This window comes from Mycolicibacterium celeriflavum, from assembly GCF_010731795.1.
Lineage (GTDB): Bacteria > Actinomycetota > Actinomycetes > Mycobacteriales > Mycobacteriaceae > Mycobacterium > Mycobacterium celeriflavum.
Genome location: NZ_AP022591.1, coordinates 798,925 through 911,857 on the forward strand (window position 1 = coordinate 798,925; position 112,933 = coordinate 911,857).

At 67.7% G+C, this 112,933-nt stretch carries 112 protein-coding genes, 3 pseudogenes and 1 riboswitch (1 of these 116 cut by a window edge); of the genes and pseudogenes, 51 read left to right on the forward strand and 64 right to left on the reverse strand.

Annotated features, from left to right (window positions below; translation table 11 throughout):
• From G6N18_RS03770 to bfr, 4 genes are all read right to left on the reverse strand, one after another.
• On the reverse strand, positions 1-971 hold the 5' portion of the coding sequence (locus G6N18_RS03770; RefSeq protein WP_407663572.1) for a type I glutamate--ammonia ligase. 382 nt of this gene lie to the left of the window's left edge; the window shows 971 of its 1,353 coding nt (coding positions 1-971); it begins with the start codon at positions 969-971; its stop codon lies off the left edge, out of view.
• A 39-nt stretch (positions 972-1,010) separates the two neighbouring features.
• A complete protein-coding gene (locus G6N18_RS03775; protein WP_083002668.1) occupies positions 1,011-1,493 on the reverse strand; it encodes a carboxymuconolactone decarboxylase family protein in 483 nt (160 codons plus the stop codon).
• Positions 1,494-1,545: 52 nt separating this feature from the next.
• Complete coding sequence (locus G6N18_RS03780) at positions 1,546-3,600, reverse strand: MDR family MFS transporter (RefSeq protein WP_083002664.1); 2,055 nt, start codon at positions 3,598-3,600, stop codon at positions 1,546-1,548.
• Positions 3,601-3,765: 165 nt separating this feature from the next.
• Positions 3,766-4,251, reverse strand: coding sequence for a bacterioferritin (gene bfr / locus G6N18_RS03785; RefSeq protein WP_067224352.1), 486 nt, complete (start codon positions 4,249-4,251; stop codon positions 3,766-3,768).
• 241 nt (positions 4,252-4,492) lie between these two features.
• Here bfr and G6N18_RS03790 point away from each other — a divergent pair, with 241 nt between their 5' ends.
• The gene (locus tag G6N18_RS03790) at positions 4,493-5,125 is read left to right on the forward strand and encodes a fatty-acid--CoA ligase (RefSeq protein ID WP_067224350.1); all 633 of its coding nucleotides are present in this window, start codon (positions 4,493-4,495) and stop codon (positions 5,123-5,125) included.
• 3 nt (positions 5,126-5,128) lie between these two features.
• Entirely contained in the window at positions 5,129-5,338 is a 210-nt protein-coding gene (locus tag G6N18_RS03795; RefSeq protein WP_067224347.1) for a (2Fe-2S)-binding protein, read from the forward strand.
• 7 nt (positions 5,339-5,345) lie between these two features.
• Here G6N18_RS03795 and G6N18_RS03800 read toward each other — a convergent pair whose 3' ends face one another.
• From G6N18_RS03800 to G6N18_RS03820, 5 genes are all read right to left on the reverse strand, one after another.
• Entirely contained in the window at positions 5,346-6,116 is a 771-nt protein-coding gene (locus G6N18_RS03800; RefSeq protein WP_083002661.1) for an enoyl-CoA hydratase/isomerase family protein, read from the reverse strand.
• Between the two features lie 78 nt (positions 6,117-6,194).
• A complete protein-coding gene (locus tag G6N18_RS03805; RefSeq protein WP_083002658.1) occupies positions 6,195-6,899 on the reverse strand; it encodes an EthD domain-containing protein in 705 nt (234 codons plus the stop codon).
• 26 nt (positions 6,900-6,925) lie between these two features.
• Complete coding sequence (locus G6N18_RS03810; protein ID WP_083002655.1) at positions 6,926-7,297, reverse strand: thiocyanate hydrolase; 372 nt, start codon at positions 7,295-7,297, stop codon at positions 6,926-6,928.
• Positions 7,294-8,007, reverse strand: a complete 714-nt coding sequence (scnC, locus tag G6N18_RS03815; RefSeq protein ID WP_067224337.1) for a thiocyanate hydrolase subunit gamma — start codon at positions 8,005-8,007, stop codon at positions 7,294-7,296. Before scnC ends, G6N18_RS03810 begins: the two co-directional genes overlap by 4 nt.
• Positions 8,004-8,840: an SH3-like domain-containing protein gene (locus tag G6N18_RS03820; protein ID WP_067224335.1), complete on the reverse strand. Its 837-nt coding sequence runs from the start codon at positions 8,838-8,840 to the stop codon at positions 8,004-8,006. The genes scnC and G6N18_RS03820 overlap by 4 nt, the downstream gene beginning before the upstream one ends.
• A 339-nt stretch (positions 8,841-9,179) precedes the next feature.
• Here G6N18_RS03820 and G6N18_RS03825 point away from each other — a divergent pair, with 339 nt between their 5' ends.
• Positions 9,180-11,126, forward strand: coding sequence for an FUSC family protein (locus G6N18_RS03825; protein ID WP_109749475.1), 1,947 nt, complete (start codon positions 9,180-9,182; stop codon positions 11,124-11,126).
• 4 nt (positions 11,127-11,130) lie between these two features.
• On the opposite strand, the gene G6N18_RS03830 is transcribed toward G6N18_RS03825, so the two are convergent.
• Positions 11,131-11,775 (reverse strand): DUF5701 family protein, encoded by a 645-nt coding sequence (locus tag G6N18_RS03830; RefSeq protein ID WP_083002653.1) that lies wholly within the window; start codon positions 11,773-11,775, stop codon positions 11,131-11,133.
• An 82-nt stretch (positions 11,776-11,857) separates the two neighbouring features.
• Here G6N18_RS03830 and G6N18_RS03835 point away from each other — a divergent pair, with 82 nt between their 5' ends.
• The 3 genes from G6N18_RS03835 to G6N18_RS03845 are packed head-to-tail and all read left to right on the forward strand — an operon-like array spanning position 11,858 to position 15,338.
• The gene (locus tag G6N18_RS03835; protein WP_083002818.1) at positions 11,858-13,540 is read left to right on the forward strand and encodes a tetratricopeptide repeat protein; all 1,683 of its coding nucleotides are present in this window, start codon (positions 11,858-11,860) and stop codon (positions 13,538-13,540) included.
• 17 nt (positions 13,541-13,557) lie between these two features.
• Positions 13,558-14,037 (forward strand): nucleoside deaminase, encoded by a 480-nt coding sequence (locus tag G6N18_RS03840; RefSeq protein WP_067214384.1) that lies wholly within the window; start codon positions 13,558-13,560, stop codon positions 14,035-14,037.
• Positions 14,034-15,338 (forward strand): alpha-amylase family protein, encoded by a 1,305-nt coding sequence (locus G6N18_RS03845; protein ID WP_083002650.1) that lies wholly within the window; start codon positions 14,034-14,036, stop codon positions 15,336-15,338. The genes G6N18_RS03840 and G6N18_RS03845 overlap by 4 nt, the downstream gene beginning before the upstream one ends.
• Here G6N18_RS03845 and G6N18_RS03850 read toward each other — a convergent pair.
• Positions 15,322-15,786, reverse strand: a complete 465-nt coding sequence (locus tag G6N18_RS03850; RefSeq protein ID WP_083002647.1) for a DUF1810 domain-containing protein — start codon at positions 15,784-15,786, stop codon at positions 15,322-15,324. The two genes, G6N18_RS03845 and G6N18_RS03850, sit on opposite strands and share 17 nt — an antisense overlap.
• A 55-nt stretch (positions 15,787-15,841) precedes the next feature.
• On the opposite strand from G6N18_RS03850, the gene G6N18_RS03855 reads away from it, so the two are divergent.
• The 8 genes from G6N18_RS03855 to G6N18_RS03890 all read left to right on the forward strand — a co-directional run bounded on the left by G6N18_RS03855 (position 15,842) and on the right by G6N18_RS03890 (position 23,482).
• A complete protein-coding gene (locus G6N18_RS03855; RefSeq protein ID WP_083002644.1) occupies positions 15,842-17,095 on the forward strand; it encodes an alpha-hydroxy acid oxidase in 1,254 nt (417 codons plus the stop codon).
• A 192-nt stretch (positions 17,096-17,287) separates the two neighbouring features.
• The gene (locus tag G6N18_RS03860; protein WP_083002640.1) at positions 17,288-18,292 is read left to right on the forward strand and encodes an esterase family protein; all 1,005 of its coding nucleotides are present in this window, start codon (positions 17,288-17,290) and stop codon (positions 18,290-18,292) included.
• A gap of 182 nt (positions 18,293-18,474) precedes the next feature.
• Positions 18,475-20,796, forward strand: coding sequence for an endopeptidase La (gene lon / locus G6N18_RS03865; protein WP_083002637.1), 2,322 nt, complete (start codon positions 18,475-18,477; stop codon positions 20,794-20,796).
• A gap of 86 nt (positions 20,797-20,882) precedes the next feature.
• Positions 20,883-21,071, forward strand: coding sequence for a hypothetical protein (locus G6N18_RS03870; protein ID WP_083002634.1), 189 nt, complete (start codon positions 20,883-20,885; stop codon positions 21,069-21,071).
• A gap of 29 nt (positions 21,072-21,100) precedes the next feature.
• The gene (locus G6N18_RS03875) at positions 21,101-21,433 is read left to right on the forward strand and encodes a TfoX/Sxy family protein (RefSeq protein ID WP_083002631.1); all 333 of its coding nucleotides are present in this window, start codon (positions 21,101-21,103) and stop codon (positions 21,431-21,433) included.
• A gap of 19 nt (positions 21,434-21,452) precedes the next feature.
• Positions 21,453-22,100: an endonuclease gene (locus G6N18_RS03880; protein WP_083002628.1), complete on the forward strand. Its 648-nt coding sequence runs from the start codon at positions 21,453-21,455 to the stop codon at positions 22,098-22,100.
• Positions 22,101-22,106: 6 nt separating this feature from the next.
• On the forward strand, positions 22,107-22,832 hold the full coding sequence (locus G6N18_RS03885) for a DUF72 domain-containing protein (RefSeq protein ID WP_083002624.1): 726 nt from the start codon (positions 22,107-22,109) through the stop codon (positions 22,830-22,832).
• A 128-nt stretch (positions 22,833-22,960) separates the two neighbouring features.
• Entirely contained in the window at positions 22,961-23,482 is a 522-nt protein-coding gene (locus G6N18_RS03890; RefSeq protein WP_308215050.1) for a hypothetical protein, read from the forward strand.
• Here G6N18_RS03890 and G6N18_RS03895 read toward each other — a convergent pair.
• From G6N18_RS03895 to G6N18_RS03905, 3 genes are read right to left on the reverse strand one after another with little or no spacing between them, the layout of a single operon-like run.
• The gene (locus G6N18_RS03895) at positions 23,479-24,948 is read right to left on the reverse strand and encodes an acetyl-CoA acetyltransferase (RefSeq protein ID WP_083002621.1); all 1,470 of its coding nucleotides are present in this window, start codon (positions 24,946-24,948) and stop codon (positions 23,479-23,481) included. The two genes, G6N18_RS03890 and G6N18_RS03895, sit on opposite strands and share 4 nt — an antisense overlap.
• Complete coding sequence (locus tag G6N18_RS03900; RefSeq protein ID WP_083002617.1) at positions 24,948-27,254, reverse strand: CoA transferase; 2,307 nt, start codon at positions 27,252-27,254, stop codon at positions 24,948-24,950. The genes G6N18_RS03895 and G6N18_RS03900 overlap by 1 nt, the downstream gene beginning before the upstream one ends.
• Complete coding sequence (locus tag G6N18_RS03905; RefSeq protein WP_083002614.1) at positions 27,251-28,123, reverse strand: TIGR03619 family F420-dependent LLM class oxidoreductase; 873 nt, start codon at positions 28,121-28,123, stop codon at positions 27,251-27,253. The genes G6N18_RS03900 and G6N18_RS03905 overlap by 4 nt, the downstream gene beginning before the upstream one ends.
• Before the next feature lie 85 nt (positions 28,124-28,208).
• On the opposite strand from G6N18_RS03905, the gene G6N18_RS03910 reads away from it, so the two are divergent.
• Both G6N18_RS03910 and G6N18_RS03915 read left to right on the forward strand, forming a co-directional pair.
• The gene (locus tag G6N18_RS03910; protein ID WP_083002611.1) at positions 28,209-30,635 is read left to right on the forward strand and encodes a phosphoketolase family protein; all 2,427 of its coding nucleotides are present in this window, start codon (positions 28,209-28,211) and stop codon (positions 30,633-30,635) included.
• Positions 30,636-30,646: 11 nt separating this feature from the next.
• Positions 30,647-31,411 (forward strand): CPBP family intramembrane glutamic endopeptidase, encoded by a 765-nt coding sequence (locus G6N18_RS03915; protein ID WP_067214397.1) that lies wholly within the window; start codon positions 30,647-30,649, stop codon positions 31,409-31,411.
• A 22-nt stretch (positions 31,412-31,433) separates the two neighbouring features.
• Here the strand turns inward: G6N18_RS03915 and G6N18_RS03920 are convergent, their stop codons facing one another.
• Positions 31,434-32,450 (reverse strand): zinc-binding alcohol dehydrogenase family protein, encoded by a 1,017-nt coding sequence (locus tag G6N18_RS03920; protein WP_083002608.1) that lies wholly within the window; start codon positions 32,448-32,450, stop codon positions 31,434-31,436.
• Between the two features lie 209 nt (positions 32,451-32,659).
• Between G6N18_RS03920 and G6N18_RS03925 the strand changes: the two genes are divergently transcribed.
• The gene (locus G6N18_RS03925) at positions 32,660-32,905 is read left to right on the forward strand and encodes a CDGP domain-containing protein (protein ID WP_067214399.1); all 246 of its coding nucleotides are present in this window, start codon (positions 32,660-32,662) and stop codon (positions 32,903-32,905) included.
• A gap of 69 nt (positions 32,906-32,974) precedes the next feature.
• On the opposite strand, the gene G6N18_RS03930 is transcribed toward G6N18_RS03925, so the two are convergent.
• The 4 genes and pseudogenes from G6N18_RS03930 to G6N18_RS03940 all read right to left on the reverse strand — a co-directional run bounded on the left by G6N18_RS03930 (position 32,975) and on the right by G6N18_RS03940 (position 36,159).
• Positions 32,975-34,084 carry an APA family fibronectin-binding glycoprotein gene (locus tag G6N18_RS03930; RefSeq protein WP_083002605.1) on the reverse strand — a complete coding sequence of 370 codons (1,110 nt, stop codon included), beginning with the start codon at positions 34,082-34,084 and terminating at the stop codon, positions 32,975-32,977.
• A 221-nt stretch (positions 34,085-34,305) separates the two neighbouring features.
• Entirely contained in the window at positions 34,306-34,869 is a 564-nt protein-coding gene (locus tag G6N18_RS24870) for a TOBE domain-containing protein (RefSeq protein WP_407663573.1), read from the reverse strand.
• Positions 34,870-34,959: 90 nt separating this feature from the next.
• Positions 34,960-35,298 (reverse strand): annotated as a pseudogene (locus tag G6N18_RS24875) (ATP-binding cassette domain-containing protein); the annotation flags it as partial.
• Between the two features lie 66 nt (positions 35,299-35,364).
• A complete protein-coding gene (locus G6N18_RS03940; protein WP_083002815.1) occupies positions 35,365-36,159 on the reverse strand; it encodes an ABC transporter permease in 795 nt (264 codons plus the stop codon).
• A gap of 135 nt (positions 36,160-36,294) precedes the next feature.
• On the opposite strand from G6N18_RS03940, the gene G6N18_RS03945 reads away from it, so the two are divergent.
• From G6N18_RS03945 to G6N18_RS03955, 3 genes are all read left to right on the forward strand, one after another.
• Entirely contained in the window at positions 36,295-36,966 is a 672-nt protein-coding gene (locus G6N18_RS03945; protein WP_067214420.1) for an SDR family oxidoreductase, read from the forward strand.
• A 69-nt stretch (positions 36,967-37,035) separates the two neighbouring features.
• Complete coding sequence (locus G6N18_RS03950) at positions 37,036-37,965, forward strand: LLM class F420-dependent oxidoreductase (protein ID WP_083002601.1); 930 nt, start codon at positions 37,036-37,038, stop codon at positions 37,963-37,965.
• A 110-nt stretch (positions 37,966-38,075) separates the two neighbouring features.
• Complete coding sequence (locus tag G6N18_RS03955; RefSeq protein ID WP_067214407.1) at positions 38,076-39,449, forward strand: type II NADH:quinone oxidoreductase Ndh; 1,374 nt, start codon at positions 38,076-38,078, stop codon at positions 39,447-39,449.
• A 58-nt stretch (positions 39,450-39,507) separates the two neighbouring features.
• On the opposite strand, the gene G6N18_RS03960 is transcribed toward G6N18_RS03955, so the two are convergent.
• Positions 39,508-40,938: an RNA-guided endonuclease InsQ/TnpB family protein gene (locus G6N18_RS03960; protein ID WP_083002598.1), complete on the reverse strand. Its 1,431-nt coding sequence runs from the start codon at positions 40,936-40,938 to the stop codon at positions 39,508-39,510.
• A 366-nt stretch (positions 40,939-41,304) separates the two neighbouring features.
• Positions 41,305-41,466: a hypothetical protein gene (locus G6N18_RS03965; RefSeq protein WP_163689804.1), complete on the reverse strand. Its 162-nt coding sequence runs from the start codon at positions 41,464-41,466 to the stop codon at positions 41,305-41,307.
• An 11-nt stretch (positions 41,467-41,477) separates the two neighbouring features.
• Here G6N18_RS03965 and G6N18_RS03970 point away from each other — a divergent pair, with 11 nt between their 5' ends.
• Entirely contained in the window at positions 41,478-41,888 is a 411-nt protein-coding gene (locus G6N18_RS03970) for a transposase (RefSeq protein ID WP_067221243.1), read from the forward strand.
• A 152-nt stretch (positions 41,889-42,040) separates the two neighbouring features.
• Here G6N18_RS03970 and G6N18_RS24485 read toward each other — a convergent pair whose 3' ends face one another.
• Positions 42,041-42,331, reverse strand: a complete 291-nt coding sequence (locus tag G6N18_RS24485; RefSeq protein ID WP_234783655.1) for a hypothetical protein — start codon at positions 42,329-42,331, stop codon at positions 42,041-42,043.
• Here G6N18_RS24485 and urtA point away from each other — a divergent pair.
• From urtA to urtE, 5 genes are read left to right on the forward strand one after another with little or no spacing between them, the layout of a single operon-like run.
• Positions 42,216-43,403 (forward strand): urea ABC transporter substrate-binding protein, encoded by a 1,188-nt coding sequence (gene urtA, locus G6N18_RS03975; protein ID WP_322790895.1) that lies wholly within the window; start codon positions 42,216-42,218, stop codon positions 43,401-43,403. The two genes, G6N18_RS24485 and urtA, sit on opposite strands and share 116 nt — an antisense overlap.
• 1 nt (position 43,404) lies before the next feature.
• Entirely contained in the window at positions 43,405-44,289 is an 885-nt protein-coding gene (gene urtB / locus G6N18_RS03980) for an urea ABC transporter permease subunit UrtB (protein ID WP_067221235.1), read from the forward strand.
• Complete coding sequence (gene urtC, locus G6N18_RS03985) at positions 44,286-45,410, forward strand: urea ABC transporter permease subunit UrtC (RefSeq protein ID WP_067221230.1); 1,125 nt, start codon at positions 44,286-44,288, stop codon at positions 45,408-45,410. Before urtB ends, urtC begins: the two co-directional genes overlap by 4 nt.
• Positions 45,407-46,243 carry an urea ABC transporter ATP-binding protein UrtD gene (urtD, locus tag G6N18_RS03990; protein ID WP_083002591.1) on the forward strand — a complete coding sequence of 279 codons (837 nt, stop codon included), beginning with the start codon at positions 45,407-45,409 and terminating at the stop codon, positions 46,241-46,243. The genes urtC and urtD overlap by 4 nt, the downstream gene beginning before the upstream one ends.
• Positions 46,243-46,935 (forward strand): urea ABC transporter ATP-binding subunit UrtE, encoded by a 693-nt coding sequence (gene urtE, locus G6N18_RS03995; protein WP_083002588.1) that lies wholly within the window; start codon positions 46,243-46,245, stop codon positions 46,933-46,935. The genes urtD and urtE overlap by 1 nt, the downstream gene beginning before the upstream one ends.
• A 3-nt stretch (positions 46,936-46,938) precedes the next feature.
• Here the strand turns inward: urtE and G6N18_RS04000 are convergent, their stop codons facing one another.
• From G6N18_RS04000 to G6N18_RS04030, 7 genes are read right to left on the reverse strand one after another with little or no spacing between them, the layout of a single operon-like run.
• Entirely contained in the window at positions 46,939-47,565 is a 627-nt protein-coding gene (locus G6N18_RS04000) for an urease accessory protein UreD (RefSeq protein ID WP_083002585.1), read from the reverse strand.
• Entirely contained in the window at positions 47,565-48,269 is a 705-nt protein-coding gene (gene ureG / locus G6N18_RS04005; RefSeq protein WP_067221217.1) for an urease accessory protein UreG, read from the reverse strand. The genes G6N18_RS04000 and ureG overlap by 1 nt, the downstream gene beginning before the upstream one ends.
• Before the next feature lie 10 nt (positions 48,270-48,279).
• Positions 48,280-48,915 carry an urease accessory protein UreF gene (locus tag G6N18_RS04010; RefSeq protein ID WP_067221213.1) on the reverse strand — a complete coding sequence of 212 codons (636 nt, stop codon included), beginning with the start codon at positions 48,913-48,915 and terminating at the stop codon, positions 48,280-48,282.
• A 10-nt stretch (positions 48,916-48,925) separates the two neighbouring features.
• Entirely contained in the window at positions 48,926-50,647 is a 1,722-nt protein-coding gene (locus G6N18_RS04015; RefSeq protein WP_067221208.1) for an urease subunit alpha, read from the reverse strand.
• Positions 50,644-50,958 carry an urease subunit beta gene (locus G6N18_RS04020; RefSeq protein WP_067221205.1) on the reverse strand — a complete coding sequence of 105 codons (315 nt, stop codon included), beginning with the start codon at positions 50,956-50,958 and terminating at the stop codon, positions 50,644-50,646. Before G6N18_RS04020 ends, G6N18_RS04015 begins: the two co-directional genes overlap by 4 nt.
• Entirely contained in the window at positions 50,955-51,257 is a 303-nt protein-coding gene (locus G6N18_RS04025; RefSeq protein ID WP_067221202.1) for an urease subunit gamma, read from the reverse strand. Before G6N18_RS04025 ends, G6N18_RS04020 begins: the two co-directional genes overlap by 4 nt.
• Positions 51,258-51,312: 55 nt before the next feature.
• Positions 51,313-51,729, reverse strand: a complete 417-nt coding sequence (locus tag G6N18_RS04030) for a PaaI family thioesterase (RefSeq protein ID WP_083002582.1) — start codon at positions 51,727-51,729, stop codon at positions 51,313-51,315.
• Positions 51,730-51,793: 64 nt separating this feature from the next.
• On the opposite strand from G6N18_RS04030, the gene G6N18_RS04035 reads away from it, so the two are divergent.
• On the forward strand, positions 51,794-52,171 hold the full coding sequence (locus G6N18_RS04035; RefSeq protein WP_067221193.1) for a rhodanese-like domain-containing protein: 378 nt from the start codon (positions 51,794-51,796) through the stop codon (positions 52,169-52,171).
• Between the two features lie 164 nt (positions 52,172-52,335).
• On the opposite strand, the gene G6N18_RS04040 is transcribed toward G6N18_RS04035, so the two are convergent.
• On the reverse strand, positions 52,336-53,112 hold the full coding sequence (locus G6N18_RS04040) for an iron reductase (RefSeq protein WP_083002579.1): 777 nt from the start codon (positions 53,110-53,112) through the stop codon (positions 52,336-52,338).
• Positions 53,113-53,329: 217 nt separating this feature from the next.
• Here G6N18_RS04040 and G6N18_RS04045 point away from each other — a divergent pair, with 217 nt between their 5' ends.
• From G6N18_RS04045 to G6N18_RS04090, 10 genes and pseudogenes are all read left to right on the forward strand, one after another.
• A complete protein-coding gene (locus G6N18_RS04045; RefSeq protein ID WP_067221186.1) occupies positions 53,330-53,746 on the forward strand; it encodes a BlaI/MecI/CopY family transcriptional regulator in 417 nt (138 codons plus the stop codon).
• Between the two features lie 14 nt (positions 53,747-53,760).
• Positions 53,761-54,681 carry a M56 family metallopeptidase gene (locus G6N18_RS04050; RefSeq protein WP_083002576.1) on the forward strand — a complete coding sequence of 307 codons (921 nt, stop codon included), beginning with the start codon at positions 53,761-53,763 and terminating at the stop codon, positions 54,679-54,681.
• A gap of 57 nt (positions 54,682-54,738) precedes the next feature.
• Positions 54,739-56,202, forward strand: coding sequence for an NADP-dependent phosphogluconate dehydrogenase (gene gndA, locus G6N18_RS04055; RefSeq protein ID WP_083002572.1), 1,464 nt, complete (start codon positions 54,739-54,741; stop codon positions 56,200-56,202).
• Between the two features lie 337 nt (positions 56,203-56,539).
• Positions 56,540-57,974: pseudogene (locus G6N18_RS04060) on the forward strand (IS110 family RNA-guided transposase).
• 121 nt (positions 57,975-58,095) lie between these two features.
• A complete protein-coding gene (locus tag G6N18_RS04065; RefSeq protein ID WP_067214117.1) occupies positions 58,096-59,532 on the forward strand; it encodes a GuaB1 family IMP dehydrogenase-related protein in 1,437 nt (478 codons plus the stop codon).
• A gap of 197 nt (positions 59,533-59,729) precedes the next feature.
• Entirely contained in the window at positions 59,730-61,118 is a 1,389-nt protein-coding gene (locus tag G6N18_RS04070) for a hemolysin family protein (protein WP_083004159.1), read from the forward strand.
• Positions 61,111-62,163 carry a hemolysin family protein gene (locus G6N18_RS04075; protein WP_067214173.1) on the forward strand — a complete coding sequence of 351 codons (1,053 nt, stop codon included), beginning with the start codon at positions 61,111-61,113 and terminating at the stop codon, positions 62,161-62,163. The genes G6N18_RS04070 and G6N18_RS04075 overlap by 8 nt, the downstream gene beginning before the upstream one ends.
• A complete protein-coding gene (locus G6N18_RS04080) occupies positions 62,156-63,025 on the forward strand; it encodes a 3-methyladenine DNA glycosylase (protein ID WP_179962359.1) in 870 nt (289 codons plus the stop codon). Before G6N18_RS04075 ends, G6N18_RS04080 begins: the two co-directional genes overlap by 8 nt.
• Positions 63,026-63,073: 48 nt before the next feature.
• Entirely contained in the window at positions 63,074-65,287 is a 2,214-nt protein-coding gene (locus G6N18_RS04085; RefSeq protein WP_083004336.1) for a malate synthase G, read from the forward strand.
• Positions 65,288-65,323: 36 nt separating this feature from the next.
• A complete protein-coding gene (locus tag G6N18_RS04090; RefSeq protein WP_083004162.1) occupies positions 65,324-67,381 on the forward strand; it encodes a substrate-binding domain-containing protein in 2,058 nt (685 codons plus the stop codon).
• Between the two features lie 54 nt (positions 67,382-67,435).
• Here the strand turns inward: G6N18_RS04090 and gcvP are convergent, their stop codons facing one another.
• The 13 genes from gcvP to G6N18_RS04155 all read right to left on the reverse strand — a co-directional run bounded on the left by gcvP (position 67,436) and on the right by G6N18_RS04155 (position 81,676).
• Entirely contained in the window at positions 67,436-70,282 is a 2,847-nt protein-coding gene (gene gcvP, locus G6N18_RS04095; RefSeq protein ID WP_083004338.1) for an aminomethyl-transferring glycine dehydrogenase, read from the reverse strand.
• A 181-nt stretch (positions 70,283-70,463) separates the two neighbouring features.
• Positions 70,464-70,561: riboswitch (glycine riboswitch) on the reverse strand.
• A gap of 59 nt (positions 70,562-70,620) precedes the next feature.
• A complete protein-coding gene (locus G6N18_RS04100; RefSeq protein ID WP_067214120.1) occupies positions 70,621-71,259 on the reverse strand; it encodes a MerR family transcriptional regulator in 639 nt (212 codons plus the stop codon).
• Positions 71,260-71,476: 217 nt separating this feature from the next.
• Entirely contained in the window at positions 71,477-71,971 is a 495-nt protein-coding gene (locus G6N18_RS04105) for a bifunctional nuclease family protein (protein ID WP_059098552.1), read from the reverse strand.
• A 60-nt stretch (positions 71,972-72,031) separates the two neighbouring features.
• Complete coding sequence (gene ftsR, locus G6N18_RS04110) at positions 72,032-72,766, reverse strand: transcriptional regulator FtsR (RefSeq protein WP_179962360.1); 735 nt, start codon at positions 72,764-72,766, stop codon at positions 72,032-72,034.
• 32 nt (positions 72,767-72,798) lie between these two features.
• Positions 72,799-73,278, reverse strand: coding sequence for a glycogen accumulation regulator GarA (garA, locus tag G6N18_RS04115; protein WP_067214122.1), 480 nt, complete (start codon positions 73,276-73,278; stop codon positions 72,799-72,801).
• A 132-nt stretch (positions 73,279-73,410) separates the two neighbouring features.
• Entirely contained in the window at positions 73,411-73,806 is a 396-nt protein-coding gene (gcvH, locus tag G6N18_RS04120) for a glycine cleavage system protein GcvH (RefSeq protein WP_083004170.1), read from the reverse strand.
• Between the two features lie 44 nt (positions 73,807-73,850).
• Positions 73,851-74,663 (reverse strand): DUF881 domain-containing protein, encoded by an 813-nt coding sequence (locus tag G6N18_RS04125; protein ID WP_083004174.1) that lies wholly within the window; start codon positions 74,661-74,663, stop codon positions 73,851-73,853.
• Positions 74,664-74,744: 81 nt separating this feature from the next.
• Entirely contained in the window at positions 74,745-75,077 is a 333-nt protein-coding gene (locus G6N18_RS04130) for a small basic family protein (protein WP_067214125.1), read from the reverse strand.
• Between the two features lie 22 nt (positions 75,078-75,099).
• Entirely contained in the window at positions 75,100-76,014 is a 915-nt protein-coding gene (locus G6N18_RS04135; RefSeq protein ID WP_083004178.1) for a DUF881 domain-containing protein, read from the reverse strand.
• Positions 76,011-76,637, reverse strand: coding sequence for a CDP-alcohol phosphatidyltransferase family protein (locus G6N18_RS04140; protein WP_067214127.1), 627 nt, complete (start codon positions 76,635-76,637; stop codon positions 76,011-76,013). Before G6N18_RS04140 ends, G6N18_RS04135 begins: the two co-directional genes overlap by 4 nt.
• A 9-nt stretch (positions 76,638-76,646) precedes the next feature.
• Positions 76,647-78,971 (reverse strand): accessory Sec system translocase SecA2, encoded by a 2,325-nt coding sequence (gene secA2, locus G6N18_RS04145; protein WP_083004341.1) that lies wholly within the window; start codon positions 78,969-78,971, stop codon positions 76,647-76,649.
• Between the two features lie 91 nt (positions 78,972-79,062).
• On the reverse strand, positions 79,063-79,893 hold the full coding sequence (locus G6N18_RS04150) for a GNAT family N-acetyltransferase (RefSeq protein ID WP_083004182.1): 831 nt from the start codon (positions 79,891-79,893) through the stop codon (positions 79,063-79,065).
• A 130-nt stretch (positions 79,894-80,023) separates the two neighbouring features.
• Positions 80,024-81,676, reverse strand: a complete 1,653-nt coding sequence (locus G6N18_RS04155) for an acetolactate synthase (RefSeq protein ID WP_083004186.1) — start codon at positions 81,674-81,676, stop codon at positions 80,024-80,026.
• Between the two features lie 111 nt (positions 81,677-81,787).
• Here G6N18_RS04155 and G6N18_RS04160 point away from each other — a divergent pair, with 111 nt between their 5' ends.
• Positions 81,788-83,704 (forward strand): ABC transporter ATP-binding protein/permease, encoded by a 1,917-nt coding sequence (locus G6N18_RS04160; protein ID WP_407663574.1) that lies wholly within the window; start codon positions 81,788-81,790, stop codon positions 83,702-83,704.
• Here G6N18_RS04160 and G6N18_RS04165 read toward each other — a convergent pair.
• From G6N18_RS04165 to G6N18_RS04200, 8 genes are all read right to left on the reverse strand, one after another.
• On the reverse strand, positions 83,701-85,176 hold the full coding sequence (locus tag G6N18_RS04165) for an FAD-binding protein (RefSeq protein ID WP_083004343.1): 1,476 nt from the start codon (positions 85,174-85,176) through the stop codon (positions 83,701-83,703). The genes G6N18_RS04160 and G6N18_RS04165 overlap by 4 nt on opposite strands.
• 8 nt (positions 85,177-85,184) lie before the next feature.
• Positions 85,185-85,667, reverse strand: a complete 483-nt coding sequence (locus G6N18_RS04170; RefSeq protein ID WP_083004193.1) for a VOC family protein — start codon at positions 85,665-85,667, stop codon at positions 85,185-85,187.
• A 49-nt stretch (positions 85,668-85,716) separates the two neighbouring features.
• Entirely contained in the window at positions 85,717-86,355 is a 639-nt protein-coding gene (locus G6N18_RS04175; protein ID WP_067214133.1) for an SRPBCC family protein, read from the reverse strand.
• The gene (locus G6N18_RS04180; protein ID WP_083004197.1) at positions 86,352-86,687 is read right to left on the reverse strand and encodes an ArsR/SmtB family transcription factor; all 336 of its coding nucleotides are present in this window, start codon (positions 86,685-86,687) and stop codon (positions 86,352-86,354) included. Before G6N18_RS04180 ends, G6N18_RS04175 begins: the two co-directional genes overlap by 4 nt.
• 106 nt (positions 86,688-86,793) lie before the next feature.
• Positions 86,794-87,489 (reverse strand): Rv1815 family serine proteinase, encoded by a 696-nt coding sequence (locus G6N18_RS04185; protein WP_083004200.1) that lies wholly within the window; start codon positions 87,487-87,489, stop codon positions 86,794-86,796.
• 183 nt (positions 87,490-87,672) lie between these two features.
• Entirely contained in the window at positions 87,673-89,091 is a 1,419-nt protein-coding gene (locus tag G6N18_RS04190) for an NAD(P)/FAD-dependent oxidoreductase (RefSeq protein ID WP_083004204.1), read from the reverse strand.
• 54 nt (positions 89,092-89,145) lie between these two features.
• Complete coding sequence (locus G6N18_RS04195; protein WP_067214178.1) at positions 89,146-90,060, reverse strand: sterol desaturase family protein; 915 nt, start codon at positions 90,058-90,060, stop codon at positions 89,146-89,148.
• A 70-nt stretch (positions 90,061-90,130) separates the two neighbouring features.
• Positions 90,131-91,687: a carboxylesterase/lipase family protein gene (locus G6N18_RS04200; RefSeq protein ID WP_083004206.1), complete on the reverse strand. Its 1,557-nt coding sequence runs from the start codon at positions 91,685-91,687 to the stop codon at positions 90,131-90,133.
• Between the two features lie 77 nt (positions 91,688-91,764).
• On the opposite strand from G6N18_RS04200, the gene G6N18_RS04205 reads away from it, so the two are divergent.
• Together G6N18_RS04205 and G6N18_RS04210 are read left to right on the forward strand one after the other, a co-directional pair.
• Positions 91,765-92,097, forward strand: a complete 333-nt coding sequence (locus G6N18_RS04205; RefSeq protein ID WP_067214138.1) for a DMT family transporter — start codon at positions 91,765-91,767, stop codon at positions 92,095-92,097.
• Complete coding sequence (locus G6N18_RS04210; protein ID WP_067214139.1) at positions 92,097-92,420, forward strand: DMT family transporter; 324 nt, start codon at positions 92,097-92,099, stop codon at positions 92,418-92,420. Before G6N18_RS04205 ends, G6N18_RS04210 begins: the two co-directional genes overlap by 1 nt.
• Here G6N18_RS04210 and G6N18_RS04215 read toward each other — a convergent pair.
• Positions 92,389-93,588 (reverse strand): MFS transporter, encoded by a 1,200-nt coding sequence (locus tag G6N18_RS04215; RefSeq protein WP_067214140.1) that lies wholly within the window; start codon positions 93,586-93,588, stop codon positions 92,389-92,391. The genes G6N18_RS04210 and G6N18_RS04215 overlap by 32 nt on opposite strands.
• Before the next feature lie 169 nt (positions 93,589-93,757).
• Here G6N18_RS04215 and malQ point away from each other — a divergent pair, with 169 nt between their 5' ends.
• Together malQ and G6N18_RS04225 are read left to right on the forward strand one after the other, a co-directional pair.
• Positions 93,758-95,899, forward strand: a complete 2,142-nt coding sequence (malQ, locus tag G6N18_RS04220; RefSeq protein ID WP_083004346.1) for a 4-alpha-glucanotransferase — start codon at positions 93,758-93,760, stop codon at positions 95,897-95,899.
• A gap of 76 nt (positions 95,900-95,975) precedes the next feature.
• Positions 95,976-96,386, forward strand: coding sequence for a hypothetical protein (locus G6N18_RS04225; protein WP_083004209.1), 411 nt, complete (start codon positions 95,976-95,978; stop codon positions 96,384-96,386).
• A gap of 4 nt (positions 96,387-96,390) precedes the next feature.
• Here the strand turns inward: G6N18_RS04225 and G6N18_RS04230 are convergent, their stop codons facing one another.
• Both G6N18_RS04230 and G6N18_RS04235 read right to left on the reverse strand, forming a co-directional pair.
• On the reverse strand, positions 96,391-96,825 hold the full coding sequence (locus tag G6N18_RS04230) for an SRPBCC family protein (protein WP_083004212.1): 435 nt from the start codon (positions 96,823-96,825) through the stop codon (positions 96,391-96,393).
• Positions 96,822-97,667, reverse strand: a complete 846-nt coding sequence (locus tag G6N18_RS04235; protein WP_067214143.1) for a lysophospholipid acyltransferase family protein — start codon at positions 97,665-97,667, stop codon at positions 96,822-96,824. Before G6N18_RS04235 ends, G6N18_RS04230 begins: the two co-directional genes overlap by 4 nt.
• 94 nt (positions 97,668-97,761) lie before the next feature.
• Here G6N18_RS04235 and G6N18_RS04240 point away from each other — a divergent pair, with 94 nt between their 5' ends.
• The 5 genes and pseudogenes from G6N18_RS04240 to G6N18_RS04260 all read left to right on the forward strand — a co-directional run.
• Positions 97,762-98,661, forward strand: a complete 900-nt coding sequence (locus tag G6N18_RS04240; RefSeq protein ID WP_083004216.1) for a metal-dependent hydrolase — start codon at positions 97,762-97,764, stop codon at positions 98,659-98,661.
• Positions 98,661-99,794 (forward strand): PDR/VanB family oxidoreductase, encoded by a 1,134-nt coding sequence (locus tag G6N18_RS04245; protein ID WP_083004219.1) that lies wholly within the window; start codon positions 98,661-98,663, stop codon positions 99,792-99,794. Before G6N18_RS04240 ends, G6N18_RS04245 begins: the two co-directional genes overlap by 1 nt.
• A 22-nt stretch (positions 99,795-99,816) precedes the next feature.
• Positions 99,817-101,226 carry a serine/threonine-protein kinase gene (locus tag G6N18_RS04250; RefSeq protein ID WP_067214146.1) on the forward strand — a complete coding sequence of 470 codons (1,410 nt, stop codon included), beginning with the start codon at positions 99,817-99,819 and terminating at the stop codon, positions 101,224-101,226.
• Complete coding sequence (locus tag G6N18_RS04255; protein WP_067214147.1) at positions 101,223-102,098, forward strand: LLM class F420-dependent oxidoreductase; 876 nt, start codon at positions 101,223-101,225, stop codon at positions 102,096-102,098. Before G6N18_RS04250 ends, G6N18_RS04255 begins: the two co-directional genes overlap by 4 nt.
• Positions 102,098-102,487, forward strand: a pseudogene (locus tag G6N18_RS04260) (nuclear transport factor 2 family protein); the annotation flags it as partial. The gene G6N18_RS04255 and the pseudogene G6N18_RS04260, both read left to right, overlap by 1 nt.
• Before the next feature lie 22 nt (positions 102,488-102,509).
• Here the strand turns inward: G6N18_RS04260 and G6N18_RS04265 are convergent.
• The 3 genes from G6N18_RS04265 to G6N18_RS04275 are packed head-to-tail and all read right to left on the reverse strand — an operon-like array spanning position 102,510 to position 104,573.
• Positions 102,510-103,001, reverse strand: a complete 492-nt coding sequence (locus G6N18_RS04265; protein WP_067214148.1) for an NUDIX hydrolase — start codon at positions 102,999-103,001, stop codon at positions 102,510-102,512.
• Between the two features lie 36 nt (positions 103,002-103,037).
• Positions 103,038-103,229, reverse strand: a complete 192-nt coding sequence (locus G6N18_RS04270; RefSeq protein WP_067214149.1) for a hypothetical protein — start codon at positions 103,227-103,229, stop codon at positions 103,038-103,040.
• Positions 103,230-103,262: 33 nt separating this feature from the next.
• On the reverse strand, positions 103,263-104,573 hold the full coding sequence (locus G6N18_RS04275; RefSeq protein ID WP_067214150.1) for an NAD(P)/FAD-dependent oxidoreductase: 1,311 nt from the start codon (positions 104,571-104,573) through the stop codon (positions 103,263-103,265).
• Between the two features lie 44 nt (positions 104,574-104,617).
• On the opposite strand from G6N18_RS04275, the gene G6N18_RS04280 reads away from it, so the two are divergent.
• Both G6N18_RS04280 and G6N18_RS04285 read left to right on the forward strand, forming a co-directional pair.
• A complete protein-coding gene (locus G6N18_RS04280; protein ID WP_067214151.1) occupies positions 104,618-105,430 on the forward strand; it encodes an LmeA family phospholipid-binding protein in 813 nt (270 codons plus the stop codon).
• Between the two features lie 36 nt (positions 105,431-105,466).
• Positions 105,467-106,237 (forward strand): SGNH/GDSL hydrolase family protein, encoded by a 771-nt coding sequence (locus tag G6N18_RS04285; protein WP_067214152.1) that lies wholly within the window; start codon positions 105,467-105,469, stop codon positions 106,235-106,237.
• On the opposite strand, the gene G6N18_RS04290 is transcribed toward G6N18_RS04285, so the two are convergent.
• The 4 genes from G6N18_RS04290 to G6N18_RS04305 form a co-directional block, all read right to left on the reverse strand.
• Complete coding sequence (locus G6N18_RS04290) at positions 106,234-106,599, reverse strand: DUF732 domain-containing protein (RefSeq protein ID WP_067214153.1); 366 nt, start codon at positions 106,597-106,599, stop codon at positions 106,234-106,236. The genes G6N18_RS04285 and G6N18_RS04290 overlap by 4 nt on opposite strands.
• A gap of 24 nt (positions 106,600-106,623) precedes the next feature.
• Positions 106,624-107,208 (reverse strand): hypothetical protein, encoded by a 585-nt coding sequence (locus G6N18_RS04295; protein ID WP_082949111.1) that lies wholly within the window; start codon positions 107,206-107,208, stop codon positions 106,624-106,626.
• A gap of 84 nt (positions 107,209-107,292) precedes the next feature.
• Positions 107,293-107,475: a hypothetical protein gene (locus G6N18_RS04300; protein ID WP_067214154.1), complete on the reverse strand. Its 183-nt coding sequence runs from the start codon at positions 107,473-107,475 to the stop codon at positions 107,293-107,295.
• Between the two features lie 29 nt (positions 107,476-107,504).
• Positions 107,505-108,314 carry a nuclear transport factor 2 family protein gene (locus G6N18_RS04305; RefSeq protein WP_067214155.1) on the reverse strand — a complete coding sequence of 270 codons (810 nt, stop codon included), beginning with the start codon at positions 108,312-108,314 and terminating at the stop codon, positions 107,505-107,507.
• Between the two features lie 105 nt (positions 108,315-108,419).
• On the opposite strand from G6N18_RS04305, the gene G6N18_RS04310 reads away from it, so the two are divergent.
• A complete protein-coding gene (locus G6N18_RS04310; RefSeq protein WP_083004222.1) occupies positions 108,420-108,827 on the forward strand; it encodes an Rv0313 family protein in 408 nt (135 codons plus the stop codon).
• On the opposite strand, the gene G6N18_RS04315 is transcribed toward G6N18_RS04310, so the two are convergent.
• Both G6N18_RS04315 and G6N18_RS04320 read right to left on the reverse strand, forming a co-directional pair.
• Positions 108,824-109,270: a polyketide cyclase / dehydrase and lipid transport gene (locus G6N18_RS04315; RefSeq protein WP_067214181.1), complete on the reverse strand. Its 447-nt coding sequence runs from the start codon at positions 109,268-109,270 to the stop codon at positions 108,824-108,826. The two genes, G6N18_RS04310 and G6N18_RS04315, sit on opposite strands and share 4 nt — an antisense overlap.
• Before the next feature lie 31 nt (positions 109,271-109,301).
• Positions 109,302-110,300 (reverse strand): alpha/beta hydrolase, encoded by a 999-nt coding sequence (locus G6N18_RS04320; protein ID WP_083004226.1) that lies wholly within the window; start codon positions 110,298-110,300, stop codon positions 109,302-109,304.
• 131 nt (positions 110,301-110,431) lie between these two features.
• Between G6N18_RS04320 and G6N18_RS04325 the strand changes: the two genes are divergently transcribed.
• A complete protein-coding gene (locus tag G6N18_RS04325) occupies positions 110,432-111,568 on the forward strand; it encodes an aromatic ring-hydroxylating oxygenase subunit alpha (protein WP_083004229.1) in 1,137 nt (378 codons plus the stop codon).
• Positions 111,569-111,572: 4 nt separating this feature from the next.
• Here the strand turns inward: G6N18_RS04325 and G6N18_RS04330 are convergent, their stop codons facing one another.
• Positions 111,573-112,889: a lipocalin-like domain-containing protein gene (locus G6N18_RS04330; RefSeq protein WP_109749503.1), complete on the reverse strand. Its 1,317-nt coding sequence runs from the start codon at positions 112,887-112,889 to the stop codon at positions 111,573-111,575.
• Between the last annotated feature and the right edge of the window lie 44 nt (positions 112,890-112,933).

The following is a 112,933-nucleotide window of genomic DNA, read 5'->3' on the forward strand; positions in this document are numbered from 1 at the left end:
AGGTATCGCACTGAGGCTTCCCGGTTCTCGGTGCCCCAGCAGACATACGCACCGGCCCAGTTTCCCGGCTGCATACGTTGGCCGGACAACACCGAACCGGCGAGCACACCCTGCGCCTCGGGCAGGCCGGCGACCAAACCCGCGACCGCCGATTCGCCCTCCCGAGTCATACCGTTGACGCCGGTGCCGTCGAAGAACAGCTCGGTATCCCCCCGCTTCATAGAAAAGTGTTGATGTGCGCCGGATCCGACACCGCCGGCGAACGGCACCGGCGACAGGCTCACCCGCATGCCGTACTGCCGCGCGACCCGTCCCACGATGATGCGCGTGAGCACCAGCGCGTCGGCCGCCGCGACGGGTGGCAGTGGGGCCAGCGAGATCTCGAACTGGTTGGCTCCGTACTCGGGGTGGAACTGTTCGATCGCGACACCCGATGCGGTCGCGGCGTTGGTGACGTCGCGCACGAACCCTTCGAACTCCAGCACGCCGGCCAACCCGTACTGCGCCCACAGGTGCGACTGCAGGCGCCCGCCGTCGGGACCGACGAGCACGAACTCCATCTCGTGTCCGACGACGGCGGAAAGACCCTCGTCCGTCAGTCGCTTCTGCACCCGGCCCAGTGCCCCGCGGCTGCAGTGCGGATCGGGTGTGCCGTCCTGGTTGAAGAACGCCCCTGGCGCCCAGGCCAACCCGTCGCCCAGGATGCGCAGCGCGCTGAGGTCGATGCGGATCCGCTGATCACCGACCGGCGTGATCGCTCTGCTGTAAACGATGCCGGTGTGGTCGATCGCGAAGGCATGCCAGACCGGACTGGCACCCAGCCCGGGATCGGCGAACGCCCCCATGCGGCGCAACGGCACCGTCTTGGCATGCGTGAGCCCGGCCGGGTTGACGACCGTGCCGATCAGAGTGGCGACCCCATCGGCTTCGAGTTGGGCGATCGCCGCGGCCGCGAGGGGCTTGGCTGCCACTGGCTTCACGACAGCCATTGTGCGCGGTCGCGCTGCGGCTTACAGCGTGATCTTGCAGCTTTGGCCGATGTCGAGCGTGCGAAGCATGCGGCCCATCCCCAGCCACATCGCGCAGGACAACGCCAGGTCGGTCAGTAGTTCGTCGCTGAAGTGCTCGCGGCAGCGGTCCCAGAAGTCCTCGTCGTCGCGAAGGCCGGTGTGGTCGCTGGCGAAGCGCTCGGCGAATTCCGCTGCGATGCGCTCCTGCGCGCTGTAGCCCGGCCAGGTACGCCATTCGGCGGCGTGGTCGTAGAGGTCCTCGTCGACGCCGGCGGCCAAACCCTCTGCGTCGCGGGTGTTCTGACAGACGACGCACTCGTTGTCGAGCGCGATGACCATCCGTGCGAGTTCACGCACCCGCATGGGAAGCCGGTTCTTGGTGTAGACCGCGTTGGTGAAACCTGCCATCGCGACACCGATGTCCGGCGACTTCACCACCCAGGCGGCGGCGTCGTCGTCGGCGAAGTCCCCAATGCGGCTCATGACGGCATCGTACGCCGGGAGCCGCAGAATTGGAACGCGTTCTAGTTTGGTCTCAGCCCGTGGCGACCAGCTGAGCGCGGTCGTCGGTCCAGTCGCGCTGCACCAGCATGCGATGGGCGATTCGCTCCAGCGCCGCCTCCACCTGCAACCGGTCCGGACGTCCCTCGAACGAGGGCGAGGTGGCCAGCTTCTCGACGATGCGCCCGACGATCGCGGTCGAGATCGCATCGACCTGTCTGATGCCCTTCTGGGTGAGCCACAGCCGGCCGCCGGTGCGCAGCGCGAGGCCGTGACGCACGAGATCGTCGAAGGCCGGTTCGATGACCTCGTGCGGCACGCGCAGGCGTTCGGCGATGTCGGTCAGCGTGACCGAGCCGAACACCTGGTTCTGCCGGTAGATCTGCAGCAGCGCCCACATCTGGCAGACATCGAGATCGCAGCCGGGTTGCGCGGCAAGCGCACGCAACCGGATGTCCGGCGAATCGCGGAACAGCCGGCCGACGGCCACCTCGAGGATCTTCTCGGGCGATTCGGTGCTCGGCATCCCGAAGCCCTCGCCGAGGTCGGACGCCGACACCATTTCCATCTCACGCAGTTGCACTTCCTTCAGGAACAGCGAGACGACGAAGCCGACGACCGCGACCGGCACGACGTAGAGGAACACCCGGCCCAGCGAGTCGGCGTATGCGTCGATGATCGGCGCGGCCATCTCCGGGGACAGCGTGTGCAGTGCCTGCGGCGAATCCGCAGCGAGCGGCGGCGCTCCGCTGGCGGCCAGCGCCGGGCCGATCCGGCTCGCGAGGAAGTTGGCGAACAGGCTGCCGAAAATGGCTGCGCCGAAGGAACTTCCGATGGTCCGAAAGAACGTGACGCCCGACGTCGCCACTCCGAGGTCGGCGAAGCTCGACGTGTTCTGGACGACCAGGATGAGGACCTGCATGCAGAGGCCGATTCCGGTGCCGAGGATGAACAGAAACAGCGACTGCTGCCAGGTCGGCGTCGCGGCGTCCATGCCGGACAGCAACAGGAACGCCACCGCCATGACCGCGGTGCCTGCGACCGGGAACACCTTGTACCGGCCGGTGCGCCCGACGATGCTCCCGCTGCCGATCGAGGTGATGAGCATGCCCGCGACCATGGGCAGGGTCCGCAGGCCGGATTCCGTCGCCGACACGCCGTCGACGAACTGCATGAACGTCGGCAGGAACGTCAACGCCCCGAGCATGGCGAAGCCGACGATGAAGCCCAGGATGCAGCACACGGTGAACACCGGGCTGGCGAACAGCCGGATCGGCAGAATCGGTTCGGCCGCACGCAATTCCACCCAGACGAAGATCGCGAGCGCGACGGCCGAGGCCGCGAACAAGCCGGTGATGATTCCCGACGACCACGGGTAGGTGCTGCCGCCCCAGCTGGTCGCCAGGGTCAGCCCGGACGCCCCCAGGCCGATGAAGAGAATGCCGGCGTAGTCGATCACCGCCCTACCGGCCCTCGCCAGCGACGGGATCGCCACGGCGCCGACCGCGAACACGACGAGCGCGATCGGGACGTTGATCCAGAACGCCCAGCGCCAGCTGAGGTGATCGGTGAAGAACCCGCCGAGCAGGGGGCCGATCACCGTGGTGACGCCGAACACCGCGCCGAGGGCACCCTGGTACCGTCCGCGCTCCCGCAGCGGGATGACCTCGCCGATGACGGCCATCGCCGTCACCATGATCGCGCCGCCGCCGATGCCCTGCAGGGCGCGCGAGGCCACCAGGGCCGCCATCGACCCGGCCATGCCGCACAGCACCGACCCGACGAGGAAGAACACCACCGAGACCTGGAACACGGTCTTGCGGCCGAACAGGTCGCCCAGCTTGCCGACCACGGCGGTGACAATCGTCGAGGCGAGCAGGTAACTGGTGACCACCCAGGACTGGTGGCCGGCGCCGCCGAGATCCGCCACCACCGTCGGCAACGCGGTCGCCACGATCGTCTGATCGAGGGCTGCCAACAGCATGCCCAGCAGCACCGCGACGAAGATGACGTTGCGGCGCTGCCTGCTGATCAGCGCGCCGCCGGACTCCCGGTCGGCGGCGGCGTTGGGCGCGGCTTGGCTGGTCATGTCTCCCTTCCGAGGCGGAACTTTCCACACACATATCGTTAGCCAGGCTAGGAAAGTTACGCACCCTGACGAGAGTTACCCCGCGAACGTGCGCAAAACGCTGCAACAAGCACGGCGTGTCTTGCGCAAACGCGCACGCTCGCGGGGGAAAAGAAAGCTGGCCGGCTATAAGGCGGTCGGCGGACGCGACACACACTGTGCCGCGTAGAGCTCGTCGCCGAGCTTGTCCATCAGCTGCAGCTGGGTCTCGAGGTAGTCGATGTGCTCTTCCTCGTTGGACAGGATCTTCTCCAGCACGGTGGCCGAGGTGGCGTCGCCCTTGTCGCGGCACATGATGATGCCCGGACGCAGGCGCTCCAGCACCTCGTACTCGATCGCCAGGTCGGCCTCGAACTGCTCACGCAGGGTCTGACCGATGCGCAGGGAGAACAACCGCTGATAGTTGGGCAGGCCGTCCAACATGAGAATGCGGTTGGTGATGTCCTCCGCATGATTCATTTCTTCGAACGACTCTTTACGCGTGTATTCGGCGAGTTCGGTGAAGCCCCAATTCGCTTGCATCTTCGAATGCAGGAAATACTGGTTAATGGCTGTGAGTTCGCTCGTCAATTGCTCGTTGAGCAATTTCAGGACGTCCGGATCGCCTTGCATGGTGGCTCCTAGGGCACTTGAGGGCTGGTCAGGCATCGCTTCGATTGTGCACCTTCCAAACTAGTCCAGTTATGGCCGACAAGCGCGCTTTAATGCTTGCGCGGGGCGTGTTTTCGGCTCAATGACAAGCCGTCGCGACGCCTCGAGGGCCTGATGCGGGCCCTAGTCTGGACTGCCTAGGCTAAGTAAGGTTAGACTGCGCTAACCATTGGACCGGAGTCGAGACAGGCGGTGAGAATCGATGAGTGAGTACGATCTGCACTCGCTGATTCTCGCATGCGACTTTCGAGTCGATGACGTCGAGCGAATGTGGAAATGGCTCAAGAAGCGCCACGATAATTTGCAATCAATTGGTGCCCATCATGTCGTCGTCTACACGTCGATTTGGGAGCCGAACCGCGTGCTCGTCACAATTGGAATCCGCAACGCCCGGTCAATTCGCGACGTTTTGCGCTCGTCGGCGGTTTTCGAGTGGTTCGACGTCGCCGGAGTCGACGACATTCCGCCGGTCTTCGGCGGCGAAGTGGTCGAGAAGATCGACCTGTACGCCCCCTCGCCCGCGGATCACGTGGGCCGGGTGGTGGTGGGCGTCATGTCGTCGGTCGAGGACGTGTCTGAGCTGATGGTCAAGGTGCATGACGGGATCGAGCGCTTCAAGCGCAGCGGAGTGCGCAAGATCTGGGTCTACCGCGCCCTGGACGACGGACACGAAGTGATGATCCTGCAGGAAATCGAGGACGAGGTCGCAGCCAGGCAGTGGATCGATCACCCGGACGCGGCTGCCGAGTGGATGTCCAACGTCGGCCTCGGCGCCTATCCGACCCAGTTCGTCGGTCGGTTCGCCCACCTGATGAGCGTCGAGAAGCAGGGCTGACCGATGTTTGTCTGCCTTTGCACAGGAGTCACCAGCCACGACGTCACCGAATGCGTGGCCAACGGGGCTCGCACGTCCAAGCAGATCGCCGAGGCCTGCGGCGCCGGCGGCGACTGCGGGCGATGCCGGCGCACCTTGCGGGCGATCCTCGCCGCGCACGCCGAGGTCGCGGTCGAGGTCGACGAACCGACGCCGAGGGCGGTCAGTCGGTAGCGCGCGGCTAGTCCGCCTCGCGCTTACCGGTGAACTCGGCCAGCGCGCTCGCGTTCGCCGCGGCACCCATCAACACCGCGAAATGTTCGATCTCCCTGGCGGTCGCGGCGGCGATGCCGTCCCGGGTCGGCGCGGTGATGGTCTGCTTGACCGCCATCAGGCTCGCGACGGGCCGAGACGCGAGGATGTCGGCGTGGCGGCGAGCTTCCGGCAGCAGCTCCTCGGGCGCACATACCTTCCATGCCAGCCCCATTCGCTGTGCCTCGTCCGCATCCACCCACTCCGATGACATCAGCAGCCAGGCGGCGTTCTGGCGGCCCATCAGCCGCGGCAGCAAGTAAGACGACGCGGCCTCGGGCGCGACACCGAGGCTGGTGAACGGTGTCTTGAGCCGAGCTGTTGTCGACATGAAGACCAGATCCGCGTAGCCCAGGATAGTTGCGCCGATACCGACCCCGACACCGTTGACGGCGCATATCAATGGTTTCGGCAAGTCGGCGAGCGCATCGACCATGGTGGTGAAGTGGCTGCCCTGCTCGTTGAACGCGGGATCGGTGATGCGCCTTTGCATCTCGACGAGATCGTTGCCCGCGCTGAACGCCCTGCCCTCACCGGTCAGCACGACAACTGCGACCTCGGGATCAGCGGCGGCCTCGCTCAGGGCGACGGCGGTCGCGTAGTACATCTCCTCGTTGAATGCGTTGAGCACCTCGGGCCGGTTCAGGGTCAGTGTGCGAACCCGGTTGTCGTCGGCGATCTGCAAGGTCGTGTCAGCCACGGCAGCAGCGTAAGCGCTGCGCGATGTGGCAGCCGCGGGCGGGTGAGACGAGTCCCACCGGGCGGCGCCGCTCCTCCATCACGACGTGGCGAACGGAGTTCGGTAGACGTAACGACTGGTCGGTACCGTGTCGACGTCGCGGTTGGCGCCGAACGCTGCGGTGCTGGCCACCATGCGGTCCATCCGGCTGCGCAACTCGTCGTCATCGGCCGCACCGAAGAACGCGTGCAGATCCGAGGTCGCCGCTGCGGGGAACAGCTCCTCGACGATCGCATCTATGCGTGGCGCGCCCGGCGTCAGCGCGTGCACGACCGCGTTCTGGGTGTAGCCGAAGGTCGATTGTGTCTCGATGGCGACCGGCGTGTGGTCGATGTGCCACCGCCTCCGCCACGTCGCCTCGTCGAGGTCCTCGGGCCTGCGCAGCAGCGCCACGTTGGCCAGTCCGACGGTGCGCTCACCGGGCGCAGTGTCCGGCGCGGGCAGTGGTACCGATTCGGTGACCAGGTAGGCGGCGACGTCGTCCGCCTCCCCGAGCAGCCGCGTGACCGCGGCCATCACCTGATAGCCGTAGTACTGCTGCGTCCACAGGCTGACGAACCCGACCACCGGAGGGTCCAGCGTCGTCAGCGTCATCAACGAGTCGCGCACGACGTCATCGCGGACGTTGACGGCCAACCCGGGCAGATCCAGGGCGAGCAGGTCGGTCGCGACCTCCGAACGCATCCTTTGGCACCACGTCTCGTCGGCCTCGGGCCGCCGCAGAGTGATGATGACTTTCTCCACGAAGCGAACTTAATGCCTGGCGGCGCTCAGGCTTCCAGCCGCTGGCGGATCGCGGCGAGGCGCTGCTGGAGTTCCTCTTCACCGATGATGCCGCGCGCCACCAGGGAGTGGGCCAGCGACACCAACTGGTTCTCCGGATAAGGCAGGTTCGAATACCGCGTCGCCGACAGCACGTCCTCCTCGTCGCGGCGCTGCTTGAAATCCGGGATGTCGGCGGCGCAGGCGGCGCGGTCGAGCGCATCGCACATCCCGTCCAGGCTCGTCTTCCACGGCGGTACCGGGTTCTGGACCCCGTACTTTGCGGCCATCCGGGACCAGACTTGGTTGCGCTCGGCGATCTCTTCCAGTGGTGCGATCGCTGCCCGCTCGACGCCCGCCGAATCCGGTGTGCCGCTCATGCTTTCGGTACAGGGTGAACGGCCGGCCGGGTGTCGGTGATGACGTTGGTCGTCACCCCTGCTTTCGGCAGCGCGACGCCGATCAAGCAGTCACGCGTGACGATTTCGGCGAGTTGTTCCTCGGTCCAGTCATCGGTGCCCTCGGGACGCATGGGCATCACCATGAACCGGTGCTTCTGATTGGAATCCTGTACCCGGATGGCGATCTCGTCGGGCAGATAAAGGCCGAACTCCGCCAGCACCTGGCGCGGCCAGCGGACCATGCGCCTGCGGTAGTTCGGGGTGCGGTACCACTCGGGTGAGTTGCCCAGGATGGGGCGCGGGTAGCAGGAGCACAGCGCGCAGACGATCACGTTGTGCAGTGTCGGCGTGTCCGCGAGGATTTCGAACGCGGTGAAGTCGCTGGGTGTGCCGAAGCCGGTCGGTTCCATCCAGTCGACGCCGACCTCCTTGCTGGCAGTCATGGGTTCCGCGAGAGCCAGCTTCTTGAATTCGGGATCCAGCCATGCCCTGGCCACCAGGGTGGCCGCCGGAGTCGGCCCGATCTGCTCGGCGAACTCCGTGAAGCGCCGATGCTCCTCGGCGGTGAAGATGCCCTTCTCGATGCACAGTTCGCGCAGCGCGATCTCGAGGACTTCGAAGTCGGTGATCTCGTCGACCATCGGCGCGACGGTGCGGTCATGGTCGTGGTCGTGGTCGTGACCGGTCATGCGGCGGCCTCCAGCCAATGTTCGGGGATCTCGGTCTGAATGACGTCGTCGCCGGTGCCGGTGTAGCCGTGCCACAACTCCGACATGGTGAACCGCACGACGTAGAACCATTCCGGTTTGGCCGGCCGGTCCCAGGTCTCGTCTTCGGCCGCCGGACTCTCATAGGCGACGGTCGCGATCTCGCCTCTGGCGCCGCGCACGTATTCCGGAGTGCGGGTGTAGAAGATCACCGGCAGCTCGCGCACGACGACCGCGTCGCCGACCTTGAATTTCGGCTCGCCGGCCTGGCCGGCATAGACCTGCGGGTCGCCTTTGCCCACGGCGTGCTTGTGATGGGCATTGCGCTTGACCTGCGCCCCATCACCTTCGGACTTAGGCCTGGCTTCCAGCGTCTTTCCGGCCAGGCCGCCCTCGTAGCGTGCCTTGACCTCTGCCATCCGCTCGCTCAACTCGGTCAGCCCGATGTGATGCTTTTCGACGAGCACCCGCGCGACGGCCAACAGCCAGCGGCCGTAGTACGGCAGACCCAGGTATTCGGCCCTGCCCACATCGACGTTGCCGATCCGGCGGCGTTCCTCCGAGAGCCAGATGCCGCGCCAGGCAAGGACCTCGCAGATCACATACGTCATGTGCTCCCAGAGTTCGTACTGCTTGTTCTCGTACTTCATCGGCGCATCCGGCTCGCCGCCGACGTCATGAACGGGTTTGAGGTACGCGGTGATCCGGTGGTGATCAAGGAGATCCGGGGTGGGCGCATCCGGCAGTTCGGGATAGGCCGATTTCAGCCGGGCCACCAGATCGAGTTGAGCTGCACGCTCGGCCGCCGTGCTCATGACGATTCCCTTCGTTGCCGCGGCCGGCCATCGGAGGCGATCGCGGACGCGCTCGGTACTTCTCGTGAGACGTCAGCTGACTTTATCCGCGGACCCGCGTAATCGCAGGCGATTCGGTCGAGGATCGGATTCGGTGGTTGCCGGCAGCTTTGGCCTGTGCCACACGATATTTGACACACCGCAGCTGCCGGGCGCCCGGCGACGCGTGGAATCAACCCGGATACGCCGGCGCAAACACCACCGATCCGACGCGTGTGCTGCAGCCGTGAGAACCCGCGGAGGCGTCAGAATGAACAGGTGAGCACACGCAGCCGGATCATCGACGCCTTCCGGCCGACCATGCCCGACATGGGGGCCGTGGCGAGGAGCCTGCTCGGGGTGTTGGCGGTGGCCGCCGTCGCGCTGCTGTGGGACTCGGGCGCGACCGCGGTGTGGGCCGCGAGCGCTGCGGCGGTCGCCGGTGCCATCGCGCTGCAGGACAGCCCCGGCGGGCGGATCACCCGGGTTCTCGTCGTGGCCGTGGAAATGGGTGCCGCGGTTTTCCTCGGGTCGCTGGCTTCTTCGTTCGACGTCGTGTTCATTGCCGTGCTCGCGCTGTGGTGCTTCGCCGCGGGACTGCAGTGGGCGGTCGGGGCCAAGGCGGGCCTCGTCGCCGCCGCGGCCGGCGCCGTTTTGGCGATCGCGCCACCCCTGGCGCCGTCGGCGGGGTCGGTGTTGGTGCCGACCATCCTGACGATTGCCGCTGCCGCTGTGCAGGCCGGGCTGATCGCCGTCTGGCCGCCGCAGCGGTGGCGCACTCAACGTGACGCGTTGACCGAGGCATATCGAACACTGGCCCTCGCTGCGCATGAGGGCGAGCAGGACGCCAAGTCCCCCGCCGCCGCGATACTGATGCCGTCGTTGCGCGATGCGTTCGTCGACACGCAAGCCGGCCGTCATCCCGAGGCCTACCGCGGCGGGCATCGGGTGCCCGAACGGATCATGGCGACGTTGCGCACGCTGCGTGGCGCACCTGACGCCAGGCGAGAAGCGGTCTCACGGGTGCTCGCGGCTGCAGCCGATGTGCTGCAGGCGATCGCCGACCACAGCCGCACCGCGAGGCGGGATGCCGAGCACGCCCTGGTCCGCTTGGACACCGCGGTAGCGGCACTCGACAGTTCAGACGATGCTGCTGCGAAACGACTTTCGCAACAATTGCACGAAGCCGCGGAACTGCGATTCCCCGATCTGTACCGGCCCGATCTGGTCAACCCCTTGCGCGCGGCCGTTGCTGCCGTGCGGGCGCATATGACGCTGACGTCGCCGATTCTTCGGCACGCCATCCGGTTGTCGGCGGCGATCGCGATCGGTGCGGCAGCCGACCGGTTCGCGCCGGTCGTGTACGGCTATTGGATCCTGCTCACCGTGTTGATGGTGTTGCGGCCGGAGACCGCCCACACCTACACACGCTGCGTCGGGCGACTGGCGGGCATCGCAAGCGGAATCCTGATTGCCTCGTTGATCGTACTGTTGCTGCACCCGACCGGACTGTTCGCCGCCGTGCTGGCCACGCTCTGCCTCGCCTCGACATATGCCGCGAACAGGGTGGGATACATCGCCACCAGCGCGGCCGTAGCGGCGGCCGCCGTGTTCCTCCTCGAGATCGACGCCGCCACCTCCGGTGCGACGCTCGAGGACCGCCTGTTCTCGGTCGTGATCGGTGGCGGCCTCGCGGTGGTGGCCCATGTGGCCCTACCCGACCACGCGCTGACCCGGCTGCATCACCGGGCAGGCGAGCTGCTCAAAACCGAGATCGACTATGCCGCAACGGTCATCCGCGCTTACGTGCACCAACTCGACCACCCCGCCGACGCCGTGTCCTCGGCGTGGCAACACGCGTTCCGCGCCCGCGCCGGATTCGAAGCCGCCTCGGGTGCCACCCGGATGGAGTCCCGCGAGCTACGCCGGTGGTTGCGCTCGTACCGCACCGCGGTGAACGCCGTCACCACCTCCTGCACCGCGTTGGAGGACAACCTGCCGAGTCGTCCGCCCACGTCGCTGACCCCCGAATTCATCGCCGCCGTCGACGATTTCATCGATGCGCTGCGCGGGGCGCCACCGAACCCGGGGACACCCTGGACCGTCGACCTCGCGGCATTGACAGCCGCCAACCAGCAGGTGCGCGAGCGGGCAGCCGGGCTCACCGGCGACGACGGCGCCGCCCGGGTGCTGGTCGCCGAGATCGCGTCGATCACCCGTAGCCTGTCCGGGATCGCCGCTATCCGCGAGCGCGCTACGGCTGAATGAATTCCTAGCCCAGTACCTCACGCCCGCCGGTCGAGGCGAACCCCAGCCAGGTGTGCCGATTGCCGGCCCAGCACCAGCCGACCTTCGGTGCGTCACGGTTGGCGGCGCCGTCGCGGCCGGTGCCGTTGCTGATCCACAGGGCAGGCGTCCTGGCGTCCAACGCACCCGACGGCTTGCGCAGCCGCGATCCGATGGTCATGAAGCAACGGTTGCGTTGCAACGTGTCGGGCTGGTGCAACAACCAGTGCAGGCCTTCGGTCAGTGTCAACGGCGAGCGCCCGGCGCCGACGATGGCGGGCAGCGCTTCGTCGGGACTCCAGTTCGCCATCGCGTCTCCCCGATCCGGGTCGCGCACCACATACAGCGCGTCGTCCGGCAGCAGCACCGACTCGATGGGTGTGAAGTCGTCGACGTCGTCCATGTCGGACACCACGAAGCCGGGCTTGGCGTTGCGGCGCACGAGCGGCGCCAACGCGGACGCGGGCACCAGCTCGGGATGCACCATCAGCAGCGCGCGCCGACCCGCCGGCCGCGCGCACATCTCGCGCAACCGGCCGGCGGGCAGCCGGGCCAGGTCATGCACACCGAGCTGGATCAATGTCTCGGCTTGTTCGGTGAGGGTCGGAAACGATGTCGTGACGGTCGGCATGAGGCCACAACGAAGCACGCCCGCCCGAGAGTTCCTGCTCGTCATACTCGTCAGCGCTGCACCGGTGAATTATCGTGCGTTGATGAGCATCTCGGTCGACGACGAAACCTACTACGACCTCGGCTCCTTTCACCGGCCGATCGACACGCCGTCGCCGCAGGCGCAGGTGTGGTTCGACCGCGGCCTGGTGTGGTCCTATGCGTTCAACCACGAGGAGGCTGTCCGCTGCTTCGACCGGGCTCTCGAACTGGACGCCGCCCTCGCGATCGCCCGCTGGGGGGTGGCGTATGCGATCGGACCGAATTACAACAAGGGCTGGGAGGCCTTCGATCGCGTCGATGCCGCCGCCTCGTTGGCCCGCGCCCGGATGGAGTTGCGGCTCGCCGCCGACGGTCGCGCATCGGCGGTGGAACGCGGCCTGATCGACGCCTTGCAGTCGCGCTTCCCCACTGACGATCCGGACGACACCGCGGCACTGGATACAGGCGCTGTGCGCTATGCCGACGCGATGGCGGCGCTGGCGGAGGCCTACCCCGACGACGTCGACGTTCAGGCGCTGGCCGCCGACGCGCTGGTCAACGTGACCGCATGGGCGTTGTGGGACACCAGAACCGGCGAGCCCGCCCCCGACTCGCGGGTGCTGGCGGCCAAGCGGATCCTCGACGACGCGTTGGCCACTGAAACCGGCCGCCGACACCCCGGCGTCCTGCACATCTATGTGCACGCCATGGAGATGTCGGCGGCCCCGCAGGATGCGTTGCCCGCCGCAGACCTGCTGCGCGACCTGGTGCCCGACGCCGGTCACCTGCAACACATGCCCAGCCACATCGACGTGCTCTGCGGCAACTACCACGATTCGGTGACGGCGAACCAGTCGGCCATTGAAGTGGATCGACGCTTCGTCGCACGCGAGGGACCGCTGAACTTCTATTCCCTGTACCGGGCGCACAACCTGCATTTCGTCGTGTATTCGGCGATGTTCGAGGGTAATTCGCGCACCGCGTTCGCCGCCGCCGAGGAACTCGCGGTCCAGCTCAGCCCGGAGCTTCTGGCCATCGAGTCCCCGCCGATGGCCGACTGGCTGGAGGCGTTCGTGCCGCTGCGCACGCACGTGCTGGTCAGGTTCGGCCGCTGGGAGGAACTGATCGCCCAGCCGCTGCCCGAGGACACGGACCTGTACTGCAGCACCGCCGCGACGATCCACTACGGCCGCGGTGTGGCCCACGCCGCCATGGGCAATCTGAGCCAGGCGCACGCTGAGCGTGACGAGTTCGCCGCCGCCTACGGCCGAATTCCGGCGAGCCGGTACCTGTTCAACAACACCGTGCTCGACATCCTGGCGATCGCCGGTGCGATGCTCGACGGCGAGATCGCCTACCGGACAGGTGAATACGATGAAGCATTTACACATCTGCGGCGCGCTGTCGACCTCGACGACGCGCTGCCCTACGACGAACCCTGGGGATGGATGCAGCCGACCCGGCACGCATACGGCGCGCTGCTGCTCGAACGGGGTCACGTCGAGGAGGCCGCCGCGGTCTACGCCGCCGACCTCGGGCTGGACCCGGCGCTGCCGCGGCCGTGCCAGCATCCGAACAACGTGTGGAGCCTGCACGGCTACCACGAATGCCTGCAGCGGCTGGGCCGCGATGCCGAGGCGGCGGTCATCGGTCAACAGCTCACGCTCGCCGCGGCCCGCGCCGACGTGCCGATCCGCGCCTCGTGTGCCTGCCGGCTCGAGGTCTCCCGGCCCTGTTGCGACTGATCCGTAGACTTCGACGGGTGGCCATCAGCGACGACGATCTCGCCCGCCTCGGTCGCTGCGTGGAGCTGGCGCGAGAGGCGCTCGACGAAGGCGATGAACCGTTCGGCTCACTGCTCGTCGACGGGACCGGCCGGACACTGTTCGAGGACCGCAACCGTGTCAAGGACGGTGATCAGACCCGTCACCCGGAGTTCGCGATCGTCCGCTGGGCGGTGGCCAACCTGGCTCCCGAGCAGCGGGCCGCCGCAACCGTGTACACCTCCGGGGAGCACTGCGCGATGTGCGCGGCGGGCCACGCCTGGGTCGGCCTCGGGCGCATCGTGTACGCCACGTCGTCGGCGCAGTTGACCCGCTGGCTGACCGAATGGGAGGCGCCGCCCCCGCCCGTCGCGCCGCTGCCGATCACGACGGTGGCCCCCGGTGTCGTGGTCGACGGGCCGGCCGCGGAGTTCAGCGACGTGATGAAGGCCCTCTACGAGGCGAAGTTCCGGCCATGACCGCGTCTTCGCGTGGTGCGGTGGCGCCCGAACCGGCCTGGGTCGAACACGTCATCTGGTGGCACATCTACCCGCTCGGCTTCGTCGGCGCCTACCCTGCCGACCCGTCACCCGGCCCCGAGGAGCACCGGCTGCGCCGCATCGTCGACTGGCTGGATCACGCGATAGCGCTTGGCGTCTCGGGCATCGCGCTCGGGCCGGTGTTCTCCTCGCGCAGCCACGGCTACGACACCACCGACCACTTCCGCATCGACGCGCGACTCGGTGACGACGAGGATTTCGACGCGCTCGTCGGCGAGGCGCGCCGCCGGGGCTTGCGGGTGTTGCTCGACGGTGTCTTCAACCATGTCGGAACCGGTTTCGCCAACACGTCGTGGTTCCGAACGCGAAACGGAGCTGTCGAGGTGTTCGAGGGCCACGGTGACCTGGTCGCGCTGGATCACGACAACCCTGCGGTGGCGGACTACGTCGTCGACGTGATGACCCACTGGCTGCACCGCGGCGCCGACGGCTGGCGTCTCGACGCCGCATACGCCGTCGCGGACCGATTCTGGGCGCAGGTGCTCCCGCGGGTCCGCGAACAGTTCCCCGACGCATACTTCCTCGCCGAGATTCTGCACGGCGACTACGCAGCGCGGGTGCGCGCGTCGGGCTTCGACTCGGTTACCCAGTACGAGCTGTGGAAAGCCGTCTGGAGCAGCCTCAACGACGGCAACTTTCACGAGCTCGATTGGGCGCTGGTGCGCCACAACGAGTTTCTCGACACCTTCGTACCCGCGACATTCGTCGGCAATCACGACGTCACCCGGATCGCCAGCCGCCTGGACGACATCCGCCATCTCGAGCACGCCTTGGTGCTGCAGATGACGACCGGCGGTACGCCGAGTGTCTACGCCGGTGACGAGTTCGCCTACCGCGGAATCAAAGAGGAAAGGTTCGGCGGCGACGACGCGGTGCGCCCGGAGTTCGACACTGCACCGGTCGCTGTCGACGAACACAGCGAGGACGTCCTGCGGCTGCACCGGTACCTGATCGGGCTGCGCCGACGCCATCCGTGGTTGCACACGGCGCGCACCGCAGCGCTGCTGTTGACCAACCGGCAGTACGTCTACCAGACCCGCGCCGGGTCCGAGGCGCTGATCGTCGCGCTCAACATCGACGACGAGGCGCTGCCGATCTCGTTGCCCGACCTCGGATTCGATCGAGGTGAGGTCCTCGCCGGGTCGGGGGCGCCACCGGCGGATGTCGTCACCACGACCGAAGTCGGTCCGCACGGCTGGCTGATCATCGCTCCGCGGTGAGCCGTTGGACGGTGAGTGGGTCCGGTTCGCCGTTGTAGTACTTCGTCAGCACCTGATCGAACACGGCCGCAACGTCGGGGTCGTCGGTGGCTCGGCTGAACAGTGTCATCGAGGACCGCACCTTGAGGTTGTCCGGCCACCCGAACAAGTCGTCGGCCGACCCCCGCCCGCTGCGGGCGACCAGTTCGGTGCACTCCCGCAGACGCGGGCCCAGCACCCCATGACCGAGATAGGCCCTCGCCTCGGCGAGCGAGGAGATCCCGTAACGCTCCGCGATCGCGCTCCTGCCGAGGCCGCGTAGTTGCGGAAACACGAACCAGATCCAATGGCTTCGTTTGCGGCCGGCGCGCAGTTCGGTCAGCACGGTTTCGTACACGGGCCGCTGAGCGTCGACGAAGCGCTGCAGGTCGAACGGATCGCCCGCAGATACCGATTTGTCGTCAGCCATCTCATCGGCAAGTCTGGCAAGCTACTCTGTGCGATTCAATGACAGGTGCACCATAGTGAAACGCCGGGTGCCGCGGCCCCGCGAGTTGGCACCGCTGCTGCAGTTCAAGAAGCCGCAGCGCAACGCGACTCAGCGCAGACTGGCGGCGGCTCTGACGATCGACGATCTGCGACGCATCGCCAAACGCAGGACCCCCAGGGCGGCGTTCGACTACGCCGACGGCGCAGCCGAAGAGGAACTGTCGCTGGCGCGTGCCCGGCAGGCGTTCCGCGACATCGAATTTCACCCCGCGATTCTGCGCGACGTCGCCAGCGTGGACACGAGTGCGACGGTGCTCGGCGGCCACGTCGCGCTGCCGTTCGGCATCGCGCCGACCGGCTTCACCCGGCTGATGCACACCGGGGGCGAGATCGCAGGCGCCCGCGCCGCCGCGCGCGCCGGCATCCCGTTTGCGCTGTCCACCTTGGGCACCAGCTCCATCGAAGAGGTCAAGGACGCCAACCCGCACGGGCGCAACTGGTTTCAGCTGTACATGTGGAAGGACCGGGACCGGTCGATGGCGCTGGTCGAGCGCGCTGCAGCGGCGGGCTACGACACGCTTCTCGTGACCGTCGACGTGCCGGTCGCGGGCGCGCGTCTGCGCGACACCCGTAACGGTATGTCGATCCCGCCGACGCTGACACTGCGCACCGTGCTGGACGCGGTCCCCCACCCCCGCTGGTGGTTCGACCTGCTCACCACCGAACCGTTGTCGTTCGCGTCGTTGGACCGGTGGCCGGGCACCGTGGCCGAGTATCTCGACACCATGTTCGACCCGACGGTGACCTTCGACGACCTCGCGTGGATCAAGCAGCAGTGGCCGAACAAGTTGGTGGTCAAGGGAATTCAAACTCTTGACGATGCCAGGGCGGTCGTCGACCTCGGCGTGGACGGCATCGTGCTGTCCAACCACGGCGGCCGCCAACTCGACCGTGCACCGGTGCCGTTTCACCTGCTGCCGCGTGTCGCACGCGAGGTCGGCGACGACGCAGAGATTTTGCTGGATACCGGAGTGATGTCCGGCGCCGACATCGTTGCGGCAATCGCGCTCGGCGCGCGTTTCACGTTGGTGGGCCGCGCCTACCTCTACGGCCTCATGGCGGGCGGCGAGGCAGGCGTCGACCGGGCGATAGAAATCCTGTCGCAGCAGGTCAACCGCACGATGCGGCTACTCGGCGTGGGTTCTCTGAGCGAACTCGGCCCGCGGCATGTCACCCAACTGCACCGGCTGAGACCCGGCGTGTCGGACCCTCCTCGCCGAACCACATAGGTACCGCTGTTCTCACAGGTAACAGCTCACTTCCTCGCTTCTCGAGTCCTCGCCGAGTCGTAATCGTTAGCCAACCGCGACGTCGTAACTGCATGTCGAGCCGACAGTCCCACTGCCAGGACGTGTTTCATTACGCCTGCACAGCAACGGCAATTGCTTGTGGAAGCGATGAAAGGTGGGTTGGTTGCCGTTATGAAGTTCTTCGAGAGGTGCCGAGGTACCGGTACAAAATTGTTGCGCCGGATGGCGGTGGTCGCGTTCACGGCGGCCGCGCTGCCCGGGCTGATCGGCTTCGCCGGGGGTTCGGCGACCGCGGGAGCCTTCTCGCGCCCGGGCCTGCCCGTCGAGTATCTGGATGTGTTCTCCCCGGCGATGAACCGCAACATCCGGATCCAGTTCCAGGGGGGTGGACCGCACGCCGTCTATCTGCTCGACGGCCTGCGCGCCCAGGACGATTTCAACGGCTGGGACATCAACACCCCGGCCTTCGAGTGGTATCACCAGTCAGGGTTGTCGGTCGTGATGCCGGTCGGCGGGCAGTCCAGTTTCTACACCGACTGGTACCAGCCGTCGCGGGGTAACGGCCAGGACTACACCTACAAGTGGGAGACGTTCCTGACCCAGGAACTGCCGGCATGGCTGGAAGCCAACAAGGGTGTGTCGCAGAACGGCAATGCCGTGGTGGGTATTTCGATGGCCGGCAGCACCGCGCTGACGTACACGATCTACCACCCGCAGAAGTTCATCTACGCGGCATCACTGTCGGGCTTCCTCAACCCCTCCGAGGGCTGGTGGCCGATGCTGATCGGGCTGGCGATGCAAGACGCCGGCGGGTACAACGCCGAAAGCATGTGGGGTCCCTCATCGGATCTGGCGTGGAAACGCAACGACCCGATGGTCAACATCCGCCAGTTGGTGGCCAACAACACCCGCATCTGGATCTACTGCGGCACCGGTACGCCGTCGGATCTGGACGGTGGTACTGCGGGTCAGAACCTGATGGCCGCGCAGTTCCTCGAAGGGTTCACGTTGCGCACCAACGTCACCTTCCGGGACAACTACGTCGCCGCGGGCGGCACGAACGGCGTGTTCAATTTCCCGCCTCAGGGCACTCACAGCTGGGGTTACTGGGGTCAGCAGCTGGAGATGATGAAGCCTGACCTGCAGCGGGTGCTGGGAGCACAGGCCAGCGCCTAGGGCCACCGCCGAGATCCACCCACAACAGGGAGCCTGCCGTTTCCCCCGAACGGCAGGCTCCCTGCCCTTTCGGGGTGTCCGGGTTCGCGCACTTTCGGGCCGTACGCGCAGAGTGAACGACCGCGGGAACAAATCAGACTGCCTAAAGGTTGAGCGCATCAGACTCAAACTTTGGAGGATTGATGGCTGAAGCCAAGACAGTTCCGGTCTTGTTCCTGAGCGAGTCGATCGTGCTGCCGGGAATGGTGGTGCCCGTCGAGCTCGACGAGGCCGCGCGCGCCGCAGTCGACGCCACCCGCGCCAGCGAGTCCGGCGAGCTGCTGATCGCTCCGCGCCTCGGGGACCGGTATCCGTCATACGGTGTGCTGGCCTCGATCGTGCAGGTCGGCCGCATGGTCGGCGGACCCGCCGCGATCGTGCGGGGCGAAGGCCGCGCGCACATCGGCGCCGGTGCCACCGGGCCGGGTGCCGCACTGTGGGTCGAGGTGACCGAGGTGACGGACGCCGAGCCGACTGAGGAGACAGTCAAGCTCGCCGCGGAGTACAAGAAGCTGCTGCTGGCGATGTTGCAGCGACGCGAGGCGTGGCAGATCATCGACTTCGTCAACCAGCTCTCCGACCCCTCGGCACTGGCCGATACCGCGGGGTATGCGTCTTATCTGACGCAGGTCCAGAAGCGTCAGCTGCTCGAGACCCCGGACGTGGCCGCGCGGTTGCGTGCGCTGATCGAGTGGACCGGCGATCAGCTGGCCGAGGTCGAGGTCAACGAGAAGATCGCCGAGGACGTCCGCGAGGGAATGGAGAAGACGCAGAAGGAATTCCTGCTGCGCCAGCAGTTGGCGGCGATCCGCAAGGAACTCGGCGATGACGACGGCACCGGGTCCTCTGATGACTACCGGAGCCGCATCGAGGCCGCCGACCTCCCCGAGAAGGTGCGCGAGGCAGCGCTGCGCGAAGTCGGCAAGCTCGAGCGGTCCAGCGATCAGAGCCCCGAGAGCGGCTGGATACGCACCTGGTTGGACACCGTGCTGGAGCTGCCGTGGAACGTGCGGACCGAGGACGCGACGGATCTGGTGGCGGCGCGGGCGGTCCTGGACGCCGACCACCACGGCCTCGACGACGTCAAGGAGCGCATCGTCGAGTATCTGGCCGTGCGGGCGCGGCGCGCCAAGCGAGGCCTGCAGGTCGTCGGCGGCCGCGGTTCGGGTGCGGTGATGGTGCTGGCCGGCCCGCCCGGTGTCGGCAAGACGTCGCTGGGCGAGAGCGTGGCACGGGCACTGGACCGTAAGTTCGTCCGCGTCGCCCTCGGCGGTGTGCGGGACGAGGCCGAGATCCGCGGCCACCGGCGCACCTACGTCGGCGCGCTGCCCGGCCGTATCGTGCGGGCGATCGGCGAAGCGGGTTCGATGAATCCCGTTGTGCTGCTCGACGAGATCGACAAGGTCGGCTCCGACTTCCGCGGCGACCCCGCGGCGGCGCTGCTCGAGGTCTTGGATCCGGCGCAGAACCATACGTTCCGCGACCACTACCTGGACCTGGATCTCGATTTGTCCGACGTGGTGTTCCTGGCGACGGCCAACGTCATCGAGAACATCCCGTCGGCGCTGCTGGACCGCATGGAACTGGTCCAACTCGACGGCTACACCGAAGACGACAAGGTCGCGATCGCCCGCGACTTCCTGCTGCCCCGGCAGCGGGAGCGGGCGGCGCTGACCGAGGACGAGGTGGCCGTGTCCGAGGACGCGTTGCGCAAGATCGCCGCGGACTACACCCGCGAACCCGGGGTCCGCCAGTTCGAGCGGCTGCTGGCCAAGGCGCTGCGCAAGGTGACGACGAAGCTGGCTACCGAAGCCGGCCCGATCGTTGTCGATGAGCCGGATCTCGTTGAGTACCTTGGTCGTCCGCGGTTCCTGCCGGAAACGGCCGAACGCACTGCGGTGCCCGGGGTGGCGACCGGGCTGGCGGTCACCGGGCTCGGCGGCGATGTGCTCTACATCGAGGCCGGGGCAACCGACGGTGAGCCGGGTCTGACCCTGACCGGACAGTTGGGCGACGTGATGAAGGAATCGGCGCAGATCGCGCTGTCCTATGTGCGCTCCCACGCCGAGCAGTTGGGCGTCGACCCCCGTGCGCTGGATCGGCGGATCCACGTCCACGTGCCGGCAGGCGCGGTGCCGAAGGACGGCCCCTCGGCGGGCGTGACGATGGTGACCGCACTGGTGTCGATGTTCACCGGACGGCAGGTGCGCTCGGACGTCGGTATGACCGGTGAGGTCACGCTCAACGGCCGGGTGTTGCCGATCGGCGGCGTCAAGCAGAAGCTGCTGGCGGCGCAACGAGCCGGACTGTCAACGGTTTTCATCCCGCAGCGCAACGAGGCGGATCTGGACGATGTTCCCGCCGACGTCCTCGAGTCGTTGGAAGTCAAGCCGATGACCGATGTCGCGGACATCGTCGCGCAGGCACTGGAACCGGCGCAGGCGCAGGCCACCGTCGCCGCCTGACCGCGAAGATTGCACTCAGGGTCGTGGTCCCGCAACGGATCACGACCTTGAGCGCAAAAACAAGGCAATGCGGGTACAAAGCGACGGTGAGATTCGTACTCGATGTGAACCTGCCCGACGACGCCGACGCCCGCAGTGAGCTGGGCAGGATCCTGCGGTACTGGGACGGGGCGATGAAAGACCTCGATGACCTCGAACCCGGAGATAGGCAGGACGTCTACGACTCCGCGTACAACCGGGTGGGCTCCTGGACGGTCAGCGCGGGCGGCGAGTAATTGTCGGGGGCTGACGCTAACGTCGTCTCATGGCCTACGACGAGGACCTGGCCGACCGCATCCGAGAACTCCTCAGCGGCGTCCGTGGAGTCGAGGAGAAGCCGATGTTCGGCGGGTTGGCGTTCCTGATCAACGGCAACATGGCGGTGGCGGCCAGCGGCCAGGGCGGCCTGATGGTGCGGGTGCCACCCGACGACACCTCGAAGCTGCTGTCGCGTGACCACGTCGCACCAATGGTGATGGCGGGTAGGGAAACCCGAGGATGGCTGCGGGTGTCCGACGACGGGATCCGGACCAAACGCCAGCTGCAGTCCTGGGTGGGCCGCGGACTCGACTACGCCAGAAGTTTGCCGCCGAAATAGCAGGGGTACGTCAGCCGAGATGGAGGCCGCGGCACGCAAGAAGTTGGTAGCGAACCTGCTGAGACATGCGGGCACCACCTATGCGCAGGAGGCGGGTATCCGGCTGGCGGACAGACCCATGCCGCTCTTTCAGCTGCTGACCCTGTGCATGCTGGCCAGCAAGCCGATCGACGCCTCGATCGCTGTGGCGGCCGCGCACGAGCTGTTCAGCGCGGGCATCCGCACACCCAAGGCCGCCCTCGAAGCAGACCGCACCGCGATGATCCATGCGTTCGGGCGCGCCCACTACGTCCGGTACGACGAAAGCTCGGCAACCCGGCTGACCGACATCGCCTCCACCGTCGTCGACGAGTACGGCGGGGATCTGCGCAAGCTCGCGGAGGCCAGCAGCCACGACGTGACGGCTTTGACGCGGTTGTTGAAGCAGTTCAAGGGCATCGGCGACACCGGCGCGGACATCTTCCTGCGCGAGGTCCAGGACGTCTGGACCTGGGTCCGGCCGTACTTCGACAAGCGGGCCGTCTCGGCAGCCAAAAAGCTCGGATTGCCAGCCGGGACCGAGGAACTCGCCGCGCTGGCCCCGCGTAGGAACGCGAAACTCGCCGCGGCGCTGGTCAGGGTGTCGCTCGACGACGAGTTACGCGACACCGTGTCGGCACGTGAATGAGGCGACATGATCCGGATCGGCACGTCGGGCTGGTCGTATGACCATTGGACCGACGTGCTGTACCCCGCCGGTACACCGGTGGCCAAGCGACTTGCCCGCTACGTCGAGGAGTTCGACACCGTCGAACTGAACGCCAGCTTCTACCGGTGGCCGAAGGACTCGGCGTTCGCCGGGTGGCGCCAACGACTGCCCGAAGGCTTCACGATGTCGGTCAAGGCCCAACGCGGGCTGACGCACTACCGGCGGCTGCGGGAGCCGGAGCCGTGGATCGAGCGGTTCGACCGGTGCTGGACCCTGCTGGGCGACCGCAGCGAGGCGCTGCTGGTGCAACTGCATCCGGAGTTGGAACGCGACGACGCCCGCCTGGAGTACTTCTTGAAGCTGATGCCCGATCGGATCCCGGTGGCGATGGAGCTGCGGCATCCCTCCTGGGACGACCCGGCGGTGTACGAGACGTTGGCACGTCACGGAGCCGCGTACGTCATCATGAGCGGTGCGCGGCTGCGCTGCGTTCCGCTGGCGACCAGTGAGCTGGTGTACATCAGGATGCACGGCCCCGACCAGGATTCGATGTACGCGGGCTCCTATCCCGACGACGAGCTCCGGCGCTGGGCGGAGCGGATCCTGGCGTGGGACCGGGAAGGCAGACGTGTCCTGGTGTATTTCAACAACGACCTGGGCGGCCACGCGGTGCGCAATGCGCAGACGCTTCGAGCCATGGTGACCGACTGACGAGCCGAGGGCACCCCCGCGTCGAGCGCCGGAATCGCGTTCCGGCACGCTTGAGAACCGAAATGCGTGTCCTATGTCTGATCTCGGCCGTCGCGGTCCTTGCGGTGGGTTGTTCGGGTGAGCGGATCGTGACCACCGACGAGCCGCGCGTGGCTTCCCCGCCGACGTCGACCACCAGCACACCTCTCCCAGCGCCGAACAGCAGGCACCTGGTCAACGCGTTCGACTACGTCGCCCATCCGGCAGGCAAGGCCGCTTACTACTTCACCACCCCGAGCGGACGCTGGGCGTGTGCGATCGTGCCGCGCGACAAGGCCGGCTGCCAGTCGGCGACATCGTGGCGGTCGAGCCTGAACATCACCGGCGAACCGGAAACGGTACCCAACGCCGACGGCGAGCAGACGACGCCGAACGCGATCATCGTCGAGCGCGACGCCCAGCCGCGGTTCGTCGCGCTGGAGCAGCCGGAATTCGTCCTCGAGAACGCAAAGGTGCTCGGGTTCAACCGAATTCTGGCGGCCGCCGGGTTTCGCTGCAATGTGCAGGAAGCCGGCGTCTCATGTATGAGCGAGGCGACCGGGCGGGGCTTCACGTTCGCCCCAGAAGGATTCAAGCCGCAGTACGCCGAGGTGCCGGCGAACGCACCCTAGAGCATCGTGGCGGTACCGTCCGCGTCGACCTTGACCTTGGCGCCGGCGATGTCATCGGCGACCGTGGCCGCTGCCTCCGCCGGGTCGGTGACGACGGCCAGCACGCGCGAGCCCTCGGGCGTGCGCACCGCGAGGAATGCCTTCTCCGGCGAGCCTTCCCGGCTGAACGGCGTCGTCCAGGTTTCCACCGTGCCAGCCCCGGACCACTCCACCAGCCCGGCGCGGGTCGGCTCGCGATCGACCTCCGATTGCACGTCTTCCCAGCGGAACTCGTGCGCAGGCGGTTCGGCGCTGTAGACGCCGAAACTGTGCTTGGTGAGGTAACCGCCGTTCGCGGTGATCAGGCCTCGCTGGCCGGGACGGGTGGCCAGCCGCTCGGCCATGGTGGCGATCGAGTGGGTGACGTAGTTGTTCCACGGGCCGCCGGCGAAGGTGAGCCCGCCGGTGACCGTGAGCGGTCTGGCGGTGTCCCCGATCGGCAGCCCGAGTTCGTTGGCGGCCACCTGCACCGCCGACGGAAAGCACGAGTAGAGGTCGACAAGCTCGACGTCGTCGATGCCCAGCCCTGCCAGTTGCAAGGCGCGCCGACCCGCGATCCGGATGGCAGGCGAGGTGTAGAACTCTGCGCGCTCCCCGATCGCGTAGGTGTCGTGCGCGTCGGTGCCCGAGTGCGGAAAAATCCAGCGGTCCCTGGGAATCTGCAGATGAGCCGCCTTCTCGGCCGAGGTGAGGACGAGCGCCGCCGCCTGGTCGACCATGTTGTTGGAGTTCATCAGCTTCGGGTACGGCCAACTGATCATCCGGTTGTCCGGACCGGCCTGCCAGATCTGCTCCGCCGGCACCGGGTCTCGGCTCCAGGCGTGCGGATTGGTCGCGGCCACCGCACTGAACTGCGCCCACAGTTCGCCGATCCGACGTCGGTGCTCCTCGCTGGACTCGCCCGCTGCGATCCGCAAAGCCTGCTCGAACATCGGGTAGACATAGGCCGGTCGGTCCAGGTGGATCCGGATCTCGGCGGGTCCGGCCATCGGTACCCCGTCGTCGGCGCCTTCGGCCATCGGAACCGACTCGTCCTGGCGAGTCCATTGGGGCTTGATGCCCTTGGCCCGCAACCGGGTTCGGGAGCGCCAGGTTTCCGCGCCGGCGATCAGGACGACGTCGACGCGGCCGTTCTGGATGTCCCGGCACGCCTCATTGACCAGTGACTGCGGTGTGTTGCCGCCGACTCCGGTGTAACGTGTGGTGGCAAAGTCGGCTTTGATCCGTTGCGCCAGAAGCAGTCCCGGATCACGGTACCGCCAGGACAGCAGGCTGACGACGCGCACCGAGTCGACGGCTTCGAGCACCCGCGGATCGGCGGCGGCGCGCGCGGCCGCGACCATCAGGTCGATCGGCTCCGCGTCGGGGTTCTCGTCGCGCTGGTTCAGTTGTCCGTAGCCGGCCAACACCGGTGTCCTCGGGTCCATCACGGCCTTCCTTGGTAGGCGAAGAGCGCGCCGTCGGCGATGAGCCGGTCGGTTTCCTCGTCGGTCATGCCGAGGATCTGCCGGCAGATCTGGCGCGTGTGCTCCCCCGGCATCGGCGCCGGCCGCATCTCCGCGGGCGGAATGTTGGTGTACGGCGCGGGCCCGGTCTCAGTGAGCATGGGCTCCTCGAACAGCGGATGCCCCATGGCGGCGAACACGTTTCGTGAACGTACCTGCGGGTCGGCGGGCACATCGACGGCGCGGTTCATCGGCGCTGCGGGGATCCCCGCCTCCTGCAGCGCGTGCGCCACCGCCGTCTTGTCCCGGGCGCGGGTCCACTCGGCGATGTCGAGGCCGTCGGTGAGAGAGGTCAACGCTTCGCGGTCGGCATCGGTCCGGAGCGAGATCACGCACCATTCGTCGTCGCCCGTGCACGGGTACACGCCGTGCACGGCAGCGTCGTCGACCACCGGCAGTTGTGCCGCGCGCGCCGCTTCGGTGACATAACGCGTCGCCAACTGGTTCACCGCGGCCTCGGCTTGTGAGACGTGTACGTGCGCGGGTCCCCCGGTGCGGTCGCGCCGGATCAGCGCTGCCAGTGCCGCGATCGCGGTGATCCGCGCGGCCACATGGTCGGGGAAAACCGTCGTCGCGTCGTAGAATCCGCCGTCGGCCGACGTCCACAGCGAGGTGATCCCCGTCGTCGCGCGCACCAGCGGCCCGTAACCCATCCGCGCGCTCCACGGCCCCGTCGAGCCGAAGGCGCTGCTCTCGGCGAGCACGATGCTGGGGTTCAGCTCTCGCAGACGGTCGTATGAGAACCCAAGCGCGGCAAGTGTTCCCGGCCGGAAGTTGGCAAGCACCGCGTCGGCATCGGCAACCAAGCGGGCGAACAAGTCGGCGCCCGCGGGGGTGCGCAGGTCGATGCCCAGGCTCTGCTCGTTGCGGTGGGTCAACGCCCATGATCTGCTCATCACCTGACCAGGCGGGGTCTGCCGCAGCCCGTCTGGATAGGCGGCGCTCTCGATCTTGATCACCTCGGCACCGAGGTCGGCGAACAACCGGCCCAGTTCGCCCCCGGCGACGATGACGCCGAGGTCGAGGATCCGCATCCCGTCGAACGGGCGCTGGCTCACCGCCGCCTCTGCGCGCGGCGCGTGCGATGGCTGACCGGCCCAACGAGGTTCGTCGGCCCCGGGAGACCGGGCCAGCCACCTCACCCCGGTGTGGTGTCCGTCGACGACGAACGGCCCCGCGGGCGCGTCGACCTGAGCTCCGGGCGCGAATTCCGCTGCGGTCAACGCGCCCACGACGCGCAGGTGCTCGGAGGCCAACGCCTCCGCCGGTGTCAGTACCGCGGCGAGCGGCACTCCCCGCACCTGCCCCTCCGCCACCAGGGCATCCATCGTCTGCGGTGCGAAGAAGTCGGCGATCAACGCGTTGAGTTCCCGCGAGGCCGCGTACCGCGCGGCGATCGTGTCGAATTTCGGATCGGCGAACTGCTCCGGTTCGCCCAGCCAGGCGCGCATTCCGCGCCACTGGCGCGCGGAGAGCAGGCAGACCCGCACATGTCCGTCCGTGCAGGCGAAGATTGGGTAGATGTTCTGGTTACGCGGCCTGCCGCGCCAGATCTCGGTGGTCTTCTTGAGGCCGACGGCGGCTTGCCCCTCCGACCCGAACGGCGGATCGAGCGACTGCAGCACGCCCTCGAATCGCGAGAAGTCGATGTAATCGCCTGTGCCGTCGCGTAACCGGCGGTAGTAGGCGGCCAGCGCCGCCCACGCCGCCTGCACTGCGGCCGTGCCCGATGCCAGCCCGATGGGCGGCAGCACCGGAGTCCCGGAGGTCGGTCCGGTGCGCGACAGCGCGGTCGACAGCGCATAGAGCACCGGGTCGGTGGCCCGCCACGCCGCGTACGGGCCTGCGGTGCCGAAGTCGGTGACCGACAGCGCCACGAGATGGTCGAACCGTCGCGCCAGCTCGGCGCACGACGTTCCGAATCGAGCAGCGCCGCGCGGGTTTCCGCTGTCGACGACGATGTCGGCGGTGCTCGCCAGATCGAGCAGGCGCCGGTGGTCGCCGGGTTCGGCGGGATCGAGGACCGCGCAGCGCTTGTTCGCGTTGTCCACCGCGAACCGCACACTCGTCCCGGCGACGGCCGGCAGCGCGTGGCGCGCGTCGCTCCCCTCCGGCGGTTCGATCTTCAGCACGTCGGCGCCGAGGTCGGCGAACAGCCGGCACACCGCGTCGGATTCAGCACCGCCCAGATCGAGCACCCGCACGGATGCCAGCAGTGGCTCGCTCATGCGGCCAGCAGCCGTTCGGCCCAGCGCAGGTGCTCGTCGGTGTCGGCGGCCACGTACATCAGGTCGACGAACGCGTCGGGGTAGCCGGCGGCGGCGAGCGTCCGCACCGCCTCGGCGACGCGCTCGATCGGCGTGCCCTCGGCGACGTTGACACGAAGGTAGGTGTGGATGGCCGACGGATCGCGGCCAGCCGCGCGGGCGGCGTCGTCGATGATGCGGCGCTGGCGGTCGAGCATCTCCGGGAACACCCCGCCGGGCACGTTGACCGCGGGCAGCCATCCGTCGCCGCGCGCGCCGATCCGCCTCAGGCCGGCCGCTGTGAACGAGGCGAGGTAGATGGGCGGCGGCTGTTGCACCGGCTTGAGGTCGACCCACGACGGCGGGATCGACCAGCGCTCGCCGTCGTGAGCCACCGGATTCGTCGTCCACAGGGCGTGCAGCGCATCGAGCAGCTCGTCCAATTGCGCACCGCGGCGGCGGAACGGCGCGCCCGCCGCCTGGAACTCCTCGGGCGACCAGCCGATGCCGAAGCCGGGCAGCAGCCGCCCATTACTGACCACGTCGAGGGCGGTCAGTTGGCGGCCCAGCTGCACCGGCGGATACCACGGTGCGACGAAAACGCTGCTGCCCAACCGGACCCGGCTGGTGACGGCGGCCGCCACCGCCAGCGCGACGAACGGATCCAGTCCGGTGCGGAACTGCTCGGGAATGGTGTCGGAACCCGCGTAACCGACGCTGGGCTGGACAGCTGTGATGAGCCGGTCCCCGACCCATAGGCTGTCCGCGCCGAGGTCTTCGACCGTCTTGGCGAACCGGGCCAGGTCGGCGCGCGCGGATCCGCCATACTGCGGCACCGCGAATCCCAACACGCTCGACAGGCTAATGCGTAGGTTCTGGTGCAGTGGGTACCAGGACCACACGCGTTGTTCACAAGCCACGACGATGATGAGTTAGATGACCGCCCAGGCACTGTCCCCTACGTTGTCCGACGATGAACTCTCGCTGATCGACGCGTACTGGCGCGCGGCGAACTATCTGTCCGTCGGACAGATCTACCTGCTGGACAATCCGTTGCTGCGGGAGCCGCTCGCGCCGCAGCACGTCAAGCCCCGGCTGCTCGGCCACTGGGGTACCACGCCAGGGCTCAACCTCGTCTACGCGCACTTGAACCGCATCATCCGCAACCGCGACGCCAACGTCATCTACATCACCGGACCGGGGCACGGCGGCCCCGGCCTGGTCGCGAACGCTTACCTGGAAGGCACCTACAGCGAGGTGTACTCGGGCATCTCCGAGGACACCGAAGGTCTGCGAAAGTTGTTCCGGCAGTTCTCCTTCCCCGGCGGCATCCCCAGTCACGTGGCGTCGGAGACGCCAGGGTCGATCCACGAGGGCGGCGAGCTCGGCTATGCGCTGGTGCACGCGTACGGCGCGGCGTTCGACAACCCCGATCTGGTGGTGGCCTGTGTGATCGGCGACGGTGAGGCCGAAACCGGCCCGCTGGCGGCGAGCTGGCATTCGAACAAGTTCCTCAACCCCGTCACCGACGGTGCCGTGCTGCCCATCCTGCACCTGAACGGATACAAGATCGCCAATCCGACGGTGCTCGCGCGCATCCCGCAGGAGGAACTCGAGTCGCTGCTGTTCGGCTACGGCTACCGGCCCATCACAGTGGCAGGCCCGGATTCTGCTGACCCGGCCAACGTGCACCAGCAATTGGCCACCGCGCTCGACGAGGCGTTCGACCAGATCGCTGCGATCCAGCGGGCCGCCCGCCTGGATGGTGAGGCCGGCCGCCCGCTGTGGCCGATGATCGTGTTACGGACTCCGAAGGGCTGGACCGGTCCGCGAGAGGTCGACGGCAAGAAGGTCGAAGGCACCTGGCGGTCGCATCAGGTGCCGCTGTCGGGCACCCACACCAATCCCGAACACCGTGCGCAGCTTGAGGATTGGCTCCGCAGCTACCGACCCGAGGACCTGTTCGGCGACGACGGTGCGCTGCGGCCGGAACTGCGTGCGATCGCGCCGAAAGGGCAGCGGCGGATGAGCGCCAACCCGCACGCCAACGGCGGGCTGCTGCTCAGGGATCTCGACCTGCCCGCGTTCGCCGATTACGCGGTGGCGGTCGATCAGCCCGCCTCCGAGTCGGCCGAGGCCACACGGGTGCTCGGCACGTTCCTGCGTGACGTCATCGCCCGCAACGCCGACCGGTTCCGGTTGATGGGACCCGACGAGACCGCATCGAACCGGCTGTCGGCCACCCTCGAGGCGACCGACAAGGCGTGGCAGGCCGAAATCTGGCCCGACGACGAGAATCTCGGGCCGGAGGGCCGGGTGATGGAGGTGTTGTCCGAGCACCTCTGCCAGGGCTGGCTCGAGGGTTACCTGTTGACCGGCAGGCACGGGCTCTTCAACTGCTACGAGGCGTTCGTCCACATCATCGACTCGATGCTCAACCAGCACGCCAAATGGCTCTCCAGCAGCCGGGAGCTGTCGTGGCGGCGCCCGATCGCGTCGCTGAATTACCTTCTGACATCGCATGTCTGGCGCCAGGACCACAACGGCGCCTCGCACCAGGACCCCGGTTTCATCGACCATGTCGCCAACAAGCGGCCAGAGGTCGTGCGCGTCTACCTGCCGCCCGATGCCAACACGCTGTTGTCGGTGGCCGACCACTGCCTGCGCAGCCGGCACTACGTCAACGTGATCGTCGCCGGTAAGCAACCGGCGCTGACCTATCTGGACATGGACTCCGCGATCGCGCACTGCACCCGGGGGCTCGGAATCTGGGAGTGGGCGAGCAGCGGCAGCGGGGATCCGGACGTGGTGCTCGCGTGCGCCGGTGACATCCCGACCCTGGAAACGGTGGCCGCCGCCGACATCCTGCGCCGGCGATTGCCCGAGCTGAAGGTCCGGGTGGTCAACGTCGTCGACATCATGCGGTTGCAGCCCGACTCCGAACATCCACACGGACTGTCCGATCGGGAGTTCGATTCCATCTTCACCACGGACAAGCCGGTCATCTTCGCCTACCACGGCTACCCGTGGCTGATCCACCGGCTGACCTACCGCCACGCCAACCACGACCAACTGCATGTGCGCGGCTACAAGGAGCGTGGTACCACGACGACGCCGTTCGACATGGTGATGCTCAACGACCTCGACAGGTTCCACCTCGTCATGGACGTCATCGACCGCGTCGACGGGCTGGGCAGCAGCGCGGCCGGTTTGCGTCAGGAAATGGCCGACGCCCGCCTGGCGGCCCGGCGCTACACCCGTGAGCACGGAGAGGACGATCCGGCGATCTCGGAGTGGACCTGGGACCCCGACTACCGCGCCCCCTCGCTCTCGCAGGATTCGCTCAGCGAGAACGACCGCTAGACTGGATCTTCGTGTCCGACCAAGCCGTGCTAGCCGAGCGTCCGCATCCGCTGGTCGAACAGCTGTCCGCGCTGCATCACGTCCGCGCCTACGTCGATATCGCGGTGGTCGTGGTGGTGCTGGCGTTGACCAACCTGATCGCGCATTTCACCACTCCGTGGGCCAGCGTGGCGACGGTTCCCGCGGCCGCGGTCGGGTTGCTGGTGCTTGTCCGGTCCCGCGGGCTGGGCTGGGCCGAACTCGGCCTGAGCCGCGAACACTGGAGGTCTGGGGCCGGCTACGCGCTGGCGGCCGTCGGGGTGGTGCTGTCGGTGATCGCGATCGGCGCGCTGCTGCCGTGGACGCGACCGATGTTCATGAACAACAACTACGCCACGATCTCCGGCGCGTTGATCGCGTCGATGGTGATCATTCCCCTGCAGACCGTGATCCCCGAGGAGTTGGCCTTTCGGGGGGTGCTGCACGGCGCGTTGAACCGCGCCTGGGGTTTCCGCGGTGTCGCGGCGGCGGGCTCGCTGTTGTTCGGCCTTTGGCATATCGCCACCTCGCTGGGTTTGACCAGCAGTAACGTCGGCTTCACCCGCATCTTCGGCGGCGGGGTGATGGGTACCGTCGCGGGCGTGACGTTGGCGGTGGCCGCCACCGCGGTCGCGGGGTTCGTGTTCACCTGGCTGCGGCGTCGCAGCGGCAGCCTGATCGCGCCGATCGCGCTGCACTGGTCGCTCAACGGGCTCGGCGCCCTGGCTGCCGCGCTGGTGTGGCACCTGTCGGCCTGACGTCGGCCGCCGCGCCGGAACTCTAGACGATCAGCACCGCCGCTCCGGAAACACGGCCCGAGGCGAGATCGCGCAGCGCCTCATCGGCCCGATCGAGCGGGTACTGCGGGTTTGTCACTTCGATGCGGTGTTCACCGGCGAAGGCCAGAAAGGCGCGGGCGTCGGCTCGCGTGTTTGCGGTGACCGATCGCAGTTGGCGCTCCTGGAAGAGGTGGCGCTGATAGTTCAGCACCGGAATGTCGGAGAGGTGGATGCCGGCGATGGCCAGCGTGCCGCCGCGATCGAGCGCTTCGAGCGCGGACGGCACGAGATCCCCGACGGGTGCGAACAGGATCGCGGCGTCGAGCGCGATGGGCGGGCGGTCCGTCGCGCCCTGAGCCGAGGCGGCGCCCAGGGACAGCGCCAACGCGCGGGCGGCCTCCCCGCGGGTCATCACGTGCACTTCGGCGCCCTGCGCGATCGCCACTTGGGCGGTCAGGTGCGCGCTGCCACCGAACCCGTAGATTCCCAACCGTCCGCCGGGCGGCAGGTCGGCGCGCATGAGCGCGCGATAGCCGATGATGCCGGCACACAGCAGCGGCGCCAGTTCGGTGTCGGAGTAGCCGGCCGGCAGCGGATGCGCGTATGCCGCTGGCACAGTAGCGAATTCGGCGTATCCCCCGTCGGCGTCCCAGCCGGTGTAGCGGGACTCGGGGCACAGATTCTCGGCGCCTCTGATGCAATACCGGCATCGCCCGCAGGTGTGCCGCAGCCATGCGATGCCGACGCGGTCGCCGACGGCGAACTCGGCTCTGACGCCGTGGCCCACCTCGACCACTTCGCCGACCACCTCATGGCCCGGGATGACTTGTCGGCGATGCACGGGCAGGTCGCCTTCGGCGACGTGAAGGTCGGTGCGGCACACGCCACATGCCCGCACTGCGATCAGGAGTTCGCCGGGCATCGGTCGCGGCACCTCCACCCGTGCCCGCTCGAGTGGCCGAGTGCTCACCGGCCCCGGTCGTCGAACCTGCCACGCGGTCATGGTCGAGGTCGCCATACCTCATCGTCGCCCGACCGATCACGAGTGCACCAGCCCAGGATCGAGCATCTTCACTCTCAGCGAACGACGCTAACGACCGCGGCGGTGCGCCAGACAAATGTGGTAAACGCTGTTGACTCTCGAAGCGGTGGGGAAAACCCCGATTCCTCGGTCATGACAACGGCATAACCTGGAGACAACGGTGGACTGGGAAGGGAGAGGGTGAGATGAGAACACTTGTTGCATTGGCGGTCGGCGCGCTGGCAGCCGGCGGCATCGCATTCGCCGCCCCGGCCAACGCGGGATGCCAGGGAGGTTGGACGCCGTGGGGCGGCGGGACGATCTGCGACGGCCCGGTCAACGCCGACGGAAACTTCGAACGGTGTCAAACCGCAGGCGCGATGGGCTTCGGCGGCACGAACTGCGTCATCGTGAACGTCGCCACCGCGAACCCACCGCGGGTTGGGCCCTGACGGCCGCACGCCCACTGAGGAATTCGGCTTCCGCCGCGGCTTGATGCCGTGGCGGAAGCCTTGACTCCGTCAGGGCGGAGGCAGCATCCCCGGTGCGTTCTGCGGTGCGACCGGAACGGCCACCCCGACGCCGGGCCGCGGCGCAGGCGCATTCGGATCGGGCGGGGGCGCATTCGGATCCGGCGGAGGCGGCGGAGCGTTCGGATCCGCGGGTGGCGGAGGCGGCGGGGCGTTCGGATCTGCCGGAGGTGGCGGCGGCGCGTTCGGATCCGCCGGCGCCGGCGGCCCGGTGTACGGCCGAATCGAGTTGGCCAGCGTCACCGCTTCTTCCTTCGGCACAGGGTTGTTCGCCGTGCCGAGCCAGACGACGAACCAACGCTCAGGCGCGCGCTCCCCGCGCGGCGTTCCCGGCTCGACCGGATTGCCGACGACACCGGCCCAGATCTGGCCGTTCGGCTTGTTGGTGTCGGTGAACTTCACCTCGTAGTACGAGGCGACGCCCGGCATACCGTCTGCGTTGAGTTCGAAGGTCTCCTGGTTGATCCGCGTGCCGGGGAACGGCATGAAGAACTCGCCCATATCGGACGCCAACCGCTGTGCGGCCTTCGCGTTGTCGGTCTCGGCGCCTGCGAAGAGCTTCAGGTCGAGTCGGCCGAGCAGAATGCTGGTGTCATTGGGCGGCTCGGCGCCTTCGGGTGCGATCTTGGTCAGAAGCGCCTGCCCATAGGACAGCTGCGATGCGTCCGACACCTTCCAACCCGCAGGCACGACGTAGCTCAGCCCGCCTGCGGGCGCTTCGACGCGCCCGGGGTCACCGGGTGGTGGGGCGGGCGCATTCGGATCGCCAGGCGCCGGCGCGGGCGCACCGGGAGTCGCGGGGCCGGGTGCGGGCGCACCGGGAGCGGGTGGCGGCGCAGGTGCTCCTGGTGCCGGAGCGGGCGCGGGTGCACCCGGCGGCGGAGCGGGCGCGGGTGCGCCGGGCGGTGGCGGCGGTGGCGGCGGGGGCCCCTGCAAGAACGTGTTGCCGGGCGGCGGCGGTTGCGGGGGCGTCGGCTCGGGCTGCGCCTGCGCCACCGTTGGCAGCGCTAGCGCCACGGCGGTGGCGCCGGTCAGCGCCGCGACCGCCAGTGTCTTGGAGAGGCCCCTGCGAGGGAGTGAAATCGCGTCCGGCTGATCCATGCAGAAGAAACTACCGTGTTACCGCCGTGACGCAAGTGCGTATTGCTCAAAAAGTGTTCAATTGAGAGATTGCTGAGAACGGGAAACATCATGCAAGGCTCGACGAATGGGAATTGCTGACACGACAGTGACCCCACGCGTGGCGCGGGCTTGTCGAACCGCGTTCGCCGCCGGAGGTCGACGGTCGTCTGACTCGTTTTTCGCACCGGCCCAGATGTCCGTTACGGGGCCGGGTGGATGGAAACCTCCTGCGCCTTCACCGAGAAGTACGCTCGTTCGCCCGGCGCCAGGCGCAGTTCGGCCGCAGAGTCCGCCGTGATGTCGGCAGCGATCCCGGGGCCGCCATCGGGTTGTTCCTCGGCCCGCACCCGGATCACGGGCCCGCGGCCGTCGACCTCCGCGACGGTCACTTCAACGGTGTTGCGGGGGCTGCCGTGCGGTCGCTCGCGGTACACCGCGACGGCCGCCGGGTGAAACAGCGCCACCGCCGAACCTTCCGCCGTCACGTCCGCGCCGGCGGTTCCGTACCAGGCGGCGCCCCACCGGGTGGTCAGCACGCCGCTGTCGCCCGCCGTACCGCGAACCAGGTTCACTCCCGCCAGCCGCGCGCCGAACCCGCTGCGCGGAGTCGCCAGAACAGTTGCAGCAGAACCACTTTCGACAACATGACCGGAATCGAGCACTAACACGCGATCGGCTAGCGTCACGACGTCGAGCAAGTCGTGGGTCACCATCACCGCCGACCGTCCGTCGCGGACCAGCACCCGGCGCAGTACCTTGCGCATCGCAGCAGCGGCCGCGACGTCGAGCTTGCTCAACGGCTCGTCGAGGAGCAGCACGTCGGGTTCGGCGGCCAGCGCACGGGCCAGTGCCACCCGTTGCGCCTGGCCACCGGACAGGTGGCGGGGCCTGCGGTCGGCCAGATCGGTCGCGTCGACCTCCGCAAGCCAATGCTCGGGGCGCCTGCTGCCGGGCGGAAAGGCGACGTTGGCAGCGGCATCGAGATGCGGAAACAACAGCGGATCCTGCAGCAGCATTCCGACGCGGCGGTCATGGGTCGGCACGTCGATCCGCGATGCGGTGTCGGTGAGCACTCGGTCCCCCACGCGCACGACACCGTCGTCGGGCCGGACTAGGCCCGCGATGACGTGCAGCACCGTCGACTTGCCCGCCCCGTTGGGGCCCAGCACAGCCAGCACCTCACCTGCGGCGACGTCGAATTCGACGTCCACGCCCCGATGCTCGACAACGGCCCGCAGGCTGATCCCCGTCACGCCGCGCTACCAGGCACTGTCGCCCCGCAACCGCCGACTGCCCAGGCCCAGTACCACGACTGCGGCCACCACCACGAGCAACAACGACAACGCCACCGCGGCGTCGGCGTCGCTCTCCCGCTGCAGATAGATCTCCAACGGCAGTGTTCGGGTGACGCCCTGACGGGAGCCCGCGAACGTGAGCGTGGCGCCGAACTCGCCTAGCGAGCGCGCGAATGCGAGCACGGCACCGGACACCAGGCCCGGAGTCAGCAGCGGCAACGTCACGCGCCACCACACCCGGGATGGCCGGGCGCCCAGCGTGGCCGCCACCATCTCGTAATCGGCACCCGCCGTCCGCGCGGCCCCTTCCAGCGCGATGACGAGGAAGGGCAGCGACACGAATGTCTGGGCGAGCACGACCGCCGTGGTCGTGAATGCGATCTGGACACCCGCTGCCTCCAGGTACTGCCCGATCAGGCCAAGTCGGCCGAACGCGTAGAGCAGCGCGATACCGCCGACCACCGGAGGCAGCACCAGCGGCAGCAGGATCAGCGGCCGCGCCGCCCGGATCAGCCGGCTGTCGCTGCGGGCCAGCACCAGGGCCATCGGCACGCCGAAAACCAGGCACATCACGGTGCTCGCGGTCGCCGTTCGCAGGCTCAGCAGCAGCGCGCTGATTGAGGACTCACTGCTGATCAGGTGCACGAAATTCGGCCAGTCCACCCTCGCGGCCACTGCAACAAGAGGCACCGCCACGAACAGCGCACCAACCGCGGCGGGCAGGTACAGCCAGCGCGGCAGCCCAGCCGAGATACTCAACCGGCCGTCGCCCTCCACGTCACGGGAAAACCCTATGGCACATGCGCCCGCGCGCCGGTTTCGCGCCCTAGCTACTGTCCAGTAACATTGCCCGGGATCGCTGGGTTCAGCGTTGGCACGACAAGGAGGTCCGCGATGGAGGTGCTCGTCACCGCAGGTGACACCGATCTGGGTCGCACGATCGCCGGAGGCTTCCGCGACGCCGGTCACCGGGTCGTGATCGCAGGCGCCAACCGGGAGGACCTCGAAGTCGCCGCCAAGGAACTCGACGTCGACGCGATCGTGTTCGACAACACAGATGCCACGAGCCTGGAAGCGGCGCGACCGCAGTTCCCGCATCACCTCGACACCATCGTCAACGTGCCCGCGCCTCGCTGGGACGGCGGCGACCCGCGCACCTATTCCCTGTCGGAGCTGGCCAAAGCGTGGCGCGAGGCCCTCGACTCGACTGTGGTCTCAGCGGTGCTGACCGTGCAGATCCTGGGCGATCACCTGCGCTCGGGCGGTTCGATCGTCACCGTGGTGCCCGAACACCCGGTAGAAGGCAGCGCTGAGGCGGCCATCAAGGCCGCCATCTCCAACTGGACCGCGGGCCAGGCCGCGCAGTTCGGCACCCGCGGCATCACGGTCAACGCGGTGGCGTCGGGACGCAGCACCGAACCGGGCTACGAAGGCCTGTCGCGTACCCCGCCATCGGTGGCTGACGAGATCGCCCGGCTCGCGCTTTTCCTCTCCACCCCTGCGGCGCGCCACATCACCGGCCAGACGTTGCACGTCAGCAAGGGTGCGCTGACGGACTTCGGCTGAATTATTCCGCCGTTCGCCCGGAGCTGACGCGGGCTGACCCCCGCGGTGAGTTGTGGTTACGTAGCCCCCGTGACCATCAAACTCGGACTCCAGATCCCCAACTTCTCGTACGGCACCGGCGTCGCGCAGATCTTCCCCACCGTCGTCGCGCAGGCCCAAGAAGCCGAGGCCGCCGGCTTCGACTCGGTGTTCGTGATGGACCACTTCTACCAACTGCCCGGCCTCGGTACGCCTGATGCGCCGATGCTCGAGGCGTACACCGCGTTGGGTGGACTGGCCGCCGCCACCGAGCGCGTCCAACTCGGCACGCTGGTCACCGGCAACACCTACCGCAATCCCACGCTGCTGGCCAAGGCGATCACCACGCTGGACGTGATGAGCCAGGGCCGCGCGATCCTGGGCATTGGCACGGGCTGGTACGAACTGGAGCACGACTCTCTGGGGTTTGAGTTCGGGACCTTCACCGACCGGTTCAACAGGCTCAACGAGGCGCTGGAGATCATTCTCCCGATGCTCAAAGGCGAGCATCCGACCGTCGATGGCAAGTACTACCGCACCAAAGAGGCCATGGCCGAGCCCCGCTTCCGCGGCCACATTCCGCTGATGATCGGTGGTAGCGGTGAGAAGAAGACAATTCCGCTGGCCGCGCGGCACTTCGACCACCTCAACCTCATCGCGGGCTTCGACGAGCTGCCTCGCAAAGTGCAGGTCGTGAAGGAGCGCTGCGAGGAGATCGGCCGCGACCCCGCCACGCTCGAGACGAGCATGCTGGTCGTCGCGATCATCGACGAGAACGTCACGGGCGACGTGATTCCCGACGACTTCAAGCAGCAGGCGGTCTACGGCAGCGCCGAGCAGGTCGTCGAGCAGGTGAAGTCCAAGGTTCTCGACGCCGGCGTCGACGGCGTGATCCTCAGCCCGGTGACGAGTCTGAACGGGTATCAGCCGGGCGGGATCACCGCGGTCGGTGAGCATCTCAAGCCACTTCTCGGCGGCTGATCGCGCCGCCGGCGTGGGAAATGCCACAGCAACCGGAATCGTCGATCGCAGGTTCGGGCGACTACCGTTACGGGTAGAACTCTGCACGTGACACCGTCGAGGAGCCCAATATGAGCCATCCCGGAGCCACTGCATCTGATCGGCACAAAGTCGTCATCATCGGATCAGGCTTCGGCGGGCTGACCGCTGCCAAGAAGCTGAAACGGGCCGACGTCGACGTCAAGATGATCGCCAAGACGACCCACCACCTGTTCCAGCCGCTGCTGTACCAGGTGGCGACGGGCATCATCCCGTCCGGCGAGATCGCGCCGCCGACGCGGATGATCCTGCGCAAGCAGAAGAATTGCCAGGTGCTGCTCGGCGACGTCACTCACATCAACCTCGCCGACCGGACGGTCAAGTCGGAGCTTCTGGGTCATACCTACGTCACTCCGTACGACACGCTGATCGTCGCCGCCGGCGCCGGCCAATCCTATTTCGGCAACGATCATTTCGCCGAGTGGGCTCCCGGCATGAAGTCCATCGACGACGCGCTGGAGTTACGCGCGCGCATCCTCAGCGCGTTCGAGCAGGCCGAACGCTCGAGTGACCCGGCCCGGCGCGAGAAACTGCTCACGTTCACGGTGGTCGGCGCGGGCCCGACCGGCGTCGAAATGGCCGGGCAGATCGCCGAATTGGCCGACCACACGCTCAAAGGCGCGTTCCGCCATATCGATTCGACCACGGCGCGGGTGATTTTGCTCGACGCGGCGCCCGCGGTGCTGCCTCCGATGGGTGAGAAGCTAGGCAAGAAGGCCCAGGCGCGACTGGAGAAGATGGGCGTCGACATCCAACTCGGCGCCATGGTCACGGACGTGGACCGCAACGGCATCACGGTCAAGGACTCCGACGGGACGATCCGGCGCATCGAATCGGCGACGAAGGTGTGGTCGGCCGGTGTGCAGGCCAGCCCGCTGGGCCGCGATCTCGCCGAGCAGTCCGACGTCGAGGTCGACCGGGCCGGTCGCGTCCTGGTGGGGCCCGACCTGACGATCCCCGGCCACCCCAACGTGTTCGTGGTCGGCGACCTGGCCCACGTCGAGGGCGTGCCCGGGCAGGCGCAAGGCGCGATCCAGGGCGGCAGGTACGCCGCCAACGCGATCAGGGCCGAGTTGAAGGGCGCCGACCCCACTGCCCGCGAACCGTTCCAGTACTTCGACAAGGGCTCGATGGCCACGGTGTCGCGATTCTCCGCGGTCGCCAAGATCGGTCCGCTCGAGTTCGGCGGCTTCATCGCGTGGTTGGCCTGGCTGGTGCTGCACCTCGTGTACCTGGTCGGGTTCCGCCGCAAGATCACCACGCTGCTGTCGTGGACGGTGACGTTCCTGTCGACGCAGCGCGGCAACCTCACGATCACCGAACAGCAGGCCTACGCCCGCACCCGGATCGAAGAGCTCGAGGAGATCGCGGCGGGGGTACGCGACACCGAGAGGGTCGCCGGCTAAAGCGTGTCGGACAACTCGGTTGAGTGTTCGGCACCACCCTTCTCGGGCGTTCGTTGGTTCAGGCCGCTGGTGCGGTGTGAACGTCGGTTCCCGCGTCATCCGAGCTGGTTTCACCAACACGGGGGTGTTGGCCAGTGCCGTCTCGTCGGCGGGCATTGGTGGCCCGGCCTCCTGCTTGGGGGTCCGGGGATCGATGAAGGTCATCGTGGTGGGCCTGGCCCCAGTGGGCCAGATTCACCGCGGCGTTGGTATCCCTGTCGGCGGTATGCCCGCACGTGCAGGTGAATACCCGATCGGCCAGCGTCATCGCAGTGTTGACTGACCCGCATTGGGGGCAGCGGCGAGTCGATGGGTACCAGCGGTCGGCTTCGAGGAGCTGGCCGCCGCGCCAGGCCTGCTTGTATTTGAGTAGGCGGGCGAACTCGGCCCAGCCGGCATCGGAGATGGCCCTGGCGAGGCGGTGGTTGGCCAGCATGCCTGCCACGTTGAGGTTTTCGATGACGAGCCGGTCGTGGGTCTTGACCAGCTCGCCTGATACCTGGTGCAGGAAATGGCGTCGAATATTGGCGACACGGTGATGATGGCGGCCCAGCCGGGCGGCGGCATGCTTGCGGTTGTGTGATCCTTTCTGCTTGCGGGACAACGACTTGGCTAGCCGTCGCTGCTGTTTGAGCCCGACAGCCAGCGCTTTGGGTGCATCGCTGATGCGGGCGACTTCGGTGCCGTCGATGGTGGCGCCGACCAGAAACGCCGATAGGCCACGGTCCACCCCCACCCAACCGCCGGTGTCGTCGGTGCGCGCCGGGTGCTGCTGGCGTGGGTGCAAGTCGGCGGCTTCGACGTTCAACGCACACCACCACCGGCCGCCGTGGTAGCTGATCGTGGCGAACAAGATTTTCGCTCGGTGTTTGGCGATCATCCGCCGTAGCCGGCGGGTGTCGTCATGGACCGAGATCAGACCGATGCCGGGCAGCGTCACCGAGCGGGCCCGGTTGTTATCGCCGACACGGATCGCCGGCGGTTTGCCCTTGGCGTGTTTGTTGCGCAGCCGAAACGAGGCGATAGTGCCGATCTTCTTCTTGAAGTGCGGGAAGCCGACACGGCGGCCCGCTCGCTTGCCCGAGCGTGAATCCGACCACGCTGTCAGGCCCCTGCCCAGATCGACAGCGGCTTCCTCGAACACCTGCTGACACACCTCACCCCGCCACGACAAGCCTGTCACCGCCACTTCGGCGACGCCCTGGGAGTCGACGGTGAAGACCCGGCCGGCGTCCTCGGATTTCTTCCATGCGTTGAACGCGTTGATCAGATCGAACCCCGTCCACGGCACCTGCACGCCGGCATCGGTGCGACGTTGGGTGAGCGCGGTTTTCACGATCCGCAGACACTGATTGAACGCGAACCGCGACGCCCCGCCATGACGAGCCAGCACCTCACACTGCTCGACCGTCGGATCGAGACAGAACCGGAATGTGGTGTGCCGCGCCATCACCGATCAACGTCTCACAAGATACTGACAAGCGCCCCAGCCAGCGCGGACATGTCGGTATCGGTGATCACTACCGGTAATCAGGTGACCCCAAACCCGGTCAGCTCCGCCGACGCTACCGCGCCGATCTGTCCAACACCGCGTGAGCGCGCACCGCCCGCTACCTGGTGCCCAACCATCCAAAGGGAGCGCGGCCCTGCCCACCGCACCGCTGCCGCGAGTACCTCCCAACATTTCCAGCCATGCTCTACGTGCTGCACACCGGCTGCGCGTGGCCGCACCTGCGCACGACTTCACCGTGTCATGATCGGCCGCCCACAAGCATTTCCTGCGCTGGCGCCACAACAGCACCCGGGCGCCAATCCTCTACCGCGGTCCGCCGGCGAAGCCCGCACCCGATCCCGGCGGCGCCGACGGCCCACCGCAGCCGTCGTCGATACCTCGTCGGTCACAGCATCGCCGGTAGCCGGGCAGCGTGGCTTCGACGGCGCACACAACATCGACGGCGCCAAACGCCAACGTGCTCATCGACTCCGCCGGTGTGCTGGTCGCCGCTGTCGTCACACCAACTGACCTGCAGCACCGGGGCTGCATATCCCACACTGCTGCCCAAGGCCAAGCCGATCGCGCCGACCATCAGCCACGCGTGGGGGGACAAGGGCTACACCGGGCAGGCTCTCACCACCGCAGCGGCCAAGGCGGGCGTCACCGTCGACGTGATCTCCAGGCCCAAACCCGGCCACGGCTTCATCGTCGCACCGCGACGTTGGGTGGTCGAACGCACCAACGAATGGAACAACCACAGCCGCCGCATCGACCACCACTACGAAACGACCCTGATTGCGCAGGAAGGCTTCATCTACCTCAGCCAAACCGCCCTACCCCTCCGGCGACTCGACCGCAGCGTTCCACACGCTTTAGCGCCATTGGCGTACTCGGGCGCATCGTGAACGGCGGTGCGACATAGCCGAACCCACGTGTTCGTGGAGAACAGCGCCGAGGCCCGGCGAGCGTCGCACCCGGCAAACGGCCGATCAACGCCTGGCAAGCCACAGGTTAATTTGTTCGTCACATACAGACATTTCGTAGAAACACAGCCGATCTAACGTCCCAGTTCGACACCGCGTGGTGTCTCACGTGCCGCTTGACTATCAACGCTCGTCGGCGATGAGCGTTGCTGTTCTCGGGAAAGGCTGTCCATGCGACTTGTCCGACGCTCCTCGTTGAAACGTTCGGCCTTCAGGGCCGGAGGCGTCGTCGCCGCGATCGCGTTACTGCTGTCCGGCTGCGGAAGCAAGGCCACCGAATCGGATTCGGCAAGCGCCGCGTCATGCGTGGACACTTCCGGTCCCACCGTCAAGATAGGTGCACTGAACTCGCTGTCGGGCACCATGGCTATCTCCGAGGTGACGGTGCGCCACGCGATCGACCTGGCTGTCGAGCAGATCAACGCCGCAGGCGGCGTGATGGGTAAGCAACTCCAGCTCGTCGGTGAGGATGGGGCGTCCGAGCCGACCATTTTCGCCGAGAAGGCCGAGAAGCTGATCAGCAGCGACTGTGTCGCCGCCGTGTTCGGCGGTTGGACCTCCTCGTCGCGCAAGGCCATGCTGCCCGTTTTCGAAAGCGCCAACTCGCTGCTGTACTACCCGGTGCAGTACGAGGGCCTGGAGTCGTCGAAGAACATCTTCTACACCGGCGCCACCACCAATCAGCAGATCGTCCCTGCGCTGGACTACCTCAAGGAAAAGGGCGTCAAGTCGCTTTACCTCGTGGGCAGCGACTATGTGTTTCCCCAGACCGCCAACCGGATCATCAAGGCGTATGCGGACGCCAACGGCATCGAGATCAAGGGCGAGGACTACACCCCGCTGGGTTCGACGGCCTTCTCGACGATAGTCAACAAGGTCCGCACCGCCGACGCCGACGCGGTGTTCAACACCCTCAACGGCGACTCCAACGTCGCGTTCTTCCGGGAGTACCGCAACGTCGGCCTGACGCCGCAGGCCATGCCGGTGGTGTCGGTGTCGATCGCCGAGGAAGAGGTCGGCGGCATCGGCGTGCAGAACATCACCGGTCAGCTGACCGCGTGGGATTACTACGAAACCGTCGACAATCCGGTCAACAAGGCGTTCGTCAAGGCCTACCAGGACAAGTTCGGCGCCGACAAGCCGACATCGGATCCGATGGAAGCCGCTTACGTCTCGGTGTACCTGTGGAAGAACACCGTCGAGAAGGCGAAGTCGTTCGATGTCAAAGCAATTCAGGACAACGCGGGCGGGGTCACCTTCGACGCTCCCGAAGGCCTGGTCACCATCGACGGCGAGAACCATCACATCACCAAGACGGCCCGCATCGGCGAGATCCGTCCCGACGGGCTCATCTACACGGTCTGGGAGTCGCCTGGCCCGATCGAGCCGGACCCGTACCTGAAGTCCTATCCGTGGGCAGCGGGGCTCTCCAGCTGAGATGGATGTCCTGATCGGACAGCTGGCAACGGGGTTGAGCCTCGGCTCGATCCTGTTGCTGGCGGCGCTGGGGTTGTCCCTGACGTTCGGCCAGATGGGCGTCATCAACATGGCGCACGGCGAGTTCATCATGGTGGGTTGCTACACCGCCTATGTGGTGCAGCAGATGGTGACGAGTGCCGGTGCGTCGCTCTTGATTTCGCTCGTGGTCGGTTTCGTCATCGGCGGTGCGATGGGCGCGCTGCTGGAAGTGACGCTCATTCAACGGATGTATCACCGCCCGCTCGACACGCTGTTGGTGACGTTCGGCGTCGGGCTGATCCTGCAGCAGGTGGCCCGCGACATCTTCGGCGCGCCGGCGGTGAACGTTGTCGCGCCGCCGTGGCTGTCCGGCGGTATGGAGATATTCGGGGCGGTGGTGCCCAGGACGCGCATCTTCATCCTGGTGTTGGCGATCGCGTGCGTGGCGGCGCTGGCCACCGCGCTCAAGGTCAGCCCCATGGGACGTCGCATCCGCGCGGTCGTGCAGAACCGTGACCTGGCCGAAACCAGTGGCATCTCGTCGCGCAAGACCGACATCACAACGTTTTTCATCGGGTCGGGACTGGCGGCGGTGGCCGGTGTGGCGCTGACGCTGATCGGTTCGACGAGCCCGACCATCGGGCAGAGCTACCTGATCGACGCGTTCCTGGTTGTCGTCGTCGGTGGGCTCGGCCAGATCAAGGGCACCGTGATCGCGGCGTTCGCCCTGGGCTTCTTGAATTCGTTCATCGAGTACAACACCACAGCATCACTGGCCAAGGTGGTTGTCTTCGTGATCATCGTGGTCTTCCTGCAGGTGCGTCCACAGGGCTTGTTCACCGTTCGGACAAGGAGTCTCGCATGAGGGTCCTATTGGGCCGCTGGCAGACGTGGGTTGGCTTCGGCGTCGCAGCGGTCCTGCTGTTCGGGGTGGCGCCCGTCGTCCTGTCCGACTTCCGCCTGTCCCTGCTCGGCAAGTTCCTGTGTTTCGCCATCGTCGCCGTCGGTATCGGTTTGGCCTGGGGCCGCGGCGGCATGCTGGTGCTCGGCCAGGGCGTGTTCTTCGGCCTGGGCGGCTACATGATGGGCATGCATTTGAAGATCGCCGACGCGCAGATCCGCGGCGACGACGTTCCCGATTTCATGCAGATCGCCGGGGTGCGCGAATTGCCGTCCTACTGGCAGCCGTTCGCCTCCCCCGCCTTCACGTTGCTGGCGATCGTGGTGTTGCCGACGGTCATCGCCGCGGCGCTGGGCTTGGGCGTCTTCAAGCGCCGCGTCAAAGGCGCGTATTTCGCGATCCTGTCGCAGGCGCTGGCCGCGGCACTGGCGATCCTGTTGGTCGGGCAAACCAGTCTCGGGGGAAGCAACGGGCTCAACAGGTTTCGTACGTTCTTCGGGTTCACCTTGAACGATCCCGTGAACCGGCGGATGCTCTACTTCATCGCCGCCGGCGTGCTGCTCCTCGTCGTCGCCGTGGTCCGGCAGCTCATGCAGAGCCGTTACGGCGAGCTGCTGGTGGCCGTACGCGACGGCGAAGAGCGGGTGCGTTTTTTGGGCTACGACCCGGCGAACATCAAGGTGGTCGCCTACACCGTCGCCGCGCTCTTCGCCAGCATCGCCGGCGCGCTGTTCGCACCGATTGTCGGGTTCATCGCGCCATCGCAGGTCGGCATCCTTCCGTCGATCGCGTTTTTGATCGGTGTGGCGATCGGCGGACGTACGACGCTGCTGGGACCGGTGCTGGGCGCGATCGGTGTCGCGTGGGCGCAAACCCTGTTCTCCGAACGCTTTCCATCAGAATGGACATACGCTCAGGGGCTGCTGTTCATCGTCGTCGTCGGCTTCTTTCCCGCCGGTTTCGCCGGGTTCGGTGCGTTGTACGGGCGGTGGCACAAGCGCAGACCCAGACCGCTGCCCGAGGCGGAGCGGCCCGCCGCGGCCGACACCGATCCGGATGCGGAGAAGGTTGGGGCATCGACATGACAGGTGCGAAAGTGCGACCGGTGGCCGGTGGCAACGTCGGCATGGGCACCGAGTACCTCGAAGTCCGCGGTCTGACGGTAGATTTCGACGGTTTCAAGGCGGTCAGCGACGTCGACCTGACACTGTTTCAAGGCGACCTGCGGTTCCTGATCGGCCCGAACGGCGCGGGCAAGACCACTGTCATCGACGCGATCACCGGGCTCGTGACCGCCACCGGCTCGGTCAACAAGTCGGGCTTGGAGCTACTCGGCAAGAAGGTGCACCAGATCGCGCGGCTGGGGGTGGGCCGGACTTTCCAGACGGCCAGTGTCTTCGAACAGCTGACCGTGCTGCAGAACCTGGATATTGCTGCGGGCGCGGGACGCTCGCCGTGGACGTTGTTGCGCCGACGCCGCGGGATTCTGCCGTCCGTCGAGGTGGCCCTGGACACGATCGGCCTGACCGAGCTGGCCGAAGAACCCGCCGGTGTGCTCGCCCACGGCCAGAAGCAGTGGCTCGAGATCGGCATGCTCCTGGTACAGAACGCAGACGTCCTGCTGCTCGACGAGCCGGTCGCGGGGATGAGCCACGAGGAGCGCGAGGAGACCGGAAACCTGCTGCGCCGCATCGGCGCGGAGCGCACCGTCGTCGTCGTCGAACACGATATGGATTTCATGCGCGCGTTCGCCACTTCGGTGACCGTGCTGGCCCGCGGGCAGGTCGTCGCCGAGGGATCGGTGGCCGAGGTGCAGGCCAATCCGAAAGTGCAGGAGGTCTACCTCGGTACGGCGGCCGCCGGCGCTTCAACCTTGCCCACGGGCGGGCCCTCCGACCTCATCGAGGAGAACTCCTGATGCTCCGGCTTGTCGACGTACACGCTGGCCATGGCCGCTCCGAGGTCCTGCACGGGGTCAGCGTCGAGGTGCCCTCGCACGGGGTGGCGGCTGTGATGGGCCACAACGGGGCAGGTAAGACCACACTCCTGCGCGCAGCCGTGGGCCTGTTGAAATGCAGTGCCGGAAGAGTGCTTTTCGACGGTGACGACATCACCAATCTGCGGCCGAGCGCGCGGGTGGCGCGTGGTCTGGGGTATGTGCCGCAGGGTCAGCAGTCGTTCGGCCAGCTGACGACGGCGGAGAACCTTCAGGTCGTCGCCGACGGACGCAAGAACGGCAAGCAGCTGATCGACGAGCAGCTCGACCTGTTCCCCGCGCTCAAGGAGCTGCTGACGCGGCGGGCCGGACTACTCTCGGGTGGCCAACGCCAACAGTTGGCGATCGCCCGCGCGCTGATCACCAGGCCCAGGTGTCTGATTCTCGACGAGCCGACCGAGGGCATCCAGCCGTCGGTGGTGGCCGAAATCGAGGCCGCCATCACCGACTTGACCAAACGTGGCGACCTGGGCGTGCTGCTCGTCGAGCAGCACATCGGATTTGCGCTGGAGTCGTCGCAGCGCTATTACGTCCTCGAGTCCGGCCGCGTCACTTCCAGCGGCGCCGGCGGTTCGGCATCGGAGGCCGAAGTCCGCGCCGCCATGGCGATCTAGCGGCTAGAGCCGGGCGCCCTGCCACGTGGCAAGGCAGCCACCGCCCGCCAGCGCCAGCGCAACGCCGTCGGTCTCTATATGGCTGCCCGGATAGTGCAACTCGCTGACAATCGCCATCGGCGCGCCGAGTTCGTCGTCGGTCACCGAGCCGCTGCCCATTTCGACGCGATGGCGCAGCAGGGCGGACCCGTCGACGTCCGCGTGCAGCGACCCGGCCCAAAAACCCTGCCGCTCAGCAGATCTACCAATCTGAACACGCTCCCGCAGCCGGACGCGACCAGATCCGGTGAGGTCAATCCGGGTAGCGGCGATGTGCCGTGACGTGGCGGCCACCACGGTGGGCTGCGGATCGACGTCGAGATCTCCTGCCACCTCCAGTGTCCAGACCGCGTGTGACTCATTCGTTCTCGGGCCCGGCAGCGTCACCGTCGCCGCTGCGGTGCGCACCCGCAGTAACGCGCCAGGCTCGACCACGATCCGCACACGTACTGCGTCGCCACCGAGCGGGGTGGCGGCCACCGACACCAAATGCACTGTGTGGGGTTCGGTCTCGCGTGCGGCGAGCCCGCCCGTGCATTCGATGCGCGGCCGGCGGTCGCGACGGGCGACGACGAGGACGTCTGAACGCACTAGACCGAATCCTCGCTACTCCCCGACGCGTGCGCAGATACCCGCAGCTGCTCACGCACCCAGGCAAGCACGGCGGTGGCCGCAGGGTCGTCGGTCAGCGAGATCAGCACTGTCGGCCGGTCACCACGCACCGTCGCCGCGTCGCGACGCATCACCTCGAGATCAGCCCCGACGCGCGGCGCCAGATCGGTCTTGTTGACCACCAACAGATCTGAATAGGTCACCCCCGGCCCGCCCTTCCGCGGCACCTTGTCGCCGCCGGCCACATCGATGACGAAGATCTGCACGTCAACCAGCCCGGATGAGAAGGTGGCCGTCAGGTTGTCACCGCCGGACTCGACCAGGATCAGGTCGAGCCGCTCGTTTTCCGCGATGAGGTCGTCGATGGCATCGAGGTTGGCGGTGATGTCGTCGCGGATTGCGGTGTGGGGACAGCCGCCGGTCTGGACCGCGGCGATCCGCCCATCGGGCAGCACGGCGTGGCGGCGCAGGAAGTCGGCGTCCTCGGTGGTGTAGATGTCGTTGGTAAGCACCGCCAGGGACAACTCGTCGCGCAGCTGCCTGCACAGCGCCGCGACGAGCGCGGTCTTGCCAGAGCCGACGGGGCCGCCGATGCCGATGCGCAGCGGCTCTCCCGGCTCTCGGCGTCGCTTCGGCCGGTCGGTGTGATGGTGTGGCTGACCGTCGAGGAAATGCGGTGGCATCGCTTCTCTTTCAGGAGACGAACAAGGGTCGTTCGCGTTGGGTGTGCCGCTGGGCCAGCGCGTCCAGCAGCGGATCGGACAGGTCGGAAAGTTCCTTGGCCGCCTCGGCGGCGGTCTGTTCGCACAACGTGGACAGCTCGAACGTCAGCGCTGCGACGTCACCGGGGTCGAGGGCGAGCAGACGCTGGGCGGCCGTCGCCGAACCGGTCATGGTGGTATAGACGATCGACAGCGCGGTGAGGTCGGGGGTCATCCCGCTGGCCGCACCGACCGCGCCCGCCGCTACGGCTAGGTGCGGCGTGCTTCCGAGCGTGCCCCAGCCACCGTCCGGCCAGACCCGACGCGCCAGCCGGACCAGGCCGCGACCCTGTGCGCGGGAGGCCCGCCGGGCGGCGGGAGCGGGTGTGCGAGCATCGGTTTCGCGGTCCGCATGGGAGATGCCGAGGTCGCCGGCGTGCACCGCGGCCGCCACCGATGCCGTCACCAGGCCGTGGGTACGGATTCGGCGACGCAGGTATGCCCGAAGCGTGGGCAGGTCGCAGACCCGCCCCTCTGTAACGGCCTGCTCGACACCTCCGGAATGCACGTGCCCGCCCGTCGGGAGCCGCGAGTCGGACAGCGCGAGTAGCGTGGCCAAGTGGGTCAAAGGTGAACTCCTAGAAGAGGAAATAGCGCTGCGCCATGGGTAGTTCGGCGGCGGGCGCCTCCTGCCACACGTCGCCGTCGATACGCACGGTGAACGTGTCCGGGTCGACGTCGATGGCGGGAAGCGCGTCGTTGAGAGGCATCTGAGCTTTACTGACTTGCCGAACATCGCGGACGGCTACCAGACGCCGATTGACGGCCAGGCGGTCGGCGAGCCCGTCATCGACAGCCTGCGGCGAAACGAAGTGCACCGATGTGGCCGCCGCGGCCGCAGGCGCCGCGCCGAACATCGGTCGGGGCAGCACGGGCTGCGGCGTGGGAATCGACGCGTTCGCGTCGCCCATGGCGGCCCATGCGATCATTCCGCCCTTCAGCACCGCGTACGGGCGGACCCCGAAAAACGCCGGTTCCCACAGCACGAGGTCGGCCAGTTTGCCGACCTCGACCGATCCGACCTCGTGGTCGAGTCCGTGCGCGATAGCCGGGCAGATGGTGTATTTGGCGACGTAGCGACGGGCGCGGGTGTTGTCTGCTTCGTTATCGCCGGGTAGCGCGCCGCGCCGTCGCTTCATCACGTGTGCGGTCTGCCAGGTGCGGATGACCACCTCCCCGATACGGCCCATGGCCTGCGAGTCGCTGCCGATCATCGAGATCGCCCCGATGTCGTGTAGCAGATCCTCGGCGGCCATCGTCGAGGGCCGGATCCGACTCTCGGCGAACGCGAGATCCTCGGGCACCTGGGGGTTGAGGTGATGGCACACCATCAACATGTCGAGGTGTTCGTCAAGCGTGTTGACGGTGTGCGGCCGGGTCGGATTCGTCGAACTCGGTAGAACGTATGCCTCGGCGGCGACCCGGATGATGTCGGGTGCGTGGCCGCCCCCCGCGCCCTCGGTGTGGTAGGCGTGGATCGAGCGGCCATTGATCGCGCCGATCGTGTCCTCGACGAAGCCTGCCTCGTTGAGCGTGTCGGAGTGAAGTGCGACCTGCACACCGGAAGCGTCGGCGACGGTAAGGCAGGCATCGATCGCCGCAGGAGTCGACCCCCAGTCCTCGTGAAGTTTGAAACCCGAAGCGCCGCCGCGCAACTGCTCCCACAATGAGTCGGTGTTGACCGTGTTTCCCTTGCCGAGCAGGGCTACGTTCATCGGCCACGAGTCCAGCGACTCGAGGATGCGCGCGAGATGCCACGCCCCGGGGGTGACGGTGGTGGCCTTGCTGCCCTCGGCTGGGCCGGTGCCGCCGGCAACGATTGTGGTGATGCCGCCGCCGAGCGCCTCCGCCATGAGCTGCGGGCAGATCAGGTGCACGTGGCAGTCGATCGCTCCCGCGGTGACGATACGTCCGTTGCCCCCGATGATTTCCGTCGACGGCCCGACGACGAGCTCGGGATGCACGCCGGACATGATGTCGGGGTTGCCTGCCTTGCCGATGCCGACGATGCGGCCGTCGCGGATACCTATGTCGGCTTTGATGATTCCCCAGTAGTCGATGATCACCACGCCGGTGATCACGGTGTCGGGCGCCCCGTCGGCCCGGGTCGCGCGCCCCTGTCCCATCGACTCGCGCAATACCTTGCCGCCGCCAAACACCGCCTCGTCACCTGCCCGGCCGGGGCCGCCGCTGCGATCCTCGGTGATTTCCACGAACAGATCCGTGTCGGCCAACCTGATCCGGTCGCCGGTCGTCGGCCCGAACAGCGCGGTATACCTGGCGCGAGACAGTTCGCTCATGAGGCGTCCAGTCGGCCCGGCGGTTGTAGGCTCAGCCCGTGGACCTCGCGTGACCCGGTCAGCGGTACCAGCGAAACATGCTGGACGACACCGGGTTCGAAGCGAACAGCGGTACCGGCTGGAATGTCGAGCCGGTGGCCGTGGGCAGCGTCACGGTCGAACTCCAGAGCAGCATTGGCCTGCGGCAGATGCACATGGCTGCCGACCTGGACAGGCCTGTCGCCGGTGTTGACGACGTCCAGTTCGATGCGTCGCGCGCCCGCATTGATCTCGATATCGCCCTGCCCGTGGACGATTTCACCCGGGATCATCGGATGGGATGGTGGACGGTAACGAGCTTGGTGCCGTCCGGGAATGTCGCCTCCACCTGGACGGCGTCGAGCATTTCGGGAACGCCTTCCATGACATCCTCGCGACCGAGCACCTCGCGGCCGCTGACCATCAACTCTGAAACTGTGCGACCGTCGCGGGCACCCTCGAGGAGGTGGTCGCTGATCACCGCGACCGCCTCGGGGTGGTTGAGCTTGAGGCCGCGCGCCTGTCGGCGGCGCGCCAGTTCGGCGGCATACGAGAGCAGCAGCCGGTCCTGTTCGTGCGGGGTCAACAGCATAGTGCGGGATATTGCCACGCCAAGCGGCTTTCAGCAGCACACCCGCTGCTGACCCTCACTCGGCGGGCATGTTCTGCAGCCGCACCTGCCCACGCGCGACGAGTCGGTCATCGTCGTCGGTGATGGTGATCTGCCACAACTGCTGGCGCCGGCCGCGGTGGATCGGTGCGGACACCGCGGTGACCGTTCCCGACGAGATGGCCCGCAGGAAGTCGGTGTTGTTGTTGACGCCGACGACGTGCCCGCCGCCGTTGTCGGCGATCCAGAGGGCTGCCGAGACGCTGGCCAGGCTTTCGACGATCGAGCAGTACACGCCGCCGTGCACGATGCCGTACGGCTGCAGCAGCTTGTCCTCGATCTTCAGCTGTGCCCGGCCGCCGTCGGGGCCGAGTTCGAGATAGGTCAGGCCGAGCTCGGTGTCGAAGCCCTTGCCCAGTTCGGAACGTAGGTCCGGGGTCGCATCGGGGGTCACGCGAACGTGTCTACACGCTCCCCGACATCATGACCGCGCCGGGTGGTTGGAGATAAGGTCAATCATGGCCAAGACCGCGAAAGACCTCGTTGCAGAAGCCAACGCCGTGGTACCCAAGATCTCCCACGACGAGGCTCGGGAACTGATCACCAAGGGAGCATTGGTCGTCGACGTCCGCGACGCCCCCGAAGTGGAGAAGAGCGGCAAGGTAGCAGGCGCCGTGCACGTGCCGCGCGGCATGCTGGAGTTCCGCGCGGACCCCGAGTCGCCGTACCACGACCAGCACTTCTCCAAGGACAAGCCCGTGATCCTGTACTGCGCATCCGGCGGGCGGTCGGCGCTGTCGGGTCAGGCGCTCACCGAGCTCGGCTACCAACAGGTCTACAACCTCGGTGCGTTCGGCGACTGGGCCGACAGCGGAGGCGCCGTCGAAAAGGCTTGACACAGAAGGGTTTCGCATGGATGCGGATGGGCCCCACACCAATGGTGTGGGGCCCATCCTCCGTGTGGACCGGGGGTCTCTGCAGCCCTCAGGACTCCGGCGCGGTCCGGTGGTTCTCGGTTGATCTTCGGTCGATCTCTGCCAAGAGCATAGGCAAGGCTGCCCTAATTAAGCAAGACCTTCCCTGCGGCGGCCCGGGACGTGCCCCGCACGGGCAAGCCGAATCCCACGAGTGCGTCGAGCACCGCCTGGCCGCGCCGCATGCTCGTCCACTCGCTCGACCCGGCGAGCAGCGGCACCTGGGTCGCCGCGCTGACGACCGCTCCCCCCACGACGTGCCACATCGCGGCGACCGACATCGCGCCCGCGCTGATCTCGCTCAGCTTGGCGAACAGAGGCCCGAGCGCGCGGTGACTGCGGTGCGCGACCCACGTCGTCAACGCAGCCTCGCTGGGCAGCGCCACGATGCCGTCGCGCGTCGAGCACCCGCCGCGGGCCGACCCGTGCCCGAAGCACGGATCATCCGGAAGGGCCCGCAGTGTCGGGTCGACGACGCCGACCCAGTCGATCGCACCCTCGGAGTCGACGTGCACCCACAAATTCTCCAGGCCGGTGTCCCATGCCCGCCCTTCGAGCACCAGGAGCGGTACCACGCGTCCGACGACGACGTGGGCCAGGGTCGCCGCCAACTGGTGGGCCACGGCCGCGCGGCTGTCGGTCTCCTCGGCCGCCAGGTCGAACATGACCTGCAAGCGCTCGGTCGTCAGCGCCTCGGCCAGCGGCCACCATCGCCGCCGGGACAAGTCACCCATCACCGCGACGCCGTACACCCGCGGACACTCGGGGTAGAGCGCGCGCAGCCGTCGACTCGACTCATGCAGCGGCAGCGTCCTGCGGATCGCCATGCTCGCGATGAGGGGATCGTCGACCAGAACCGTCATAGGGCCTCCCGATATCGAGTTAGGTAAGCCTTACTATAGCTAGGCACGCGAGGACGGCTAGACCCTGTGACTGCTTTCACACCGCCGCAAGAACGGGCGGTGACCACGGCCGGAGTGGAGTTCGGGGCGATCTGCCTGCTGTCCACGGTGCGAAATACGACACACGGTAGTAACCAGTAGTAAGCTGGATCCACGGCCTCTAGGAGATGAACTGACCATGGCGAAGTTGACGCGTCTAGGGGATCTAGAACGCGCGGTGATGGACCACCTGTGGTCCACGCGCGAGCCCCAAACCGTGCGCCAAGTTCACGAGGCGCTCGCCGCCGATCGCGACTTGGCCTACACCACGATCATGACCGTGTTGCAACGGCTGGCGAAGAAGAACCTCGTCGTCCAGCACCGCGATGACCGCGCCCACCGCTACGCGCCGACCCACGGCCGTGACGAGCTTGTCGCGGGTCTGATGGTCGACGCGCTAGACCAGGCCGCCGATTCCGGCAGTCGGGAGGCGGCACTGGTGCACTTCGTCGAGCGGGTCGGCGCCGACGAAGCCGCGGCGCTGCGTCGTGCGCTAGCCGAATTCGAGAGCAAGCACGGCGTCGCGCCGCCCGCTGGCAATCCGGGCACCGGCTGAGGGAGACTTACAGCGTGTCCGCGCTGGCCTTCACCGTCATGGCGCTGGTCCTGTCCGGACCGGTGCCCGCCGTGCTGGCCCGCGCATCCTGGCCGTTCCGCGCGCCCCGGGCGGCCATCGTGCTGTGGCAGGCGATCGCGCTGGCGGCCGTGCTGTCGGCGTTCTCGGCCGGCATCGCGATCGCGAGTCGGCTGTTCGCGCCGGGTCGCGACGGCAGACCGACCGCGACGTTCACCAGTGAGATAGCTGTATTGGGCTGGCCGGTCTGGATCGCCTACGTGGTGGTTTTCGCGCTGACGCTGGTCGTCGGCGCTCGACTGATCGCCGCGGTACTGCAGGTCGCGATCGCGACACGGCGCCGACGAGCTCATCACCGGATGGTGGTGGACCTCGTCGGGAAATCGCAGAAGAACCGGTTGCGCATCCTCGACGTGGACCAACCGCTGGCCTATTGCCTGCCTGGGGTACGAAGCCGAGTGGTCGTCAGCGAAGGGACGCTGACGACGTTGGCGGACAACGAGATCGCGGCCATCCTGTCGCACGAACGGGCCCATCTGCGGGCCCGCCACGATCTGGTCCTCGAGATGTTCACCGCCGTGCACGCGGCGTTTCCGCGCTTCGTCCGCAGCGCAAACGCGCTGGACGCGGTGCGTCTGCTGATCGAGATGCTGGCCGACGACGCGGCGGTGCGCATCGCCGGTCCCACTCCCCTGGCCCGTGCCCTGGTCGCCTGCGCGTCCGGCCGCACGCCGTCGGGTGCGCTGGCGGCGGGCGGGCCGACCACGGTGCTGCGGTTGCATCGTCTCGGCGGGGAACCCAACAGCCTGGCGCTGGCCGCTTGCGCGTACTCGGCCGCAGCCGCGGTGCTGGTGGTGCCGACCATCGCGGTGGCCCTGCCGTGGCTGACCGAACTGCAACGCCTGTTCGCCGCATAGGGACATCCCACGCCCCACGAAGCGTTCACCACAACAAAACAACGAAAGGCTGCCCGAATGAGCTCTGACGCTTCCGCTTCGACCACCGGTACCGCTCAGATCGGGGTCACCGGCCTCGCCGTCATGGGATCGAACATCGCGCGGAACTTCGCCCGGCACGGATACACCGTCGCCCTGCACAACCGCTCGGTCGCCAAGACCGACGCGTTGCTCGAGCAACACGGCTCCGACGGCAAGTTCGTGCGCAGCGAGACCATCTCGGAATTCCTTGACGCGCTGGAGAAGCCGCGTCGGGTGCTGATCATGGTCAAAGCCGGAGAACCTACCGATGCGGTCATCAACGAGCTCGCCGACGCGATGGACGCAGGCGACATCATCATCGACGGTGGCAACGCGCTCTACACCGACACGGTCCGCCGGGAGAAGGCGATGCGCGAGCGTGGTCTGCACTTCGTCGGGGCCGGCATCTCCGGCGGCGAGGAGGGCGCACTGAACGGTCCGTCGATCATGCCCGGCGGCCCGGCCGAGTCCTACACGTCGCTCGGCCCACTGCTCGAGGAGATCTCCGCGCACGTCGACGGCGTGCCGTGCTGCACGCACATCGGTCCCGACGGCGCGGGCCACTTCGTGAAGATGGTGCACAACGGCATCGAATACTCCGACATGCAGCTCATCGGCGAGGCCTACCAACTGCTGCGCGACGGCCTCGGCAAGTCGGCCGGTGAGATCGCCGACGTCTTCGACGAGTGGAACACCGGCGATCTGGACAGCTTCCTGGTGGAGATCACCGCGAAGGTGCTGCGCCAGACGGACGCCAAAACCGGCAAGCCACTTGTCGACCTCATCCTCGACGAGGCCGAGCAGAAGGGCACCGGCCGCTGGACGGTGAAGTCGGCGCTCGATCTCGGCGTGCCGGTGACCGGGATCGCCGAGGCGGTGTTCGCCCGCGCCCTGTCCGGATCGGTGGCCCAGCGAGAGGCCACCACCGGACTGGCCTCCGGTGTACACGGCCAAAAGCCCACTGACGCAGCGAAGTTCACCGAGGACGTTCGCCAGGCGCTGTACGCGTCGAAGATCATCGCCTACGCGCAGGGCTTCAACCAGATTCAGGCGGGCAGCGCCGAGTACGACTGGAACATCACCCCCGGCGACCTGGCCACCATCTGGCGCGGGGGCTGCATCATCCGCGCCAAGTTCCTCAACCGGATCAAGGACGCGTTCGACGAGGACCCCGACCTGCCGACGCTGATCGTGGCGCCGTACTTCCGCAGCGCGATCGAGGCGGCGATCGACGGCTGGCGCCGCGTCGTCGTCTCCGCCACCGAACTCGGCATCCCGATTCCCGGGTTCTCCTCGGCGCTGTCCTACTACGACGGCCTGCGTCAGGAGCGGCTGCCGGCCGCACTCACCCAGGGTCTGCGCGACTACTTCGGCGCGCACACCTACGGCCGGATCGACGCCGACCGCACCAAGCGCTTCCACACGCTGTGGAGCGGCGACCGCAGCGAGGTCGAGGCGTAAGCCTCCACCGAAACTGCGGACAGATCGCGATATCGCGCACAATCGCGATCTGTGTGCAGCTTCCTTTTTCATTGTGGGACGCCTCGTAGGCGTGAAAATGGGGTCGGGTCGCCTCGTCGACGCCGACGAGACTCTGGGCTTGTAGCCCGTTGTGCAGCTTGGCGCCGGGGCCCGACCTTGCAGGGTCACGTACTGTTGCCTTGAGCACGCCGGTCAGAATTTCGGTTTCCTTGACCGAGGCCCCCGGGCGATCCACCCGATGTTCTGGGATGGGTTCGATTGGAGGGCAAGCGAAGTGGCAGCACGGCGCAAACGCAAGCAGAAGCCAGCGGCAGGGGTGGCGGGGCCGGTGGAGATTCCCGACGCCGAGCATGAACTGGTTATCGAACGGGTCGCGGCCATCGATGTGGCCAAGGCGACAGGCAAGGTGTGCGTGCGCCTACCCGGCAAGACGGGGCGGCGGTTCAGTCGGGTATGGGACCTGCCCGCGCGCACCGGCGCCATTACTGAGCTGGGCGATCAGCTGACCGACCTGGGCATCGAGAAGGTCACCGTGGAGTCCACCAGCGACTACTGGCGGATCTGGTACTACCTGCTGGAAGCGGCCGGGCTGTCGGTGCAGCTGGTCAACGCCCGCGATGTGAAGAACGTGCCGGGCCGACCCAAGACCGACAAACTCGACGCGGTCTGGCTGGCCAAGCTGACCGAAAAGGGCCTGCTGCGGCCGTCGTTCGTGCCGCCGCCCGAGATCAGGCGGCTACGCGACTACACCCGGATGCGCGAGGATCTGACCCGCGACCGCACCCGCTACTGGCAGCGGCTGGAAAAGCTGCTCGAGGACGCACTGATCAAAATTTCGTCGGTGGCCTCCACGATGATCACGCTGTCGACGCGGGACATGGTCGAGGCCCTCATCGCCGGCGAGCACGACCCGTATCGACTGGCCGAGCTGGCCCGCGGAAAGATGAGGTCCAAACGGTCAGAGCTGATCACTGCGCTCGACGGGCGTTTCGATGAACATCACGCCGAGTTGGCACGCATGCTGCTGAGCCAGATCGACGCACTGGACACCCAGATCCACACCCTCACCATGCGCATCGAGGAACTCATCAACGAGCTACCCGAAGGCACTCACGCCATCGAGCACACCGGCAGCGACGAGGGGCCCGGCGCCCGCGCGGGTGCCGATAGCGATGCCGATCCCGGCTCTGCCAGCGGCGGCGGCACCAACCCGATCCGGGTCGATCCCACCATCGAGGCCGACTCCGCGATCCAGGCCGAACGCGCCCTGCGCACCGTCGATCGCCTTGACGAGATCCCGGGTATCAGCGTCGCCAACGCGCAAGACATCCTGGCCGAGATCGGCACCGACATGAGCCGGTTCCCAACACCAGAGCACCTGGTGTCGTGGGCCAAGCTGTGCCCGCGCACCATCCAGTCCGGCCGGTGACCCGCGCCAGCAAGACCGGCAAGGGCAACCCGTATCTGAAGGGTGCGCTCGGGGAGCCGCCGCGGCGGCCAAGACCGATACCTTCCTCGGCGAACGCTACCGGCGCCTCGCCAAACGCCGCGGCAAGCTCAAAGCCCTGGTCGCGGTCGCCCGCTCCATCCTGGTCGTCATCTGGCACCTACTCGCCAACCCGCTCGCCCGCTTCCGCGATCTCGGCCCTGACTATCACACCAACCGCATCGCCATCGAACGCAAGCTCCGCAACCACATCGCCCAACTCACCGCCATGGGCTACCAGGTCACTCTCGAACCCGCCGCCTAACCACCAACTACAAGTCCCGCAACGACACCCGGCTCCGCAAGCTCCGCCGGGTCGCTGTCGCCTGCCCACTCACCTTAGGTATTTTCCGGTCAGTCTCGGCGACAACTAGACTTGAGCCGACATGCGGTTTCTTGACGGGCACAACCCGCCCTACGACCTGACCTACGAAGACGTCTTCATCGTCCCCGGACGCTCCGATGTCCAGTCGCGGATGGACGTCGACCTGTCGACCTCCGACGGCTCGGGCACCACGATCCCGGTGGTGGTCGCGAACATGACCGCCGTCGCCGGACGCCGGATGGCCGAGACGGTCGCTCGCCGCGGTGGCCTGGTCGTGCTACCGCAGGATTTGCCGATCTCCGCAGTCAAGGAAACCGTCGACTTCGTCAAGAGCCGCGACCTCGTGGTCGACACCCCGGTCGTGCTCGGCCCGGACGACTCGGTGTCGGACGCAACCGCGCTGATCCACAAGCGCGCGCACGGCGCCGCGGTCGTGGTGTTCGAGGGCAGGCCGATCGGCCTGGTCACCGAGGCCAACTGCGTAGGCGTCGACCGCTTCACCCGGGTCCGCGACGTCGCCATCTCCGACTTCGTCACCGCGCCGGTCGGCACCGAACCGCGCAAGGTTTTCGATCTGCTCGAACACGCGGCCGTCGACATCGCGGTGCTCACCGAGACCGACGGAACGCTGGCGGGCGTGCTCACCCGCACCGGCACGATCCGGGCGGGCATCTACACCCCCGCGGTCGACGCCGGCGGGCGGTTACGCATCGCGGCTGCCGTCGGCATCAACGGCGACGTGGGCGCCAAGGCGCGCAGCCTGGCCGAGGTCGGCGTCGATCTGCTGGTGATCGACACCGCGCACGGACACCAACTGAGGATGCTCGAAGCGATCGAGACGGTGTCGTCATTGGATCTCGGGTTGCCGCTCGCCGCGGGCAACGTGGTGTCCGCCGAGGGCACCAGGGATCTGATCACCGCCGGAGCAGACATCGTGAAGGTCGGCGTCGGACCGGGCGCGATGTGCACGACCCGCATGATGACCGGTGTCGGCCGTCCGCAGTTCTCGGCCGTTGCCGAATGTGCCGCAGCGGCAAACCAACTGGGTGCTCACGTATGGGCCGACGGCGGTATCCGGCATCCCCGCGACGTGGCACTGGCACTGGCCGCCGGCGCGGCCAACGTGATGATCGGCTCGTGGTTCGCGGGCACCTACGAGTCGCCCGGCGACCTGTTGCGCGACCGCGAGGACCAGCCGTACAAGGAGAGCTACGGCATGGCGTCCAAACGGGCGGTGGCCGCCCGCACCGCCGGTGACGGCGCGTTCGACCGGGCCCACAAGGCGCTGTTCGAGGAGGGCATCTCGACCTCCCGGATGGGGCTTGACCCGTCCCGCGGAGGCGTCGAGGACCTGCTCGACCACATCACCTCCGGCGTGCGCAGCACCTGTACCTACGTCGGCGCCGCGAATCTCGCCGAGCTTCACGACAAGGTGGTGCTCGGGGTGCAGTCGGCGGCCGGCTTCGCTGAAGGGCATCCGCTGCCCACCGGTTGGTGATTTCTGCCCCAGCGCGCAACCGCTACCATGGGTTTTCCCAGTCCTCGACTCGAAAGGGATCTCGTGCCGCAGGCACCTGCCGATGCCTCGGATTCCGGGCGGGCCTTCCCCGCCGAACGGCCCGACGAACCCTCCGACGCCGAGCCATCCTCTAGTCGGCCGGGCACGAGGCCCGGCATCCCAGCGGCGAGTAACCGATGAGCGTCGCGACGTCGCTGCTGTCGCTGCTGGCGTTCGCCCTGCTGACCGCGGGCACCGCAGTCTTCGTCGCCGCGGAGTTCTCGCTGACCGCGCTCGAGCGCAGCACCGTCGAAGCCAACGCGCGCAGCGGGCACCGCCGCGACCAGATGGTCCGGCGGGCACACCGCACGTTGTCGTTTCAGCTGTCCGGAGCCCAGGTCGGCATCTCGATCACGACGCTCGCGACCGGCTTCTTGGCCGAACCGGTGGTGGCACGGCTGATCCGCCCCGGCCTGGACGCCGTCGGGGTGCCGGAACGGTTCGCCGGGGGGTTGGCCCTCGTGCTGGCCATCGTGATCGCCACGTCTCTGTCGATGGTCTTCGGTGAGCTGGTCCCGAAAAACCTCGCGGTCGCGCGGCCGGTGCCGGTGGCGCGGTGGTCGGCCGCGCCACAATTGCTGTTCTCGGCGCTGTTCACACCGCTGATCCGGCTGACCAACGGAACCGCCAACATGATCCTGCGCCGGCTGGGCATCGAACCGGCCGAGGAGTTGCGGTCGGCGCGCTCCCCACAGGAACTGGTGTCGCTGGTGCGCAGCTCTGCGCGCAGCGGCGCGCTGGACCCCGTCACCGCCGTGCTGGTGGACCGCTCGCTGCGGTTCGGCGACCGCTCCGCTGAGGAACTCATGACACCGCGCCAGAAGATCGAGGCCCTCGACGCCGACGACACGGTCGCCGATCTGGTGACCGCCGCGATCAGGACGGGATACTCGCGCTTCCCGATCATCCGGGGCGACCTCGACGAGACGATCGGAATCGCACACGTCAAGCAGGTGTTCGAGGTGCCGACCGGCAAACGTGACACCACCCGGCTGGCCACGCTGGCGCTTCCGGTCGCAAAGGTCCCCTCGACGCTGGACGGTGACGCGGTGATGACGCAGATCCGCGCCAACGGGCTGCAGACCGCGCTCGTGGTCGACGAATACGGTGGCACCGCGGGCATGGTGACCGTCGAGGACCTCATCGAAGAGATCGTCGGCGACGTCCGCGACGAACACGACGACGAAGCGCCGGATGTGGTGCCCGCGGGCCGCGGCTGGCAGATATCGGGCCTGCTGCGCATCGACGAGGTCGCCGGCGCGACCCCGTTCCGCGCTCCCGAGGGCGACTACGAGACGATCGGCGGCCTGGTGCTCGAGAAGCTGGGCCACATCCCAGAGGAAGGCGAGTCGGTCGAACTCGACGCGTTCGACCCCGACGGCCCGCTGGAGGATCCGAACCGCTGGCTGGCCACCGTGGTGCGGATGGACGGGCGCCGCATCGACCTGCTGGAGCTGACCGAACTGGGTCGGCGCGGCGAGGCACCAGGCACCGGGCCGGGCGATGGGAGCCGCGCCGATGGGTGACTTCCTCGGAGTGCTGCTGACGGTGCTGCTGCTGGCCGTCAACGCGTTCTTCGTCGCCTCGGAGTTCGCGTTGATCTCCGCACGCCGCGATCGGCTCGAGGCACTGGCCGAACAGGGCAAGAAGAGCGCGGTCACCGTGATCCGTGCGGGCGAACACCTGTCGCTGATGCTCGCCGGCGCACAGCTGGGCATCACGATCTGTTCCATCCTGCTCGGCCGGGTCGGCGAGCCCGCCGTCGCACATCTGCTGGAAAAGCCGTTCGACGCCGTCGGTGTCTCCGACGCGGTGCTGCACACCGTGTCGTTCGTCGTCGCGCTGGTCATCGTGGTCGTGCTGCACGTGCTGCTCGGCGAGATGGTGCCGAAGAACATCGCGATCGCCGGGCCGGAGTCGGCGGCGATGTTGCTGATCCCGGCTTATCTGGTGTGGATCCGGGTGGCCCGACCGCTGATCGCGTTCTACAACTGGTGCGCCAACGCCACGCTGCGCGCATTCCGTGTCGAGCCGAAGGACGAACTCGACGTCACGGTCTCGACGGTCGAGCTGTCCGAGATGATCGCTGAGTCGCTGTCCGAGGGCCTGCTCGACCCCGAGGAGCACGGCAGGCTCACCCGCGCCCTGCAGATCCGCGACCGTGCGGTCAAGGACGTGGCCTTCCCGTTGCGCGACATCAGGACGGTGTCCGTGGCGCGCGAGGGCGCCGGGCCGACGGTCGGCGCGGTCGAGCAGGCGCTGGCGGAAACCGGCTACTCGCGTTTCCCGATCACCGACGCGTCCGGCACCTACCTCGGTTACTTGCACATCAAGGATGTGCTGGCATTCGTCAACGACCCTGACGCGGTGCTGGACCTCTCGATGGTGCGCCCGCTGCCGCTGGTGCCGGCGTCGCTGCCGTTGCCCGACGCGTTGTCGCGGCTGCGGCGCAGCAACAGTCACCTGGCGCTGGTCACCGCCCCCGACGGCGGCGTGGAGGCGATGGTCGCGCTCGAAGACCTGGTCGAGGATCTGGTGGGCACCGTGCGAGACGGGACGCACCGTGTCTGACGTCGCTCTGGTGTTGTGCGAAACCGAGTGGACGGACCGCGAGCGCAGTCACCGTCGGCGCGTCGACGACTTCCTGCACACCCACCGATCCGGCGAGGCGCATCCGGTCTGGGACTTTCTGTTCACCTACTACAGCCTGCGGCCGGGGCGGTTGCGGACGTGGCATCCCGGGTTCGGGATCGCGCTGGCCGGTGCGGCCGCGCAGCGATACCTGCGCCGCACCGGATACCGGCCGGAGGGCGGCGCGGTGACGGTGTCCCGCGACTACCTGCTGGCCCGGCTGGACACCGTCCGGTTCATCGGCCGTCTACTGCGCGCGACGGCGGCGCGTCCTGTGCGGCTGAACTGCTTCGGGCTGCACGAGTGGGCGATGGTGTACCGCGCGCCGACGGTGCGCCACGACCGGGTGCCGCTGCGGCTCGGCGCCGCGGGCACCGACGCGGTGGTCGAATCAATGCCATTGCGGTGCACCCATTTTGACGCGTTCCGGTTCTTCACCGCGCCCGCGGCCCGGCGCAACACCGAGCAACTCACCCGGCAGGGGCAGACCGCCAGCGAACAGCCGGGCTGCCTACACGCGGCGATGGATCTCTACAAATGGGCGATCAAGCTGGGGCCACTGGTGCCGTCGGAGTTCGTGATGGACTGTCTGGACCTGGCGGCAGATGCCCGCGCACTCGACATGCGGGCCAGCCCCTATGATCTCCGCGACTACGGATTCGAGCCGATCGCGATCGAGACACCGGCGGGTCGAGCCGAATACGTCCGGGTCCAGCAGACGGTTGCTGAGCGGGCCGCGCCGCTGCGGGCCGCCCTTGCCGATCGGTGTGACCGGCTACTGACGACCGCGGCTGGCGGATAGCGCCAGGTACCGGTGGGTAAGCTGGTTCGACAGCTTTAGGGAGGAATGATGACCGATCGCGTGACGGTTGGGAACCTGCGCGTGGCCCAGGTGTTGTACGACTTCGTCAACAACGAGGCGCTGCCCGGCACCGGTATCGACCCCGACACGTTCTGGTCCGGGGTGGACAAGGTCGTCGCCGACCTGACGCCGAAGAACGACGAGCTGCTCGCCCGGCGCGACGAGCTGCAGGCCCGCATCGACAAGTGGCACCGGCAGCGGGTGATCGAGCCGCTGGACCCCGAGGCGTACAAGGCGTTCCTCACCGAGATCGGGTACCTGCTGCCCGAGCCCGACGACTTCACCATCACCACCGCGGGCGTCGACGACGAGATCACCACGACCGCCGGTCCCCAGCTCGTGGTGCCGATCCTCAACGCCCGCTTCGCGCTGAACGCCGCGAATGCCCGGTGGGGCTCGCTCTACGACGCGCTCTACGGCACCGACGTGATCTCCGAGGAGGACGGCGCCGAGAAGGGCGGCAGCTATAACCAAGTTCGCGGCGACAAGGTCATCGCCTATGCGCGCCGCTTCCTCGACGGTGCGGCGCCGCTGGCGTCGGGCTCCTGGAGTGATGCCACCGGCCTCAAGATCGACGACGGCCAGCTGCTCGTCGAGCTGGGCGACGAAGAGTCGGTCGGCCTCACGACCCCCGAGCAGTTCGCCGGCTACACCGGCGAACTGGGCTCCCCGCAGTGGTCGGTCCTGTTGCGCAACAACGGTTTGCACATCGAGGTTCTCGTCGACCCGCAGTCGCCCGTCGGTTCCACCGACGCCGCAGGCATCAAGGACGTGGTGCTGGAGTCGGCGGTCACCACGATCATGGACTTCGAGGACTCGGTGGCCGCCGTCGACGCCGACGACAAAGTGCTCGGCTACCGCAACTGGCTCGGCCTCAACCGCGGCGACCTCACCGAAGAGGTGAGCAAAGGTGGTGAGACGTTCACCCGAAAGCTCAACGAGGACCGCACCTACACCACCCCGGATGGCGGCGAGTTGACGCTGCCCGGTCGAAGCCTGCTGTTCGTGCGCAACGTCGGTCACCTGATGACCAACGACGCGATCGTCATGACGGCGAACGGTGCCGACGGGGCGGAATACCGAGAGGTGTTCGAAGGCATCCAGGACGCGCTGTTCACCAGCTTGATCGCGATGCACGGATTGAAAGCCGGCGACGACAACGGGCCGCTGGTCAACAGCCGGACCGGCTCGGTGTACATCGTCAAGCCGAAGATGCACGGCCCGGATGAGGTGGCCTACACCGTCGAGCTGTTCAGCCGCGTCGAGGACGTGCTCGGGTTGCCGGCCAACACCCTCAAGATCGGCATCATGGACGAGGAGCGGCGCACCACGGTCAACCTGAAGGCCTGCATCAAGGCGGCCGCAGACCGGGTGGTCTTCATCAACACCGGTTTCCTCGACCGCACCGGCGACGAGATCCACACCTCGATGGAGGCGGGTCCGATGATCCGCAAGGGCGCGATGAAGAGCACCCAGTGGATCCAGGCCTACGAGGATCAGAACGTCGACCTCGGGCTCGCGACCGGCTTCTCCGGCAAGGCCCAGATCGGCAAGGGCATGTGGGCGATGACGGACCTGATGGCCGACATGGTCGAACAGAAGATCGGCCAGCCCAAGGCCGGGGCCACCACCGCGTGGGTCCCCTCGCCGACCGCAGCCACCCTGCACGCCATGCATTACCACGAGGTCGACGTCTACGCGGTGCACAAGGAACTCGAGGGTAAGAAGCGCACCAGCATCGACCAGCTGTTGGCCGTGCCGCTGGCCAAGGAGCTGGCCTGGGCGCCGGAGGAGATCCGCGAGGAGGTCGACAACAACTGCCAGTCGATCCTCGGCTACGTGGTGCGCTGGATCGACGCCGGCGTCGGCTGCTCGAAGGTGCCTGACATCCACAACGTTGCACTGATGGAAGACCGTGCCACACTTCGGATTTCGAGCCAGTTACTGGCGAACTGGCTGCGCCACGGCGTGATCACGCCCGACGACGTGGTGGCCAGCCTCAAGCGGATGGCCGCCGTCGTCGACAAACAGAACGAGCAGGACCCCGAATTCAAGCCGATGGCAACGGATCCGGACCACAGCATCGCGTTCCAGGCCGCGCAGGAGCTGATCCTGTCCGGCGCCGAGCAGCCGAATGGCTACACCGAACCGATCCTGCACCGCCGGCGGCGCGAATATAAGGCCGCAAACGACGGTGCATGATCCGGTGACCGGTCGACGTCGCGGGTAAGGGCGGAAGTGGGCAGGCACAGCAAACCGGATCCCGAAGATTCGGCAGGTGAGGAACGGTACGACGAGTCCCGGACCGAGCGATTCGACCGGTTCGGCGGGACCGATCCCGAGCGCGGTGCGGGCTTCTCCGGCGGCTCCGGCTATCCCGACGATCGTCCCGAGCCGCAGGACGTCCCGCTCGGTTACGGCCGCCCGGATGACTACGAGGACCACTCGGACTACGACGACGACGGATCCGAGTACCCCGAGTCGCAGAGCGGCTCGGCTCCCCCGCCGGGCGTTCCCCCCAGGGCGGGCCCGCAGCACAGCGGCGAATGGGAGGGCGGTGACTGGACCGGCAGCCATCGCGCGGTGACCGCCGGCAGGCGCGGCGTCAGCGTCGGCGTCATCGCCGCGCTCGTCGCGGTCGTCGTCGCCGTCGGCGCGGTCATTTTGTGGCGGTTCTTCGGGGACGCGCTGTCCGACCGCAGCGACCAGGCCGCGGCGCGCTGCGTGGACGGCGAGTTGGCCGTCGCGGTGGTCGCCGACCCGGCCATCGCCGCGCACATCCAGACACTGGCCGGCCGCTACAACGAAACCGCGGCCCCGGTCGCCGACCGGTGCGTGAAGATCGGCGTCAAACCGGCCGAATCCGACCAGGTGGTCAACGGGTTCATCGGTCCCTGGCCTGCCGAGCTCGGCGAAAGGCCGGCCCTGTGGATCCCCGGAAGCTCGGTGTCCGCCGCCCGGCTCGAGGCGTCCGCGGGTGCACAGACGATCGTCGACAGCCGGTCCCTGGTCACCTCGCCGGTTCTGCTGGCTGTCCGGCCGGAACTGAAGGGCGCTCTGGGGGAACAGAACTGGTCGACATTGCCGCGGTTGCAGACCAACCCGGCGTCGTTGGAGGAGCTGAACCTCCCAGGCTGGGGTTCCCTTCGCTTGTCGCTGCCGCTGGGCGGCGACAGCGATGCGTCGTATCTGGCCGCGGAGGCGGTCGCCGCGGCCTCGGCGCCGGCCGGAGCGCCGGCGAGCCAGGGCACGCGCGCAGTGAACACACTGGTGGCGAATCAGCCGAAGCTGGCGGACAAAAAGACCTCGACCGCGATGGATGCGCTGCTCAACGCGGCTGATCCGGCCACCGCGCCGGTGCACGCCGTCGTCACCACCGAACAGCAGCTGTACCAGCGCAGCGCCGGATTGCCGGAGGCGGGCAAGACGGTTGCCTCATGGCTGCCGCCCGGCCCACCGGCCGTCGCCGATTTTCCGACGGTGCTGCTGGAGGGCGACTGGCTGTCGCAGGAACAGAAGAGTGCGGCCAGCGAATTCGCCCGGTTCATGCGCAAACCCGAGCAGCTCGCCGAACTCTCCAAAGCCGGTTTCCGCGCCGAGGGTGCCACGCCGCCGGACAGCGACGTCGTCGACTTCGCTCCGCTGCCGGCTCCGTTGTCGGTCGGCGACAACGAGATGCGGGCGACGTTGGCCAACGCGCTGACGGCGCCGGCGGCGAACCCGGCCGTGACGATCATGCTCGACCAGTCGATGCCCACCGACGAGGGCGGCCAGTCCCGGCTCGAGAACGTTGTCGCCGCGCTGAACGCCCGGCTGCGCGCGCTGCCGGCGTCGGCGGCAGTGGGTCTGTGGACCTTCGACGGCACCGAGGGCCGCTCCGAGGTGAGCACCGGGCCGCTGTCCGAACAGGTCGACGGCGCCCCCCGTTCGGGGGCCCTGACGTCGGCGCTGGACGAGCAGTCCGCATCGGGCGGCGGGGCGGTGTCGTTCACCACGCTGCGTCTGGTCTACACCGAGGCGATGGCGAATTACCGCCAGGGGCAAGAGAACTCGATCCTGGTGATCACGACGGGTCCGCATACCGACCAGAGCCTGAACGGCGAAGGTCTGCAGGCCTACATCCGCGGCGCATTCGACCGGGCACGGCCGGTAGCGGTCAACGTGATCGACTTCGACTCCGACTCCGATCGCGAAACCTGGCAGGCCGTCGCCGAAGCCAGCGGCGGCAGCTACCAGAACCTGACGAGCTCCGCGGGTCCCGAACTCACCGAGGCGGTCGCCAGGTTTCTTGGCTAGTTCGGGCGCCGAACGTGGGTTAGCCGCACGCTTTTCGGCGGCGGGAGCGTGGAACTACGCGAAGGCCTCCACCGGCGGGCATGAACACACCAGGTTGCGGTCGCCGTACGCCCCGTCGATGCGACGCACCGGCGGCCACACCTTCGGCCGGAAGTTCCTACCGAGCGGATAGGCGGCCTGCTCGCGGGTGTAGGGATGGTCCCACTCGGCCATCAGCAGGCACTCCGCGGTGTGCGGCGCATTACGCAGCGGATTGTCGTCAACGGGCCACCCGCCCGAGCCGACCTGGTCGATCTCGGCGCGGATGGCGATCATCGCCTCGCAGAACGCGTCGACCTCGGCCAGGCTCTCGCTCTCCGTGGGCTCCACCATCAGCGTGCCCGCGACCGGGAAGCTCATCGTCGGTGCGTGGAAACCATAGTCCGCCAACCGTTTCGCGACATCATCGACGGTCACTCCGGTCTGCTTGGTGATCGCGCGGAGATCCAGGATGCACTCGTGGGCGACCATCCCGTTCTCGCCGGTGTAGAGCACCGGGTAGTAGTCATCGAGGCGGCGGGCGATGTAGTTGGCGGACGCGATCGCGGTCAGCGACGCCGCACGCAGTCCGCCGGCCCCCATCATCCGGATGTAGGCCCACGTGATCGGCAGGATCGACGCCGACCCGTACGGCGCCGCCGACACCGCGTGCTTCTGCGGGAGTTCGCCGGCCAGCGGGTGACCGGGCAGATAGGGCGCGAGGTGTTCGCGCACCGCGACCGGGCCCACCCCGGGACCGCCGCCGCCGTGCGGGATGCAGAACGTCTTGTGCAGGTTGAGGTGGCTGACGTCTCCCCCGAACCGGCCGGGCCGGGCCAAGCCGACGAGCGCGTTGAGGTTGGCGCCGTCGACGTACACCTGACCACCGACGTCGTGCACGGCCGCACAGATGTCGGCGATGTCGTGTTCGTAGACGCCGTGGGTAGACGGATAGGTGATCATCAACGCCGACAACCGATCGGCGTGCTCGGCGACCTTGGCCCGCAAGTCGTCGAGATCGACGTCGCCGTTCGTCCGGCACGCCACCACCACGACCCGCATCCCCGCCAGCGCGGCCGACGCCGCATTGGTGCCGTGCGCACTCGACGGGATCAGGCAGACGTCACGCTCCGACTGACCGCGTTCGGCGTGGTACGCCTGAATCGCCAGCAGACCCGCGTATTCGCCCTGCGAGCCGGCGTTGGGCTGCAGCGACACCGCGTCATAGCCGGTGATGTCGGTCAGCCACTTCTCCAGATCGGCGATCAGCTTGCGCAGCCCCGGGGTGTCCGAGGCCGGCGCGAACGGGTGTTGGCGGCCGAACTCCGGCCAGGTGACCGGCTCCATCTCCGCGGCCGCGTTGAGCTTCATCGTGCACGATCCAAGCGGAATCATGCTGCGGTCCAACGCAATATCCTTGTCGGCCAGTGACCGCAGGTAGCGCATCATCTCGGTTTCCGTGCGGTACCGCGTGAAGGCCGGATGGGTGAGAAACTCCGACGTCCGCGTCGTGATGCGCGGCCCGTCGAACGCCGAGTCCACCGGCGTCGCGCCGAACGCGGCCAGCACCGCCTCCACGTGGGCCGCGGTGGTGGCCTCATCGCACGACACGGACACGTGATCGTCGTCGGCCAACCAGACGTTGATCCCCCGCGCCTTCGCGGCGTCACGCACGGCGCCCGCCCGGCCGGGCACCCGGGCCAGCACAGTGTCGAAGAACGCCCGGTGCACAACGTCCACACCGGCCGCTTCTAGGCCGGCGGCCAGGGCTCGGGCGCGGTGGTGCACGCGGGTTGCGATCCCGGTGAGGCCGTCTGCACCGTGATAGCTGGCATACATCGCCGCCATCACCGCCAACAGCACCTGCGCGGTGCAGATGTTGCTGGTCGCCTTGTCGCGACGGATGTGCTGCTCGCGTGTCTGCAGCGCCAGTCTGAAGGCCGGCGACCCATCCGCATCTACGGACACCCCGACCAGGCGGCCGGGCAGCTGCCGTGCGTGTTTGGCGTGCACGGCCAGGTAGCCGGCGTGGGGTCCACCGAATCCCATTGGCACACCGAACCTCTGGGTGCTTCCGAACGCGACGTCGGCGCCGAGCTCGGCTGGCGGGGTGATCAGCGTCAGCGCCAGCAGGTCGGCGCCGACGGCGACCAGAGCGCCCCGCTCGTGCGCCTGCCCGACCAGTTCGGTCCAGTCATTGACGCATCCGCCGGCCCCGGGCAGCTGCACGATGACGCCGAAGAAGTCGCCGTCGGGCAGGCCCCGGGTGAGGTCGGCGCTGACGATCTCGATGCCCAGCGGCTCGGCGCGGGTGGCCAGCACGGCGGCGGTCTGCCGGTACACGTCGGTGTCCACGGCCAGTCGGTGCGACGGGCCACGCACAGCCCGGTGCATCAGGGTCATCGCCTCGGCGGCCGCCGTGCCCTCGTCGAGCATCGAGGCGTTGGCGACCTCGAGACCGGTCAGGTCGGTCACCATGGTCTGGAAGTTCAGCAGCGCCTCCAGGCGGCCCTGACTGATCTCCGGCTGATACGGCGTGTACGCCGTGTACCACGCGGGATTCTCAAGGATGTTGCGGCGCAACACCGGTGGCATCAGTGTGTCGAAATAGCCCTGGCCGATCATCGACACGGCCACCGTGTTCAGCGTGGCCAGCGAGCGCAGTTCGGCCAGCGCCTCCTCTTCGGTGGCAGGCGCGGGCAAGTGGTCGAGGCCGGGGGCCATGCCGTCGCTGGACAGCGCGTCGAGGATGGTCGATGGCAGTGCCTTTTCGGCGAGTTCGTCGAGCGAACCCATACCGATGGTCTTGAGCATCGTCGCGACCGCGTCGGCATCTGGGCCGATGTGGCGATCGGCGAAATTGGGCTGGTGGTGATCGAACACTGGGGGATGCTCCAGTCGCATAGAGAAACCGTGCGGGTTCCTCTCCCTCTGTCGTCGACCCGGACCGGGCGCCTGAGAGATTCGGCGCTCCCGGCCGCCACTTCCGGCGGCGAGAAATGCCTTTCCCCATGGGCGGGTAAGCGCCCCATATTCGTGGGCTTACCGCTTTCCAGAGGCATCGGGGCCTGGCGCGGTCCGGGGGCCTGAGAGGTTGACGGAGAGGTGTTGCTCCTTCGGCGTCCGTGACTGGCGGTCACGGAACTCTCCCGCACCAGGGCGATGCACGGGCGATTCTACCGCTCGCCGCGCCCGCCTACACGCTCAGCTGCGGGAAGAGGTCAGCCGATCTTGCGGTCGCGGTGCTTGCGCCGGGAGGCCAGCTCGTCCTCCGGCGCCGCGATCGACTCGCCGCCGTCGGCCCGCTCACCGGGAAAATCCGCGATTGCGCCGGTCAGCTCCCGCATGGCGCCTGACACGGCGATACCGAACACGCCCTGACCGCCCTGCAGCAGGTCGACCACCTCTTCGGCCGACGTGCACTCATACACCGTGGTGCCGTCGGAGAACAGCGTGATGTTGGCCAGATCGCGAACCCCGCGCTGACGCAGATGGTCCACGGCGACACGGATGTTGTGCAGCGAGATGCCGGTATCGAGCAGTCGCTTGACGATCTTGAGTACCAGGATGTCCTTGAACGAGTACAGCCGCTGGCTACCGGAGCCGGCCGCGCCGCGAATCGACGGCACGACGAGCGACGTCCGCGCCCAGTAGTCCAGCTGCCGGTAGGTGATGCCCGCGATCTGGCAGGCGCTGGGTCCCCGGTAGCCGACCAGCTCGTCGGGGACGGAGTCGTCGGGGAAGAGCCCCGCCTGCACGGGTTCTGTTGCCGACGATTCTTGGGGGGCCGTCTGTTCCGAATCCGCGGGGCCGCTAGCAGCAGTGAGATCCAGCTGCTCCTGACGTGGCGTGTCTCCCACTTCCAGATTCCTCTCGCCGATCGAACCCGCGTCTGTGACCTGCGTGGGCGCACATTCTGCCAAGCCCGAGTGTGTCGAGCATACGCTTCGCGCCGTGCCTTCGACTGCCCATCAGTGGTCCGGCCACCAAAGTATGGCTGCCCCAATCGCGGATGGGGAAAACGCGCGCCGCGTGTCGAAGCGACGAGACGTTTCCGTGACAAACGAACGCGTCCGGCTAGGTCGCCTTGAAATCGTCGGGCGAGACGCTGTCGAGGAACTCCTTGAACTTCTCCACCTCGTCCTCGCGCACTGCGCCCGCTGCCTCGTCGTCGTTCTCGTCGGGGATGATGAGGCCGGCCTCCGCCAACACCGCCTCCTCGACGTAAATCGGCACCCCCACCCGCAGCGCGATCGCCACCGAGTCCGATGGCCGCGCCGAAACCTTGATGTCGCGGTCGAAGATCAGGTCGGCGTAGAACGTGCCTTCCTGCAGGTCGACGATGCGCACCTCTTTGAGCGAATGACCAAGCGCAGCAATGACATCGCGAATCAGATCGTGCGTCAACGGCCGCGCCGGCTCGACGCCCTGCTGTTCGAGTGCGATTGCGGCCGCCTCTGACTGGCCGATCCAGATCGGCAGATACCGGTCGCCGTTGGACTCCCTCAGCAGCAGGACCGGCTGGTTCTGAGGCTGCTCCACGCGAATGCCGACCACACGAACCTCACCCATCTGTGTCTGCCCTCCGCGCCGAAGAAGCCAGCCTGTTAGCCATCGCTTCGAGTCTAATCCTCAGCGATCCAGTACGTCGCGCACCGCCGACTTGATCAGGGATGTGTGCAAAGTGATCGCCAGCGCCGCCACCTCACGTGCCAGGTCGTCGGCGCGGTCGCGGGCGCCGGCCTTGTTCGCCTTGACGATCGGTCCGGCGATCTGGGCGATCAGGTCGGACTGCCGGTCGGCCGCCGAGCGGAACGCCCGCAGATGCCGCGCCTCGACACCGTAGTCCGCGAGCGCGCGCGCACATTGCGCAATCACCACGGAGTGCTCGTCGAAGAATCCACCGGGGCCGGTGGTGATGATCCCGGCCTTCACGAGCGAACTCAGAAGCTCGTCGCCGACGCCTGAGCGGGCCAGCAGATCCTCCCGGGACAGCCGCACCTGCGTCGGAGCCACCGCCGACACCGCCCCGGCATCGCCGTCCGCCGCTACCGGTACCAGACGCGGCACCCCGTAGGCGGATCCGCTCTGGGGTAGCTCGCCGTCCGGCTGCGCGTCGAGCTGCGCCTTGATCACCTTCAACGGTAGGTACTGGTCACGCTGGGCGGTCAGGATGAACCGCAGGCGTGCACAGTCGTAGGCGGTGAACCGCCGATAACCCGACGCGGAGCGCTGCGGGGTGACCAGACCTTCGGCCTCCAGGAACCGGATCTTGGAAATGGTCACGTCCGGGAAGTCCGGTCGCAGCAGATCGAGGACCGCTCCGATCGACATCCCAGTCAGCGCGGGAGTGTCGGGTGCTGTCATCGTTACTCTTCGCGCAAACGCTGATCGGCCACTTAGCCGACCGCCCCGCCGTCGTCGCCTTTGGGCCCGGTCAGAAACACCAGGCGGAATTTGCCGATCTGCACCTCGTCACCGTTGGCGAGCACCGCGGAGTCCACGGGTTCGCGGTTGACGTAGGTGCCGTTGAGGCTGCCGACGTCGACCACCTGGAACTCGCCGCCTTCGAGCCGGAACTCGGCGTGCCGACGACTCACCGTGACGTCGTCGAGGAAGATGTCGCTGTCTGGATGCCGGCCGGCCGACGTGGTGGGCTGGTCGAGCAGGAACCGGGAGCCCGCATTCGGCCCTCGCTTGACGACCAGCAGCGCCGAACCGGCAGGTAGACCTTCGACGCCCGAGACGGCGCCCTCGGTGCCCGCCGTCGCCGGGGCGTCCAGTTCGTTGAGGAAGTCGGCGCGGAAGACCGATGTCGTTTCCACGGTGACTTCGTCAGACGTCTGGTCGGTCCCAGAATTCCGGTCGTTTTCCGTCACCCGCTGCTCCTAACTGGCTGCTGTGGCGATACCGCGTCTGATGTTGACCGTACCGCGCAGTGGACGCGATTGTGCCCACCACCGCCGGATCGGCCCTAGTTGGCGTCCGGTGTGCAGAACCCTAACAACCCGTCAATCGGTCACCGTGCTGCGGTAGCCGTCGGCATCAAGAAGCGCGCGCAATGCTTCCTCCAATGCGCCGGCGTCGGTCTGCAACTCGACCAGCCAACCCTCGCCGTAGGGGTCGGAGTTGACCAGCTGCGGGTTGCCCTCCAGATCACCGTTGACCGCAACCACTTTCGCGGTGACGGGGGCGTAGAGGTCAGACACCGACTTGGTGGACTCCACCTCGCCGAACGACTCGCCTGCCGTCACGTCGGCGCCGATGTCGGGCAGCTGGACGAACACGACGTCACCAAGCGCCGACTGGGCATAGTCGGTGATGCCGACCCGCACGGTGTCGTCGCCGGTGCGCAGCACCCACTCGTGTTCCTCGGTGTAGTGCAGGTCGGCTGGGATCTCGCTCACGGCGCTCCTCGTTCTTCAGCGTTCGGCTGGGCTGGCCACTGCCGTCATTTGACTGGCTGAGCGTATTGGCGCTGTTTCGGTTGCCGCAAGGCGGTCACGTCGACCCGGTCCGACTGTTGCACCGTCATGGTGCCGCCGACGCGTTCGACGCTGTCCATGGCGCCGCCGGGAATGGTCATCGCCGCGGCCAGCGTGGGTGGATCGCCAATGGCCAGAACGGAATACGGCGGTTTCATGGTCGCGTTGTCGACCACCAGGGCGCCGGGGTCGCCGACCACCCAGGTGTCGACGCCGACGCGCACCGAGGTCTGTTGGCCGGGACCCCCGCCGCGGATCTCCATGGCCTCGGCGCCGGCGTTGCGCAGCTCGTTGATCACGTCGAGCAGCGTTTCGGCGGGGACGCCGGGCGCGGTGTCGGTGATGGTCAGCGTGACGCCGGGACCGGTTGCGGGCACGGTGCCGATCAGGATGGACAGTGCGGCCAGCCGGGCCTGGGCGTTCTCGATGGCCGCCTGGTCGCTGCTGCCGGACGCCTGCAACTGCCCCAGTGTCCGCTGCAGATCGCTCACCTCGGTGTTCAGTGCGGCCTCCCGCTGCTGGAGCGAATCGAGCAGCACCAGCAGATCGGCGGGGCGGGCGGTCTCCAGCGCGTCGCCGGATTCGTTCTGCCGCACCTGGGTGACGATGGCCACGCCGAGCACGACACAGAGCAGCACCGCCAACACCCGAAAGATGAGCTGCGACCGCGTGCGCCGCTCTCCGCGCAACTCGTCGAGGTCGGGCGCGGGCGCATCGGGCGGCAACTCGTGGCGGCCGTGCTGCTCCGGCTGCTCGTGCTGCGGGGTGTGCTCACTCATGGGTCTATGCCTCGACTCGCACTCGCTCCGGTCCTCGCTCGTTCCTCGCTGCGATCCTCGCTCGCGTTCGTCTTCATGGGTCTAGGCGCCGAACAGCCTGCGCCGCAGGGCGGCTGCGTTGCCGAAGATCCGGATGCCGAGTACGACGATGATCGCCGTCGACAGCTGGGTGCCGACGCCCAGCTGGTCACCGACATAGACGATCAGCGCGGCGACCAACACGTTGAACACGAACGACACCACGAACACCTTCGAGTCGAAGATGCGCTCCAGATATGCGCGCAGCCCGCCAAAGACGGCGTCGAGCGCGGCGACGACCGCGATCGGCAGATACGGCTGGACGAAGTCGGGCACGTCGGGATGGAAGACCAGCCCGAGCACGATGCCGACGACAAGTGCGGCGATTCCGATCATGTATCTGACTTCATCTCTGTTTCTACGGCCCAATCTCCTTGGCGAAGTTGATTTCTCGGACGGAGGCAGCGGGCAGTTCGAGCCCGTCACCGGCGCTTACGCTGACCCCGACGCCGTAGGAGGCCTCCAAAAGTCGAAGACGTTGCAGGCCGGGGCTGCGATCGAACACGTCCTGCATCGCGTGTGGCGGTCCGATCGCGAGGACGACATATGGGCTGCTGATCGGTTGATTGTCGACCAGGATGCCGCCGCCCGCCTGTCGGACCGTCACATTGGGCCCGATCCGCACGCCGCCCACCGACAGCGCTTCGGCGCCGCTGACCCACAGCGAGTTGACGACCAGTTGAAGATCACGGTCCAGGATCACCTGCCGGCTGCCCGGTACTCGCGACTTCGAGACGTCGCTGAGGTCCGCGGACGCGCCCGGGTCGGTGACCGTGATCGTCAGGCCGGGGCCGATCACCGGTGTGGCTGCCGCGGCGAAGTTCGCCCCGTCGAGTCGTTCCAGGAGTTGCTGGCCGCGCGTATCACCTTCGAGGCGGTTGCGCCGTTCGTCGTCGACCTCGGCGGCCAGCGTGTCCCTGCGCGCCGCGATGGCCGCGGTGTCGGCTTCGGCCGTGCGCACGCTGCCGGCGAGCACCTGCTGTGTCTCGCGGACGCCCGGGGCGGTCGCGCGGGCCTGGGCCATCGCAACCGCGAACACCACCACCAACAGCAGCGCACCGGCCACCTGCCAGATCCGGGTCTGCCACCGGGGCCGCAGTCGGCCGGCGGCCTTGGCCTCGGCGGCCGCCGCGTACCCGGGGTCGAGGTGATCGGTCAGCAACGACCGCAGCAACGACGGCACCGGGATGAGGGTCGGCCGGTCCGCCTCGTGGGCGTTGCGACCCGCTTGCGGGTCGTAGCCGCCGAGCGTTCTGCGGAAACTCTGGGTCATCGCGACACCTTCGGCAGCTGTCGCACCACCATGCCCACCTGGAGCAGATACAGCAGACCGGACCACAGGTACATCGCCAGACCCCAGATCAGGAAGGCCCAGCCGATGGCCAGCACCACCCGGCTCCAGGTCGCGTCCCACTGGCCCAACAGGATCAGCGGCAGCCCGGACATCAACGCGAACGTGGCGGCCTTGCCGATGTAGGTGACCGGCAGCGCGGTCAGGCCGCGGCTGCGCAGCAGCGGCAGCGTCGCGGCCAGCACAGCGTCGCGGCCGATCAGCGTGAGGACGATCCACCACGGCAGCGAGCCGTGAATCGCCATGGCGATCGGCACCACGAGCATGTAGATGCGGTCGACGGCCGGGTCGAGCAACTCCCCCAGCCGCGACGACTGGTTGTCGACCAGCCGCGCGATCTTGCCGTCGGCCCAGTCGGAGAAGCCGCTGAACATCAGCACCGCCACGGCCCACGCGTTGGCGTGCACCACCAGCAGCAACCAGAGGAACACCGGCACCAACACCAGGCGCAGCACGCTGAGCACATTGGGCACCGTGAGTACCCGGTCGCGGGCCTGGCCCGTTTCGTCCGGCGGCGAGGGCGCTTGGCCGTGCGCCTCGGTCATGGACTCAACCTAGCGGAACACGCCCGGCAGGCTCAGCGCCGACAGCGAGTCGTCGGCGAGCGGGTTGTCGTGCACCATGTACGTCCACGTCGAGGTCGGTCGGGCCAGCTTGGAGAGGTCGACCCCGGGCTCGTCCTCGATCGACGGCGCGGTCTCGAACGTCTGCTGGGCCGCCTCGATCGCATCGGCGGCCAGCGAGGCGAACGCGTCGACAGCCATCCGGTGGAACTCGTCGATCGGTGTCTGGTTGCCCAGCGCTCGCAGGTGGATGCTCTCCCGGATGTCGGCCAGAAACGCCAGGTGGTCGGCCCACCCTCGGTCGAGGTGGAACAGCATGATCAGCCGGCAGATCTTCTCCAGCTTCTCCTCGCCGAGCCGCTCGACGACCTCCTCGTAGCGTTTCGGCGAGAGGTCGGCGATTTCCTCACGTGCGGTCGGCGTGCGCAGCAAGGTGTTTCGGCGTTCGACGATGATCGCGCGCTGCTGGGCGATCAGCTGGTTGTAGCGCCAGTTGTTGGCGTGGATGTCGAGCATCCGGCCTTCGGCGATGCGCTGCGCGTGATCCAACAAGGTGGCCGCCTTGGGGCTCACGACGCGACCGTCCTCGTCGCTGTCCATCGGAAGCTTGTTCGGTTCGAGGTGCGCGACCACCACGTCGTCTTCCCAACTGGAGAAGAACACCGACGAGCCCGGGTCGCCCTGGCGCCCGGCGCGACCGCGCAGCTGGTTGTCGAGCCGCTCGGTGTGGTGCCGACCGGTGCCGATGACGTGCAGCCCGCCGAGCTCGGCGACCTCATCATGGTCGGCCTCGTCGGAGCCACCGAGACGGATATCTGTGCCGCGGCCGGCCATCTGGGTGGACACCGTGATGCTGCCGAGCTTGCCGGCCTCGGCGATCACCGCGGCCTCCTCGGCGTCGTTCTTCGCATTGAGGACGACCGCGGGCATGCCCGCCTTCAACAGCTTCTCGTGCAGCTCCTCCGACTCGGCCACGTCGCGGGTGCCCACCAGCACCGGTTGCCTGGTCTCGTGGATCTCCTTGATGTGCTCGACGATCGCGTCGTTCTTGGCTGCCGCCGTGACGTACACGCGGTCGGTTTCGTCCTGGCGGATGTTCGGCTTGTTGGGGTCGATCGGCGAGACGCCGAGCTTGTAGAACTGGCGCAGCTGCTCGCCTGCGGCCAGCGCGGTGCCGGTCATGCCGCACACCGTCTGGTACCGGTTGACCAGCGCCTGCACCGTGATGGTGTCGAGCACCTCACCGGTCTCGGTCGTCTCGATGCCCTCCTTCGCCTCGACCGCAGCCTGCAGACCGTCGGGCCAGCGCTGCAGCTGGGCGATCCGGCCGCGGGAGGCGTTGATCAGATGTACGGCGTCGTCGCGGACGATGTAGTGCACATCGCGCTGCAGCAGCACATGCGCGTGCAGCGCCACGTTGATCTCGGTGAGCGTGGTGGCGACGTGCTCCTCGGAATACAGGTCGATGCCGCCGAGTTTGGCTTCCATCTTCAGCGCGCCGGTCTCGGTGAGATGCACGTTGCGACTGTCGGTGTCGGTGTCGTAGTCGACGCCCGGCGTGAGTTCGCCGACCATCCGGATGATCTCGACCTTCGGGGTCTCGCGGTGGCTGGTCCCCGCGAGCACCAGCGGCACCAGCGCTTCGTCGACGAGCACGGAGTCGGCCTCGTCGATCAGCGCGACGTCGGGGTTCGGTGAGACGAGATCGTCCACGTCGGTGACCAGCTGATCGCGCAGCACGTCGAAGCCGATCTCGTTGACCGACGCGTAGGTGATGTTGCACTTGTAGGCCGCGCGGCGCTCGTCGGCCGTCGAGCTCTCGGTGATCCAACCGACGGTCAGGTCCAGCGCCTCCAGCAGCGGGCCCATCCACTCGGCGTCGCGGCGCGCCAGATAGTCGTTGATGGTGATGACGTGCACGCGCCGACCACCCAGCGCATAACCGGCCGCCGCGATCGCGCCCGACAGGGTCTTGCCTTCACCGGTGGCCATCTCGACCACGTCGCCGGCGAGCATCCGCAGTGCACCAAGCAGCTGCACATCAAAAGGACGGAGCTGGGTCGTCCTTTCGGCCGCCTCCCTGGCGATCGCAAGGAACTGCGGAATGTCGGTGGACTCGGCGAGGTCGTCGAGGTTCAGCAGCTTGGCGGCCTTGCGCAGTTGCTCGTCGTCGAGCGCCGCGGCCTTCTCGTCGAACTCCGCCGAGCCGCGCACCTCGGCCATCGACTGGGCCTGGTCCCGGTCGGTGCTGGCGCCGAGCAGCCGCCAGAATTTACTGCTGACACGACCTGAATTGCGGGTCTTCGTCTTCGCCACACCGCTACCGTACGCGTCCCTTTTTGGCGCGAGCGTGCGCGTCAGCGCACCGACACGCCGCAATTCGGCAGCAGTCTGCGCACCCTCGTGATCAGTCGACAGTGCGGAAATCGATGCGCACGAAGTCCGACACCGCGTCGAAGCCGATCTTCTGGTAGATCGCGTTCGACGTCGGATTGGCCAGGTCGGTGAACAGCACGACACCGGCGTCGCCGCGATCCAGCGCGGCTTGTGCGGCCGCGGCGGTGACGGCCGAGCCGTAGCCGTTTGCCCGGCGGTTCGCGGGTGTGAAGACCGGACCGATGCGCGAGACCCCGGCCGCGGCCGAGCGCAGCAGCGCCATGCTCACCGGCGTGCCGTCGACGTCCCACAGCACGAACCGATCGCCGCGAGCGGTCGCGGCGTCGACGAATTCGCCACCGGCGGTGTCGGGATGTCCGAATGCCTCCTCGATGAACAGCTCCACCCAGTCGCTCAGCACTGCGCGGTCCCTGTCGTCTGCCCTGCGGGACGAACCCGCGACACCCGCCGGCGGTTGCAACGCGCCGAGCCGGTACAGCCGCTCCTCGAGCGCGACTGCGCCTGATCGACCCGTGCCTTCCCTCCAGGCGTCGGCGAATGCGGTGGCGGCGTCCCGGGTACCCCGCACGCCCGTCAGGCCGGGACGCCTATCCGCGACCTCGCGGGCGACGACATCGATGTGCTCGAGTGGAATACCGTTGCATGTCAATGGATATGGAGGCGTCTGCAGTGCAACACCGGCGATGTCCGAATCCTTCCACAGGGACAGCAGCAGCGCGTCGTCCGGCAGTGCGGCCGGTAGGACGGTCAACTCGATCGTGTTGGCGATCGGGTCTCGGCGATACACCGGTTCTGCGATCGCCACAAATTCGGCGGCTGAGTCGTGAAAGCGCACCTCCATGACTCCAGCATGGGTGCGAATCTCGAACGCGTCGACTGATTTTCGTCGCGCTCACGCGGCGGCGACGGTGCGTGAAGTGCTGAAAATGGGCGGCGTGTCGTGTGCAAACACGCACGCTCGCGGCAAAAAGCTACGCCAGGTTCGACCGGCGCGGGTAAGCCACCGTCGGATCGGTCAGCGCGTTGACCACTGCGGGCAGGCTCGAGGAAAACGCCCGCTCCAGGGCGGGTCGCAGCTCGGCGGGCGTCGCCACCAGTTCGCCGTGCCCGCCCAGAGCGGTGACCACCTCGTCGTACCGGGTGCCCGGCCGCAGTTCGGCCACCACGGAATACCCATACAACATCTCCATGGGGTGCTTCTCCAGCGCCCAGATGCCGTTGTTGCCGATCACCGACACCACCTGAACCCCGTGCCGTACCAACGTATCCCACTCCATGCCGGAGAACCCGAACGCGCCGTCGCCCTGCAACAACACCACCTGCCGGTCCGGCCGGGCCAGCTTGGCGGCCAGGGCGTATCCGGGTCCCGAGCCCAGACAGCCGAACGGGCCGCTGTCGAGCCAGGCGCCGGGCACGTAGCTGTCGATGAGGCGACCCGCGTATGAACCGAAGTCGCCCGCGTCGATCACCACTATCGCGTCGCGGTCGAGCATCGTGTTGAGCTCCGCGTACACCCGCATCGGGTGCAGCGGCGTGCGGTCGTCACGAAGTTCGTCAGCCTCGGCGGTGCGCGCCGCGGTCTCCACTGCGCGAAGATCCGCGATCCAGGCTTCGTGGTCGGGTGTGGCGGCCGCCGAGAGCGCAGACAACGTCGCGCTGAGGTCACCGAACAAGCTGGCGGCAACTGGTCGCGCGGGTGGCCGCTCGGGGGCGACGCGGTCGACGGCGATCAGCGTGGTGTCGGCTCCGAACACGCCCCCGAAGCCGAGGCGGAAGTCCATCGGTACGCCGATCACCAGCGCGACATCGGCTTCCTTCAACGCCTTCGACCGTGCCCGCGAGAACGCGAGCTGGTGGTCGGCGGGTACGACGCCACGGGCCATTCCGTTCATGAGCACCGGAATGCGCAGCGACTCGGCCAGCTTCAACAGGGCGGTCTCGGCGTGGCCCCACCAGACGTTTGTGCCCGCCATGATGACCGGCCGCTGCGCCCCGGCCAACAGCCGCACGGCGGCTTCCACCGCAGCCCCGTCGGCGTGCACCACCGCAGGAGGCCGGCTCAGCGCTCCGGGGCCGCCGGTGTCGGTGGCCTCGCTGAACACGTGGTCCATCGGGAAGTCGACGAACGACACCCCCGACGACGCTCCACCGACCCCGACCGCTGCCCGCAGCGCGTCGTCGATCAGCCGCCCGACGGCGTCCGGCGACTCCGCGGTGGCCGCGAACCGGGTCAACGGCGCGACGAACGGGACGTGGTCGATCTCCTGCAGGCTGCCCTGCCCCCACCGCAGCGCCGGCGCGCGACCGCCGAGGATGACCAGCGGCGACTGGTTCTGCTGTGCGGCGGCCATCGCGCTCATGCCGTTCGTGACTCCGGGACCGGCAGTCAACGCCGCCACGCCCGGCACCCGCGTCACCTTCGACCAGCCCTCCGCGGCGAACGCGGCGGTCTGCTCATGGCGGGTGTCGATCAACCTGATGCTCTCCGCCCGGCAGCCGTCGTAGATGGAGAACAGGTGCCCACCCGAGAGCGTGAAGACGGTGTCGATGCCGCTGGCCCGCAACCGCCGGGCGATCAGGTGTCCGGCGTTCACCGCAGCAGGAACCGGAGCGTCGGTGCTCATGGTGGCAGCATAGAGAGCCGCAGTGGTTGGGGGTCGGCGCGCGACCGGCAGTGAGCCCGGCGCAGCGCCTCCGACAGGTTGTCGAGGTACCTTGCCCGAATGGAAGAGGGAATGTTCGCCCCGACGCTGGACTGGGGCAACGAGCTTCTGGCGTCGCTGACATGGATCGCCCAGGCGTGGGCGATCGCGGCGGTGTGCACCCTTGTGATCCTCGTGCTGATCGCCCGGTTCACGGATTGGGGCAGGCAGTTCTGGCGCATCACCGGCGACTACTTCAAGGGCCCGGAGAGCGTCACGGTGTGGCTCTGGCTGGCGGTGATCCTGCTTTCGGTGATCATCGGTGTCCGACTCTCGGTGCTCTTCACGTATCAGGGCAGCGACATGATGACCAGCTTCCAGGTGGTGGCTGCGGGCATCGGCAACGGCGACGACGCGATCAAGGAATCCGGCAGAAACGGGTTCTGGCTGTCGATGCTCGTCTTCTCGATCCTGGCCGTCATGCACGTCGCGCGGATCATGTTGGACCTGTTCATCACGCAACGGTTCATGCTGGCCTGGCGTGTCTGGTTGACCGACCGGATGACCGGGGACTGGCTCGACGGCAAGGCGTATTACCGGGGCCGGTTCATCGACCAGACCATCGACAACCCCGATCAGCGCATCCAGCAGGACATCGACATCCTCACCGCCGGCGTCGGCGGACTACCCAACACCCCGAACAACACCTCGACCTCCACGCTGCTGTTCGGCGCCGTCAACGCCGTCGTCTCGATGATCTCGTTCACCGCGATCCTGTGGAACCTGTCGGGAACGCTCACCCTTCCGCTGATCGAGACCGAAGTGCCGAAGGCGATGTTCTGGATCCTGTTGGGATACGTGCTGTTTGCGTCCGTCATCGCGTTCTGGGTCGGCAGGCCGATCATCTGGTTGTCGTTCAACAACGAGAAGTTCAACGCCGCGTTCCGCTACGCACTGGTGCGGCTGCGCGACGCGTCCGAAGCGGTCGCGTTCTATCGCGGGGAAATCGCCGAGCGCACTGGGCTTCGCCGACTCTTCGCCCCCGTGGTGTCCAACTACAAGCGCTACATCAACCGGATGATGGGCTTCTACGGCTGGAACCTGTCGATGGATCAGATCATCGTGGTGCCGCCGTATCTGCTCCAGTTCCCGCGGTTCTTCAACGGCGAGATCACGCTCGGTGCGATGAGTCAGACGGCGTCGGCGTTCGGCAACATCGAGCAGGGCCTGTCGTTCTTCCGCAACGTGTATGACCAGTTCGCGGGCTACCGCGCCGCGATCATCCGGCTTCACGGTCTGGTCAACGCCAACGATGAGGGCCGGGAGCTACCGGAGATCACGACCACCCCGGCCGCCGACGGCACCGTCCGACTCGATGACATCGAGGTCCGCACCCCGGACGGCAGGCAGCTGATCAACCCGCTCGACCTGCGGCTGGAGGTTGGCGAGACGCTGGTCGTCACCGGCCCGTCCGGCGTAGGCAAAACCACGCTGCTGCGCAGCCTCGCGGAGTTGTGGCCGTTCACCTCCGGCACGTTGACACGGCCGTGCGGGCCGAACGAGACGATGTTCCTGTCGCAACTGCCCTACGTGCCGCTGGGGGACCTACGCGCCGTGGTCAGCTATCCGAACGAAGGAGGCGCGATCGAGGACCGAGAGTTGGAGCGCACGCTCGAAGCGGTGGCACTGCCCCATCTCATCGGCCGCTTGGACGAGGTTCAGGACTGGGCCAAGGTGCTCTCCCCCGGCGAGCAGCAGCGCATCGCATTCGCGCGCATCCTGCTGACCAGACCGAAAGCGGTGTTCCTCGACGAGTCGACGTCCGCGCTCGACGAAGGGGTGGAGTTCCTGCTCTACCAGTTGGTGCGGACACGACTGCCGGACACGATCCTGGTCAGTGTCAGCCACCGCAAGACGGTCGAGCAGCATCACAGCCATGAGCTTGAACTTCTCGGTGAGGGCGAGTGGCGTTTCAGTCGCATCGGGGGCGACGAACCGGTACCGGTCTAACGCTCGGCGGCATATGCGCCCGCGCGCCTGCCGAAGAACGAGCCCTCGCCGAGCTGGGTTCCGCTGGCGTAGCCCTTGCCGTCCTGGGCGATGTTCGACGCGCACGCGCCCGCGGCGTAGAGGCCGGGAACCGCCGAGCCGTCCTCGCGCAGCACCTCGCCGTCGATCGACACCGCCAGCCCACCCATGGTGAATCCCGAGTACATCGCCCGGCCCAGTGACAGGTCGAATACCGCGTACGGTCCTTTGTCTTGCACGGCAACGTATTCCGGTTGTTTGTGAAAGTCCGGGTCCTCGCCGCGGGCGGCGTGCTCGTTGTAGCGGTTCAGCGTCGCCACCAGCTTGCCATCCGGAATGCCAAGCGCGGCTTCGACTTCCTCGATCGTCTCCCACCCGTCGAGGAACTTGATCAGCGGCATCTCCGGCATCTCCATGTGCGCCTCGTCGACGATCAGGTACGCCGTCTGCTCCGGCTGCTCCAGGACGAACGCCGATGTGCGCGAGTGGTAGGAGTCCTCGGCGACGAACCGCTCACCGTTCTTGTTGACGATGATGCCGGTGAGCAGGATTTCGGGCGGGTAGGCGGCGGCGGTGATGAACAACTGGTCCAGGTTCTTGGCGACGCCGCCCGCCGAGATCCCCAACCGGATGCCCAGCCCGTCGTCGTTCGGGTTGCCGAGGATGTAGGGCTCAACCTCGCCGTGGTGCTTGGTCTTTCGCTTCTGGCCCAGTGCCGGCGTGTACTGCGCCACCATCGCCGGGTTCATCGCGAACCCGCCCGCGGCGATGACGACGGCCTTGGCCCGCACGAATCCCGTCTCGCTGAAGTGCTTCCACTGCACGCCCACGACGCTGCCCTCCTCGACCACCAGATTGGTGGCACCGGTCTCGTAGCGGATCTGCACGCCGAGATCGGCGGCGCGCTTGACCAACAGGTCGATCACCATCGCCGCGCCGCCCAGTTCCCCCGGCACCGGGACCGAGTGGCCGCGCGGCGCGGGCTTGGCCTGTTCACAGAACGGCCACACCTTCTCGTTGCCCGTGTACGACAGGCCCTCGGTGCCCGGCGGAACCACCACCTTGCCCGGGTAGTAGCTGCGCTCGAACTCGAAGCCGAGGGCCTCCAGCCACTCGAAGTGTTCGACGCTGCCGTCGCAGTACGCGCGGATCTTGTCGTGCTCGGGCTCGCGTGACATCGCGACCAGGTACTTGTACATCTCCTCCGGGCTGTCGTCGTGGCCGGTCGCCCGCTGCACGGCGGTTCCGCCACCGAGGTAGAAATGTCCGCCGGCCATCGACGTCGTGCCGCCCGCGTCGGCGGCCTTCTCCAGGACCAGCACCCGCGCGCCCCCGGCGGCGGCGGTGACGGCCGCGCACCCGCCCGCGATGCCGAAGCCGATCACCACGACGTCGGCCTCGTCGGACCATGTCGTCACATCGGCCGCGGCTATGGTGTCGGGGGCGTCGGGAATCTGGGTGTTCACTTCTGCTCCTGTTTGATGTATTCGAAGAATGCCTTGATTTCGTCTGGGATGTAGGCGATCTCGACGTAGGGCACGCCGGCCGCCGGCGCGGCGACATAAGCGAATTGCATCCCGCCGGGCATCACCCCCGCAGCGACGACCTCGTCGGCGTCGGCAAGCGCGCCGTCGAACTCCTCGACGGAGGATTTCTCGACGCAGATGTGGTGCAGCCCAGGCCCGGCGGCGTCCAGATACTCGGTGTAGACGCTGTGCCCGGACACCGGTGAGATGAGCTCCAACTGCGTGTCACCGGCGTAGCTCAGCGAGATGCTGGCAACGAAGTCCGCCGGTTCACCGCGGAAGGTGCACGTATCCGGCGCGAAGTGGACGTCGGGCATGCGCACCCACTTCTTGGCGCCCAACAACGTGGTGAGCGCCCGTTCGGTCGCATCGAGGTCCCGCGTCACCCACGCAATCTGGACAGGTGTCTGGGCAAGCATCGGGTCGAGGATATCCGCGCCCGGCCGCGAAGGCTAGAACGTGTTCTAGTTACTCCTCGCCGTAGTAGGCCTTCAGGCACCGGTCGGCCGAGCCGCGCGCGATGTCGGGGTCCTCGCCGGCGACGACGTTGGCGGCGTACCACTGCTCGCCGGACAGTTTGAGGAAGCGGCGCCCGTCTTCGGTGGTCGTCCACTCCTGCCCTTCGGCGGGGTCGACGGACTCGCCGGTGTCCAGGTGCAGGGCGAGGCCCAGCAGCATGGAGTCCCAGCCCATGCCGACGGCGCCGGGCCCGAACTGGCGCCAGGTGTCGTCGTCCACCTGTGCGATGTGCTCGACCACCAGACGGGCCCGGTCGACGCCCTCGCTGACGACGCTGACGTCGATCCAGCTGACGCTGCCCATGCTCTCCCAGGTGGCGGTGAAGTTCTTCGGCGGATCGCAGGTCAGCACCGTGCCGTTGGCGTGACCCTGTAGCTGGTAGGAGCCGCCGAGTTTCAGCTCCCCGGAAACCGGCAGGAACCACCGCTCGATGCGTTCGGCGGTGGTGACCGCGTCCCAGAGGTCCTCCTGGTCGGTGTTGTAGACCTGGCTGATGGTCACGACGCGGGCCTCCCCCGACTCGATCGTGCGGGTCCCGACGGTGCGCCTGACCGCGTTGATTTGATGGTCGACGTCGATGTCCTTCATGGAGCCTTCCTTCGTTGTCGTTTTCCGCGGGCGATCTCGGTGCCGAGCGCATTCAGCGGTGGTGTCCAGAAGCGGCGGAACGCATCAAGCCACTGGTCGACGTCCTTCAGCGCTGTGCCGTTGACCGCGTAAAGCCGGCGTTGCCCGTCCGGACGTACCGATGTGAAACCGTTGTCGCGCAAAACTTTCAGGTGCTGCGAGACGGCCGGTTGCGTGATCGCGAACTCCTCGGAGATGGCGGCGCCGATCGCGCCGGCCGACATCTCGCCATCCGCGAGCAGTTCGAGGATGCGCCGGCGCACCGCGTCCCCGAGGACGTCGAACGCGTGCACTCGTTAAAGATAAAGGCAGTACTTATATAAGTCAAGGCTTAAAACACTGGCGTCGGCGAACCGGACACCGCCGGCGCGGCGACGATCCCGAAAGTGAGTTGCTGCGTTACGGCGCCGAACCGCCGCCGAGGCTCGCCGACGCGGCGGAGATGACGTCTTCGCTCGCCTGCTGCCTGGCCGTGTGCCACGACACCGCGGCGGGATACCGGCCCCAGGTGCTGTTGAACATGCCGATGAGCGCCGCCCGGTTGTCGGGGGTGATGACATACACCGGCCCGCCGGAGTCGCCCTTCTGGCTGACCACGCCGTTGGCCATGGTGAACCAGCCGTTGTTGACCGCCTCGACGTTGCCGCAACTCTCACCGGTGACCACGCCGAAATGGCACACCGGTTGCCCGGGTGCCGGCACCACACCGGGATCCGACACCAGCACCCTGCCGCCGGGCAGGACGTTGTTCACCGCGACGTCGGGTGACAGCGCGATCGCCTCCCAGTCGGCGATCTGATGGTTGGTGTCCACGGTGGCGCCGTTGGGCGTGTTGTCACGGAACACGGTCTGCATGCCGATGAGGTTGCCGTCCCGGTCCCGGACCGGCCCACTGCCCCGGCAGTGCCCGGCGGTGAACGCGATCCTCGCCTGCGGGTCGACGTAGCCCAGCGTGCAGACGTTGGTGTCCTGGCGGATCTCCATGCCGGGGTAGACCAACACACCCGGGGTCGCCTGCGCGGGCGGCGAACCGAGCGCGAGCGCCGCGATCGGGGCGGCCGCGGCCACCAGTAAGCGTTTCCATGGTCGGCGCACCGTCGCCTCCGCTCCTCGGGCCAATAAAGCCTCGGGCACCCGCGTGTTGCGGACTCCATATACCCGGGCGAGCATGCGGAAAACCGCACCCGATGCGGAGCAACCACTCGACGATGGTCCCGTCACTTGCCCATCGGCGAAGATCACCGTCGTGTTACGCCCCGGCCGCATTTTCGCCACGGGCTAGGAATCAAACCCTACGCCGAGCGCATCGAGCATCCGCAAGAAAACGTTGCGGCGCCCGGCTGCATGGTCGGCACGGTCCAGTGACCAGCGTGTCGCTCCGATGGCGAGGCTCGCCAGCGGCTCCGGCGGAAACGGCAACGGCCGCTCGCGCACCATCTGCAGTTCCGTGCGCGCAGTGGGCCGGCCGTCGAGCAGGTCGAGACACACATCGGCGGCGAACCGCGACGCGCCCACCCCCAGCCCGGTGAACCCGTTGACGTAGGCGACGCGGCCGTCCCTGGCCAGTCCCCAGTGCGCGCAGAACCGGCTGTTGGTGTCGATCGCACCGGCCCAGCGGTGGCTGAAACGGACGTCGTCGAGCTGCGGAAAGGTGAGGAAGAAGTGTGCGGCCAGCCGCCGGTACGTCGCCGGTCGGTCCTCGTATCCGGGGTTGACCCTGCGGCCGAAATGGTAGACCGCGTCGTAACCGCCCCACACCATCCGGTTGTCCTTGGTGAGGCGGTAGTAGTGGAACCGGTTGGCACAGTCGCTGATCCCTTGTTGGTCGCGCCAGCCGATGCGGTCCAGCTGGGCGTCGGTGAGTGGCTCGGTGGCCAGCACGTAGTCGTACACCGGGACCGTGTGCAGCCGGTTGCGCTTGAGCAGGCTCGGAAAGACGTTCGTGGCCAGCACCGCCCGCCGGGCGGTGATCACCGCGGGGCCGCTCTGTACCCGAAGGCCCACCCCACCGGAGTCCAGTCGGGTGGCGTTGGTGTGCTCGTAGATGCGCACGCCGGCGTCGTGGCACGCCGCGGCGAGCCCGAACACCAGCTTGGCGGGGTGCACCAACGCACAGGTGTCGGCGCTGAACAGCCCCGCGAGGTAGGTCGGCGACTGAACTTCGCTCTGCACTTGTGCCCTGTCGAGGAACCTTCCCTGCCCGTCGGCCGCGGCCCGGCGCAGCCAGTCGACCTGGTGAGGTTCAGTGGCGACGGTCAGCATGCCCGTGCGTTGCCATTCGACATCGGTACCCAGCTCCCGCATCTCGGCCTGCATACCGTCGAGATTGTCCCGCCCCATCGCCTCGAGTGTGTGAATCTCGCTGGGCCAGCGCGCTTTTCCGTTCGCGATGCCGTGGGTGAGGCTGGCCTCCACGAAGCCTCCGTTGCGGCCGGAGGCCGCCCATCCGATCCGATTGGCCTCGATCAACACGATCCGCTGGTTCGGGTTCCGCCGCGCGGCGTGCAGCGCTGTCCACAGCCCGGTATATCCACCTCCGACGACGACCAGGTCGCAGGTGACCGGCCGGGTCAGCGCCGGGTATTGCGGCCGAATTGTCGGACTGCCGGCATTCAGCCAGACCGAACCCGACGCGCTTGCCGCCAGCGAACGTTCGACCCGACCACGATCGACGGGGGCGTCGAAGACGGTGTCCACCTCGCGGACACTACGACGCCGACCGTCGCGACGCCGGTCGTTTCCGGCGCTGGCTCATGCGTTGAGCGCGGCGGATTCCTCCGCCGCGAGGCGCGGCTCGGCAGGAACCCAGCCCGGCGGGCCGAACATGTAGCCCACCTTGTCGCGCCATCGCGGTGCCCGTCGCACGTCGCGGGCGATCGCGACGTACTCGTGGGTCTGCAGCGTCCAGATGTTGTAGGTGTCGACCTGCTTGGTCAGGCCGTAGTGCGGGCGCACGGTCTCGGCGGCGAAGCTGCCGAAAATTCGGTCCCACACGATGAAGATGCCGCCGTAGTTCTTGTCGAGGTACTGCGGGTCCATGCCGTGGTGCACGCGGTGGTGTGAGGGTGTGTTGAAGACGAATTCGATTGGCGCCCAGAGCTTTCCGATCCGCTCGGTGTGAATCCAGAACTGGTAGATCAGATTGATCGAGAAGCTGGCGAAGACGATCCACGGAGGCACGCCCACCAGCGGCAGCAGCGCACGCAGGAACACGTCCCCGCTGATGTTCCACTTCTGCCGCAACGCGGTGGCGAAGTTGAAGTACTGGCTGGAGTGGTGCGCCTGGTGGGTCGCCCAGATCAGCCGGACCCGGTGTGCCATCCGGTGATAGACGTAGTAGAGCAAATCGACGCCGACGATCGCGATCACCCACGTGTACCAGGCGTCGGCGGGCAACTGCCACGGTGCGACGTAGACGAACAACGCCGCGTAGCCCAGCAGTGCGATGAAGTTCAGCACTGCGCTGGTGCCGATCGAGACCACGCCCATCCAGATGCTGGCCCACGCGTCGGACCGCTGATACGCCCCGGCCGGTGCGCGCTCGGATCCCGATGTCCCCGCCGAAGCGGCTCCGACCTCCTCATGCGCCAGCCGCCGGGCGGCGGTCCATTCGATGACCAGCAGCAGCAAGAAGAACGGCACCGCGAACGTCACGGGGTCGTGCATCAGCGGTGGCAACACGTGCGAGAAGGCAGCACTCGCGTCCACGTCGAAACCTCCGGGGAAAGCATACGGCTCAGCGGAAGCTGAGCACCTGATCGCCCCACGCGGTGCGCACGTCGTGGTCGAGGTCATCGACCACCCGATCATGGGCGTCGATGACCAGGGTGGCGCGGTCGGGATCGCGGTACGGCGGCCACACCGGATCGCCGGCCGGGCCGGCCGGTGTGTAGTCGACGGCGAAGTTCAGCCAGCGCCGGCGCATCCGCGCCGACACCGCCCGGCCGGCCTTCAGCCCACCGAGCTTGAAGGTGGGGTCCTTGGGGCCGGCGACCAGATTGCCCCACATATAAGGCAGTTCGGTGGCGTGCGCGGCGCCGAGGCGCAGTAGCCGCAGCATCGGGGTGGCGAAGTCGAACCGGTACAGATACACCGGTGCCACCTCGCGATGGCCCTCGGCGAACCACACCGACGGCATCCGGAACCCGATGTCGCGGGCCACGCCCATGCCGATGGCCTTGCCGCGGCCGCGGTAGGCGGCGCGGATCCGTTGCTCCTCGGGCAGTTGCAGATCCGGCTGCTCGGCGGCGATCTCGGCGAACATCGCGCGGATCGCCTTGGGCGTGATCGGCATCAGCGGCGACCTCATCCAGCGGAACAGCGCGGCTTCATGCTTGTTGGTCCCGATGATCAACGGAACCGGGTGCGTGCGGCCGTCGCGGGCCAGCTGCACCGGATGCGCCGGCACCACATCGCCGTCGATGATCGGCGCGAACGCCAGCGTGCCCGGGGTGCGCACCGGAATGTCGTCGAACACACGCTTGGACGCCGCCAGCAGCGCCGCCGTGGGCACCGACGGTAACCGGTCGGCTTCCTCAGGCCGCACCCCGAGCTCGTCGAGGAACAACTTCGCGACGCGCCGCGAACGCTCGCGATCGTAGATGGAGGTCGCAGGTGAACTTTGCGCGATCGCGGCGCCGAACAGGCCCGCGGCGGCCGGGCTGGCCAGCAGGGTGGTGATGATCCCGGCGCCTGCGGATTCGCCGAAAACGGTCACGCGATCGGGGTCTCCCCCGAACCCTGCGATGTTCTCGCGGACCCACTGCAGCGCAAACAGCACGTCGCGCAGACCGAGATTGGTGGCGAACCCGTCACCGAATTCCGACAGATCCAAGAATCCCAGCGCGCCCACCCGGTAATTCACGGTGACGATCACCGCTTCGCCGCCGGCTGCGAGTGCACGGCCGTGATACAGCGGCTGCGCCGACGAACCGAGGACGTAGGCGCCGCCGTGCACCCACACCATCACCGGCTTACCCGCTCCCGGCTCGGTGTCCGAGGCCGCCCACACGTTCAGGGTCAGGCAGTCGTCGCCCTGTGGAGCCCCGAGATCGATCGGGATCCGCGGATCGGTCGGCTGCGGGCACACCGGGCCGACCCTGGTGGCGTCCACCGGCTCGGACCAGCGGCTGGGCGGTTCCGGCGGTCGCCAACGAAGCTCACCCGCAGGTGGGGCCGCGTACCGGATGCCCTTCCACACCTTCACGGTTCCGTCGTCGAGGCCGCGGACCGGACCGTTCGCGGTGTCGACGACCGGACCGTCGTTGGCGGTGCGCCCGGCATCGGCCGTCATCAGGACTCCTCGGCATCGACGGAAAACTGCCTCACCAGGCTACGCGCGGCACGACCGGCCTCCGATAGCTTGGTGGCGTGATCAAGTGGGCGTTGCTCGGTGGGGCCATCGTCGCTGAGGTTGCGGGGACATTGTCTTTGCGTGCCTCGCAAGACCATTCGGTGTGGTTGCTTGCGGTGGTCGTCGGCTATGTCTGCGCGTTCGTGTTGTTGACGATGGTGTTGCGCGCCGGGATTCCGGTGGGCGTGGCCTACGGCATCTGGGGTGCGTTGGGCACGGCGGGTACCGCGGTGCTGGCGGCCCTGCTGTTCGGCGACCCGTTCACCTGGCCGATAGTCGCCGGCATCGGGCTCATCATCGCCGGCGTCCTGCTCATCGAACTCGGCTCGCATCGGGCGGCCGAGACGTGATGTGGTGGACGCTCGCGGGCGCCATCGCCGTCGAGGTCGTCGCGACGCTGTCGCTGCGGGCCTCCGACGGCTTCCGCAAAAAGGCCTGGATCGCGCCCGTGGTGCTCGGCTACCTGGCGTCGTTCTACCTGCTGTGGCTGACCCTGGCATTCGGGATGCCGGTCGGCATCGCCTACGGGGTTTGGACCGCGTGCGGCGTCGCGCTCGTCGCGCTGATCGCGCGGGTGTTGTTCGCCGAGCCGCTCACCTGGTTGATGACCTCGGGCATTGCGCTGATCGTCGCGGGCGTGCTCACGATCGAGTTGGCGGGCGCCGCGCACTGAGCACACCGGCCAGCGCGAGCACCACCACGCCGGCCACGGGGACGCTGAGCAGCCCGATCCGCAGGCTCGTCGCATCGGCGACCACGCCGACGATCAGCGGCGCTCCGAAGAACCCGATCCGCATCAGCCAGGTCAGCACCGTCAACCCGCTGCCCGGCCGCAGCCCGGGAAGCTGATCGGCGCGGTGCATGGCGGCGGGGATCAGGGTGGCCACCCCGAAACCGGCGGCGGCGAACCCGGCGATAGTGGCGGGTACGGACGGAAACGCCAATGCTGCACCCATGCCCGCGGCGGTGAGGACGCCTCCGGCGCGCACGACCGCCCGCTCGCCGAACCGGTCGACCAGGCGATCGCCGATCAACCGCCCGACGAACATCGCCCCGGCCAGCGCGATGTAGCCGAACGCGGCGACGGCGCCCGGCGCATCCAGACTGTCACGCAGATACAGTGTGGCCCAGGAACTTCCGGCGTCCTCGACGGTGGCGCCCGCGACCGCAATCACCACCAGCGCGAGCAGCGCGGCGTACACCGCCGCCCCTGGCCCGCCGGCACCGGTGACGTGCACCGCCGGATGATCGTCGTGATCGGCACCCTTCAGCAGATACGGATAGGCGAACACGACCACCGCGCAGCACAACACCGCGGCGGTGGTCAGATGCGCGGTGCGGGAGATGCCGAGCGCGATCGCACCGGCGCCCATCAACCCGCCGACGATCGCGCCCGCGGACCATACGGCGTGAAACGAGTTGATGATCGAGCGGCCGTAGTTGCGCTGCAACCGCAGCCCGTGCGCGTTCTGCGCGACATCGGTGATCGCATCCGATGCGCCCGCGACGAACAACGCCGCCGCCAGCATCAGCGGGCTCGATGCCAGGCCGGCGGCCACGACGAACACCGCGATGCCGACGGTGCCGACGACCGCCACCCGTGCCGAGCGGTAGCGCCGGATCAGCGCCGCCGCGGTCAGTCCGGCCACCAGCGCGCCGGCCGAGAACGCCGCGATCGCCGCGCCGTACACCGCGTTCGACAACTGCAGGTCGGTCTTGATCTCCGGGTAACGCGGCAGCAGGTTGGCGAAGATCGCACCGTTGCTCAAGAACAGCGCGGCCACCGCGATGCGGGCCCGCCGGTGCTGCGCCCGCGCCGTGTCCAACCGGTCGGCCGCCATGCGGCCGACCCTACGCGAGGACGACCAGACCAGATCAACGCCGAAGGTGCCGCCACCGCGAAATTGCGGCGGCGGTTTCTTCGCAGTGGGTTCACATTGGACGCGCGGCGGGTACGCACCGGATCGTGTCGATCCGCGAGTCGCTGCCCCGCCAGGCAAGATTGACGCCATGACAGAGCAGGCCGGGCCGCCCGCGTCGCTGGTGGAGTTGGCGCGACGCTACGGTGTCGCAGCCGAATACGAGGACTGGACCGGCACGCGCACCGCCGTAGCGGGTTCGACGCTGATCTCGGTGCTGGCGGCGCTGGGTGTCCCCGCCGCCACCGAGGACGACCGCATCGCCGCGCTCACCGCGCACGACCGCGAATACTGGACGCGTCGCCTGCCGCCGACCATCGTCGGGCGGGCCGGTGTCACGTCGGCGTTCTGGGTCCACGTCACCCACGGCGGCCCGGTGACACTCCGGATCCACTTGGAGGACGGGACGGTCCGCGCGGATCTGCTTCAACTCGAGAACTACAGGCCGCCATACGATCTGGACGGCAGGCTGGTCGGCGAGGCGACGTTCGAGTTGCCCGCCGACCTACCGATCGGATACCACCGCCTGCATTTACAGGCCGACTCGTCGGAGACGAGCACACCGGTCATCGTCTCGCCGGCGTCGCTGCAGCCGCCGGCGGGCCGGCAGTGGGGGCTGGCCACCCAGTTGTACAGCGTGCGGTCGGAAAGATCTTGGGGCATCGGCGATCTGACTGACCTTACCGACCTCGCCGTATGGTCGGCGGCCCGGCACGGCGCGGGCTTCATCCTGGTCAACCCTCTGCATGCGGCCGCTCCCGTCGCGCCGATGGAACCGTCGCCCTACCTGCCCACGTCGCGCCGCTTCGTCAACCCGATCTACCTGCGCGTCGAGGCGGTCCCGGAGTACGCCTACGTCCGTCGCCGCAACCGGATGGGCAAGGCGCGCGAGTTCCTGCAGTCGCGGGCCCGGCGCACCGACCAGATCGACCGCGACGCCGCGTGGAAGGCCAAGCGCGCCGCGCTGGAGGCGGTCTACGCGGTGCCGCGGTCGGCGGGGCGGCAGCTGGCCTACGCCGCCTACCGCGAGCGTGAGGGCGCCAGCCTGGACGACTTTGCGATCTGGTGTGCACTGGCCGAGCGGCACGGCACCAACTGGCATCAGTGGCCCTCGGAGCTGCAGCATCCGGCGAACGAGGCCGTCGCGGACTTCGCCGCCGAGAACGCCGACGCCGTGGACTTCCACCGTTGGCTGCAGTGGCAACTCGAAGACCAGCTGACCGCAGCGCAGGCCACCGCCCTGCAGGCGGGCATGAGCCTGGGCGTCATGCACGACCTCGCTGTCGGTGTGGACCCCAACGGCGCGGATTCGTGGGCGCTGCAGGACGTACTGGCGCTCGGGGTCACCGCGGGTGCGCCGCCGGACGAGTTCAACCAGCTCGGCCAGGACTGGTCGCAGCCACCGTGGCGGCCGGACCAACTCGAGAAGCTCGCCTATGAGCCGTTCCGCGCTCTTGTCAACGCTGTGCTGCGGCACGCGGGCGGGGTGCGGATCGACCACATCATCGGGCTGTTCCGGTTGTGGTGGATTCCGCAGGGCGCACCGCCCACCGAAGGCACCTATGTGCGCTACGACCACGAGGCGATGATCGGCATCGTCGCGCTGGAGGCGCACCGGGCGGAAGCCGTCGTCGTCGGCGAGGACCTCGGCACCGTCGAGCCGTGGGTGCGCGACCACTTGCGCGAGCGCGGCCTGTTCGGGACCTCGATCCTGTGGTTCGAAGCCGACCGCGACGGTGACGGTGGCCCGCTTCCCGCCGAGCGGTGGCGCGAGTACTGCCTGTCGGCGGTCACCACCCACGATCTGCCTCCGACGGCCGGCTACCTGGCCGGCGAGCACGTCCGACTCCGCGACGAACTCGGGCTGCTGACCCGGCCCGCCGAGGAGGAACTGGCCGCCGACCGCGAACAGCAGGCGAGGTGGTTGAACGAACTGCGCCGCGTCGGCCTGCTGCGTGGCGACCCCGAGGACGTCGGTGCCACCGAGATCGTCGAGGCGTTGCACCACTATCTCGGTCGCACACCATCGCGGTTGCTGTCGCTGTCGCTGACCGACGCGGTCGGTGACCTGCGCACCCAGAACCAACCGGGCACCACCGACGAGTATCCGAACTGGAGGGTCCCGCTGAGCGATCCCGACGGCAGGAAACTCCTGCTGGAGGACGTATTCGAGGACGCCAACGCAGCGAGACTGGGCGAGATCATGCGGGCTGCGGTGCGTCCGACGGTGTAACGCGGGCGGGTCGTCCTCCGGTTTCACATTCGAACGGTCTGCGATATGTTCGCACCGCACCGACCTAGGGAGATCCGTGAACAAGCTTGTTGTGCTCAGCGGTGGGCTCGTCGCTGTCGGTTCCGTGGCGCTGGTCGGCGCCGGTGTCGCGCTGTCCCAGCCGTCGGCGAACAACTACAACGTGGTCGGCGAGCCGTATCAGAAGGCGCTGCAGATCCTGAAGTTCCAAGGCGTGAAGGGATCCTTCGGCGGATCGTTCGGCAGCGTACTGCCGCAGGCGGAGTGCCTGGTCGACCAGCAGAAGATGACCTCAGGCGGCCGGATCCTGCTGATGCTCGACTGCAGCCAGAAGGCGGCCGACATGATTGCCGAGATGGGGCCGTCCGGAGGGCCCAGAGTCGGCGGCAACGGCGTCACCACGGTGACGCCCACCCCGGTGGTGCCGATCCAGGGTGCGCCCGGCGCGGCTGCGCCGCCGCCTGCCTGACGCCTCAGGCCTCGACCAGCTGTTGCAGGCTGGCCAACGTCTTGCCCATGTTGCGGCCGACCTGCCGCGCGGCGACCCGGTCCGCGATCAGTCCCAGGAGGTTTCCGGCCGACTCGTAGGACAGCCGGAAAATGACCGTCGTCCGCCCGTCCTCGGTCTCACGCAACCGGAACCGGCCGCGCTGCGACACCCCGGTGATCCCGATCCACGACAATTCGCGCGGCGGGTCGAACTCGACGACCTCGACGGTGCCGCCGATGGGCACCGAGCCCACCTTCCAGTGGACGGTGTAGCGGGCGCCTCGTCCGGCGGGGTCGTCGGTCAGCGTCTCCCACCGCTCCAGGCTGGACATGAACTCCGGATAGCAGCCGGGGTCGCTGACCACCTTCCACACCCGCTCCCGGTCGGCGTCGATGACGCACCGCCGCTGCACCCTCATCCGAGCACCGGGAAGCGTCGTCGCGCCGCCAGCCGATCCACCCCAGCTTGCAGGCTGGTCAGCACTCTCTTGTCGATCACATCGTCGTCACCGGCCGCGATGTCGTCGGCGTCGATCGGGTCCTGCACCTCGATGGCGATCTTGGTCGGCAACGGCAGCCTCGGCACCATGTCGCTGACGGTCAGGCCCCACGGCGGCGCCACCAGGATCGGCACGCTCTTGAGGCGCGCCGTCTTGTCCACCATCAGCAGCTTGGCCAGCCACTGCCCGCGGTCGAGGAACAGCGCCGCTTCCTGGCCGCCGACGCTGGCCACGGGCACGATCGGCACACCGGCCTCGCGGGCGAGCTTCACGTAGCCCTTGCGGCCGCCGAAGTCGACCTCGTGGCGCTTCCACGACGGCCGGAACACCTCGTAGTCGCCGCCGGGATACACCAGAAGGGCTCCACCCGACTTCAGTGCCAGCGTGGCGTTGTCGTGGTTGGCGGCGACGGTGCCGAACTTGCGCAGCGAGCCCAGCCCCGGCATCGACACGACCAGGTTGTGGGCAAGCTGATAGAACGGTCGCTCGACGCCGAAGTACGAGCAGAACGCCAGCGTGAAGACGAAGGTGTCGGGCGGCAGGTTGCCTCCGCTGTGGTTGCCCACCAGCAGCACCGGCCCGTCGGCGGGGATGCGGTCCAGACCGCGCACATCGGCGCGGAAATACAGCGATGCCAACAGCCACAGGCCCGGTAACTGCTCTCGGATGTAGTCGGGGTCGCGTTGATCCAGATCGGCTTTGGGGACCCGGGCCGCCACTTGCTGCTTGGCCCACTCGAGAACGCTCTCGATCCCCGCCATGAACGAACATATTGACAGCGCGAGCGAACCTGAAACCTGCGTCGCCAGCCACCTCTTCTAGACTGCGTACACACGGCTTCGACTGGAGGCTGACATGCTGTTACCGCGCCGCTTCGCCCGGGAGATCGATCCGGGGCCGGTCCAGATTCAGGCCCGCAAGGTGCATTTCGACCTGTCGGACATCCCCCTGGAGTGGATCCCCGGTCATCCGGTGGCCTCCACGATGATCAACCTGTTCAACGTGGTGCTGCCCGCCGCCGAGCACTGGTTCGTCCGCACGTACAACGAGGCGCTGCCGCTGGTGCGCGATCCCAAGCTCGCCGACGACATCCGCGGCTTCATCGGCCAGGAAGCGACACACGCCGCCGCCCACGATGACGTGATCCGAGAGTTCCTCGTCGGCAACGGAGTTGACCCCGCGCCGGTGCTCGACCTCGTCGAGTACATGTTCGAAAAGGTCCTGGCGCCAACACAATCCGATGACCCCGACCGGCGGCTGAACGACCTGTGTGAGCGGCTGTGGTTGATCGCGGCGATCGAGCATTACACCGCGGTGCTCGGCGACTTCGCGCTCAACTCGTCCTGGGACGAGCACGGCGCCCACCCCACGCTGGTCGACCTGTTCCGCTGGCACGGTAGCGAGGAAGTCGAGCATCGCTGCGTCGCCCACGACGTCGCGGTCTACTTCCACAACAGCTATCCCGACCGGATCCGGGCCATGATGCTTGCAGCGACGGCGATGTTCGCGTTCTTCCAGCGCGGCACCTGGTATCTGCTCAAGTCCGATCCGAACAACGACATCGGATGGCCGACGATGCAGCGACTGCGGATGCGCGACTCCGAACTCGGCCTGCTGCCCAAGTTCCGAACCTTGTTCGGGGTCAACACGCTGGCGTACTTCCGACCCGGCTACTCGCCCGAGGAGATGGGATCGACCGCCCAGGCCGTCGCGTATCTGGCCACCTCACCCGCCGCACGCGCCGCGCACCTTTGATGGGTCTGCGGGAACGTTACCGGCAACTGCCGGCCAATCCGCTGCGGCAGGACCGCCGCAGCCTGATGGTGGGGTTCGCCGACGCGGTGATCTCGGGAATGGCCACGCTGGCAGCCGCCACCCGGCGGGTCACACCGCCGCCCGAACTGGATCGGACCCGGGTGCTGCGGGTCGCCGACCGGCGGGTGGTGGCGCGCGACGAGAACGTGGTGGCGTTGACGTTGACTGCCGCCGACGGCGGACCGCTGCCCCGGTGGCATCCCGGTTCGCACATCGACATCACCTTGCCGAGCGGTCTGGTGCGTCAGTACTCGTTGTGTGGCGACCCTGCGCACCGCGACGCCTACCGCATCGCTGTGCGGCGCATCCCCGACGGGGGCGGTGGTTCGATCGAGGTGCACGACGTGCTGCGGCCCGGGACGACCGTGACCTCGCACGGCCCCCGCAATGCGTTCCCGCTCACCGTGCCCGGCTACGGCTCCCCGACCCAGCGGCTGCGGTTCGTCGCGGGCGGTATCGGGATCACCCCCATCCTGCCGATGCTGGGCCTGGCGCAGCGCCTCGGCGTCGACTGGTCGATGGTGTACACCGGTCGCAGTCGCGACAGCCTGCCGTTCCTTGATGAGGTCGCGGCCTTCGGCGACTCAAGTGACTCCTGCTCCTCGCGTGCGCGGGTCAGCATCCGTACCGACGACATCAGCGGCCTGCCGACCGCTGAGGAGCTGCTCGGCGAGTGCCCAGGCGGCACCGCGGTCTACGCCTGCGGCCCGGCGCCGATGTTGACCGCGATCCGCGAGCGGCTGGTCGGCCGCGACGACGTCGAACTGCACTTCGAGCGGTTCGCCGCCCCGCCGGTCGTCGACGGCAAGGCGTTCTCGGTGTCCGTGGCCTCCAGCGGCGAGACCGTCGACGTCCGCGCCGACGAGACCCTGCTCGCCGCGCTGCGCCGGTCCGGGGTGGCTGCGCCGTATTCGTGTCAGCAGGGTTTCTGTGGCACCTGTCGTAGCCACGTGCTGGCGGGCGCCGTCGACCACCGCGACGTGCTGCTCACCGAACCCGAACGCGACGGCGGGCAGATGTTGATCTGCGTCTCGCGCGCCGCCGAGGGTGGCCATCTGACGCTCGATCTGTAGTTGCGTCTCGTACTATTCGCCCATGCCGTTGGCCGATGGTGCGACGTTCGCCGGTTACACCATCGTGCGACTGCTCGGTGCCGGTGGCATGGGCGAGGTCTATCTGGCCCAGCATCCGCGCCTGCCGCGCCGCGACGCGCTCAAGGTGCTTCCCGCCTCGGTGTCGGCCGACGACGAATACCGCAGGCGATTCCAGCGCGAGGCCGACATCGCCGCCACCCTGTGGCATCCGCACATCGTCGGCGTGCACGACCGCGGTGAATCCGACGGCCAGATCTGGATCTCGATGGACTACGTCGAGGGCACTGATGCGGCGCGCCTGCTTGCGGACCGATACCCCGATGGAATGCCGCCGCGGGAGGTCGTCTCGATCATCTGTGCCATCGCCGACGCCCTCGACTACGCCCACCAGGGCGGACTGTTGCACCGCGACGTCAAGCCCGCGAACATCCTGCTCGCCCGTCCCGACTCCGGAGGCGAACGAATTCTGTTGGCCGACTTCGGGATCGCGCGTTGGGAGAACGACATCAGCGGGCTGACCGCGACGAACATGACCGTGGGCACCGTCTCCTACGCCGCCCCCGAGCAACTGATGGGCGAAAAACTGGACGGCCGGGCCGACCAGTATGCGTTGGCCGCCACCGCATTTCACCTATTGACCGGGTCACCGCCGTTTCAGCACTCGAACCCGGCGGTCGTCATCAGCCAGCACCTGTCGGCGGCCCCACCAGCGATCGGCGCTGACCGCCCTGATCTCGCGAGCCTGGATCCCGTGCTGGCCAAGGCCCTGGCCAAGGACCCCAAAGACCGGTTCACGCGCTGCGCGGATTTCGCGAGGGCGCTCGGCCACCACCTGGACGCCGCCCCGCCCGACGACCACGACGCCACCCGACTCGCCCAAGCGGCCACCCGGCCCGAAAAGCCCAAACGGCCCAAACGGCCGCTGCCGCGCGCGAGCGTGATCGTGCCGGTGATCCTCGCCGTGCTGCTGGTCGTGGCGATCGCGGTGGCAGCCTTCGAGTACGGCCGCGCCGACGAAGAGGAAGCCGCGCGCGCCGGCCCCGCCCCGACCACGTCGGCGACTGCCGCCACTCCCCCGACAACCGCCACGACCACCACGACCACCACGGCGACGGCGGCCGCTGCACCGGTAGCCGTGATCGGGGCCGACTGCTCGCCCGTCGGCAGCACCGCGACGACGGAGGACGGCTCGACGGCGTACTGCTCGACGCTGCAGACCACCGGCGCCTCGATCTGGTCGCTGACCGAAGGCGACATCCCGAGCCCGACGGTGACCACCGAGCCGACCGACGCACCCCTGCCGGTCGCCGAGGAAGCCCCCGTGCGGGTGTGCATGCAGCAGACCGGGCAGACCCGGCGCGAATGCCGAAGGGACATCCGCGAAAGCAACGGCCTCCCGCCTCTGCCATGAAATACGCCGTCATCGCGCCCGTCGCCGCGGGAGTCACCGCCGACCCCGGGTTCATGGCCGCCTTCGCGCGGCACCTGGAACAGTGCGGGTTCGAATCGATCGTCGTTGTCGAGCACACCGTGCTCATGGCGCAGTACAACAGCGTCTACCCCTACGACGCCGCCGGTCGCGTCGAGTTGCCGGCCGACTGTGCGGTGCCGGATCCGCTTGAGCTGCTTGCGTTTCTGGCCGGGCAGACCCGTCGGCTGGGGCTCGCCACCGGGGTCCTCGTGTTGCCCAACCACCATCCCGTGGTGCTGGCCAAACGGATAGCCACGCTCGATGCGCTCTCGGGTGGACGGCTGCGGCTGTGCGTGGGGATGGGCTGGCTCAAAGAGGAGATCGAGGCCTGCGGGACCGAATTCGCCAGCCGCGGCCGACGCGCCGACGAGCAGCTCGCGGTGCTGCGGCTGCTGTGGCAGGACCGCCCCGAAGGCGTCGGCTTCCACGGTGAGTTCTTCGATTTCGACCACGCGATGTGCTATCCGAAACCGCTCTCGCACATACCCATTCACATCGGCGGCCACAGCAGGGCCGCAGCGCGGCGGGCCGGCCGGCTCGGCGACGGGTTCCAGCCGCTCGGTGTCGGCGGGGCCGAACTGGCCGAACTCGTCTCGCTGATGCGCGAGGAGGCCGAGCGCTGCGGGCGCGATCCCGATGTGCTGGAACTCTCGCTCGGCCATCTGGTCACCAAGATCGACGGTGAGCGGGCGGCCAAACTCTCCGAGCGCGGCGCGGACCGCCTGATACTCGCGATGCCGGCGACGTCCGACCTCGACGAAGCGCGCGACATGGCGTCGGCGTGCGCGCAGCGGCTGGGGCTGACGTCGTGATGCTGAGCACAGCCGACCGGTTGGCACTGGCCGATCTGGTGCACATCTACGCCTCGGCCGTCGACGACCGCCGGTTCGACGACGTCGCCGAACTGTTCACCGACAACGCCGAACTGCGCCTGCCGGACCCGCCGCGGACACTGGAGCCGGTACGCCGCCACCACGGCCGCGACGGTGTGCGAACGGCCATGGCGTCGTTGGCAGTCATCGCCCGGACCGAGCACGCGATCGTCGGCGAGGTATACGCGGCGGCCGACGAACCCGACTACGCCCTGGGCCGGATCACCTGCATCGCCCACCACTTCTCGCTACGCGGCGAGCACGCCTCCGATCTGGTGTGGCATCTGCGCTACGACGACGAGTACCTGCGCACGCGGGTCGGCTGGCGGATTCACGGCCGCGCGTTGACGATCAATGCGATCGAGACCCGAGACGTTCGTCGTCTTCGATTGCCGCCAACAGAAGGTCCAGCAGCGGCCGCTGACCCTTCAACAGCTTCGACCGCGCCTGCGCCACGGAAAACCAAGCCGCCCGGTCGATTTCGGGAAATTCCCTGATTTTGCCCGACCCCTTCGGCCATTCCAGCGTGAACGTGTTGGAGAAGGTGCCGGCCAGGTCGAGGTCGCCGCGCACGGCGAACGCCGTGATGATTTTTCCGCTCGGCTGCTTGACTGGCGGGAAGTCGATTCGCGGGCCGGGCGGCGGTGCCTTGCCCAGTTCCTCTTCGAACTCGCGGCACGCGACGCTCCACGGGTCTTCGCCCTCGGCGTACTCGCCTTTGGGGACCGACCAGGCGCCGTCATCCTTGCGCGCCCAGAACGGCCCACCCGGATGGCCGATGAGCACCTCGACGGCGCCGTCGGTGACCCGGTACAGCAGCAACCCCGCGCTGCGCTTCGGCACGTTCTCACCGTTCTTCGGTCCAGAGGCCGCCGGGCGTCAGTATTTGCGGTCGCCCTCGCTGCTGTCGAAGAAGTCCCAGTCCCCGTCGTCGGACTTGACCTCCATGCGCCAGCCGAGTTCCGGGTCGGCCTTCTGATCGACGAACCAGGCGTGGGCGTCATCGGCACTCTCGATGTCCTTGGTGTCGACGACCTCGCCCTTGGGGTTCAGCACGCGATACGTAGCCATGCCGTCACAGTTCCCCGGTTCACCGGGTTTGAATCACTCGGCTTTCGGCATCGGGATGCCCTCGCTGGCCGAGAACCGGGCGTCTTCCCGCGAAGACAGCCCGAACGACACCACGGAGCGCTCCCAGAACAGGTCCGTCAGATACGCCAGTGTCACCGCCCAGCGGTTGACGCCGCGCGGGATGGCATAGACGTGGTAGGCCCGCGTGACGAGCTTGGCGGGGAGGCCGGACAACTGGATGTTGAGCGGGTTGGCCACCGCGGAGTGCGGGCCCAGGTCGACGACGAGACCCATGTTGCGGTGCTTGTACTGTTTGGCCTTGCCGTAGCCGAGACTGGCAGCGACGTTGCGCGCCAACACCTTCCCCTGCCGGGTGGCATGTTGAGCGGTCGGCGGGGTGATCTTGCCCGGTTGTGTGACATCGGGCACCGCGGCGGCGTCGCCGGCCGCGAACACGTCCGGATGTCCCGGCACCTGCAGTTCGGTGGTGACCTTGAGCCGGCCCCGCTCGGTGGGCAGCCCCAGTTTCTCGATCAGCGGCGCACCCGTGACGCCGGTGACCCACGCGACGGTGTGCGTGCGGATCAACGAATCATCGCTGAGCACAACGTGTTCGGCGTGCACTTCCTTCAGCGTGACCCCGAGCCGAACGTCGATGCCGCGCGAACGCAGCACTCGCTGCGCGGCAGCGCCCAGTTTCTCGCCGACCTCCGGCATCACCTGCTCGGCCAGGTCGAGCAGGACGAAATTCACCTCGCCGGGGTCGAAGCCCATCTGCTTGGCCGCGGCGTCGGCGAGCGCGCGCAGCTGTACGGCCAACTCGGTGCCCGAATACGATGCGCCAACCACGACGATCGTGCGTCGGGCCGCCGCCCGGCCCGGATCGTCGTCGACGTCGGCGAGTTCGAGTTGTTCGAGCACGTGGTCGCGCAGGTAGAGCGCTTCGGCCGTCGACTTCAGGCCGCGGGCATGCTCGGCGAGACCGGGCACGTCGAACAGCCGCGTCACCGAACCCGGTGTCAGCACCAGGCGGTCCCACTCGAGAATGCGGGACCGTTCTTCGGGGTCGGTGAAGGTGACCGTGTGCCCGTCGAAGTCGACCTCGTCTACCCGGCCGCGGATCGCCTGCACCCCGCGCAGCGCATTGGCCAACGGGATCGCGACGAACCGGGCGTCGACCAGACCTCCCGCGACGTCGGGTAGCAACGGGGTGTAGAGCATGTAGTCGACCGGCGAGATGATCGAGATCTCCACGTCCGCACCCTCTCTGCGGAACTTGCGGGCCAGCGCCCGCGCACATTCGAATCCGGTGAATCCGCTGCCGACGATTACCACGGAGGTCATGTGCCCGACTGTACGGAACGGGCCGCGGCGGGAATGCTGGAGCCATGACGCGCCCCGGCTCGCTGCGCCGATTCGATCCGTTCCGCCCCGTCGACATGTTGACCGCGCTGTGGTCCTCGGCGGCGGTGGCGCCGGTCAGCAGCGGAGCCGCCGCCGCGTACCGCACCCTGTTCATGACCGTGCGCCGACTGGTGGTGGGCCGGCGCCGGACAGTCAGGCTCGACAACGGGGACCTGACGTTGACGGTCACCGAGTTCGACTCGCGGCTTGACGTGCGAGGGCTGTCGGTCGGCCAACTCAACGATGTTCGGCTGGCCGCCCGCGACATCCGGTGGAACGAAGCGGAGTTCACCCATGCGACGGCGGTGCTGCACAACGTGCACATGCGACCGACCACACCACCGGTGCTGGTCGCGGCTCCGGTCGAGCTGACGCTGGAGGTGCCGGCGGCGGCGCTCGACGATTTGTTCCGGTTTGTCGCGCCCCGACTGTCCGGGGCGGTCGGCGCCGACGGGGTCGCCCGGTTGCGCCTGGCGCGGCGGCCCGCGGCCGGCCACCTGGAGGTCGACGCCCGGATGGATGGTTCGACGCTCTGGCTCAAGCCACGCGGTCTGGCGTTCGGCCGGTCGCGCTGGCAGCTGCCCGATCGGACTCCGGCCTATCCTGTGCGCCTGCCCGAACTGCCGCACGGCGTGAAACTGACCGGCGTGAGCTTCGCGCCGGGGGCGGTGCGCCTGTCGGCCACGGTCGCGGAATGGCGCATGGACCTGCCTCGGACCCGGCTCGAGGACATTCTGCGCCAGCTGAGCGCCGTCGGTCGCCCGCTGTATCTGACCCGGTTCGGCCGCCTGCTGTGACGTGTCGTCGATGTTGTGCGTCGTTAGAGTGCGGGTGTGGTTCGGTACTCCCGATACGTCGCCGTCGGCGACAGCCAGACCGAAGGACTCTGGGACGGTGACGAATCCGGCGGGTTGGTCGGTTTTGCCGACCGGCTCGCGGCCTCGCTCGACTCCCACTACCCCGGCCTGGCCTACGCCAACCTCGCGGTGCGGGGTCGCCGGATCCGCGACGTGCTCGACGAGCAACTGCCGCAAGCGATGGCGATGCAACCGGATCTGATCACCGTGTGCATCGGAATGAACGACGTCACCCGCCCGGGCCTGCGCTTCCGGCAGGCGCTCGCGGAGTTGGACGAACTGCACGACCGGTTGGCCGCCTCCGATGCCACGGTGGTGACGACGACGTTTCCCGACCTGGCCCGGATACTGCCGATCGGCCGGGTGATCGCAGGGCGGGTCGAACGGATCAACGACGTGATCAGAACGGCCGCCGAGCGGTACGGGTTCAGGCTCGTCGACCTGTACCACGCACCGTCGATGACAGACCTGGACACCTGGAGCGCCGACCGCGTGCACGGGTCCACCAAGGGACACATCCTGTTCGCCGCCGCTGCCGCCGAGGCGCTCGGCCTACCGGGCAGCAACCACGACTGGGTGCGGTCCTCGGATCGGCCGCGACGGCCTTCGCTGCGGTCACAGGCCTATTCCCAGCTGCTGTGGACCCGCAACATGCTGATGCCGTGGCTCTGGAGCCACCTGCGCGGCCGCTCGAGCGGAGAGGGCCGCGGACCCCGGCGCCCCCGACTGGAAGTCCTGGCGGCCTAGAACCCGAGGAACGGCAGCGGGATCGGCGACTGGCCGCTGCCGATCGACGACATCATCGCCGGGCAGAACATCGAGACCGCGATGCCGGTGAACATCGTCGCCGGTCCCAGCGACATGCCGCCCATGTCGGCGACCTTGGCGGCGACATCGGCCGCGTTCTGGCTCGGATCGGCCAACATCGGGCACACCTGCTGGCCCACGGCCACGGCGCTGCCCGGATCACTCATGACCACCCCGGCCTCGGTCACCGCGTTCAGAAACGCATCATCGACGGGATCGGCATGGGCGGGCACGGTCACGACGGCCGTCGCACCGAGAAGTCCGGCGGTCAGCGCCAGCGTCGTCAGGGATTTGCGAAGCACCCGCGAATCGTACGCTGTCCGCCGCTAGACCCCTGTCCAGGCGGTGTCGATGGTGGCTCCCACGTCGATGACCTTGGCCTTCTTCGACGCGGGGCTGTCGATCTCGCCGGCGACGTGCGCGGCGATGAACCGCCTGACCTCGGCGTCGATGCCGCCGAGGATGCGCACCACCTCGCCGCGCAGCGACTTCGATGTGACGTGGATGGAGATGTCGGAGGCCCGCGGCTTCTCGACGTCGAGTATCAGCAGCAAGGGATCGGCGGCACGTGCGGTGGCGCGTAACGCGATCTCCCCGAAGACCATGAACTTCGGCTTGTCGATCCGCAGGTCGACAACCATGTCGATCTCCAACGGGATGCGGATCGCGAACGTGATCAAAGCGCCGACCTCGCGGGTCAGGCGCGGCTCCTGGATCCGGACCTTCGCCGTGACCTTGGCGATCTTTCCCGGCCCCTGAGCGATCGGGCCCATCTCGAACTCGTCGCCCGCGATCTCGGCGATCGCGTTACCGACGCGCTCCTCGGTCACAGCTACCTCGAAGAATTTGCGGCCGAATTCCTCGTAGGTGATCTCGTTGCTGATCTCGTCGTCGGCAGCCATGGTGCTCATACCGTCTCACGTCCGGCGCGCGGACCGCGTCCGACGCGACCGAATCGATACTTCACCTGTCGCGAACCCTGTTCGTGCCCGCTGTCAACGACCGTCGTCGCTGCGTGCCTCGGCTCCGGTCTCTCCCGCGTCGATCGCATCGTCGGAGAACGTCTGGCCGACGTAGGTGCCATCGTCGTCGCCTGCTTTGCCGTCCCGGGAGGCTGCCACGTGGTCGTCGTCGGCGACGTCCTGTTCGCTGTTGTCGTCGTCTTCGCGCGGAGTCATGCGTGCGTGGTTACCCGCGACCGAGGTGATCAAATCGCCCTGCCGGTGCCGGCGTAATAGCGGATCCGCCTGATCGTGAACGGCTTGGCGGCCACGTCGGCGATCATCACGTCGCGGCCGGTGGCGCCGTCGATGCCGCAGACCAGGCTGTAACCGGAGCCGATCACCTTCCGGGGCCGGCCGCCGGTCAACCGGTTCAACAGGTCGGTGCCACTCATCGGCGTGTGGTCGCCCGCAGTGATCTGCGTGCCACCGCCCAACCAACGTCGCACCCCCACCTCGTCACCGGCCCTCGCGGCCGTGAGGAACTCGCCGAACCGTCGCTTGCCGTGCGGGCCGGCGCCACGGAATCCGCCGAGAAAGCCGAGTGTGCCGACGATGCCCTGGTTGGTCAGCAGTCCCTTGGACAGCACAACGGTGGCGGGCACCGATCGGACTCCGCTGCGAAGGAACTGCCCGACCATCGCGGGCAGCTCCCAAAACGCTGACAGCTCAGCAATTTTCAGTTCTGTCCCGGCGTCTTCCAGGTGGTAGCGCAGATAGGCGGGTATGCGCATCGTCAGCCCGGCCGACATCTGAACCTCGAGTTCCAGGTCGCGGATGACGGTGGAGCCCGCCACGATGTCGACGTCGCGGTGGAAGGTGATGTCGCGCGGACCGATGAAGGTGTTGTAGAAGCGGGTGATCGCCGTGGTGCCGCGGTGTGGTTGCGCGCCGACGGGGTCTTCGATGAGGCCGTCGAAGGTGAACGCGGCCACCCACGCCTCGCGGTCGTGGGCGGCCACTGCTGCCGGAGATCGCTCGACGGCGGCCAAGGCGTCCGCCGGTGAGATTGCCATAAGGTTGCCTACCACCTGAGGATCGCTTCAGTCGACTACTCGCACGCCTGCGGGCACACTGGGCTTATCGCCGCACACTGGTGCGGGGCGGCAGGAGGAAGCACGATGGGCAGCAACGGCCCGTTCGGGTTCGATCCCGAGGATTTCGATCGCGTCGTCCGCGAGGCGGGCGAGGGGCTGCGCGACGCGCTCGACGGCCTCGGCAGGTTCTTCAGCACCTCCGGCGAACGCGCCGGCTGGGCCAACCTGGTCGACGAGTTCACCCGCTCGTCGCGGCCGCGGCGCGAGCCGGAAACCGCCGGTGAGACCGGCGACGGGGTGTGGGCGATCTACACCGTCGACGCCGATGGCGGGGCCCACATCGAGCAGGTGTATCCCACCGAACTGGACGCGCTTCGGGCAAACAAGAACAACACCGACCCGTCCCGCAAGGTTCGGTTCCTGCCTTACGGCATCGCGGTCAGTGTGCTGGACGCATCCGAGGGCGACCCCTCGCCGACCGACGAGGATTAACGCTCGAACCTCCGCCGGATGCCCAGGAGCATCTCGCGGTGCGCTTTCACGGCCTCGCGGGTGACGAACGGGGCCAGCGGTCGAGGCGCTTCGATGCAGATGCGCTCGGTCACGCGGGTGCCACAGGACGTCGAGTCGAAGCCGACGAGGGCGCGCAGCCGTACGCCGGGGAACTGCTGAGCTTCGGCTGTCACGTCACCGGTCACCGGAACGGTCAACCGCGCCCGGTAGGTGGTGCGCAGCGTGACCGGCCCCATTCGAATCCGGTCGGTGACCCGATAGCTCTGTCGGTAGCCCTGCTCCACCGGGATGCGGGCGGTCGCGCGCACCGCGACGACCAGCGGGTGCACCGTCGCGATGTTGTCGAGATCGACGTAGAACGCGCGAACATCGGCGGGCGGGGCACACACCTCCTCTGTGAGCACCCGGTGCGCGCAGGTCATCAGCCACCGTGGCGGATTGGCTTGCGGCACCTCACTGTTGCGCCGCGGAGTCGACTCCGAGCACCCGCTGGATGTCAGGTTTCATCTGCTGGAGCTGCTGGCCCGCATACCCCCAGCTGTGGATGCCCTCGGGGAAATTGAATACGCCGTTGTTACCGCCTGCGGCGATGTAGGCGTCGACGAACGCGCGGTTGGAGTCGATCGCGAAGCCCTCGAGGAAGCCCAGGCCGGCGATCGGGGCGTCGGGACTGGCCAGCGCGGGGTCGGTGGCGGTGCCGTTGCCGCAATAGATCCAGACGCGGGTGCCGTTGGCGGCCAGCCGACCGGCCTGCACCGTCGGGTCGTTGCGGGCCCACGCCGGATCGCCCGGCGGCCCCCACATCGCGGCGGGGTCGAAGCCGCCGTTCCACATCTGGGCGATTCTGACCTGCCCCGGCCCGTTGGGCGCAGAAAGGTTCAAAAAGCCCGACAGCGACCCGGCGTAGCTGAACAGCTGGGGGTGGTAAGCCGCCAGGATCAGCGCAGCCGAGCCGCCCATGGAGAATCCGACGACGGCATTGCGGCTCGGCCGGACCTGCTTGTTGGCGGCCAACCACTCCGGGAGTTCTCGGGTGAGAAACGTCTCCCACTTGTATGTGTACGTTCCCGAATTGCCCTTCGCCGGTCCGTACCAGTCGCTGTAGAAGCTCGACTTCCCGCCCACGGGCATCACCACCGAGACGCCGGAGCCGTCGAACCAGTCGAAGGCCTGCGTGTTGATGTCCCAGCCGTTGAAATCATCACCGGCCTCCATGCTGTCCAGAAGGTACAGCGCGGGCGAATCCGGTCCGGCGGAGAGGAATTCGACGCGAATTGTGCGGCCCATCGCCGTCGAGGGCACCTCGAGTTGTTCGACGGGCAGGTTCGGATCCGAGAACGCCGCTGCCGTCGGGCTGGTGCCCGGCGCGCTGACCAGTCCCAACACCATGATCCCCGCCGCCGTGGCCGCGGCCCAGTACCGGCCGACCGCCGATCGCCCTCTGCGCGTCATCGGTGCCCTCCCGGTGTCGTGTCCCGACCTGTTGCGCACGATAGGCCCACCACGCGCATCACCAGCGGATTTTGACAAAGACGCACCATCATTATAAAAATAACGAAATAGTCTTCTTCCGAGGATCAGTGATGGACCGCGACCTGCTCATCGACCTCACCCGACGCGCGGTCAAACTCGCTCGCGACAACACCACCGATCTCATGCCGTCGCAGTACACGGTGAGCGCCGACAGCTATATCTCGTCACACCGCCATGGCCAGGATGTCGCGCTGCTCAACCGGTCCCCGCAACTGGTCGGCTATTCGTCGGAACTGCCGCGACCCGGCACGTACTGCACCAAAACCGTCATGGGCCGCTCCGTGCTGCTCACCAGGGCGGCCGACGGCCTCGTGCGCGCGTTCGACAACGTCTGCCTGCACCGCCAATCGCGCATCGCCGACGGCTGCGGCGCCGCCCGGCGACTGGCTTGTCCGTATCATTCGTGGACTTACGACCTCAACGGCGCTCTGGCGGCGGTGCCGGGTCGGGAGGGTTTTCCCGAAACAGTCTCGGGCACAACGACGTTGGCGGAACTTCCGGCGGCCGAATGTGCGGGATTCCTGTGGCTGTCGCTGGACCGGGATGCGACGCTGGACATCCCGGCCTTTCTCGGCCCGTTGGCCGACGAGCTGGACTCGTGGGGTATCGGCCGCTGGTCGCCGCTGGGTGAGAAGGTGCTCGACTCCCCGATCAACTGGAAGCTCGCGATCGACACGTTCGCCGAGAATTACCACTTCGCAACCGTGCACCGGACCACGTTCGCGACCATCGCCCGCAGCAACTGCACGGTCTTCGATGCGTTCGGCCCGCACCATCGGCTTGTCTTCCCCCTCAACGGGATCCGTGATCTCGAGGACGTCCCCGAGGAGCAGTGGGACCCGCTGCACCACATGGTGGTGATCTACGCGCTGTTCCCGAACATCGTGTTGTCCTGCACCATCGCCAACGGCGAGCTGTTCCGCATCTATCCCGGCGACGGGCCCGGTCGCTCGATCACCGTGCACCAGAACTCGTCCCCGCTGGATCTCTCCGACGAATCCGTCGCCGCCGGCGCCGCCGCGGTCTTCGACTATGCGCACGCGACGGTCCGCGACGAGGACTACGCCTTGGTCACCGCGCTTCAGGCCAACCTGGAATCCGGGGTGCGCGACCACCTGGTGTTCGGCCGCAACGAGCCCGGCCTGCAGCACCGGCACACCAGTTGGGCTCGGGCGCTGGGAGCCTGAAAGGTCAGGACGACAGCGCCTCGACGAGGTCGTCGACGATCTGCGCGGTGCGCGGGTCAGCGCCGGGGCGAATCCGGCCGGTGAGATAGTCGATCGCCTCATCGCCGCGGCCCGAGTCGATCAATTCGCGAAGCGGCGCGACCGCGGATGGCCCCACCGCAGTGGCCAGCACGTCGATCAACTCCCAATCGCGGTAGAGCGCGAGCGACCGTTCGTAGAACGCGAATCCGCTCACCGGTTCGCCACGTAGCGTGCCGGTGTATCGAAACGGGCCCTCCATGTACTCCAGCGGCAGCGCATGCGCGGGTGCGGGAATCAGCGGCTCGCCGGTCAGGTCGAGGTCGAGCGCGCGCGACGTCAGCCGGTGCCGGTCGGGCAAATACCGAGCCGTGCGCGGCGGCGGCACCAGCGTCCGCACCGTCTCCGGCCAGCGCACGTAACCGTGCACCGCGACGTCGATGTCGTCGGCGTACTCGGGTGCGGCAGTGCCGTCGGGGAAACTGACGGTCGCACCGGAGAACGGTTGCAGCGCATTGTGTTTCGTGCGGTCGAACTGGTGCCAGATGCTGAGGTCGACGCCGTTGTCGAGGTTGATGGTGCGCCACTCGTGCGCGCGCCAGCGGATGTCACCGCCGGGACCGCCGGCGTTGGCCACCAGCGGGAACCACTGCCGGTCGACGTGGCCTGACGTACCCGAAACGCGTTCGGACACGGCTCCCCACGTCACTGTGCCCGTCATCGACATGCCGGTCTGGAAGTACGAATACGTGCCCGCCTGGCCGAAGCAGTCGATCCGACCGTTGTGCGCGGCGGCGCCCAGTGGCACCGGTGCCCGCGATGGCGTCACATGGAGCTTCACCCGCAGCGAATGGCCGGTCACCGGATCGGCGCCCACGAAATCGACATCGTAGGTGTAGGGCAGCAACTCGCCGCGAGCGTCGCGGCAGGTCTGCCACGACGCCGTGCCCGCTGTGCTGTCGTAGGTCATCCCGAGATGTCCCTCGGCCAGTGTCAGTTTCGCCCTCGCGCCCGGTGCCATGTTCGCCGGCGGCATGTCGTAGTCGGTGTAGGTCGCGTACACACCGGCGTCGAGGTCGAACACCGCGAGGGTGTAGAAGTCGGCGACAATCGACTCGCCCGGCCGGTTCTTGTTGACGATCGACAGGAACGCGAATCGCCGGCCGGACTCTGCGGTCAGCTCGCCGGCGAGAAACCAGGTGTCGGACTGGAAATCATGGTGGACGGCCTCGGCCGCGGGGAAATCGAGCTGCGGGTCACCGGCGACCATCGAGAAGGGATACCGACGCCAGTCCTGGCCCACCGTGTCCACTCCTCCTGGTTTTCTTGCTATGTTTGCATTAATAG

Bases quoted from the DNA above. Each gene is read 5' to 3' on its own strand.
- bfr (WP_067224352.1), bottom strand. From the start codon at position 4,251: ATGCAAGGCGATCCGGACGTCCTGAAATTGCTCAACGAGCAATTGACG.
- G6N18_RS04270 (WP_067214149.1), bottom strand. From the start codon at position 103,229: ATGGCTACGTATCGCGTGCTGAACCCCAAGGGCGAGGTCGTCGACACC.
- G6N18_RS04035 (WP_067221193.1), top strand. From the start codon at position 51,794: ATGGCCAAGACCGCGAAAGACCTCGTTGCAGAAGCCAACGCCGTGGTA.
- G6N18_RS03850 (WP_083002647.1), bottom strand. From the start codon at position 15,786: ATGGCTGACGACAAATCGGTATCTGCGGGCGATCCGTTCGACCTGCAG.
- G6N18_RS03910 (WP_083002611.1), top strand. From the start codon at position 28,209: ATGACCGCCCAGGCACTGTCCCCTACGTTGTCCGACGATGAACTCTCG.
- G6N18_RS04230 (WP_083004212.1), bottom strand. From the start codon at position 96,825: ATGAGGGTGCAGCGGCGGTGCGTCATCGACGCCGACCGGGAGCGGGTG.
- G6N18_RS04130 (WP_067214125.1), bottom strand. From the start codon at position 75,077: ATGATCGGAATCGCCGCACTTGTCGTCGGCATCGTGCTCGGGCTGGTC.
- G6N18_RS03945 (WP_067214420.1), top strand. From the start codon at position 36,295: ATGGAGGTGCTCGTCACCGCAGGTGACACCGATCTGGGTCGCACGATC.
- G6N18_RS04200 (WP_083004206.1), bottom strand. From the start codon at position 91,687: ATGACGGCCGATGCCGGGCGCACCGCCAACGACGGTCCGGTCGTCGAC.
- scnC (WP_067224337.1), bottom strand. From the start codon at position 8,007: ATGACCGGTCACGACCACGACCACGACCATGACCGCACCGTCGCGCCG.
- G6N18_RS04295 (WP_082949111.1), bottom strand. From the start codon at position 107,208: ATGAGCACCATGGCTGCCGACGACGAGATCAGCAACGAGATCACCTAC.
- G6N18_RS04245 (WP_083004219.1), top strand. From the start codon at position 98,661: ATGGGTCTGCGGGAACGTTACCGGCAACTGCCGGCCAATCCGCTGCGG.
- G6N18_RS03875 (WP_083002631.1), top strand. From the start codon at position 21,101: ATGGCCTACGACGAGGACCTGGCCGACCGCATCCGAGAACTCCTCAGC.
- G6N18_RS03880 (WP_083002628.1), top strand. From the start codon at position 21,453: ATGGAGGCCGCGGCACGCAAGAAGTTGGTAGCGAACCTGCTGAGACAT.
- G6N18_RS04025 (WP_067221202.1), bottom strand. From the start codon at position 51,257: ATGCTGTTGACCCCGCACGAACAGGACCGGCTGCTGCTCTCGTATGCC.
- G6N18_RS04255 (WP_067214147.1), top strand. From the start codon at position 101,223: ATGAAATACGCCGTCATCGCGCCCGTCGCCGCGGGAGTCACCGCCGAC.
- G6N18_RS03780 (WP_083002664.1), bottom strand. From the start codon at position 3,600: ATGACCAGCCAAGCCGCGCCCAACGCCGCCGCCGACCGGGAGTCCGGC.
- G6N18_RS24870 (WP_407663573.1), bottom strand. From the start codon at position 34,869: ATGCGCAAGGTACTGCGCCGGGTGCTGGTCCGCGACGGACGGTCGGCG.
- G6N18_RS03820 (WP_067224335.1), bottom strand. From the start codon at position 8,840: ATGAGCACGGCGGCCGAGCGTGCAGCTCAACTCGATCTGGTGGCCCGG.
- G6N18_RS04065 (WP_067214117.1), top strand. From the start codon at position 58,096: ATGCGGTTTCTTGACGGGCACAACCCGCCCTACGACCTGACCTACGAA.
- G6N18_RS03885 (WP_083002624.1), top strand. From the start codon at position 22,107: ATGATCCGGATCGGCACGTCGGGCTGGTCGTATGACCATTGGACCGAC.
- G6N18_RS04235 (WP_067214143.1), bottom strand. From the start codon at position 97,667: ATGGCGGGGATCGAGAGCGTTCTCGAGTGGGCCAAGCAGCAAGTGGCG.
- G6N18_RS03795 (WP_067224347.1), top strand. From the start codon at position 5,129: ATGTTTGTCTGCCTTTGCACAGGAGTCACCAGCCACGACGTCACCGAA.
- G6N18_RS03960 (WP_083002598.1), bottom strand. From the start codon at position 40,938: ATGGCGCGGCACACCACATTCCGGTTCTGTCTCGATCCGACGGTCGAG.
- G6N18_RS03900 (WP_083002617.1), bottom strand. From the start codon at position 27,254: ATGAGCGAGCCACTGCTGGCATCCGTGCGGGTGCTCGATCTGGGCGGT.
- malQ (WP_083004346.1), top strand. From the start codon at position 93,758: ATGACAGAGCAGGCCGGGCCGCCCGCGTCGCTGGTGGAGTTGGCGCGA.
- G6N18_RS03790 (WP_067224350.1), top strand. From the start codon at position 4,493: ATGAGTGAGTACGATCTGCACTCGCTGATTCTCGCATGCGACTTTCGA.
- G6N18_RS03810 (WP_083002655.1), bottom strand. From the start codon at position 7,297: ATGAGCGGCACACCGGATTCGGCGGGCGTCGAGCGGGCAGCGATCGCA.
- G6N18_RS04325 (WP_083004229.1), top strand. From the start codon at position 110,432: ATGGACCGCGACCTGCTCATCGACCTCACCCGACGCGCGGTCAAACTC.
- G6N18_RS04275 (WP_067214150.1), bottom strand. From the start codon at position 104,573: ATGACCTCCGTGGTAATCGTCGGCAGCGGATTCACCGGATTCGAATGT.
- G6N18_RS04020 (WP_067221205.1), bottom strand. From the start codon at position 50,958: ATGATCCCGGGTGAAATCGTCCACGGGCAGGGCGATATCGAGATCAAT.
- G6N18_RS04015 (WP_067221208.1), bottom strand. From the start codon at position 50,647: ATGAGCGAACTGTCTCGCGCCAGGTATACCGCGCTGTTCGGGCCGACG.
- G6N18_RS04170 (WP_083004193.1), bottom strand. From the start codon at position 85,667: ATGCTTGCCCAGACACCTGTCCAGATTGCGTGGGTGACGCGGGACCTC.
- G6N18_RS03860 (WP_083002640.1), top strand. From the start codon at position 17,288: ATGAAGTTCTTCGAGAGGTGCCGAGGTACCGGTACAAAATTGTTGCGC.
- G6N18_RS04320 (WP_083004226.1), bottom strand. From the start codon at position 110,300: ATGACGCGCAGAGGGCGATCGGCGGTCGGCCGGTACTGGGCCGCGGCC.
- G6N18_RS03845 (WP_083002650.1), top strand. From the start codon at position 14,034: ATGACCGCGTCTTCGCGTGGTGCGGTGGCGCCCGAACCGGCCTGGGTC.
- G6N18_RS03895 (WP_083002621.1), bottom strand. From the start codon at position 24,948: ATGGACCCGAGGACACCGGTGTTGGCCGGCTACGGACAACTGAACCAG.
- G6N18_RS04125 (WP_083004174.1), bottom strand. From the start codon at position 74,663: ATGAGTGAGCACACCCCGCAGCACGAGCAGCCGGAGCAGCACGGCCGC.
- G6N18_RS24485 (WP_234783655.1), bottom strand. From the start codon at position 42,331: ATGGTGCCCGACAGCGAGTTCAGTGCACCTATCTTGACGGTGGGACCG.
- G6N18_RS03835 (WP_083002818.1), top strand. From the start codon at position 11,858: ATGAGCATCTCGGTCGACGACGAAACCTACTACGACCTCGGCTCCTTT.
- G6N18_RS04105 (WP_059098552.1), bottom strand. From the start codon at position 71,971: ATGGGTGAGGTTCGTGTGGTCGGCATTCGCGTGGAGCAGCCTCAGAAC.
- urtB (WP_067221235.1), top strand. From the start codon at position 43,405: ATGGATGTCCTGATCGGACAGCTGGCAACGGGGTTGAGCCTCGGCTCG.
- lon (WP_083002637.1), top strand. From the start codon at position 18,475: ATGGCTGAAGCCAAGACAGTTCCGGTCTTGTTCCTGAGCGAGTCGATC.
- G6N18_RS04175 (WP_067214133.1), bottom strand. From the start codon at position 86,355: ATGAAGGACATCGACGTCGACCATCAAATCAACGCGGTCAGGCGCACC.
- G6N18_RS03965 (WP_163689804.1), bottom strand. From the start codon at position 41,466: ATGAGCACGTTGGCGTTTGGCGCCGTCGATGTTGTGTGCGCCGTCGAA.
- G6N18_RS03830 (WP_083002653.1), bottom strand. From the start codon at position 11,775: ATGCCGACCGTCACGACATCGTTTCCGACCCTCACCGAACAAGCCGAG.
- G6N18_RS04240 (WP_083004216.1), top strand. From the start codon at position 97,762: ATGCTGTTACCGCGCCGCTTCGCCCGGGAGATCGATCCGGGGCCGGTC.
- gndA (WP_083002572.1), top strand. From the start codon at position 54,739: ATGAGCTCTGACGCTTCCGCTTCGACCACCGGTACCGCTCAGATCGGG.
- urtC (WP_067221230.1), top strand. From the start codon at position 44,286: ATGAGGGTCCTATTGGGCCGCTGGCAGACGTGGGTTGGCTTCGGCGTC.
- G6N18_RS04195 (WP_067214178.1), bottom strand. From the start codon at position 90,060: ATGCACGACCCCGTGACGTTCGCGGTGCCGTTCTTCTTGCTGCTGCTG.
- G6N18_RS04135 (WP_083004178.1), bottom strand. From the start codon at position 76,014: ATGACCCAGAGTTTCCGCAGAACGCTCGGCGGCTACGACCCGCAAGCG.
- G6N18_RS04070 (WP_083004159.1), top strand. From the start codon at position 59,730: ATGAGCGTCGCGACGTCGCTGCTGTCGCTGCTGGCGTTCGCCCTGCTG.
- urtD (WP_083002591.1), top strand. From the start codon at position 45,407: ATGACAGGTGCGAAAGTGCGACCGGTGGCCGGTGGCAACGTCGGCATG.
- G6N18_RS04310 (WP_083004222.1), top strand. From the start codon at position 108,420: ATGGGCAGCAACGGCCCGTTCGGGTTCGATCCCGAGGATTTCGATCGC.
- ureG (WP_067221217.1), bottom strand. From the start codon at position 48,269: ATGCCACCGCATTTCCTCGACGGTCAGCCACACCATCACACCGACCGG.
- G6N18_RS04250 (WP_067214146.1), top strand. From the start codon at position 99,817: ATGCCGTTGGCCGATGGTGCGACGTTCGCCGGTTACACCATCGTGCGA.
- G6N18_RS04315 (WP_067214181.1), bottom strand. From the start codon at position 109,270: ATGACCTGCGCGCACCGGGTGCTCACAGAGGAGGTGTGTGCCCCGCCC.
- G6N18_RS04280 (WP_067214151.1), top strand. From the start codon at position 104,618: ATGACGCGCCCCGGCTCGCTGCGCCGATTCGATCCGTTCCGCCCCGTC.
- G6N18_RS04155 (WP_083004186.1), bottom strand. From the start codon at position 81,676: ATGAGCACCGACGCTCCGGTTCCTGCTGCGGTGAACGCCGGACACCTG.
- G6N18_RS04085 (WP_083004336.1), top strand. From the start codon at position 63,074: ATGACCGATCGCGTGACGGTTGGGAACCTGCGCGTGGCCCAGGTGTTG.
- G6N18_RS04210 (WP_067214139.1), top strand. From the start codon at position 92,097: ATGTGGTGGACGCTCGCGGGCGCCATCGCCGTCGAGGTCGTCGCGACG.
- G6N18_RS04140 (WP_067214127.1), bottom strand. From the start codon at position 76,637: ATGACCGAGGCGCACGGCCAAGCGCCCTCGCCGCCGGACGAAACGGGC.
- G6N18_RS04045 (WP_067221186.1), top strand. From the start codon at position 53,330: ATGGCGAAGTTGACGCGTCTAGGGGATCTAGAACGCGCGGTGATGGAC.
- G6N18_RS04300 (WP_067214154.1), bottom strand. From the start codon at position 107,475: ATGACTCCGCGCGAAGACGACGACAACAGCGAACAGGACGTCGCCGAC.
- G6N18_RS03825 (WP_109749475.1), top strand. From the start codon at position 9,180: ATGCCCGACATGGGGGCCGTGGCGAGGAGCCTGCTCGGGGTGTTGGCG.
- G6N18_RS03920 (WP_083002608.1), bottom strand. From the start codon at position 32,450: ATGGCGACCTCGACCATGACCGCGTGGCAGGTTCGACGACCGGGGCCG.
- urtE (WP_083002588.1), top strand. From the start codon at position 46,243: ATGCTCCGGCTTGTCGACGTACACGCTGGCCATGGCCGCTCCGAGGTC.
- G6N18_RS04075 (WP_067214173.1), top strand. From the start codon at position 61,111: ATGGGTGACTTCCTCGGAGTGCTGCTGACGGTGCTGCTGCTGGCCGTC.
- G6N18_RS04305 (WP_067214155.1), bottom strand. From the start codon at position 108,314: ATGGCAATCTCACCGGCGGACGCCTTGGCCGCCGTCGAGCGATCTCCG.
- G6N18_RS04150 (WP_083004182.1), bottom strand. From the start codon at position 79,893: ATGGAGGTGCGCTTTCACGACTCAGCCGCCGAATTTGTGGCGATCGCA.
- G6N18_RS04215 (WP_067214140.1), bottom strand. From the start codon at position 93,588: ATGGCGGCCGACCGGTTGGACACGGCGCGGGCGCAGCACCGGCGGGCC.
- ftsR (WP_179962360.1), bottom strand. From the start codon at position 72,766: ATGACAGCACCCGACACTCCCGCGCTGACTGGGATGTCGATCGGAGCG.
- G6N18_RS04040 (WP_083002579.1), bottom strand. From the start codon at position 53,112: ATGACGGTTCTGGTCGACGATCCCCTCATCGCGAGCATGGCGATCCGC.
- G6N18_RS03775 (WP_083002668.1), bottom strand. From the start codon at position 1,493: ATGAGCCGCATTGGGGACTTCGCCGACGACGACGCCGCCGCCTGGGTG.
- G6N18_RS03930 (WP_083002605.1), bottom strand. From the start codon at position 34,084: ATGGATCAGCCGGACGCGATTTCACTCCCTCGCAGGGGCCTCTCCAAG.
- G6N18_RS03925 (WP_067214399.1), top strand. From the start codon at position 32,660: ATGAGAACACTTGTTGCATTGGCGGTCGGCGCGCTGGCAGCCGGCGGC.
- G6N18_RS04160 (WP_407663574.1), top strand. From the start codon at position 81,788: ATGTTCGCCCCGACGCTGGACTGGGGCAACGAGCTTCTGGCGTCGCTG.
- G6N18_RS03955 (WP_067214407.1), top strand. From the start codon at position 38,076: ATGAGCCATCCCGGAGCCACTGCATCTGATCGGCACAAAGTCGTCATC.